Consider the following 115,343-nt stretch of genomic DNA (forward strand, 5'->3'; position numbering starts at 1 on the left):
TAAAAACAGGACAGTATGTGCAATTTCATCATTATGCCCAGGCCTTTTTACAAGAGAAAGAGACTTATAATCTTCATAAGCAGCTAGTCTTTTTTCGTTTTGTTCATTCTCTCTTTGTATCGTTCCAGGAGAAACAACATTAACTCTAATCGAAGCTAATTCAACAGCTAAAGCTTTTCCTAAACTTTCAATAGCACCATTACAAGCTCCATAAGCAGGAGCACCTTTAAGTGGCCTTTGGCTAAATGCACCAGACATTAACACGATAGATCCTGATTTTGAAAGAAAAGGAATGGCATATTTCACGGCATAATATTGAGGCCAAAACTTTCCGATAAAGCTACTTTCAGCAATTTCCTCTGTAGTGGTTATTGGTCCAAGTGTGTAAGAAGCCCCCGGTGTAAATAAATGATCAAATTTCCCGACATCTTTGAAAAAATTTTGTAATTGCTCTTTATTTTGATTATCCAATACATAAGTTTGAAGGTGATTGTTATTTATTAATTCTTGAGCAGCCTTTAGCTTTTCTTCCGAGCGTCCGGCAATAATAACATGTGCGCCTTGTTCAACTGCTTGTGTTGCTGTCGCTAATCCAATACCAGAACTTCCACCAATAATAACGATTTGTTTATCTTTTAATGTAGTAAAAGACATGATTAAGCCTCTCCCTTAATATAAAATTAAAAATAAATATGTGTTGCTTTTATTATTCGTTAAAAAATGGTTATTGAAAAGTAGGCACTTTACTTGTACCTAGTCGCAACTTTCGTACTAATGAAGTAGTGAACGGAGAAATAACATGAAAAATGATTTATTATGATCTATGATGGGATGGGAGAGGTGAGGAGATGGATTTACAAGAACCTAAATTAAAAGAGGTAATAGCGACATTACAAATAATCGGTGGGAAATGGAAGCCATTGCTTTTATTTATTTTGCTAACAGATGGAACGAAACGGTTTGGTGAATTAAAGAGATTAATACCCGACATATCTCAAGGAACATTAGCGAAGCAGCTTCGTGAATTAGAGCAAGATCAACTAATAAAACGTGAAATGTATCAAGAAATACCACCTAAAGTGGAATATAGTTTATCTGAGCATGGAAAAACGGTAAGCGCGGTGTTGGATAGTATGTGTGGTTGGGGTAGAGGACATTTAGAATTTATTGATAAAAATAGACTATAAAATTATTATGTAAACTAAATAGTTTTGCAGAAAGGTACTTTTTTGATAATTTATATTTTATTATATATAATTAAATTATATTATTATACATAGAATCTTCCAATTTAGATGGGGTAGATGCAATCCTATATTATACGAAGTAACTAGTTGTTCGGGGCTGAAAAAATGCATACTAGATATAAAAGAAGCTTTACGAAAATATACACTATGAGTTTACTTTGAGAATCATCCGTATTAAACATTTCAGGCATTTTACAAAGGGGAAATAATAAAATGAACGAATTAGAGTACAAAAACTTTTATGATAAAGTAGGAAGATTAAATGGGTGGGATTTCAGTAAGCTGAAATGTGAAACGGTAGGAGGCACTTGGGATTTTTATGGCGAAGTGAAAGAAAGATGCAAACCATCAGACATGCTACTTGATGTAGGTACAGGTGGAGGAGAGAATGTACTTAACATAGCATCTTCAGCTAAATTGTTAATTGGAATAGATAATTCTAATGGCATGATTGAAACAGCACATTCCAACTTGAAAAAAGCAGGTGTACAAAATGTTAAGTTTCTCCAAATGGGTTCTGAAGCTTTAACGTTTCCGCATGCTTATTTTGATATTGCTTCTAGTTGTCATGCACCTTTTCTAGCATCTGAGTTAGCAAAAGTAATAAAAAAAGGTGCTTTTTTCTTAACGCAACAAGTTTGTGAACATGATAAATTAAACCTTAAAGAAGCATTTGGCAGAGGACAATGTTTAGGTGAAAGAGATGGCACTTTAAAAGAAAAGTATATGAGTGAACTTATTAGTGCAGGATTTGAACTCGTGCAAGTACGTGAATATGATGTTACCGATTATTACAGTACACCTGAAGATCTCATTTTTTTATTAAAACATACGCCTATTATTCCTAATTTTGGAGAAGAGGAAGAGGATTTTACTATTTTACAAAAGTTCATCGACGCGAATAGTTCTGAAAAGGGGATTCGTACGAATTCAAAGAGGTTTATGATTATTGCTGTTAAATAATATACATTAGCGTAAAGGCAGATTTTCTTTTAAAGAAAATTTGCTTTTTTGTATGGAAAAAAGCAGGGTGAAATTGAAAAAAATAGAAATAATCATAATGTAAATTTGAAAATTAAAATATGGAGGATAACTGTTTTGAAACGTTACTATATTAACAATGAAAAATTAAACGTACATATTACTGAGTGGGCAGAAAATGATAAGCCCGTTATTTTTTGTTTACATGGATTAGGTAGTACCAGTTTAAGTTTTATAGAAATCGCAGAAAAACTAAAGGAAGAGTATAGACTTATATCCATTGATGCACCTGGGTATGGTAAAACACCGCCCTTTGAGAGAACAGAAGATTATGAGATGCAAAACTTAGCAAATTGGTTAAATGAAATAATAAATGAACTAAAAATTGAACATTTTTATTTTCTATCACATTCGTGGGGAAGTTTTGTAGCGCTATTTTATTTGTTACATAATCCAGAAAAGGTATTAGGGAGTATTCTCATTGATGGAGGGTACCAAACGAAAAGGCTTCAAGAAGAAACGTTGGAAGAAGAAATTGCTTATTATGAAAAGGACTTTGAAGAGTATGTATTTAATAGTTGGGATGATTTCTTTAAAAGTGAAAAAGAAGTGTATACAAGATGGTCTCCATTATTAGAACTTGCAGTTAAGGATCTTGGTATAGAAATAGATAATAAAGTATGTTGGCATGCGAGGGGTACAACAGCTGGTAATATCGTAAAGGGTATGCATAAGGATGAAACAATGGATATATATGAGGAGTTACCATCTAATATAATATTACTTCGTGCTACAGTACCAGAAATTTGGGATGAGTATAGAGGGAAGACAGCGAGTATTTTTAGTGAGAGAACAAAAGCGACATTAAAACTAATCCCGAATTCTACCCATCTGTTACATTGGGATTATCCGGAGGTTATAGTAGAAGAAATTAGAAAACATTGGTAAAGTCCAATATAATTTAAAAAGGTTGATTCTTGTAATGTATTAGAAACAACCTTTTTGAAGTGGATGTAATAAAACGTATTGAGTAAGTTGTTTGCTTAAAGTGTTATTTTTTTGCCGGTGTATTTCCCATCGCGATAGAAATTCTATTCCAACTATTAATTTGATTAATAATCAAGACAAGGTCAATATATTGTTTTTCATCATAATGTTCACATACTCGTTTGTATAGGGAATCAGGAACTCTTTTAGTAGGAATAAGTGTAATATGCTCAGCTAATTCAATTGCGACTTTTTCCTCCGCTGTATAAAAATTACATTCACCCCAAGTACTTAAGCAATAAATTCTTTGTTCAGTCTCTCCCATTTTTCGTGCATCAGATGTATGTAAATCTATGCAGTAAGCACAGCCATTGATTTGAGAAACTCTAATTTTAATAAGTTCTCTAGTCGTTCGATTAATCGTGGATTGTTTTGTGTACTTTTCCATGTCCATCATAATTTTCATAGCATCAGGTGCAGCATCATAGTAAGAAATTCTTTGCGTCACAACACAACACTCCTTTTAGCTTAAAATATTATTCATTATATCTTGAAGTGGTCGTTCATACTAATTATTTGTACTAAAACGCAAACTGCTTAAAGCTTAGATTGTATTAGCTGAAATGTTAACGCAACAGTTCTAATACAAAAGTAGTAGTTTGTTAATTAAAGTTTCAATCTCCAGATGGATTTTTCCTGTTAGTTTTTGAAATACAATACTAATAGAAATAATGAATTTGGAGGTTTATTATAATGATTACACACTTTTCAGATATTAAACTACAAACTGTTTCTATAGAAGGAGTAAAACAAGTATACAGAGATATATTATCTTTTCCGATAAAAAAAGAAACAGCATCATTTATTCAATTTGAAGTAACGCCATACACAACAATTAGTTTTCAGGAAGTGTATGAACCAATTGCACCTGCGCATTTCGCTTTTGAGATTCCATATTCAAAATTTCAAGAAACAGCAAACTGGCTTGAAGGATCTGGTTTACTCATTGTGAAATGGAAAGATGGTCATACAATTGACGAGGAGAGCGGTCGATTCAATTTATACTTTAAAGACGGTGATGGAAATCTTCTTGAAATTATCGCACATAGTTATATTAATGAAGAGGTATTAGTTTCACATTCACCGTTAAACGTTTTATACGTAAGGGAAATTGGTCTTCCTGTTAAAAGTGTACCTGTATTTACGGAGTGGTTGAAATCAAATCTAAATATGAAAACGATGGAAGATGGGGACATTTTTAACTTTGTTATAGGTGGCACTGCATACATTGTTGCAACTTGGTGGCAGCGAGCTTGGATTCCAATTGCTATGAAAGCTTTACCACCAAAAGTACACGTTTCTTTCGGAACACCAGATCAAGCATTTTTACAACGAATACAAAATAATTTGAAGAAAAATAGTGTTCCATATGAATGTAAACATAATGAAGTATTATTTATTGAGCAGGGATATACGTTTACTGTCTTGTATACACCAGAGTTCCGTTCTGATATTGCTAGTAAATTAAACTTACCACTTTCTATTTAGTTATAGAGAGCGGTAAGTTTATATTGTTTTAAAGAATATAAAATCTAGTTATTATGTTGATGTAACATTTGAGCTATTCCTTGACCAAATGACCAGTTCTCAATTGATGTCTCATGTAAAGTAATGAAAACATCAGCACTAGAGATGTGTAATATAGTAGCTGTGGTAGTTGCTATAGCATTATACAAATCCTTTTTTTGATTCATTGTTCTTCCTGGTCCACACGTAATTGAAACATAAATCATATTATTAGATCGTTTTGTTGAATCCTCTAATAGATAAGAAGAATCATAAAACAGCTGATGAGATGGATAAGGTAAAAACATTTGGAAATAATCGTTTTCGGGGATATTAAAATGTTCCATTAATGAATGATGGATTTTGATACTTACATTTTTTAATAACTTATTATCGGATAATTCTTCAGGATGATAAACAGTAACAAATGGCATATTAGAGCACTTCCTTTCTTTTGAATTCATTTTACTTCCAATCATTTCATTTGTATAATTGAAAATATATTAACTTATTATCAATAAAATCGATAAAGATGGTGTATCAAATGGAAATAAAAGAATTAATTACATTTAAAAAAATTATTGAAGAAGGAACGTTTTCACAAGCTGCTAAACAATTAAACTATGCCCAATCAACTGTAACAGCACATATAAAAAAGCTAGAGAATGAAATAGGTTTTCTATTATTTGAAAGAGGATGGGATGCGAGATTAACAGAAGAGGGAAAACTCTTTGCAGAGGAAGTAGAAAACTTATTAACACATTGGGAGTATTCCAAATCTCAAGCACAACGTATTAGTAATGAAGAGAGAGGGAGTTTAAGAATTGGTCTATTAGAATCTTTTGCTAAAAGGTTAATTCCAATAATATTAAAGTTTTTAAACGATGAAAAACCATATATACATTGTGATTTTGTAGTGGGAAATACTGCACTTTTAGCAGAGATGATTAAACAAAATAAGGTCGATTTTGCGGTGTGTGGACATAATAATAGTTCGAATATAAAATTCACTCCAATAAGTGATGAACAAATTGAATTTATAGTAAACCATCCGAATCATCCTTTACTACAAAAAGATTTTGTTGAAATATTTGATATTATAGATTACCCCATAATTGTAGGTGAAAATAGTTGTTTTTCATATCAATCTGTAAGTTCTTTATTAGCGGAAAATAATTTGTCTTTTAAGAGAGTATACAATTGTAGTGCTTTGAACCTTATTCCACAAATGCTCTTTGAGAATGCTATAGGAATTATACCCAAAGGTACAATTTTGAATGAAGAAGTACTATCTTTTAAGATTAAGGGTTTTAATTCTAACATTCCGATTGGTATTTTAATATCTACTAAAAATAACAATTATTTAAGTCAAACGAAACAAAAAATTATGAACATCATTAAAGTAGCCCTATAATTATGCAGAAAATAATTATAAGGCTATTTTTAATACGTATTTTTCATTTATTATTTCAAAGGTTTTATAATGACAGGATTTATATGAGTAGAAGGATTCCCTAACATTACAGTGAATTTAAAATAAAGGTGTAGTAATAATACTATATAGTTTAAGGAGGAGAAGACTTGAATTTAGGTGAGCTGATAGCCAAAGGAAATACAGCGAAGATATATCTTCATGAAAATAAAGTTATTAAATTATTTGAGGAATACCTTCCAAACACAGAGTCTACAAATGAAGCAAAAAAACAAAAATATGCTTATTCATGTGGACTACCAGTTCCGAACGTATTTGAAGTGACAAAGATACAAAATAGACAGGCAATTATTATGGAATATGTAAAAGGAGAAAATATTGGCGAACTCTTGCTTAATAATCTAAATAAGGCAGAACATTACATCAATATTTGTGTTAATGAACAAAAAAAGATTCATTCTATACGTGTGAATATAGATGAAATGGAACCAATGAGAGAAAGGTTAGAGTGTCAAATTAAATCTGTTCATAAATTGGATGAAAACAAAAAGAAAAATATTTTACAAAAATTAGATTCAATTGTATTTGATTCTAGGCTATGTCATGGAGATTTTCATCCGTTTAATCTGATTTTGAGTAACGATAACGTAAAAATTATAGACTGGATAGATGCAAGTTCAGGTGATATCCGTGCAGATGTATTTCGTACATACTTATTGTACGCTCAGGCCTCAGTAGAATTAGCTGAAATGTATTTACATATGTATTGTAGAAATACTGGCTTATCAAGAGATGAGATTTTTCAATGGGCTCCGATTATTATTACAGCTAGATTTGCTGAGAAGATATCTCCGCATAACGCAGTTTATTTAAATGGAGTGTTAGATCAGTATGTATAATTAAAAAATAAATAAAATCCAGTAAGTAATTATCCTTATATAGGATGTGGTTTAACTATTGTAGCTAAACCACATTTGCTTTACATTTTGATTAATGAATCTTTATTTTCAAGTTTCATTCTATAAAGATTCATTATCCGTACTTGATTCTCAGTTAATTCTTCTTTATTCCAATACATGTGCATTAAACTATATTCAAATATCTCTTTTAATTTGATAAACAACGGAAGCTTGTCTATCATTTCTTTAGGTAGTTCTCTTTTTTCTTGATACCCGTCAAGTATCGCTTTTGTAATAGAATTCTCATAGTCAACAATATTTCCATTTCCAGCAAATGAATATTCTATTGCACTATAAATTGGAACTGCTAAATCGAATATGTAAAAGTGTTTTTCACAGTCTTGAAAATCAATCATGGATAAGTTTGAATCGCTATCAACTAAAATGTTTTCTAACCATAAATCTCCATGGATCAGGCCGTAGTTCGTAGATGTTTTTGGAAGGTTTTTAATGGAAGATAAAACATCGCATGCAATTTCTCTAATAATAGTCTCTTCTTTAGGGATATATTTAAGGAAATTATATTCTTCATTTTCATACCAAGCGTTAATATGTTTAACTCGTTCAATACTTTCAAAGTCTTTAGATATCAGATGTAATTTGCCAATTTCTTGACCCAATTGTTTAAATACATCGGGATTCCATTCACTTCTTGGTAAGTGAATGCCAGGAGCAGCTTTATAAACTACAGCAAATACCTCCTTGTCTAATGTTAAATTTTCTACTAAATTCCCCTGTAAAGAAGGTATGATTGGTGGAACACCTAATCCAGTTTGATATAAAAAGTTTGTATATTTAACTTCTTCTAACTGTTCTTCATATGTTTTATAGTTTGTGATTCTAATGAAGTAATTCCCTTGTACTGTATTACATTGATACATTTCGTTTGTTATAGGTTTAATGTTAATAAAATGTAATGGATAACGTTCGTTTACTAATGTGAGTATTTCTTTTTCTAATTCCTTCATTTTGAATTCCTCTCTATATTTAAATTTTTTCAACCTAAAAACTAAAAGTTCCTTAATTTACAAAATTCGTGTTTTATTTTATGAAATCCTTTAAAAAGATATATCCTGCAATTTGCGTGTTAATAATTAGTAGGGTAGGAACACTCCACAATGATTAAAGTTAAATTGAAAAGTGAATAGAATATATGACAAAATAAGATAGCTGAAAAAATATAAAACAAAGTATTTAAGGATTTTAGAGAATGGTTCGTGTTATAAACCACAAGAAACATCAAAAGAAAGAAACGTATCCCTCTTATAATTTTTAGTGAGGAGTGAAGTAAATGAATGAGTATATACAGCAAATGATTGATTGGATTGAGAAGAATTTGAGGAAGGCATTCTCATTGGAAAAATTATCGCATTACATGGGATATTCCTCTTATTATTGTTCTTTCAAATTTCATCAAGCAACAGGTGTCAGCATTAGGCGTTATGTTCTTCTTAGAAGATTGTATTTATCTACGGAGGACTTGACGAAAGGTAGAAAGATAATAGATATCGCAATGGATTACGATTACTCTTCGCAAGAGGCTTATGGTAGAGCTTTTAAAACTGTTTTTGGTATAACCCCAAAAGATTTCCAACTTAGCAAGATGCCAGTTCAATCATTTGTTAAACTCAATATAAATAAAGAAGAGGAGTTTAAAATGAATATTTCTAGAAAAATAGAGGTTGAGCAGTTACGAAATAGGAAATGTGAACTGTTCGATAAAGACGTACTAAATATATTAAATGGCCAATTTATGTATGAAGAATTTAAAAACGAAAAATTAATGGGAGAGTCTGATTATGCCCCATTTAATGAAGCAATGTGTGTAAATGCTACTAGTACACAAGTTTTCGATGAAGAATTCATTGAAGTAAGAGCAAGGGGGCATAATAGTTCAGTAGAGAATTATATAAAAAAGGTTATAGATCCATTAGAAAAGTTTTTTAAGAATAATTATGAATGTATTGTTTTATGGTTTGGTGAAGATATGTTTTGCCAAATGAACCTAGTAACAATACTTTCTTATCTTGAGCAGTCAGGCTATGAGGGTAGAGTGATTTTAAATAGCTTTAGGGAAGATGAATTCAAAGTCAGTCAAACTGAACTTAAGTTAGGTAACTATTGTTCTGTATACAAAGAGGTATTGGTAAACCATAGAAAACCATCTGTGGATTTACTCCCAGTGATGTATCAGGCTATAAAGTTATATTTAGAAATGTTAAAAGAAGATAATGCTGTAACAAAATTTATCTACAAAAATAAAGAATTATCAAACCAAGAATTATTAATACAGTTGTTCCATCTTTTTCACGCAATCGGATATGGAGATTCTCAGTACATAAAACTTATTAATAAAATAAAGAAGAAAGCTGCACCTAAAATATAGGTGCAGCTTTCTTCTTATATACGTTCAAGTGAATCTAACTCTGCTTCTACAAATGTCATTAATTCTTTAATAGTTTCACCAGAGAAATCAAAACGAATACCAGCTGCTTCATACACTTCTTTTATAGATTTTGAGCTTCCTAGTGATAATGCCTTTCTATAATTATTTAGTGCTTGTTTAGGATCTTCTTTATATTGTTTATACATTTGCAGTGCGCCAAGTTGTGCGATTGCATATTCGATATAATAGAATGGTACTTCAAAAATATGAAGTACTGGCAACCAACTCGTTGCTATCCAGTTTTCGTAACCATCGATATGTATGACGCTAGACTGATAAACTTTTTGAAGTTGTAAGTATTTTTCATTTCTTTCCTCAGCAGTATGATTAGGGTTTTCATACAACCAGTGTTGGAACTGATCTACGATAAGCATACTTGGTAAATATGAAATAACATCTTTAAAGTAGTTTATTTTTGCTTGTTTTAAATCTTCTTTGTCTGTATAGAAAGTATCCCAATGGTCTATTGTGAATACTTCCATTGTCATACTAGCTAGTTCAGCCGTTTCAGCAGGAATTTCTATATACTGTCGTAATTCTAATGGTTTTACGCACTCGTTATGAATGCTATGACCCATTTCATGTATGAAAGTAATAATATCATCTTGTGTATAGTTTAGATTCATAAAAATAAAAGATAATTGAGAAGCAGGTAAATACTCACAAAAACCACCAGCTGCTTTTCCTTTACGACTTCCTAAATCTAAGCAATCATGATTATACATTCGGTTTAATAACGCTGAAAATTCAACATCTAGTTGATTGAAGATGTAAGTGCATTTTTCAATTAAATCTTTTTCATTTACAATTGGTTTAAGCACTTTTTGATCAGGGGCTACAGCTGTTACATCCCATGGGCGAAGCGTATCTACTTTTAGTTTCTCTTTTTTCTCTTGTAATATTTTATCTTTAAGTGGTACAACATACTCTCGTATTGATTTGGCTAGTTCATAGCAATCTGCTGCTGTATAATCAAAACGCTCATATTTTTTAAACATATAATCACGATAATTCTCGACTTGAATGTTTTTTGCCTTTTGGTGGCGAATGTTAATTAATGTATTTAAGATGCTTTGGAGTTCTTTTTCAACAGATAAAAATTGTTCAGAAATAATCATTTTTGCTTTTTTACGGATCTCACGATTCGGATTTTGTAAATAGGATTGTAATTCCGTTATCGTTTTTTCTTCGCCGTCCCAATTTCCACTTAGTCCTCCTGTAATTTCAAAGTACGCTGTTACTAATTGGTCTTCTTTAATTTCTAATTCGATATTTTCCTCGCAAAATAAAGTTTGAGCATTTTTTATTTTTACATCTAATAAACCATATACTTTAGAATCTAATTCCATTCGAAATGGTGACTGTAAGTATTTATTATTAAATAAATTTTGATAACGTTTTAAAAGTGGCTTTACAAATTGTTGATCATGTTCAAAAGTATCTTTTATTTCTTTATTATCTGTATTACTTTGAAAGGCGATATAGTGTAATCGTAATTGTTCTTCGATTTCCCAAATTAAAGTAGATTGTTCTTTTAACCAGTGTTCAAGGTCTAGTTTTGAAGAAATATTTTTATTTATTAAAGTCGAAAGAGCTTGTTCCAATTCAAGTATATTACTAATATCGATCGTATTTACACGCTGCATTATATATCCCTCGCTTTTTATTTACTTATGGAAGTATTCTTTTTCTTTATTGCAATCCCTTTTTTTCCTAAAAAGTTTGTGCCCACTACTCCAAGAACGATTAGAATTGTGCCGATGATATGGTAGTATGCGATTTGTTCATGTAAGAATGCAACGCCTGCGATAATGGTAATAAGTGTAGATAAATTGCTGAAGACACTTATTTTTGCTGCTTCAATATAAGATAATGAATAGTTTAATAACAATGCGGTCAGTAAAGAAGATAGTAATCCTAAATATAAAATGGAAATAAGAAATGTTCCATTCATAAATGGCTTAAAGAATATAGTTAATGTACCTTTGTTTATATGGCTAGTGATAGCAATTACATTAAAACTAATAAAACCAATCGCTGTCATTGTGTAAGTTAGATCCATTAGCCTGAAATTCTTTGTCATTTTTCGAGCTAACACATTATAGCAAGCAGATGATAATGCCGATAACAGAATAAGAATAACACCGATGAGACTAGTTTCATGTGCCCCTAAACCATTCATGATAAATATATAAATAACACCGATGACAGAAACGAGAACAGAGGTTTTTTGCCATATATTCGTATATTCTTTTAAAAAATAGGAAGCTAATATCATCGTAAATATAGGAATTGCCGCTTGGATAATTCCAGCTTCAGATGAACTTGTATACACTAAGCCAAACGCTTGGAAAGCAAAAAATAGTGCTGGATAAAATATTGCAATTGGTAAAAGGTCAAGTATGTTTTTAAATGATATATTTAACTTTACAAAACCGAAAATAACGGGAATGCTTGCAGCTACGAAAGCAATTGTAAAACGATGAGCAAGAGTATCGAGGGGGCTCGTAACTGTTAATGCTAATTTCACAAACATAAAGGAGAATCCAATAATAAATGAATAGAGTAATGCTGATAAATATGCCTTTGTTGTATGTTTCATAATTTCACCTCATAGTAGTTGATTTCTTACTGGCCAGTATACGTACATAGTAATCTTTCTGATCTAGTGCTACAATGTGAACAAATACAAACTGTACCGGTACAAATTAAATGTTGAGGTGGTAATAATGTATAAGTATTTACATGTTTTAAACGACTTAGAAAATATGATTCAAAATGGAGAGGTAAAAGAAGGAAAGAAATTACCGTCTATAAGGTCACTCGTTACACAATATGAATGTAATAAGGCGACAGTTATACGTGCGCTTCATGAATTAGAAAAGCGTCATATTATTTATTCCGTTCCTCAAAGTGGATACTACGTTGTTAAGAAATCCGGAAGTATCATAGAAACTAACGAGATAATTGATTTTGCTTCCTCAGCACCAGATCCAGATGTGTTTCCATATTTAGATTTTCAACATTGTATTAATAAGGCCATTGATACATATAAAAACGACTTGTTCGTATATGGAACGCCGAAAGGTTTACCATCTCTAATTCCAGTTATTCAAAAACAGCTGACAAACTATCAAGTTTTCACAAAAGAAGAAAATATTTTTATAACGTCAGGTGTGCAGCAAGCGCTTGCTATATTAACATCTATACCATTTCCGAATGAAAATGAAACGATATTAATTGAACAGCCAACCTATCATCTATATATTGAATATCTAGAAATAAATAAAATTCCTGTAATCGGTATTAAACGTACGAATGAAGGTATCGACTTAAATGAATTGGAACGTATATTTCGAACAGAAAAAATAAAATTCTTTTATACGATACCGAGATATCATCATCCGCTTGGAACTTCTTATTCTAAAGATGAGAAAGAAAAAATAGTGCTATTGGCTAAGAAGTATAATGTATTTATAGTAGAAGATGATTATTTAGCAGATTTAGAAACTGATTCAAAAGCAGATCCGTTATATAGCTTGGATAATTGTAATCATGTCATATATTTGAAAAGTTACTCGAAGATTATATTTCCTGGTTTACGAGTCGGTGTGGCGGTTATTCCACCAGCTATTGCAAATGCTTTTCATAAATATAAAAAGATTTTAGATATCGATAGTCCAATGATATCTCAAGCTGCTTTAGAGATTTATATAAAGAGTGGCATGTTCGAACGCCATAAAAATAAAATTAAATCTTCCTATTACGATAGATCAAAAAAACTAGTTGAAACATTAGAAAAAGTACATAATGAAAACCCACTTTTATTTACATATAAAAAGCATAATACAATAGGAATACATACTTGTTTAGAAATGCATAAAACAAGTATTTCGGAAATGTTTGTTGAGAAATTGAGTGACATTCAATTAAATATTGATTCTATTGATAAAAATTACGTCAAAGGTTTTCCTAAAGAGAGATTGTTAAAGTTAAACGTATCGAATGTCAAAGAAGATAAGATTGAAGAAGGAATTCGCAAAGTAATCGAGGAAGTAAAACAATCGGCACGTCTAGATTTTCAATTTAAAAAAGAATAATACGAATAAGGAGGTTTATTGTGAGAGGGAAAATAATAACATTGTATGTATTGTTGTGAAGTTACTATCAAATTGTTGAATTTCGAATGACATCAGAAACTTCTACAATGAAGGTGCTTAAACATCTCAGCTGTAATATGTCACTAAAGGGTCATTTTCTGGAATAAGAGATAGTAATAAGAAAATCGAAATTAATTCAGAAGATGTTATTTCGTTAAGCATTGAGAAGTGATACTCAACAGTATGGAGGGAATCGATTATGAACGACACAAAGACATTACGAGGATTAACCACCGTTAGTTTTTGGGCAGATAATCTAGAAGCAGCAAAGGAATGGTATGCTGAATTATTAGGTAGCAAACCATATTTCGAACGCCCGGGATATGCCGAATTTCGCCTTGGCGACTACCAACACGAGCTAGGTTTAATCGATAGTCGTTATGCGCCATCTGATGCAGTGACCGGACCATCTGGTGCTATAGTATACTGGCATGTTGATGATGTAACAGAAACTTTCAATAAGCTGCTATCTATGGGTGCGAAAGAGTATGAGGCACCTACAGAGCGCGGTGAGGGATTCATCACCGCTTCCATAGTCGATCCCTTCGGAAACATATTAGGTATTATGTATAATCAACACTATTTAGATGTGCTCATTTCGAACAGGAAAGTGTGAATCACGCTTCTGCGCAACAAGGTATAAGGTTTTAAAACTAAATAACTGTACTATCATTTTACAGCGGATAATTAATATGATTAAAATTATTACGAAAAAATATGATGGTGAGAGTACGTGGGAAATAATTTAAATTAATTATAAAAAGTAAGAAGAAGTACATGAAACCATTACAAGGAAAAGTAGCAGTTATAACCAGAATGACAAGAGTTGCTGGAAGAGGCATTGCGATGATGCTCGGCGAATCTAGAGCAACTGTATATGTAAAAGGAAGACGTAGAGAAGGAAATCTATCGTATATGGGAAGAGCTGGAACGATTGAAGAAACTGCAGAGCTTGTTACGAAACAAGGTGGTAAAGGAATTTTTTAATTAGACAGCTGTATAATCTTTTTAAGAGCGCTCTTAGCAAAGAGTGCTCTTTTTCATTAAGATAAATATTTATTTAGCATCTTTTTAAAGTGGTTTTTATCGTAATTTATATATTGGATAGCTGTATTCCGTATGGGGTCTCCTGCATAAAACCTTTCATACAATTCGTGTCTGGATGCTAGCGGGCTTCCGACGATATCCCATGCTAATTTAAATAGTTTTGTACGTTGTTTGGCATCGATGTTTGTTCCTTTAAAATGTTTTTTCAACAAATCGGATATCGGACTTTGGAAATCTTGCATGCTGGAAGGTAGTTGAATAAAGCCACCTGCTCCAATCAACTGCAAAATCTTTATTGCGCGGGGATAATATTTCGAACCAAGATTTCTTGCCGTTTCAATATATTTAAAGTTTGGCAAATATGTTTGATTTTCGTAAATAGTACCTTCAACTTCTGCGGCAATTAAGAGAGCGCGGATTGTTTCAATTTGCATAATTAATTCTCCAAGTTTCTCTTGGACATGCAAATAAGTAGTAGTACCGATTGCTTCAGCAATTTCACAAGCAATTGCCGTTATAAATTCCAGCTTTACTACTAATCGTACAATTTCTTGGTGATAAGCTAAACTGCTAGAAGCTATATCTGATTTTAAGGTCCATAATGCTTCAGGGTTGTTACACAGTAAGACACGTTCCCATGGCACAAATACATTATCAAAGATTAATAGTGCATCCATTTCATCGTACTGTGAGCTAATAGGGGAATCAACTGTATTTGAATGTGTATTCGCAAATGGTTCTCTACAAATCATATGTAATCCAGGGGAATTGGCTGCCACAATGAGGAAATGAGCTAAATCTTTTTGAGCGTCAGTCAGCTTTGTTAATGGATAGATTAATAAATCATTTGAATAAGGCGAAGCGGTTCCTATCATTTTTGCACCATTTAAATAAATTCCGTCAGAAGTTTTCTTCGTAACTCTTAGTAATCCTAAATCATCTGCATTTAACATCGATTCTGTAGAGCGATTTATCTGTGGATCACGTTGGACTACACTTAAAAACAAGTGCTTATCTCTCGCTTCTTCATAATAAGATGTGATTTTATCTGGAAACTGCGCATCAAATTTTTTATAAAAATCTCTTGATACGTACCAGCCAGTAAGTCTCGACCTTGCGTAATCAGATAATCTACTCATTACGCCGTCTGTAGCATAACTCCACGTTTCAAAAGCGCTTCTCCTCATTAATAATTCGTTATAGGAATTTGGAACTAAAAATGCTGTATGGACAAAGTCTTTCGTTTTTGGACTTACGTATCCAACAGAATCTCTTCGTATTGGATCATCAAACAATGAAAATAAATTGGAAATGGTACTTAGTGTTCCTGCAAAATGTTTGTCTGTAGTTACATCTACTTTTTTTCCATAGAGCCAAACGTTACGACCGTCTTGTAAGCTCTTTATATAAGAATCCTTCAAATTATGCATATTTCCTCCTCCTAAAGACTATTCATATATTTGGACATCTTTTAATGGTGGGGAATATACGTGGAAAGTTATTGCTGTTGAATCTGTAGCATTATACATTTTATGCACAGTATCTTTTTTTACGGTGAAAATATTTCCCTCTGAAAATTCTTCAATCCGCTCGCTATTGTTTTCGTACGTTATATTTTGTAAGGTACCATCGACTATTAGTATACAACCTAAAGATATTCCGTGATCATGAACAAAAGTCTTTGCTTTGCTGGGAAAATTTAATACTAAAATCTCCACAAATTCAGACTGATAGATAACGTTTCTTCCGTATTCGTGGTTAACTGGTGAGGTAATAAAAGGAGATATTTTATGAAGTGAAATATTTAATGATTGAATAGCGTGTATTAAATTCTCCGTATCGTAGCTACATAGGTTATAAAACGCTTTACTTATGTTATGAATCAAATGCATGTACAACTTCCTCCTAAGCATTTGCAGTGAAAGAAAGTAATCTCCTATTATATCGTGTGTAGTTGATTACATAACATTGTATTGAAGAAATTCAAAAAGGTGACTGGTTTTAATTAGGGAATATCTGTTTTATGTAATATGGTAATTAGTTCCATTTTTATGATATGCTTGAACTATAGCCTATTTTCTATTGGAAAGGTGATGAAATAAATGGCAGTTCTTTTAGTGGAAAATTTATATCAATTATCCATTTTTTTATTACTTTTATGTTCATTTTGTTTTTATAGATATTTAAAGAAAATGAAAAGAGAAAGAAAGCTTACTGGTTTTGAAATTACGATGTATATCATGACGCAACTTGCTTATTTCATTTGGGCGACAACAACTCTTCTTAAAATGTTATCAGAATAGTAATCTTAATATTAGATGTTGAAAAGAAATGTATAGAAACATAAACGGCACAAACATGGGCAAGGATAATTTATCTATTAGGTAAATAAATATAGGCGGTATCTAGACTTATAACGTCTTTATAAAAAGAATGGGGAATACGTTCATAATTATGTCGAACACAAAATAAATCGATGAAACCATCATTAGAAATTTCTTCATGTTTTACATTCAAATACATCCTTTGTAATTTCGTAATTGAGATGTATTGTCCAATTACATACTCATTAATTCCATATCCATCAAATTCAATTATCATATTATCACTGTTGATTACTAACCGACTTTATAGTCTAAATTTTGAATGAAACATTCACATTAATGATTATAAATAGTTCAAAAGCTATTTTGAATATATTTTTATAAAAAGAGAGGATATAAATGGAACAATATAAGTTAATTTTAAAAGGACCTAAACAACTTGAGTGGGAAACGAATGAAATTAGGTCCATACAAGATGATGAAATTATCGTTAAAACAATCGCGGGAGCAATAAGTATTGGGGCAGAGTTACCGCAGTATAACGGATCCGATGTTACAGATACGAATCCTTTTTATCCAAGAAAAACCGGATATGAAAGTTATGGTGAAGTGATTCGAGTTGGGAATAAAGTAACAAATTTAAAAGTAGGTGATAAAGTAGTTTCTTTTTATGGACATGAAACGATAGGAATAGTTAAGGTGCATAAAGTAATTCGAGTGCTTAGTTCTATACAACCTAAAGTTGCTTTATTATCTATTCTTTCGTGTGATGCCGCTAAAGGAGTATTAAAATTAAATCCAAGTAAAAATAAAAAAGTACTTATAACTGGATTGGGAGTTATCGGTTTACTCGCTTGTTATTACTTGAAAAACAATGTAGGTGTTGAATATGTGGATGTTGTTGAACCTGATGGGACTAGAAGAGAATTTGCAAAGAAATTTGGTGTAAAAAACACATTTGATTCAGAAGAACAGATAATAGAAACATATGATTATGGTTTCGAATGTTCTGCTACAAATAGCGGATTCCATGTATTGCAAAAAGCTCTTAAAACTAATGGACAAATATGTATACTTTCTGATGGTAATATTGAAGAACTAACATTAACCGCCAACTTTTATCAGAAAGAATTGCAAATCATTGGATCAAGTGATGGATACGATTATCAAAAACATGCAGCTTGGTTTTTTAAAGAAATAAGAAAAACACCATTTATAGAAGAAATCTTTCAACATGAAATACAGTATACTTCACTCATACAATGCTTTGAAGAATTGAGTTTAGGGATAATTAAACCATTAAAAGTATATGTTTCATATGAATAACGAAAAAATAGAGAAAATATTTGTCACAAACCTCACATCTGTTTCGTCACATTTATGATTTCTAAATGAGGAGGAACATATATGAAAATATTTGTAGCAGGTGCAACGGGTGTTATAGGACGTTCTTTATTACCTATGTTAATAAAAGAGGGGCATACGGTATTTGCAATGATTCGTAATGAATTACAAGTAGAAGCAATGAAGAAAATTGGTGCTATACCAGTAATAGCCGATGTGTTTAATCGACAGGCTGTATTTTCTGTATTGGAAGAAACAACTCCCGATGTAGTTATACATCAATTAACGTCATTGTCTACATGGAATTTTGAGGATAATGCAAAAATTAGAACAAAAGGCACTCGTAACCTTGTCGATGCCGCAAAAAATGTAGGGGTAAAGAAAATAATCGCTCAAAGTATTTCATGGGCGTATGAAGCAGGGGATACATTTGCGACAGAAAAAGATTCACTACATATTACTGCTCCTATGCCTCGGCAAATCACTGTTAATGGCATATTAAAATTAGAATCAGCTGTTTCTGAGTTACCAGAATCGATTATTCTTCGTTACGGTACACTATACGGACCGGGAACATGGTATGCGGAAAACGGCTTAATTGCAAATCAAGTTCGTAATAATGAAATGATTGCAACAGATGGGATAAGCTCTTTTATACATGTCGAAGATGCCGCTAGAGCAACTATGTTAGCTCTTAATTGGCCTCCAGGAATCGTAAATATTGTTGATGATTCCCCAGCAACGAGTAAAGAATGGTTACCAATATACGCAGCTGCAATTGGGGCACCGGCTCCTAAAGCTCAAGCTGGGAAAAATAGTTGGGAAAGAGGAGCCTCAAATTATAAGGCACGTAAAGAGTATGGATGGACACCTTTATTTCCATTATGGTCTGAAGGATTTAAAAATTTGATAAGTATGTAAAATAATCCTTTAATGGGAATGCTAATAACATTCACCGTTAAAGGATTGGGCTATTATGAATATAATTTGGGAAAGTATTATTTTAACCCTTACTGGAATTATTGTTTTAAAAATGACAGGTAGTACATCTGTTAGCCAAATGACGAGAGCTGAAATAATTATAGTTGTATCAATTGGACGTATTATTGTAGAACCTGTATTAAGTAGGAAATTAGTTCCATCTATCTTTGCCGCTATCATATTTTCGGGCATACTACTTATCATTCATTTCTTTGAATTGAAATCACGGAAGGTGGAGCAATTCCTAAATGGAAGTAGCATTGTAATTGTTGAAAACGGAAAGATTGTAAAAGCAAATTTGATACGGGCAAAAATGTCAGAACAACAACTTTATATGCAATTAAGAGAAAAAGGGATTCATGATGTAAAGCGTTTACAGCAAGTTACAGCGGAACCGAATGGGCGTATTGGCTATCAATTAATAAAACAAGCACAACCAATAACTTTAGAAATGTTAGAAAAAGTATTAGATCAGTACAATATAAAAAGATAATTTTTCATGAGAAACAGCCAATACTACAATAAAAATATTGGCTGTTTTTTTATTTTCTATAAACGTAAGGATTAATAAAATAGGGGAGATTTTTAACCAATCTTTATAATAGATATAGGCTTATTATTATGCTATATTCAATGGGGCTACGATGACTAAGGTAAGTCGTATGAATAGAAGAAAAAACTATATACCAACAACACAAAAAATTTGCCTTTACTTTGATACTAAAAATGGATTGAAAATAAGGAGATAGATACATAATGGAATTTTGGGAATCAAGTTTTATTGAAAAACAAACGATGTGGGGATTTGAACCTACAGAATCCGCAATTATGACGAAAGATTTTTTTCTTGAAAAGAACGTTAAGGATATATTAGTTCCGGGTATTGGATATGGAAGAAATGCAAAGGTTTTTATTGATAATAGGATAAATGTAACAGGTATTGAAATTTCAAAAACAGCCATCGATTTAGCAAAGCAAAACGGACTAGAAAATATTAGTATGTATCACGGTTCAGTAAATGATATGCCTTTTGATAACAATCTTTATGATGGGATATTTAGTCATGCACTTCTTCATTTGTTGAATAAGCATGAGCGTGAGAAATTTATTAAAGATTGTTATAATCAGTTAAAACCAAGCGGATATATGGTTTTTACAACGGTTTCTAAAAAAGCGCCAATGTACGGAAAAGGGAAACAGTTGGACCAAGATTATTTTGAGATAATGGAAGGTGTAAAAATGTTCTTCTATGATTCTGAATCTATAAAACATGATTTTAATGAATATGGACTAGTACAAGTTTCGGAAATTGACGAACCAAATAAGAACATGGAAAATAAGCCTTCAATCAATTTTCTAATGATAAAATGTAAGAAAGAACAATAAATAAAGAATTGTAAGCATTACTAACAATCTCTATATGTTGAATATGAACCAATAAAGAGGACGAGCATATATTATAAATACCTCTTAACTTTAAGTAACCTTAACTTTCGTTAATAGGATATCTCAAAATCCCCGAAAAGAGCACTTGCGGAAACGAGTGCTCTTTTATTTATGTGATAATAGATTTTTATGGGTATTCTATTTGGAATTTTAAACCATAAATATAGAATATAATGTTAAACTTAATGTAGCACTTGTTGAAATTAATAGTTGTGCTGTAATAGAGAATAAAGTACTTGAACGGAGTGTTATTGAATGCAAACAAGAAAAGCTTATTTATATGTATTTCATACGATGTCAGATTGGGAATACGGACATTTAATTGCTGAACTGAATACAGGAAGATATTTCAAAAAAGGTTTAGCGCCTTTAAAAGTAATTACAGTAGGAGTAAATAAAGAAACGGTTATTTCAATGGGAGGCTTGAATATAAAGCCAGATATTTCCCTAGATGAATGTGTGTTTGAGAGTAACGATCTATTAATTTTACCTGGAGGAAATACTTGGAGTGAAAATATACATAAACCTATTTTGCAAAAAGTTGATGAAGCTTTAAAGATGGGCGTAATTGTTGCTGCAATTTGTGGTGCAACTGTAGGGCTTGCAAATTACGAATTCTTAGATGATAGAAAGCATACAAGTAATAGTTTAGAGTATATGAAAATGGTTTGCCCGAATTATAATGGAGAAAATTTGTATGAAATGGGACCTGTAGCATCTGACCAAAATCTCATTACTGCATCTGGAGTAGCCCCTCTGGAGTTCGCAATGGAAGTACTGAAAAAATTAGATGTACTTGCGCCGGATACACTTCATTCATGGTATAACTTACATAAGACTCATGAACCTGATTATTTCTTCCAGTTAATGAATTCTCTTAATAATTGAGTAGTTTTATAGTATCTCGAATAGGAACCATGCTTTAGATAGACAACGTCAAAGCATGGTTTTTTTGTTTTATTTCATAAATATAAAAATTTAGTATAATAAAAATGAGTCCGAGAGAAATATTTTTCTCTTTTTATACGATTATTGCTGAACGACAAAAGTAATAGCATTTGTTTTTAATTGAATGCGTCTTTCATTTCGAACTATATCAAAAGCTAATTCTTTTATTTCAACTTTTACTTCTTTCCATCCTTTATAAATACTTTTTAATAGACGTATCATTTCTTCGGTTGGGAGATTAATTTCAATTAAAGCTTCTAATTCTTCATTCGTTTTTAAATCAATTTCTTGTATGTTAGAGTTAATAATTAAACAATTAATACCGCCGTTTTTTGTCCCTTTTTTCATAGAATGGAGCACGTTTGTTAAATCTTCTTCTGATTTAACATGCTCTAAACTTGATACTGCAACGATATAGTCATAAGTGTTAGGAGGAATATCGTAGTTTTCAATTGCTATTTGTTCCGTTTTTATTACTCCAAATACTCCATGTACTTTGCTATAAACTTGTAACTTTGTTAAAGCAGAATGAAGTAAATCGACACAAGTAACAGTGCCGCTACAATTTTTTATCTTTTGTGCAATTGGAATACTATTTCTTCCAACGCCAGATCCGAGGTCAAGTACTTGCAAGTTGTTTTGTCTTTCGAAATAGTCCATCATGTCCATAACTGTTTTAACTGGTTTGTAAAGCCAAGATCCAGTCTCAAATAGTTTATATTGTTCATAACAAAGGTCATGATATTTCTTTTCTTCTTGTCTTATGTAATCGATACGATTCATATTGTTTTAGCTCCAATATGTTCACTGCAAAATGAATAGGTAGGACAGCCTTTTATATTCGTTTGAATTCGAAAGATACCACCAGCATGTGGGTACTTTTTTAATTCTTCATCCGTCATTCTTGTTCTGGCTGTCGTAACATATAAGTCAGTTGAATTAGGGCCTCCAAATGTACACGACGTTACATATAAGGCAGGAATTGGAACACTTAATATTTGTTCTCCAGTCAAAGGATTCCATCTAGTAATCTTCGAACCACCCCAATGTGCAATCCATAAGCAACCTTCTTCATCGATTGTCATCCCATCAGGTAAACCATCATTTTCAGGAAAAAGGATAACATCAGTTGGATTACTAATTTCTCCAGTACGTATATCATAATGAAAACGAACTACTTTTTTAGTAGGTGTATCAATAAAATAAAGGTATGTATGATCAGGTGACCAAGCGATTCCATTTGATGTATTTACATATGAAACTTTTTTCTCAACGCTCAAATTATTATATAAACAATATAAGGAACCTGCAGCATTTATTCCATTTAAATCAGTAGTACCCGCCCAGAAGCGACCAGCTGGATCACATTTCCCATCATTAAAACGATTTTCTACTAAATGTGGTTCAGGATCATAAATATGTGTCAGTTTTTCTGTTTTCAGGTTAAGAGAGTAAAATCCGTTTTCCATTGCTAAAAGTACTACATCCTCTACATATGGAACAACACAGCCGATTTGCTGATTAAGGGCAATTACCCGGTTTGTATTGTTAGTAGGATTATAGATGCATAATGTTTTCTCCATAATATCAACCCAATATAAAAGTTGCTTTTTTTCATTCCAACATGGTCCTTCAGCTAAAGTTGCTTTAGCATCTAAAACTAATTCTATATTACTAAACAAGATGTTCACCTCGCATTATAAGATATTTATATAATTCGATAAAAATAGAGGTAAACCTTTTAGCGAGAGAATCTTAAGATTTGCAATGTAGAAAACAGACCTTCTCATATTAAAAAAGTGTATAAACACAGAGAGGAAAATGCATATGATGTTTTATGAGGTTGTTTGCTTTTCTTGTAAAAATATATTCCGAGTATATGAAGGTAGTGAACAATATAAGCGGTTTAAAGAGAAATCGAAAGGGATATATTGTTGTGATGAATGTAGCCACAAGATTCAATTAGAAGCGATAAAACATTTTTTTAGATAATTATATGTAATGTATTAACGTTCAGAAAAATTTGACAATAAACGTGTAATAAATTATCATATGTAAAAATCAATATTTAAAATGGCATGGAAGAGAAGAGTAGTTAAGAAAGAATACGTACAGAGAGCTCTGGTAGCTGAGAAAGAGCGGTATACATCTTAATGAAAAAAGACTTGGAGCTGCGCAAGGAACTAATTTATTTAGGGATGATGCGACGGGTTCTCCCGTTATAGAGATAGGGTATAAGCATATTTTGCCGTACCTGAAAAGGTTAATATGGTGACGTATTAACAAACTGAGGTGGTACCGCGAAGCTAATAACTCTCGTCCTCAAGATGAATAATCTTGGGGGTGGGAGTTTTTTTGTTGTATAAAACTGAAAATGTGAAAACAAAAAATAATTGAGGTGAGTGACATATGCATTGGGCGTATGAAGTAGCACATGAATTAATTAGAAAACATCCAAATAAAGAAACTTTTGTTTGTGCATCTGGAATTAGTTCATCTGGTTCTGTTCACATTGGAAACTTCCGTGAAATAGTAACGACTTATTTTGTTGTAAGAGCTCTGCAAAATTTAGGGAAAAAGACTCGTTTTATCTTTTCATGGGATGATTATGACAGGTTTAGAAAAGTTCCTAAAAATATTGATCCATTTTTTGCAAGATACATTGGTATGCCGTACTGTGATATCCCTGATCCGCATGGGTGTCATAACTCATATGCAGAGCATTTTGAAAAAGAGTTTGAGAAATCGCTTCAAGCATTTGGGATTGAAGTGGAATTCATATATCAACATGCTGAATATAGAAGCGGAAGGTATAATGGCAATATATTAGAGGCTTTGCATAAAAGAAAAGAAATATATGATATTTTAATGCGTTTTAAAACAGGAGTTCACTTTGAAGAAGATAGAGAAAACTTTTATCCAGTTACGTTATATTGCGAGGGGTGCGGGAAAGATGCAACAACGATTACACAATTTGATGAAGTATTAGAAACAGTACGGTATGCATGTGAATGCGGAAATGAAAATGAATTATCGGTAGTAAATACAAATAAAATGAAACTGAATTGGAAAATTGATTGGCCGATGAGATGGATGATAGAGGATGTTATTTTTGAACCAGGCGGAAGAGATCATTCATCGGAAACAGGTAGTTACAATGTATCAAAAGAAATTGTAAGGGAAATATTCAATCGTGAAGCGCCTCATTACGTTGCTTATGATTTCATTGGTCTTAAAGGTAATCATGAAAAAATGTCTAGTTCTTCAGGAAATAGCATTACACCTAGCGACTTATTAAAAGTGTATGTACCAGAAGTAATTCTTTTTATGTTTGCAAAATATAGGCCAGGCGCAGCTTTTCATATTGGCCTTGATGAAGATGTGATCCGAAATTATACAGAGTATGAACGATTGAAAGATAGTTATGAAAATGAAGCACTAAAAAATGAAGATTTATTTGATGCAATTAAACTTTCTAGAGTTGATAACCGATTTAAAGAATATCCAAAGTTTAATCAAGTTGCAAGTACTTTACCACTATTAAATTTTGATTCCTCTATTTTACAAAATATATTAGAGAAAATAGATAGGAGTTATGCATTACCTGAAATGATTGCGATAAGTAATCGTGCAGAGTATTGGATAAGAAATTTTCAATCTGAAAAATTGATTACGGTAAATAAAGAGAAGAATACGGAGTTTTATAACACATTAGAAGATAGACAGAAAAACTGGGTGGAAGAAGTTTGTAAAACACTTCGTTCTAATAAAGAATATTCTAATTTAATGGAGCAACTGTATACGATTTGTCATCATGAAAATAAAAAAATAATGAAAGGAAATCAAAAGCAATTATTCACCATTATATATAGGCTCGTTATGAATCAATCAAGTGGCCCACGTATACCGTTATTAATACATGTGGTAGGCATCAAAAAAATCATCACATTATTAGATTTCTAATATATAGCTAAAAGCAACGCAAGTACTCAAAGATCTAAGTGCTTGCGTTGTAAATTTTACTACCGTGTATACAGTTTTGGACATTCATCACCACTTGGCTCATAAAAACAATGGCTTTTAAATTGCCCTACAAACGGCTGATTATACCATTCAGGTGGGCAAGCTCCAACTGGACGGAAATACCAAAGAGCCCATCGTGCTGGCCAGCGCCATTCACCTTGTAAAACCTTTCTTGCAATTTCTTTTTCTGACTCACGAGCTCGTTGGTAAAAATATCCATATCGTACCGCTTCAAATCCACCGGGGCTTTGATATACAGCATCACGAACGGTACGGAGTTGTTTGAAATCTAAGCAATCGCAAAATACACGATTCACAACAACGCAGCCAACAAGCTGTTCACCTTGTCGACCTTCTCCTTCAGCTTCAGCACGAATTAAACGAGCTAGTAATTCAACATCGCTTTCGTTATATGGAATAAGGGGCATAGTGATACCACCTTTCTGTTATAGTAAAGAGTGTATGTTATAAAATAAGCTACGTGCTTTTTTACATAAAAATAACATTTGATTTTAATAGGAGTTTGTATAAAAAAAGTTAATTAGTAATAGTAGATAAATAGAAAAGGGGAGAGGTATTATGTATCGAATTCATAAAGATGACATTATTTACGCAATGTCACCAGAAAATAAGCCGTGTATGGAAGTAGAAATTGGGAGCCGTCTTGTATTTGAAACATATGATTGCTTTGAAAACCAAATTGATTCTGAAGATGTTGTGTTCCAAGAATTAGATTGGAACCGAATTAATCCAGCGACTGGGCCTGTATATATTACAGGTGCAGAACCGGATGATATATTGGCCGTAACGATTGAAAAGATTAAAATTGCAGAGCAGGGTGTTTTAACTACAGGTGCGAACCTCGGTGTAATGGGTGAAGTGCTAAATGAAAATACAGTGAAAATCCTCCCAATACATAATAAACATGTTTTGTTTTCAAATGAACTGCAAATTCCGATTAATCCAATGATCGGTGTGATTGGTACTGCGCCGAAAGAGGAGAGTATTTCCTGTGGAACACCGCATGACCATGGCGGAAATATGGACTGTAAAGAGATAAAAGAAGGGACAACATTGTTATTACCTGTAAATGTTCCTGGTGCTCTATTAGCATTAGGCGATTTACATGCAGCGATGGGTGATGGTGAAATTGGTGTTAGTGGAGTAGAGGTTGCTGGTGAGGTGACGGTAACAGTTCAGATTATAAAAGGAAAGAAATGGCCACTACCAATGGCTATCCAAAAAGAAAAAGTAATGACAATTGCTTCAGAGAAATTGTTAGACGATGCAGCGAATCGTGCTGTACATAATATGGTGACATTTTTACATGAGGAATTAGAAATGTCTAAAGCAGATGCAACTCTATTATTATCAGCAGTGGGTAATTTAAAAGTTTGCCAAGTTGTGGATCCACTAAAAACGACGCGGATGGAACTAGGAATGGAATATGCGGAAAAGCTAGGTTTTAATTGGAGTAAATTTAATATTAAATAAGAATACTAGAAGAAGGATGCTGTTTTTTAAAAGTATCCTTTTTTAATTTACGGATGAAATAAAAAGAGGTAGTATTTATTTTATATAAGTATATTTGAGATTGTGAATTAAAAGGAGTTTAAGAATGGTCAAAATTATGATTGTTGAAGATGATATGAAAATTGCGGAGCTATTATCAACTTATGTTGCGAAATACGGTTACCAAGGAATTGTAATATCGGATTTTCAAAATGTGTTAGACATATTTTTAGAAGAACAACCAGAGTTAGTTTTATTAGATATTAATTTACCAAGCTTTGACGGTTACTATTGGTGTCGTCAAATTCGTGGAGTTTCCACATGTCCAATTTTATTTATCTCGGCCCGTGAAGGTACGATGGATCAGGTTATGGCGTTAGAAAATGGTGGCGATGATTTTATTCCGAAGCCTTTTCATTATGAAGTTGTAATGGCAAAAATTCGTAGCCATTTAAGACGTGCTTACGGTGATTATGCACCGAAACTAGAAGAACGAATGGTTGAGCAACAAGGACTTAGTTTATATCCCGAAAGGCTTGTTTTGAAGTTGCGGAATCAAGAGATTGATATAACGAGAAACGAAGCCATTTTATTAGAAATGTTAATGAAAAATTATCCACGTGTTGTGAGTAGAGAAGTGTTGCTTAATAAGTTATGGGATAGTGAATCTTATGTTGATGATAATACATTAAGTGTAAATACAACACGTGTGCGTAAAAAGTTAAAAACATTACATATTGAGGATGCGATTGAAACAATTCGTAGTGTTGGATATAGGTTGCATATTACTTGGGAAAATGGTGTGGAAAAATGATAAGGCTGTTTATACGTGACCATATACCACTTATTTGTTTTACAGTGCTCCAACTACTAGCCATATTCCTTGTATATTGGTTTGATGGACATAATCATATTACAACAGCATTATATGCAATGTTTTTAGGTGCTTTTTTTATGGTAAGCTACTTAATATTTCGTTATTTTACACATCGTTCTTTTTATGAGCGTTTAGCCAATCCATTGCAATCTTTGGATGAATCCGTTCAAAAATCTGATTTTGCAGTTGTATCTACTGCTCTCCAAGATTTGCTTGATGCACAATATCGTCATTATCAAAATCAACTGCAATTACAAGAAAGAAAAAATAATGATCATTTAACCTTTATGAATCAGTGGATTCATCAAATGAAAACACCTCTATCTGTAATAGAATTAATTACACAGGATGAAGTGGATTCGCGTTTTGAAAGTATTAATGAGGAAACAGATCGCTTGAAAAAGGGATTAGAGATGGCATTATATGTCGCGCGTTTAGAAGCATTTACACAAGATTTTTATGTAGAAAGAGTCCAACTACATAAAGTAGTAAATGATTCCGTGCATGAACATAAACGCTTCTTTATCCGGAATTTTGTATATCCAGAGCTTGAAATTGATAAAGGTATTACTGTAGAAAGTGATGCGAAATGGTTGCAATTTTTAATAGGACAAATTATATCGAATGCGATTAAATACTCATCAGGTAGTAGAGAAAAGATTAAAGTGAAAGCATGTAAGGAAGGTAATACTGTTGTACTTGAAATAGCCGATAGTGGCGTCGGGATACCGAAGCAAGATTTACCAAGAGTATTTAAACCGTTCTTTACAGGAGAAAATGGTAGAGATTTTAAAGAATCAACTGGAATGGGGTTATATCTTGTATATGAAATTACGAAACAATTAGGGCATCGTGTAGAAATTCATTCAGAAGTTGGTAAAGGTACCGTTGTACGAATTATATTTTTTAATGTGTAAATAAGTGATTTAGGCTAAAGAATTTTGAAGATAAGTTTTTTAGCCTTATTTTATAGCGATTAAATGAAACGATAATAAATACGACTATTAAATTAGAAGGATTTAATAATAAATTAATTGATAGATAATTTTTTGTAAGAAAAAAGCTACTCCTTTGAAAGAGCTAGCTTTATGAATTGTAATTAAGTAAACAAACTTAATAATTTATATCCAATTAATCCTAAAATAGTGATAGGAATCATCATTAAGAAAGAAGAAATTCGATTAGCATTAGAGCGTTCTAATACAAGAATCAAGATAATCCCAACTATGACTTCGGTATATCCAACAGGTAACATGTGACTATAGTCTTCAAAATTTAAAAGAATGTGAAGTCCATCCGTTACAAAAACTCCACTTATAAGTGCGCTTCCGAATTTATGAAGTGGATTTGTAGTATCCTTCCATAGAAAACCTGCAATTCCGAAGATGGTTCCTCCTATACATGCACATACAATCCATACAGATATAAAATAAATAGAGTGAGCTACATTTTTAATAATTATTGCATAACCATAATAGCCTAAAACCATACCTAGCAGCGCAAGTATACCGGAAAGCATAGCTGTACGCTTAGAATAACTAAGACTAGCCACAAAAAAGGATGGAACTAACCAAACACTTCCTAGGTTAGCTAATGAATTCCAATTTCCTGGAAGTATACCTTGGCCCAATTTAGTTAGTATACCAACAATAATCCCTACTATAATCGGGATGAGAAAACTTCTTAAAACCATATTTGATTTTATGATTTTTAATGTCTTTTCCATAAATTCAATCCTTACTTTAATATTTTCTGTAAACTTATAATAGCTTATTAAGGAAAAATAATCAATTAAATTTTATCGAAAAACAATAAAAAAATATTGAATAACGAACCGTCCTTTGTTTTTATAATTAGGTGAATAAAATATCAAAACTAGTTACTCAACCAAAATGGTAAATGAAATAATATATGCAAGTAATAAAATTGCTGAAAACACATAATTCAACTTATCATAAGCATGCTCTTGAGGATAAAATTCACTGTTATACTTGTAATTTAGAATTTTTAATGATTTTCATCTCGTATTTACAATGAAATGATTTATGATAAAAAAGAAAAGGGATTGATATAGTTTCCTCCTGTTTTTATTTACAATTTATTTGAAGAAGGGATTTTTTACTAGTTGTGAATGTTAGGGGGATTGCAATGGATATTCGGAAAATGAGATATTTTATAACGGTGGCAGAAGAATTAAACTTTAGTCGTGCAGCAGAACGTCTTATGATGGCACAACCGCCTTTAAGTCAAGAAATTCGTAAATTAGAAGAAGAATTAGGAGTTCAACTTTTTCATCGAACGAAAAGAATGGTTGAACTTACCGATGCTGGAAAAATATTTTTAGAAGGTGCACGGCAAACGTTGCTTCAAGTAGATAGAACGATTAAAGAAACACAGCTTGCGGATGAAGGGAAGATAGGCCATTTAATAATTGGGTTTGTCGATTCTACAGAAACCGTTATAAATGTATTAAAAAAATTTCGAGAACGGTTTCCTAAAATTCAACTCATATTACGCGAAATGACAACTGATCAACAAATCAAAGCGCTCTATGAAAAATAAATTCATATTGGATTTATTCGTTCCAAGCAGAATAATAAAATTTTAACTTCCGAAGTTTGTTCTGTAGAATATTTAAAATTGGTTTTGTATGAAGATCACCCTTTCGTTATGTTACGTAACATTCCAATTAAATCATTAGTGGATGAACCATTTATTTTATTTCCACGTCATTTTGGTACAAACTTTTATGATGTAATTATTAGTTACTTTTGGGAACATGGAGTAAGTTTAAATATTGTTCAAGAAGCGATTCAAATGCAAACGATTGTGAATTTAGTTGCAGCAGGAATGGGGATTTCTGTCGTTCCGTCATCAGTGGAAAGTTATAAAAAAACGGGAGTTATATATAAAGAAATTCAAGAAAATACCCCAAAAATAAATTTATATGCTGGATGGAGACTAGATGAACAGTCTGTTGTGTTAGAGAACTTTTTAACTGTTGTTAGAGAGGTTTATACAACTTCACAATGTGAATGTAAAAGATAATAACCCATCTGTATAGGATGGGCAGTGTAGATTTGAAAAGGAAAGCTTCTTTATAGGTAGAACAAAAAGGTGTTTTAACCTGTTTTGCTCGGATCATACTCAATGAAATCTTTTAGTACACCATCAATTTGATCCATAATCTCAGGTTGTAATTTAACGCTAGAAGCAATTACGTTTTCTCTTATTTGCTCTGGATTTGATGCACCAATAATTGCAGAGGAAACAGCTGGATTTTGTAATACCCAAGCAACTGCAAGTTGAGGTAAGGTAAGATTAGTTTCTTGCGCGATGGGATTAAGTTTCTGAATTGCATTGAGTACATCATCGCTCATCCAGCGTTGCACGAGTTTTTGGGAAAATGGTTTACTAGCATCAGAGTTAGCACATGATTGATTCGGCAATGGTTTACCAGGTTGATATTTTCCTGTGAGAATACCTTGTACAAGGGGAGACCAAACAACTTGACCAAGTCCCTCACGTTGACATGTTGGTATTACATCAGTTTCAATAACTCGCCACAACATCGAATATTGAGGTTGGCTAGCGATAAGTGGAATGCTTAATTCTCGTGCAAGTGCTGCACCGCGGGTGATTTGTTCTGATGTCCACTCACTTATGCCTAAGTAAAGGACTTTACCTTGTCTTACAAGATCAGCAAAAGCTAATATCGTTTCTTCAAGGGGAGTTGTTGTATCAAATCTATGTGCATAATAGACATCAATGTAGTCTGTCTGCAACCGTTTTAATGATGCATTACAATTTTCAATAATATGTTTTCGCGACAATCCACGATCATTTTTTCCAGGTCCGGTCGGATGACATACTTTTGTACATAGTTCTATACTTTCTCTCCGTATGCCTTTTAAAGACCGGCCTAGTACTTCTTCGGCTATCGTGTCCGAATAAACATCAGCAGTATCAAACGTTGTAATTCCGACATCTAGTGCGGTTTTCACACAATTATTTGCAGTATCTTCATTTACCTTTCCGCCATGGTTTATCCAGTTCCCGTATGCAATCTTACTTACTGTAAACCCACTGTTTCCGAGTTTGCTAAATTCCATTGTAGAATCCCCCCTTAAAAATGATACCCTTATTATAAGAACTGAAATTTAGTATGTATAATATATGATTTATGATGAATTTATATAAAAATTATATAAGAGGGGGATGTTTAGAATTTTATTACTAGGGGAATCTAATGCAAGTAGTACAACAAATGTGGTGTATGCTTGTTCAATATAAAGTTTAGAATTGATAAATAGACCTTAAGGAAAGCAATCTTTTTAAAAGCACATATAATTACATTTACTCATACAGTACTATTATGGTACAATATGGTTACTAACGACGGAAAGGAATGATGGGTGGACGATGATTAACTAATCTTATTTTTAAATGTTGAAATTAAATAAATTTCAATTTGTAAAAAATAGGATTAGTCTGCCCAATTCCATTCAACGGTATTGCTATTTGATTTGCGTAATAGCTTATTTGGGTATAAATAATGTAATGACTAATCCTGCCAAAATTACTTTGGGAGGATTTTTTTGTTCTCCCTTTATGAAAGGGATCGGTAATATGAAAGAGCTTTTAAAATTAAATGATGTGTATGTTGATATAAAGGAAAATACTTTGTTAGAAAAAATGAATGTAGTAGTAAAACAAGGGGATGTAATCGGATTAATTGGTAAAAATGGTGCTGGTAAATCAACGTTACTTCAATTAATAAATGGGAAGATTGAGCCATCAAAAGGAATTGTTGAGTGGCAGCAAATGAATATGACAACAGCATATGTTGAACAAGAAATAGAATCTTTTATTAGTAAGGATGTGATTGCAAAAGAAGCAGAGCTTCTTGCAAAATGGGGCGTGCCAACGAACGATTTTCATACTTTAAGTGGTGGTGAAAAGCTGAAAGTTCGCTTAGCAAAAGGATTTGCGGAAAATCCTAATGTCTTAATATTAGACGAACCGACAAATCATTTAGATGAGATGAGTACGGAATTTCTCATTAAACAAATAAAAAATATGAAAGTTACAGTTATCGTTGTATCGCATGATCGATATTTTTTAGATGTTGTCGCAACAAAAATATGGTCAATTGAGGATAAAAAATTAATTGAGCATAGCGGTAATTATACGAGTTATATGAAAGCACGTGAGCAAAAAAGACTGACGCAACAACGTGAATATGAAAAGCAGCAAAAAAAGATTGAACAAGTAGAAACACATATAAAAGAATTAAGTTCATGGTCACAAAAGGCACACGCACAGTCTACAAAACAAGAAGGTGTTAAAGAATTTTATCGTGTAAAAGCGAAGCGAATGGATGCGCAAGTTAAGTCAAAACGAAAACGTCTCGAAAAAGAGCTAGAGAAAACGAAAGTAGAACGTGTGAAAGAGGAGTACGCAGTTGAGTTCTCTATTCAAGCGAGTAAAAAAGTAGGAAAACGCTTTTTAGAAGTAAAACAATTAAAAAAAGACTTTCATGGAAAAATATTATTTGAAAACGTTAATTTTACAATTCAGCACGGTGAGAAGGTTGCGATTGTTGGACCAAACGGTAGTGGGAAAACAACATTACTAAAGATGATTATGGGAACGGAAACTGTGGAAGGAGAAGTATGGGTTTCACCATCTGCAAACATCGGTTATTTAACACAAGAAGTATTTGATTTACCACTTGATAAAACGCCAGAAGATTTATTTTTTAAAGATTCATTTGAAGAAAGAGGGAAAGTCCAAAATTTAATGAAACATTTAGGGTTCCAAGCTTCTCAATGGAAAGAGCCGATTGAACATATGAGCATGGGAGAACGAGTGAAATGTAAGCTAATGGCTTATATTTTAGATGAAAAAGACGTACTCATTTTAGATGAACCGACAAATCACCTTGATCTGCCTTCACGTGAACAGCTTGAAAATACATTAGCGGAGTATAATGGAACACTAGTTATCGTTTCTCACGATCGATATTTTCTAGAGAAAACAACTAACACAAAACTCGTGTTTTCAAATCATACGATACAAAAACAGCTAGAAGAACCTCCTAAAACAAGAGATGAAATTGAAGAGTTACGTTTAACGTTAGAAACAGAGAGACAAGAAGTATTAGGAAAATTAAGCTTTTTAACTTCTAATGATAAAGAATATAAAGAACTTGATGAACGATTTATAGAACTTACGAAACAGATTAAGGCGCTATAATTATTTAGGGGGATTAACATGGGAGCAGAGAGTTCAACTAAGTTATTTAGAATAGACTGTGGAGATATATATCTACAAGAGTTTACTATGAAAGATGCTGAGAGTATTTATAAAATATCGAATCAACCGGAAATAGAAAAATTTTTGCCAGACTGGAAATCAACGAAAGAACAGAGGGTTAATTGGATTATCAATGATGAAATACCAGCAAATAAAGCATTTCTTGAGGCAGTGAAAACTACGAATAACATAGATAATCATATGTTAAAGCTAGGAATATTTAAGCAAGCTACAAATGAATTCATTGGATGGTGCTGCACAGGTATTAAAGAAGAACTCCCTTCACCAAACAGAGAGATAATGTATGCTATCTCAAGTGAATATCAAAATAATGGCTATGCTACAAAAGCGACTAAAGGCTTAATTGACTATTTGTTTAAAAAAACAAATGTAAATGTCCTCAACGCAATTGCTTTAATTAAAAATGTACCATCAAATAAAGTTATTGAAAAATGCGGATTTATTTATATGAGCCAACAGACGATAGAAAATCGACTATTTAATCATTATGTATTGAGTAAATCAGAGTGGATAAAAAATATAGCTCTTTGAAGGGAGCTATATTGCATATGAAATCAGTAAAAAAGCTTAGAGCTAAAACTCTGAGCTTTTTTTCGTACTATATGATAAGTTGTTATTCATTGTTTTGAAGTTGTATAGTTATTCTTTATAATATATTGCATGTTGCTAATAAAGAATACAAGGTGTTTCAGCGACTAGAAGTAAGAAGCATTGTATTCCATACCACTATATAAATATTATAAGATAGATATACGTTGATTATATATTGGAAATAGATTTGTTATCAGTTTTTTTAGAAATCTTACAAGCGTGTAAGATAAATGAAAGATGAATCAATATGTGCTATAAGACAATTCATTTACACTTTATAGTGAGCAGTGGAAATGAAGGGAGAATATAAATGGAAATTTTACATGCAAAAAGTATTAGTAAAGTATATAAAGGGAAAATACCTTTTAAAGCATTGGTAGATATTGATTTATCAATTCAAGAAGGTGAATTTGTAGGAATTATGGGACCATCAGGTAGCGGGAAAACAACATTATTAAATATGGTATCTACTATTGATTCTCCTACATCGGGAGAAATATTAATAAATGGTACAAATCCTTTTCAGTTATCATCAGACAGTTTAGCTTTATTTCGTAGGAAACAATTAGGATTTGTTTTTCAATCATTTAATTTACTTAGCACACTTACAGTGAAAGAAAACATTGTATTGCCGATGACACTAGATGGTGTATCTGTACAAGAAATGAACAAACGAGTGGAAGATATTGCAGAGAAATTAAATATTGCAGATATATTGAGTAAAAGAACGTTTGAAATATCAGGGGGGCAAGCTCAAAGAACTGCAATCGCTCGTGCTATCGTTCATAAACCACAATTATTACTTGCAGATGAACCAACAGGGAATTTAGACTCTAAATCTTCAAATGATGTAATGGAGATGCTAGATACTCTTAATAAAGAAGAAAAAGCAACGATGATGTTAGTTACACATGATCCGTATGCAGCGAGCTTTTGCAGCAGAGTTATATTTATTAAAGATGGTCAATTATATAATGAAATTTATTGTGGTGAAAGCAGGCAAGCCTTTTATCAAAAGATTATGGATGTCCTTTCTTTGTTAGGAGGGAAAAGGCATGACTTTTCGTCAGTTCGCGTTTAATAATATTTTTCGTAATAAGCGTACATATGCTGCTCATTTTTTAAGTTGTACATTTTCTATTATGATTTTCTTTACGTATGCCCTTTTGTTATTTCATCCTGATTTACAAGGGGAGTTGAAATCGACAAGTGCAACAATAAGTGCATTTGGTACATTAGGATTTACAGTTTCGCAAGGCTTGATATTTGTTTTTTCATTTTTCTTTATTCTATATTCAGTAAGTTCATTTTTAAAAACGCGTAAGAAAGAATTTGGCATTTTAATGATGCAAGGTATGTCAATGAGGCAGCTAAAGAAATTATTATTAATTGAAAATATGTTAATTGGACTTGGGTCAATTTGTATAGGTATTTTCATCGGTCTCATATTTTCTAAACTAGTATTATTGATTAGTGCAAGTGTATTAATGATTAGTAATGGCTTACCTTTTTATATACCAGTGAAGGCCGTACTATTAACAGTCATCACATTTCTTTTCTTATTTTTAATCGTTTCGCTTGTTACTTTTAAAATGATAAAAGTAACGGAACTTGTGGAACTTATTCAAGCGGAGGAAAAGCCAAAGCCTGAACCGAAATTTTCCATTTTATTATCGCTACTTTCTTTAATTAGTATAGGCTATGGATATATTTCAGTATTTCGCTTTATCCCAAGTATTAATTTTATTACGCTCGGAATAGGTGTACTTCTAGTCATTATTGGAACGTACTTTTTATATACACAGTGTAGCGTGTATATATTGTATCTTGCTAAAAGGAGAGAATCTTTCTTTTTAAAGAGAACAAATATATTAACATTTTCAGAATTGATTTACCGTATGAAAGATAATGCAACGATGTTTTTTATAGTATCTATTATTTCAGCAGTTGCATTTACAGCAATAGGTACAACAGCCGCTCTTGGTAATAGGAATTTAGTGTGGATGACAAACCCATATACATTTCTGTATGAAAGCTCTGAAAACAACAAATTAGTAGATAAACATCTCTCTATTATAAAAAAACATCTCTCTGATGCAAATATTCCGTACCGAATGGCTTCATCTTCAAGTAAATTTACAGAAAGTAACGTAAATGTATTGAAATTAAGTGAATATAACGAACTTACGAGAGCACTAGGGTACCAACAAGAAACAATTGAAAAAGAAGATGAAATTTTACTAATTCCTGGGAGGGTGTCACAAAAACAAGAATTTAAAAATGGTGACTATAAAAAAAATATTGAAGTTATTCAAGGTGATTGGACAAAGACATTTCGTGTGAAAAAAACTGTGGGGGATTTAGTTTTACCACATGATTCTAGTAGTATTTATATTGCTGTTCAAGATCATGTGTATGATGAAATTCCTCTGACGAGTAATCCAAAAGATGAAAATATTCAACATCGTACTTATGGATTTGTTGTAGATGATTGGATAAAAACGAAAGAGATTTCAAATCAATTAAAGAGTATACTCGATAAAGATCTTAGGGACAGAGATTTCTACTTTGAAGCTTTAACATTAAACTTGTTGGAGGCAAAGCAAAAGAATGGTTTATTACTTATGGCAAGTGTTTTAGTCGGAATCGTTTTCTTTACATTTGCTGCTAGTTTTATTTATTTCCGATTATATACTGATTTGGACCGTGATCAACAACAATATAAAATGATTTCGAAAATGGGATTAAGTAAACGAGAGTTAAAAAAAGTTGTAACGAGACAGTTAGTATTAATGTTCTTCTTACCGATTGTTGTTGCGGTGATTCATACTGTAGTTGCGTATACGGCACTGCAACAATTAGTCAGTTTTTCTATTTTAAATAGCTCAATCGTTATTTTAATTTCATTTATATGTATACAAGTTTTATATTTCTTTATCACTCGTTGGCGTTACCTACAAAAGCTTTATAAGACTATGGAGCAATAGAGGATATTAACTAATAAAATTACAGAAAAGCATGTAAAAAATGATATGAATTATGAAAGGAACTGTGATGAAAAGAATTTTAACTATTTTTATGTTAAATATAATAATTTTAATAAGCTTTAGTGCATGCTCTAAAAAGGACAACGCATTTCCTGCAAACGGTGTATTAATTATTGGAGATGATAATAATATTTTACCAATTATTAATCGTTATCAGGAAATTACGAAAGAAAATGAAGTGTTTTCTGTGAAAAAAAGTGAAGTTGGAAATGGACATGTATTAATTATAAATGAATCTACAGCACAAGCATTGATTAAAGAAAAAGTTTTTCGTAAACGAGATAATGACTCCGATTATATTATAGATACGTTACCGAAATTCCCAAAAGAGGGATCGTTACTGTTTACAAGTGAAGACGAAAAGACTATGAAAAGTATTAAAATAGAAGGAAAAGAGATTCCTGTAACATACGATAGTGACGCTTGGATAGGTAACAATCGTAAATATCCAACGCAATCGTATGTGATCGTAGCAAAAAATAGCGTATATAAGGAAATAAAAGCAAATGAAACGAAAATACATCTTCTTCAATTAAAGAAATCTCTAGGTGACGAAAGACCTAAAATGTCGACAGATAATACAATGGTTAATGAAAATGTCAAAGTAAAAAAGCTAATTAAAGGTTTGGAAGGAGAAGTATCTTTTCAGTTTGTAACGATTGGAGAAAAAACTTAAAAAAGAGTTCGAGGTTGATAGAAACTATATCAACCTCGAACTCTTTTTAGTTATATGTCATTTAGATTACATTACTTCATTTAATCGAGTCTCGTTTGTTTCCTCGATCACATTTGTGTTTTGAACCGGATTACTTTGAGCTTCTTTTTCTTTACGAGACTTTTGTAGCATTTCAAGGATGATCCATATTGGAACACCTTTATCCTTTAGCATCTTCCATAAATCTAATTCGTTAAATTTATGCTCAGGCTGTTTCATTTCTTTTTCAGATGAACGAATATCGAACTTGATAGGATCATTTGCTTTCTTACCTTCAAGTTTAGTAGAAGAGATAGTATTATGCTCAAGGTTAGATGGAGTTATTTTAGTAGGTTGAGCTAATGTATGAATGTTTGATCCGATTTGCATGCTTTTTCCTCCTTTTCAAGCAATAAAATTAGTTTTCTTATGATTTTTAAATCCACGTAACATGAGGAAACTACATTCAATTATAAATTCAAATAATCAGATTTACAAGTTATATTGTGAAAAGCAAATGTTTACTTGAATTAATATTTATCAACATTTGTGTATGTTTTCTATATATACAACGTATATAAAATACTTTACATTATGTGTAAGTTAAAAACTGAATGTGTCAATATTTTTTATGGAAAAATGAAAGCGTTTAATTAGGGGGAGAAAGTATGGGGAAGTTATTTTTAAAAGTATGTTTTTTCACATTAGTGACTGTTTGTTCATTCATAGCGAAAACAACTTACGCTGAAGAGAGGCAACAAAATAATTATCCTATCATTTTAGTGAATGGATTTGCTGGATGGGGTAGGGAAGAAATGTTAGGGGTAAAATATTGGGGTGGTGTTCATGATATACAGGAAGATTTAAAAAGAAATGGTTATACAGTACATACGGCTGCTGTTGGTCCTGTTTCTAGTAACTGGGACCGTGCATGTGAATTATATGCACAAATTAACGGTGGAATTGTAGACTATGGTGCGGCACACGCTGAGAAACATGGACATAATCGTTTTGGTAGAACTTATAGTGGATTTGCACCGAATTGGAGTGAAACAAATAAAGTTCATTTAGTTGGGCATAGCATGGGTGGACAAACGACAAGAACATTAGTGCAGTTATTAAAAGAAGGCAGTTATGAAGAAAAAGACTATGTGAAAAATCATCCGAACGCAAAGATATCACCACTATTTGAAGGCGGTAAATCGTATGTTCATAGTGTTACAACTTTAGCAACTCCTCATAATGGCACAACACTCGCGGACGGAAGTCTTCTATTGCCGTTCGTTAAAGATTTACTCATTACAGCTGCGAGTTTAGGAGGAAACAATAATTTATCATTATATGATTTTAAATTGGACCAATGGGGTATGAAAAAAAACGCTGGAGAGTCCTTCTTCCAATATACTGATCGGATTTTAAATAGTTCAATTTGGGAAAATACAAAAGATATTAGTCAATGGGATTTAAGTACTGATGGAGCAAGGGAGTTAAATAGTTGGGTAAAGACGCAATCGGATGTGTATTACTTATCGTATAGTGGACATGCATCACAAGCAGCACCTATAACCGGTTTACAACTACCTCATATTACAATGAACAAAGTGTTAATGGGGAATGCATTTTTCTTAGGTTCCTATGCAAGATTTGAAGAAAATCGCCCATTAATTGATACATCTTGGTGGCAAAATGACGGTGTAGTAAATACAAATTCTATGATTGCGCCTTCAACTAGTATTGCTGTAAATCATAATGAGTTTTTACAGGTTGGAAAATGGAATCATATTGAAACGAAAGAAAATTGGGATCATTTAGATATGGTAGGACTAAGCGTTTCAGACACGTTAGGTTTTTCTAATATTCAAGAGTTTTATAGAACAGTTGCAGAAAAGTTATCACGGTTACCGCAATAGTTAATAATAAAGCGCTCTCGATGGAATTCGGGAGCGCTTTATATTATATTGAAAGAGGGATATGGAAGAAAAATATGGGGGGATATTATGAAAATACAAGTTGTTTTATCAGGATACGGGACAGTAGGAAGAGAGTTTATAAAATTGGTAAACGAAAAATATTTATATATATACGAAACATATGGAATCCATTTAGTTGTAAGTGGCGTATTAGGTAGAAATATTGCAATACATAATGAGGAAGGTTTGTCTATTCATCATTTATTAATGTATGGTAGCGGTACTGCATCAATTGAAAAGTATATAGAACATCACCCGAAAGACCGTGCAACAAGTGGGATAAGTGGTACTGTATTGGTAGAATCAACAGTTACAAATCTTAAAGATGGAAATCCGGGAAAAAAATATATAAAACAAGCGATTGAGAAACATATGGATATTGTTGCAATTTCAAAAGGTGCACTCGTTACTAACTGGAGAGAAATAAAGGCAGCAGCAAAAGAAGCGAATGTACGAATTCGCTATAGTGGCGCAACTGCTGCAGCACTACCGACATTTGATATTGGACAATTTAGTTTGGCTGGCTGCAATATTGAAAAAATAGAAGGAATATTAAACGGGACAACTAATTATATTCTTACAAAAATGTATGAAGAAGATGTTACGTTTGAAGAAGCACTGAAAGAAGCGCAAAATAAAGGAATTGCTGAGACGAACCCAATATTAGATGTAAGTGGTTCGGATAGTGCGTGTAAATTATTACTTTTGGCAAACAGCTTGATGGGTGTTGAGAATATGCTTACTGATATGCATATAAAAGGAATCGAAAATGTTACAAAACAACAAATTCGACATGCTAAGGAACAAAACAATTATATTAAATTAATAGCTTCAGCATATAAGGATATGGATGGTAAAGTGAATCTTAATGTAGAACCGCTTGAAATAGAAAAAGACCATCCACTAGCAAAAGTAAATGGAACTGAAAAAGGAATAACATTCTTTACAGATACAATGGGACAAGTTACTACAATTGGTGGAGCTTCTAATCCACGCGGAGCCGCAGCAGCTGCTTTAAAAGATGTAATTAACTTATATCGTAGAGATTTATAGAAGTAAAACTCACACCTTCAAAATTCGGATGGAGAAAAAAAGTTAGGTGGGAGCCTTTTTGCCCATATATGTCCGATTCGGGCTAAAAATCGGTGGGGGATGAATAAAATTCCCACGGATTAAAGTTTCACTTTATAAGACCGTACCGCTGTTAATAAAAAATACATATGTAGTGGACCTTTTGAGAATGAAATAAATATGCAAAAATAATTGCAGGGGGTAAGAAATTGTTTAAAGATTTTAAAGTTGTAAAAGATCGTCCCGTTTATATTCAATTAAAGGATTATTTTAAAAAGATGATTATGAAAGGGCATTTGCTCGGTGATCAAAAGATCCCATCAACAAGGGAACTGAGTGAATTATTATCAGTGAGCAGAAATACAGTACTCTCTGCTTATGCGGATTTAGAACAAGAAGGACTCATTTATGCAGTAAAAGGAAAAGGGAATTTCGTTGCGAAGGTGGATATATCTAACACCTCGTCTGTTGAAATAGATTGGAAAAATAAACTGAATACAGTTACCACATTAGCGGATGAATTAGACTTAATGAAGCATGGAGTTCGCTGGGAAAAAGGAATGGTTGTTTTTAATAGTATAGCCCCGGACGAAAAGCTATTTGATGTTGAAAATTTCAAAAGAGCTTTTCTTACTCGTATGTCCATTGAAGGGGATATCGTATTGAACTACGGATATGCAAAAGGTTACCGACCGTTAATGAAATATCTACTTCATTACATGGAAATGAAAGGTGTAGATATTTCGAACAAAGATATTTTAATTACAAATGGATTTACAGAAGGATTAGATATTGTACTATCTTCCTTAGCGAAAAAATCAGGGCGTGTGATTTGTGAGAATCCAACTCACCATGCTGCATTGAAACTTTTTCGCTTACATGGACTTGAAGTTCATGGGATAGATATGAATGATGATGGTATTGATACGACTCAAGTAGAAAAAAGTTTACGTGAAAAGGATTTTGATTTTGCGTATTTAATTCCTTCTTATCATAATCCAACTGGTATTGTTACAAGTTCGGAGAAAAGAACGGAATTGATGAGGTTATTTTCGAAATATAAGGTTCCTATTATAGAGGACGGATTTAATGAAGAATTACGTTATTCAGGTTCACATTTATCGCCACTATTAACTTTTGCTGGGGCTGGTAATAATGTGATTTATATTAGTAGCTTTTCGAAGGTACTTTTCCCTGGTTTACGTGTAGGTTGGATTATTGCCGATAAAGAACTGATTCATTATTTAGAAAGTGTTAAAAGAGCAAGAACCATTCACACATCTACGTTAGATCAAGCTGTTTTGTTTCAATATTTACATGAAGGATATTTTGAAAAATATTTAAAAAAGGCAAGATCTGTTTACAAGAAAAAATATGAGTTAGCCGTTGGGGCTTGCAATCAGTACATTCCGTTTAAAAGGATGACTGGAGATGGCGGACTTCATTTGTTTATAGAGTTGGAAGAGAAAATTCACGCTCGCACACTTTTACAAAAGTGTTATGAGAAAGGTGTAACGTTTTCTCCTGGAGATGTTTTTTATTCTGATGGAGGGGGAGCGAATACATTCCGCTTAGGTTTTTCACGTTTGAAGGAGAAAGAAATAGTTAGTGGGATTCAAATAATTGGTGAAACTTTAAAAAATGAAACTTGGAGTTGAGAAAATGAGAATTGGCGTTATTATGGGAGGAGTATCCTCTGAAAAACAAGTATCAATTATGACTGGAAATGAAATGATTGCACATTTAGATAAAAATAAGTATGAAATCGTTCCAATTACGTTAAATGAAAAAATGGATTTAATTGAAAAGGCGAAAGACATTGATTTTGCATTGCTAGCATTACACGGAAAATACGGAGAAGATGGTACGGTTCAAGGGACGCTTGAGAGTTTAGGTATTCCATATAGTGGCAGCAATATGTTATCTAGCGGTATATGTATGGATAAAAATATTTCGAAAAAGATTTTGCGTTATGAAGGAGTAGAAACACCAGATTGGATTGAACTTACAAAAATGGCAGATCTAAAGCTTGAGGATTTAGATAAGTTAGGATTTCCGTTAGTGGTAAAACCAAACTCTGGCGGCTCGAGTGTTGGCGTAAAGATCGTCAATGATAAAAATGAATTGATCTCAATGCTGGAAACTGTATTCGAATGGGATTCTGAAGTAGTAATTGAGAAGTATATAAAGGGTGACGAGATTACATGTTCAATTTTTGATGGTAAACAGTTACCTATCGTTTCAATTCGACATGCAGCTGAGTTTTTCGACTACAATGCAAAATACGATGATGTTAGTACAATTGAAGAAGTTATTGAACTTCCAACTGAAATTAAGGAGCGTGTAAATAAAGCGTCATTGGCTTGTTATAAAGCATTAAAATGTAGTGTTTATGCAAGGGTTGATATGATGGTGAAGGACGGAATTCCATATGTAATGGAGGTTAATACATTACCAGGGATGACCCAATCAAGTTTACTGCCAAAAAGTGCAGATGCCGCGGGGATTAATTATAGTAAACTATTAGATATGATAATTGAAACTTCATTAAGAGTGAGGAAAGAAGAAGGTTTTTAAGATAATTATAGAATTAAAACTTTTGATAGTTCCACGAAGTATGCTATGATAATTACAATACGACAACTAAATATTTATCCACTAGGGGGGCCTTTTGTAGGCTGAGATCAAACATAATTTTGAGACTCTTAGTACCTGATCTGGTTAATACCAGCGTAGGGAAGTGGGAAGACGATTATATTTAAAGAATACATTAATATTGTCTATTTCACTTTCTTTACGCCTGTAAAGAAAGTTTTTTTTGTTTTACAGATTTAATAACTGTGGATAAATGCATATATTTTATACATTATTGGAGGAATTTAAATGACTTTTTCACAAACATTACGTAAAGAAGTAGATTCTATTTGGGAGGCAAGTTTTCATCATCCTTTTGTAAAAAAACTTGGTGAAGGTACGTTAGATTTGGCAAGTTTTCGTTATTACGTACTTCAAGATTCATATTATTTAAGTCATTTTGCTAGAGTACAAACTTTAGGAGCTGCAAAGGCTCTTGAATTAGAAACGACAGCTCGCATGGCACACCATGCTCAAAATACATACGAGGCAGAATTATCATTACATGAGAATTTCGCAAAGAAATTGGGAATTACGGAAGAAGAAAAAGGTCATTTTATCCCTGCCCCAACTGCATATGCGTATACTTCACATATGTACCGTGCGGCGTATGAAGGGCATTTAGGGGATATTATCGCAGCAATTTTACCTTGCTACTGGCTATATTATGAAATTGGTGAACGTTTAAAAGAATGTCAGCCAGAAGAGCCGATTTATAAAGAGTGGATTTCTGCTTATGGATCTGATTGGTTCCGTACTTTAGTTGAAGAGCAAATTACACGATTAGATACTATCGCTGAACAAGTGACAGAGTCTGATCGGAAGCGTATGAAACAGCATTTCATTATTAGTAGTCAATATGAATATTCATTTTGGGAAATGGCTTACACTTTAGAGAAGTGGCCAGTGAATACAGAAGTAAAAGATGTAATTGGATAAAGAGTAGAGGTATTGTTATACATATGTATGGATAATACCTCTTTATATGATTTCAAAAAAGGGGTATCGCAAAAAAGACGTATCAATCTAAGTGCGTCTTTTTTTCAATTTTCTTCAATTAGCAATTTCATGGAGAGCTTGCTGGAAAAGTAGAATGAAAAGCCCTAATCAGGGCTTTTTTTGTAGGAATTTCTTAACCGTCATTGAGTCCTGTCACTAGTAGGTGTTTTGACGCTACGACGGACTAAGAAAGTATATGAAAGTGTTATTACGAGAGGCATTTACAGTACAGAAAAATTTAAGCGGCATACGGGAATACATAGGATACGGCATGATGGTTATTGAGAAATGAATTGAACTTAGTAAGCATGAAGATATGACGCAAGAATTCACATTTTATAATTTCTATTTATAAAAATGAGCCCATAGTAAAAATAGGTATATGAACAAGGTGCATTGTCTAGTGATAGGTCATATTTTAAAGGTGTACGCATTGAACTTAGTTTATACCGCTATTTCTACTTAGATTTAACGAACAGAAATATAGGAAAGCATCGATGAAGTTAAAGCTTATAAACGGAGGTCATGAAAATGAATAAGTTTCAACAAGAACTACAAGCGTTAAGCCTTAATGATTACCAGTCTGGAAATATTGTGTATTGGGACCAGCAAAACCAATATCCATACTACTATTTTGAAGATGCTGCTCGTCGCTGTGGCGGTTGCGGTCGTTGTGGCGGTTGTGGCGGTCGTTGTGGTGGTGGATTCCGTTGTGGTGGATTCCGTTGTATTGGTTGCTTTGGTTGTTTTGGTTGTGGTGGCTGTGGCGGTTGTGGTGGTTGTTCTAATTGTTTTAATGGTTTTAATGGTACCACTGATACTACTGGTACTATTGTAACATATGAATATTGATAAGAGAAAAAAGGAATCTACTTTGTAAAGCGTTATACAATTTTATAAAAGAGATAAATCAAAACAGACGTAGCATCTTTTAATTTAGAGAAATAATTTATCCAACCTTTTATAAACATTGTGACTTTATTTCAAATCAAAAATTGAATGTTTTTTATGTTCAATACCCTTGACGCAATCTTTGACTTTCGTAAGTAGATTTATTGCACCAGAACCAAAAAGAAGAGCTGCTATCAGCCCTTCTTTCTCTTTTCTTTTTAAGATTGTAATTCTTATAGTCTGTATAATATCTGTCCATAAATGCAACCATGTCACCAAAGAATCCCCATTTACCTACATTTATCCAACCTTTAACAACTGCCGATTTTAATGCTTTTCTCCCCGCATCTTTACGATCTTTTGCTGTTATATCTGATTTTCTGCTGATTCTCATACTTGATATGAAATATGTGAAAGTCAGTATGAATGGTGGAAGTGAGCGCAACTTTAAATGCTATTTATTGGGATGAACAAATTTAATAATCTATTTTTTTACTATTGATTAATTTTGAAACGTAACAAAACTACGTAACTGTTTGTATAAAATGCACTGCTCTAGTATTCAAAATTGAGAACATGGAATAAGGTGCTTTGTTTCTACAAGCTGCTTTTGTTTTACTTTATATTACGATTTATAGACCGGAAATTACACTTTAAATGTTTATTACTGTAGCAGTTATGTTTCTTTCACTAATAGTGTTAGTGGATGTACCAATTCCCGTGGCATTCAGAGATAGACTGTATACATAAGTACCAGGGGGAGGGGTATCTATCCAGACTATTGAAACGTAGTGTGTTAAATTTGTTGAAACATTTACTGGTTTTTGAATATCTTCTTGAAGCTCCATCTGAACCGCAATAGTAAAGACGCCTCTTTTTAGAGCGAGAATTGAAGATACAGTAAATTCTGTAAGGGGACTTAGGGAAACATAATCAGATCTGAAAACTCCTTCTAACTTTACTATTTGATTAACGCCTACACTAATAGCTGGTAATACGAGGTTAGTTGGGCTAGTTGCAGGAATATGACTTTGGTTAAATGTAACTGAAACAATGCCAGGTGGTCCAGTATTACCAGTAGGTCCAGTATCGCCGGTCGGCCCAGTGGCACCAGTAGCACCTGTTGAACCAGTGGGACCTGTAGGGAATTGAAAAGGTTGCATAGGTGGGAGTGTTGGTCCAATCGAACCCTGGTTTAATGCAGCAGAAGATAAAAACTCGTCCAATATAATTCACCTCTAAAAAAATTGTATTACTAATAGTAAATGTAGGAGTTGAGCAAAGTGACATGGACAAGCGGTTGTATGTTAAAAATTAAACAAAATAGTTATTTTATTAAAGAAAAAACATGCACAAAAATTGCGCATGTATAATAAAAAGCTATGTCTTGTCTATGTAAATATATGATTGGCTTATACAAACCGTGAGTGTGTTTGAGAAAAATGGTTATTTATTAACAAATATAAAGAGCGCTTTTTAAGGCGCTCTTTAACCAAAACTAATATTAAAAAAGAATACCACATGATATTTTATGTATGTTCTTAATAAATGTGCGGTTTTTAAACAAAATCCTTATTTTATCTTAAATAAAAAGAGCACACATATAAGCGTGCTCTCAAATAAGAAAGGTAGAATGCTATGAATGGAAAGCCTCGATAGAATAACATATGCTTGTCCGGTTTAAATGTGAGAAGTTTTTAATAAAAACGCTATTTTAGTAAAGGACAAGTTTAAAAGGCCCTGATTGACACAGGACTTTTTAAAAGGGAACAACACTTGACATGTTATAAATTATGACTGAAAGTACCTTTTATATTAGCATTATTGGGATTTTAATTCCAATAATGCTTGTTGAGAAATAAAAACTTTATTTTGCACAACAGAGCAGCTAGCTGAAGTAGCTAACTGCTCTATTGTACAATTTTAGAAGTTCACTGGATACAGATATATGTTTTAACAAAAAGTTACATCTATATTATAAACGAATATCAAAATATTATGCAGGAAAGAAAACTAAATTAAAACTTCATTTTGTACAACAAAGCAGTCAGCCTAATTGGCTAACTACTTGTTGTATAAAGGAAAATTAGGCCCTACAAGTAAATGATATGTAACTTTAAGTTACAGCTATAGTATAAGCAGAATTTAAAATATTATGTGGAAGTGAAAATGATCTTAAATTTTAGAGCGAAGGGGAGTTGGATAATAGAGTTAACGGAGTACGCCATTTATAAGGGTGAATCGCTAATATGTATTGCAACTGTACAGGAGTGTGCTCAACATTTGGGTGTACTTCCCAAGACAATCCTCTTTTATAAAACACCAGTTTATAGGAAAAGAGTGGCCGGTAGACAGAAAGCTTGTATTTATTTAACTGTTACCGCGCTAGATGAAGATTAATATAAAAATTTCATTTTGTATTAGTTTAAAACCAAAAAAGAGCACTTAATAAAGTGCTCTCTTGCCGAAATCCATTTTGTAAAGACTACTTCATTTTATAAAGAGAGGAACACAAAATATTATATGTGTATCCAGTCAATTGAGTGCGTTTTTACAAACAAAGAGCAGCTAGCAAAAACTAACTGCTCGGTTCTCCAAGGGGGAACAAGGAGAAAGTAACTTAATGGGTTGTCTACAGTATTGACGGAATCTGGAGACTTATTCGATCAAATAAAAAAGGTACTGTATATAAGTGCACTTCGGACCAAGTTTTTTTATGGTAACAGTTATTGGTATTATGTGTAAGAACTAACGTGTATCTTGAAAATAATCATTATTTATTTAAATGTAAATTTACAACTAGAGTAGAATCGCATCAATACGCTCGCAGTTAACTACAGTGATATCTCCGTTTTCACCTATAAATGTAGCAAGACATGATTTATTATGGAATCCTACAAATATAGAAGCTTTTAATACTGTGCCATTAACTAAAAGTTGTTTTATTTTTTTCCCTAAGTAAAATGTTTCTAAAAGATAGCAAATATCTTTAAAACTCTCTTTTCGGGTTGGGATAAAAGAAGGTCGGTTATTTGGAAGAGATGTTAGAATGGGATTAAATACTTTGGGATTAATAGCATAGTTGATGAAAACTGACATTTTTCCGGCTCCTCTATTTTATAATTTATATTGAAATATGCTGTGTGAAATAGGGCTTTTTTCAAAGCCCCATCTTTACTCTACTCAGCTTCAATTCTAAGCGCTTGAATATCACGACAGTCCAAAACAATTATAGAGCCAGGTTCTGTTGTGTTATCCACAAATGTTACACAAAAATTATCTGGATTAAAGTTAGTAAAAATAAGATCCTCTAGTGTTGTTCCTGTAAGGAAGACATCTACTTCTGTACCTAACTGTAATCTTTCTAATTGTTCGCAAACACATTTTGTATGCTCAGCCATATAAAAACACCTCCTTTTCTCAAATTACTATTAATATATGTATAAATTAAATAGAACGATTGGAGTAATAGCTTAGTAATATTAATTATTTTGCTAGTTAATATTTTTATAAAATAATCCTTTGAAATGAATATCGTCCGGCTAGAAAACTAGAGGACACCAATTCATTAAAGCAGCAATTAAAGCTGTTTTAGGAATAGGTGTCCTTTTTATTTTGAAAAGGGAGATGGGGAAATGAATGTGTTAAGAGATCAATTAAGTGAATGGAAAAAGTAATCGAAACAAACAAGGAAGAAAAAAGATATAGAGTTCAAGTGGTTGTGAGATAAATTGAAAATAGAAATTAATAATTAAAAAGATAATTAATTAAAAATTTGGATGTAGTTAATGCAAATGAAATTAAAATTAAAAAGGTATAATTTTAATTTTTAAGTTAAGTATAGAAAAGAAATGAATCATCTAGATATAAAGAAAGGATGGATTTTTGCAATGAGCTCAAATGAATCAAATTTCAGTTTTACCAGTAACAAAGATATTGTAAAGTACCTTAATGTAAGAAAAGACCCTGTTGATTTAAGAGACAAAATATTTCGGAGTTACTTGTTTAGTAATGAGGCGGATTTGCCAACGCAAGTCGATCTTCGTCCTAAAATGTCAGGTATAGTAAACCAATGGAATATAGGTTCTTGTACGGCAAATGCAATTGTTTCAGGCTTAAGAGAATACCTATTATTACAATCAGGTCGTCCATTTACTTGCTTATCTCGTTTGTTTTTATATTATCATGAGCGAGAAATAGAAGGACATATTCAGGAAGATAGCGGAGCGAATGTTCGTGATGGTATGGATGTTCTTAAAAAAATTGGGGTATGTCCTGAAGAGGATTTTCCTTATACTGAGAATTTTAGAAATAAGCCATCACCAAAGGCTGAATCAGATGCAGCGCTTTATAAAATTGGAACCTACCATCGTATTCAAGATTTATCGGGATTAAAGGCTGCACTTGTCCATGGATTAGTTGTTGTACTTGGATTTGCTGTGCCAAAATCTTTTATGTCAGAAGAAGTTAAAAAGACTGGTATAGTTCCGGTATCAGGAACAGATGATGTAATTGTTGAAGATGGTCAACAGGCAGGACATGCTGTTTGTGCTGCTGGATATGATGATAATAAGAAAACTGTTATTATTCGAAACAGCTGGGGAGAAGACTGGGGAGATAAAGGATATTGTTATTTCCCATATGAATTATTTGAAAATGGAATTGTACAAGATATGTGGACAGGTCGTTAATTAGATAAAGAAGTGGAAGTATGGAAACAATAAAACACGTTATACATGTTACAGGTAGTATAAAAGAGCTTGAAAAAGATGTGGAAATAAAGGGAGTCAGGTTTGTTACCTACAACGGAAAAAGATATGAGTAATATTTTTATACAAGCTGGTATTTTAAGTGAACGAAAAACAAATACAGTCCGGCTAGAAAACTAGAGGACACCAATTCATTAAAGCAGCCATTAAAGCTGTTTTAGGAATAAGGTGTCCTCTTTATTTTGAAAAGGGTGATGGGAAAATGAAGGTGCTAAGAAATCAGCTACGTGAATGGAAAAAGCAATCAAAACAAGCAAAGAAGAAAAACAAGAAAAAAAGAAAAGCGAAATTTAGTACTCGTGAAATTGAGGATTTAATGGGGATGCATAGACCTTGTTATGAGCGCAGACGTGGTGCGTTAAGACAAAAATAATTAAAAAATAAAAAGGAGTGGTCTTATATGACTAAACAATTATCTTTCTTACCAAAAATCGATAGATCAGCAACGCAAGAGAAGTTAGAAGGTGTGTTGGAAAGTGTACGTATACATAGACAATTTGGGATGATGCGTAAAGAAATGAAAGTCACTCCTTCTTATGAAATACGTGAGCACAGTCCTACACATACAGTTGGTAAGCCATTAGAAGATGTTGCTATAGCAAATATTCAACAAAGCAAACGAGAAGAGTGGCTTGAAAGAATGTCAGTACGTATTGATCAGTTTCTAAATCGATTAGGGAACGGACGTGCAGGAAGCATTCAAAGAGATATTATTTATAAACGTTATTTAGAAGAAGAGGACGTATGTGATTACAGGGTTTATAACGAAATAGGGATGTCTGAGCGTACTTATCGACGTTGGAAGTCTAAAGCATTTTATAAACTTGCTTTTGCACTTGGATTAGAAGTTTACGAGACAGAAGAAACGGGAGGTATTGAATAATTAATTGCGTTCAACCAATACGTGATCCGGAGCAAATACAACAGATTAAAGAATATCTGAAGGAAAACAATGAACGTAATAATATTTTGTAAGAAATCATTTTGGAGTTATCTATTTAGTAAATAAATTAAATTTTCATAATAAAAAAGCTCACTACTTATATAAAAATAGATAAGTAGTGACTTTTTTTATTATGAATAATGATAGATTATGATAATTAGAATTATATGAAATATGATTTTTATTATATTTTTATCTGTTGGTGTATATAAGTTGTTCTTATTCTTCTTGGATTTCAAATGAAATTTCTTTAGCTGCTTCTAAAGCTATTTTTTTAGCTTTTGCTTTAAAATCGGCTGCTGCTAAAACGTATCCACATCGATGTCCCATTGATGTAGGTGGTTTTAAGGTAGTTCCTTTTTTAGGTTTTATAAAAACTTTCTCTACACCAGGATATTTAGAACTACGATTTTTTCCTGTAACTCGAATTAGTTTTCCTGTAGATTTAACTGTTAGGTAATGAGCGTACACATATTTATAATGTTTTTTTACTAGTGAAGGTTTATTTCCTAACATTAACCGAATAGTCTCTTGCACTAAGTTAATTCCATGCCCAATTTCAATTATGTCATTCATTGCTCCACCTGATATTCTGGGATTTATCTCAATTAATTTCCAAACATTATCTATTCTCCGGAGTTCTAGATGACACGCTCCATTTTTCATATTAAAAGCCTGAATAACAGAATTAATTGCATTGAAGAGACTATTATATAGTCTTTTTTCTACCCTTCCTAGTAAAGAATAACCAGTAACAATAAAGCGTTCAAAAAATGTAATTTCTTGTTCAATTACTGCTATAATATGGACTTTTCCATCTTGAACTAAAATTTCAACTAAGTACTGAGGTCCATCTATATATTCTTCAAGTAAAATCTCTTCATTAGGTAGTTTGTTTAAAAGACTTTGTATAGATAAAATTAATTGATCTTTATTTTTTACTAATAATACATCTTTTGATCCTGTTGATTTAGGGGATTTCACAATAAGAGGGAAATTTATCTTATTATTTTTTTTAAAAAAAGATGATAATGATTCTGTTGGTTTGTAAATTGAATAGTTGAGTGAGATTGGTAAATCTTTAAGTACATTACGAGTTAATATTTTGTTTTCCATATGATGGATAGCTTTAGTAGATACAATATTTGAGCAAAATTTTTCTGATAAACGTGCAGCCATATAAACATAAGGGTCAATAAAACTAAAAATCCCTTTTATGTTTTTTCCTGATTTATTCAATTTTTCAATTGTTGTAATTATATTATCATAGTCATTTATATCAGTGAAAATCATCTGATGTACATCAGGGAATATAGTGCGTTCATTAATAAATTTTGTTTTTTTAGTTAATAAAACAGTAAAGAAATTAAGTTTTTCAGCTGCTTTGATTGCTTCCCTACTTGATCCTGATTTATTTGTTTCAATGAAAACGATAGTATCCATTTTATGTCACCTTAACCTTTATCATTTATCATTTATTATTTTATAAAACCTCAGGTTTATTATTTCTATAGGTAGAATATTAAAATGAGGTTAAGCTTGTTCCGGATATTTCGAAAAATGGTTGAATGAGGGAGAACATGAATATATATATAATGAATTTGATATTTGTTTTGAAAAAGATTTTTAGAAAGAAGGGAAGAAGAACTAACATGACTATAATTGGTATGCTTCATCATCGGAAAGATCCGAATGACGTAAAGAAAGCATATACTTACGCTGCTGTAGCTAAAGCTGAAGGTGTGGACTTTTTTTATTTCACTTTAGGGAAAGTAAATTTAGAAACGAAGAAGATTTTAGGTAAAACTTATGAAAATGGTAAATGGATTGAAAAAGAATTTTCTTTTCCAGATGTTATTTATAATGCAAGTGTTCATATTAGTGATAAAACTCAGCAAATCTATGATTATCTGCATGACAAAGTTCCTTTTACAAGTCATTCAATTGGAAATAAATTAAGTGTATATAACAGAATAAATAGAGCAAAAAAATTTAAGCAATATCTTATTCCTTTTTATGAATTAAATGATGTTAATAAGTTTTTTGACTTGATTAATTGTTATGAAAAAATTATTATTAAACCTATTTCTGGACATCAAGGTAGTGGTATTGTTTTCATTGAAAAAAATGGAATAGATTACAGTATGAATGAGTCAGAACAAATTTCAACTATTAATAAAAAACAATTACGGAGCTTTATATTGGATAAGATTCAAGAGCAAGGATACATAGTTCAGCAGTTTATCTCATGTCAAATGAAATCTGGTCATGTTTATGATTTTCGATTGCATGTTCAAAGAAATGGGGAAGGTAGGTGGGTTGTTACTTCTATATTCCCGAGAATAGGTCCATTAGGAAGTATTGTATCAAATATGGCTAAGGGTGGTTATAGTACTTATTTAGATGTTTTTTTAAAATCGGAGTTTGATAACGATTGGTATAATATTAAAAGGTATTTAGAACGATTCGCAGTAACTTTTTCTAACCATTTTAATTCTTTATTTAGGGATGTATTATTTGATGAGTTAGGAATTGACGTAGGGATTGATAAAGACCAAAAATTGTGGTTATTTGAGGTGAATTGGAGACCAGGGGTACCTAATATATTTAATCTTGAATTAGATGTAGCTAGAAATTTAATTCACTACGCTAGATATTTGGCTGATAGATCTAAATAAGAAAAGGAAAGTAGAAAAATAAAATGAAACCTTTATATACCAATGTTTCTACTAGTCTCTTTCTATATCTCTTATAATATTATTCTCTATGCATCCCGAAATTTGGCGGATGTTGGACTGTCGTCAAGTCGACGTACCTCATACGAGCAAAATACCGGAATCTGATAATACATCCTTCATTGTGAGCGGGGGCACATATTTATAAAAAAATACGCTTGTCCAATCCATTATCATTCTCCAGTCATTTAATATTACAAAGGGGGGAGAACATGGAAAACAATGAAGAAATCACGTTTCGATTTGTAAAAAAAGATGGAGAAGAAATTAATTTGGGAAATCTTGCTGGTAAACGAAAAATTGTCATTGTCATTAATAATCAGATTACATTTGCACCGAATACAACACAAATTGCCAGTGGAGCCGGACAAAATAGTGCAGCAGGAAGTAATGCAGCAATCGATTCATCGAATACCCGACAGCAACAAACGGTGGGCGCTGGAGGCGAAGCCATAAATAAGGGAATTAGTGGGGACCAGATTGAGCCGCATAAAATGAAAAAAGAAACTTTGAATGAAGAGGAAGAATTTGTAATTGTCATCAATAATCAAATTAATAAAACCCGTAAGGAACAGGCTAGTGCTACTCAAGTGGCAAGTGGTGGTGGAGATGACAGTGCAGCTGGAACCAACGCTGCTATCGAAAGTTCTAATACTAAACAGCAACATGCAGTGGGAGGAGGAACGGATAGTTCGGCAGTAAATGCAGGCGAAGAAGGCGACCAAATAGAAAAATGCGATTAAAAAAAGAAGCTGTAGTTATTTTACAGCTTCTTTTTTTATTAAGGAAATCCAAGTTTTAGATAGGAGATGAACAAGATTATTGCTTCATAGTTACCCATGTTTATCGTACTGTGTAATTCAAAAAGGTAAGTATTATGAAACAATTAATATCACGGGCTGTAGCGATTGGCTTAGTTACACACAATATAAGATATGGGTAAGTGAAGAAACGGCATAAAAAGAAGCGTAGTTCGTCAAATGGAAGTAATGCTCCATTACCATTAAGTTAAGAAATTCATTGTATCCGATTAATAGTATCCGTTTTTATGTGATTGTTATTGATTTTAAAAAATAAAAAATCGCCTTATTAAAGGCGATTCATAATGTATTCATTTTGCATTCTTTTGATAAATAAATATCTTTTAAAATTAAATACAATGTTCTACATTAACGTGTTTCTGGATCTTTGTCTTTTTTTCTAAGACCAAATAATCCTAGTAGTCCCAATAAACCAAGCCAAGTCCAATTATTATTTTTATTACGATTATCATTTAAATCATTTGTCGTATTTACATTTCGAGTTCTCACATCATTATTAACTCTATTCATGTTATAGTCATTAACTCTATTCGTGTTATAGTCATTAACTCGAGTTGTAATATTATTATCGTTAACTCTATTCGTATTATATCCATCGTATTCAGCATGGACGCTTGTACCAAAAACCGTAATAGTTAGTAAAAGGGCACCTAAAATAGATGAAAGTTTTTTCTTCATGATTTTCCCTCCTTTCGTATTTAATAATGTCTCCAGTTCCTTTAGACAATATTCGGTTGAAAATATATAAAACCATGTACATGTTCTACAATCAGATCAAGCATAATACCTAAATAAATTTCAATCGATTCTTTATGGCTGTTGTATTAAAGTAGTCTAGGGAAATAAAGGTTATTAGCGAATTAAAATAAGTGGCAGATTCATGACTGCTTTTTGGCAGTAAATGTGCCGGTTGTTTTGAAATCAAAGTGATATATTTGTATTGTGAGAAATGATGGAAAACATTGCTCGCAAAATTCCTTATAACTGAAAATGGATCGTCATAACCGGTGGCGATGGGTGTAGATTGGATGAACAGTTGTTTCTTGTTTTCACATTCAATTGCAATTCACGTTGTGTAAACGGAGAAGGTCTTTTGCTCTTCTTCCAGGGACTTAATAATGTTTGTGTAGATAAATGTAAACAACATTAGGTGGTTGGAAGAAGAATAAAATTTCATTTACCGGATTTATAGTTATCAAATTACTATGAAAGGGAAGTTGGTGCACAGTTGCCCTTTCATAATGAAAAAATAGTATATTACCTTTCTTAATGTACATATTAAGTAAAGTGTTTAATATCACACATAAAAGGCGGGGTAATATGAGTGAAAATAAGAAGAATGAAGAATTGAATAAGATAAAGAAGTATTATTTTAATGAGGATAATCAACCAGTAGCTGGTATAGAGTTAACTTTGCCGCCTGATATAGGAAGCATGTTAGACCCGAAATCAGTTAATGATGAAAGTAAAGATATTGATAATGAATAAGTTTAATTTAAGCATCCATTCGGGTGCTTTTTATTATGTAAAAAGATAAGGGCTGAGGGTAGATGGATAACGATTTACAAAATAAGATTGATGTACTCGGTCTTCAAGCTGTGGATGAAACAGCTTATAACAAAGATCTAAAACCCCATGAGGAAACATACAAGCGAGCGAAGATAGATATTAATCGTTTTAAAAATTACATACTGGATGGTGGGGAACACATGCTTTATTCTATTGAATATATCGAACGAACGCCAATAGAAGAGTTATTAAAGCTCATAAGGCTAATGCAATATTGATAGGTAAAGGATAATGAAAGAATATAAAACCAAACAACAGAAGCGTAAGTTTTATGACAGTGGTGAATAGAAAAGTACACGTGAACAAGTGAAGAAGCGTGACAACTATGCATGCCAAGAGTGCAAGCGCAACGATTAGTAGCAACGGTATTATCTCAACCATCACCTTTAGATGGACAAAAAACCGCTCAAGTGGGAACTTTAGTACGGAGAGCCTTCCTTTTTTATATTTGTTTTTTGTAAAATTATTGTAAATCATAAATACATCATATAACTATATATTATATAATGTGTACGTAATATATTTGAGATGTTAGGGGTGATGTATTCGATAATTACGTGTAACTTTTAAAAGTATTATTTTAATAACGTATTATTGTAATAAATTGTTTTAAATTCTTCTTTTAGACTTTTAATTTTAAATTGTTTAGATTCAGTAATTGGTGTTTCTCGTTTTTTGATAATCAAGATAAATGAAGAGAGGAAGTACTCAATACATGGAAAAATTACGGTTATTAACATTTAAAAATATAGTAGAGCCACTTTTAAAGGAACATGTATCATTTATATATTTTCCGATTGAATGGCTAGACATTGTAGAGATACATTATAAGACATTTTTATTAACTAATAAGTTAAAGCGTTTAAATGAAAGATTGTATGATATGTTTTCTGATATATTGTTTATTCAGCATAATCCGTATGTATTAAATGAAAATACGCCATGGATTGTGTCAAAAGAACCAATTAGGCAAGAACAACTTGATTATATATTTCAAAGTTGGTATGAGGTCATTCATGATTGGAAACCGAATCAATTAATGGAACCGCCAAAATATGAATGGCATGACGATTTGATTTCGAATGTAACAGTATTACATGATAGTGAAACGTTTTCTAAATGGGTACCCGCATTAATTTCACATGTTTTTTGTGTACAACCTATACGAATTGAGAATAAAAATGAAGAAATCTATTTTTCTCCACTTCGATCACAAAATATTTGTGAGGCAATGTCAGAGCCGATTAAAGATGAAAAAACACAAGACTTTTTCGCCTATGTATACCGATTTGAATGTATAACTCGTGGTGGTGAGAATATTCCATTATTAAAGGTTACAGTAGGTATTCGGAGATTCTACCAAGAATATAACCATCCGGATATCCCTTTACTTTTGCGACGAAAACGAGGCATGATATTGATTTCTACTTCAGAATTTGCATCAGATAATAAAAAAATGCGGTTTGTAAAGTTAAAAGTACAACAAGCTACAAACGGTATGAAATGGATTAAGTTATTTAGAACATTAAAAGATGATTTTCAAATAGGTGGAGAAATTGAATTAGACCATATTATCCAATATCCGAAAGATTATATTGTCGGAACAAACAGAAGAGTATTACTTCCGTATAATGAGAGAATATATAAAGTGCAAGGTACTAAAAAAAAGCTAGGTATAAAAGTAAAGGAGAAAGGATATCTATTTAAAGAATTTCAGCGGAAATTTTCACATTTCACATTACTGCCAGAATGCAAAAGGGTAGCAACAAATAATGAAAATGAATTATTTCCTTTAGTTGCACCAAAAGGATTAGAGACCATAATATTAGAAATTTGGTCCGAAAATATAGTATTGGAAATAGAACAAGCATTATTTGATAGTGAAATAGTTTTAGCTAAAATAGGAGCAACATCTTATGTAGTAAATGCAGATTCACCAGTATTATTAAAGATTGTAAGATTTAATATGGAAAAAGTGTTACAAAATCCATATAAAATGCAGTATTGCCAAAAATATAAAACAAATCTTGTAGATGATGTTGTAAAAGCAGTTCATGCTACGGCAGGTAAGCGAAGTGATACGACATTAGCATTAATCGCAATGAAGAAGTGTGATGGAAGAGAGAAGATTGATCCGAAACAAATTATTCGTGAAGGATTTGCACGAACAAAACGTATTTCAACATTTATTAATTTATTTATAGGTCAAAGTGTATCTCGTGAAACAATTGTAACTAGTATTTTTAATTTATTAGAACAAAAAGGATTTTTGAAAGGCAATTGGAATAAGAGGAATTTGCCTTGTACATATGTCAATTTATCAGTTGAACGAATCTCGAAGTTTGATTTCTTGCCTATTATTTCAAAAATAAAAGGTAAAGAAATATCATATAAATTATATGGGAATACGGAGTGGCAACCAATCGACTATATGTTATTACATATAAATAAACATAATGTATTTTTACCACAACCATCAAAAAGAAATGATGTGGGTGCCCGTTTTAAGGAATTTGTATCTGAAACATTAATGGGAATGTTACAACATACGCAAAAGGAAAATGAACAAGTTTATTTCATTGTAGATGCGAATTTGAGAAAATATTGGATTAAAGAGTTGCAAAATGAAAAAATTAATATAGATATTGTACCTGAGATTATTCCAGATATGTTAAAGGTTCCGAATTTAAATGTTATAAGAATAAATACTGCTTTTGATGTACCAAGCTTTGTTGTAATAGAGCGTGAAAATGATATGGATAGAACTGGATTATATGCGGATCAAACAGGGATGTATTATAGCACTGGTGAATATCCATTAAATTGTAGTGACACAATTCAACAATATATACTTGAAATTCTACCATTAGGTGTAAAACATTTAGAAAGGGAATATATCGCTAAAATGATACATTTCATGTGTTGTAATTCAAGTATACTTTCGGAAAAAAATGTGCATATGCCATATTCTATGCATATGGCTAAAGTAATAAAGAGTTATGCCACTGATATAGATGCAAGAGAGTTTAAAGAATTCGATGATGAATTAGATGTTGATGTAATAAAGAGAGAAAAGAAAGATTCAATAGTGCTAATTTAAATAATAGTAAACAAATCCTGTTCATTATACCGATCAGGATTTGTCATTTGTTCATGTAAATATAGCTATCCTTTGTCATGTATCTTTTCTATTTTGTATTTACTTTATAAACATTCAGGATTAAGATGTTTTTTAGAAATACAAAAACTGAATCACATGGAAAATTAATTTTAAAACTTAATAGAAATTTGAAAGGAATGGGGAATTGTGAAGAAATTAGATGTATTATTAATGCTACTGAGCGGCCTCTTTCCAATTGCAGGAATGTTAAAGCAAATCCCTCTTGAACAATCTTTATATATTGGAGGACTTTTATTTTTTACTAGTTTCGGTAGTTACTTTGCAAAAAAGATATATTCACGTATATGTAGCTGGATAGCATATGCACCATTTATAACACTACTGTTAGTTATTTGGAATCAGGATATTTCAACAAGTGCTATAATAGCAAATGCCAAAATTGCCGCCTGTATCGCTTTAATACCTTGTATATTTCGCTTTCGTACATACGGGCTTACTTTAGGTTTATTCTCATTATGGGCCGCTTTATTATGGGATATAAAAGAAGTACAGTCGTTAGTCATACTTGAGCGTATGACGAGTTTAATGACAAGCAATTACGTATATCTTCTACTCTTAGCTGGAGGACTTATATTAGGTGGATTACTTGCGACGTTAATACACCGTAAAGAGAAGGATGATAATAAAGAAAATATAAATCTATTTCAACAAAAAAAGAAACGCAAAAAACTATCATTTAAGATGCCACTTCCAAGATTACCGAAATTTAAGATGAAATTATTTAAGTTTGGTGGAAAAGGTTCTAAACGTAAAACGCCAGAAAAAATACGTAAGCATAATTACGAAGAATCAGCTCCAGCTGCAACATATGAAATGTCGGAGCAAATAGATCAATATAAAGAAGATACTGTTCAAGGACAAACGAGGATGGAACGTCGTAAAAATAGGTATAATGCATAATAAATTTCAGTAAACCTTTAATGATTTATCGTTAAATTGATAAATTATTAAAGGTTTTTTATGTAATTAAATATAGATTGCCAATGAGAAATTCATAGCATATTCTAAAGTTGAGGACTTAAATAAAATAATGGGAGGACAAAATGCTTATTATTGCATATATTTCTGTCTGTATATTATTTTCAGTTAGTTTTTTACATATTTATTGGGCTTTCGGGGGTAAGTGGGCGACAAATAGTGTCATTCCAACTAAAGCTGGAGAAAAGGCGTTTACACCAGGTGTAGGAATGACATTGTTCATTGCGTTATTATTAAGTATGGCAGCAATGATTTTATTACAACAAACAAATATTGTTCATTTCAAAGTTCCCAATATTTTTATTCAAATGGGATCCTGGGTTTGTATGGTTGTTTTTTTCATAAGAGTAATTGGTGAGTTTCATTATTTTGGTATCTTTAAACGAAAAAAAGGTACGCAGTTTGCTAGAATGGATACTGTTTTATATATACCAATTTGTGCATTTTTATCATTATCCTTTTTATTATCAATTATAAAGTGAACTTAGGAAAGATAATCATGTAATGTATTTAGTAAATAAAGATGCGGATATTAAATAAGAGGTTTCTGTGCAATCAGAAACCTCTTATTTTTTGTGATTGTAAACATCGGTTATTAGGGAGCTTATTTATTTAATTAAGATAATAGAATGTTTATATTTGAAAGAAATGAATTGGGATTTAGTTATTACTTCTATGAATGATGCATTTTCTTCATTTTTTTGGTCCCTAAAATACAACTAATAATTGCGAGTAATGCATTTGAAGAAATAAAGTTTACGGTCCAATAAATTCCTGTTCCAGCGATTATATCGATAATTATAAATCTTTTAATTGCCGAACTTTTGACTACATGAAAAACAAATTGATTGTTATCCAATGTTATCACATCCCTTATCTAATATATGACAAGGCATGCTTGTTCTAGTCTCCATGATAGATAATACACAAAAGAGTAATTAGCAGAAGCATATAAAGTAGTTATATATAAAGGATAACTTATTGGAAGTTAAATTCTTAAATTCAGTGAAAAAAATAAAAATCATAATTTATCCTGTGTTATTGATGGAATATTATGTTTTACTTAAGAGGTTATGCGGAAAGTTTGAAGAAGAATTCTTTCATTAAAAGTACGATTCCCAGCAGAAACAAGACTTCAATTGAGAACCAAAACATACTTTTTTGAGGTTTTTTAAACTCCATAATAATTGATGAAAATAAAAAAATTGCAATCAGTATGATGATTAAGAGTCGGATTATATCAACCATTCATAACACTCCTATTATTTAATCAATACTATTATATAATCTTTTCCAAAGATATAGAATGCTAGAAACATTTTATTATAATTTCAATAAATAGAACAGACGGTGTATAGTATCTGTTTTTCTGCAAATTATTTCAAACGTGTAGTGGAAAGTAATAAAAGTGATAAATCCACGTTTTAATAAAAGGATGTAAGCGTATTCTTAGCGAAGTATAGATAATTAAGAGAGGCGGTGACACTATGAAATATGTAAAAGTTAGCATGAATGGTGGAAGTGAGCACAAGTTCTCAATGACTTTAGAACGATTTGAAGAGCTTATTACTACAGAGAATGGATTATTAGAAAATAAATTAGTTTGTATTGAAAATGTATTGATTAACCCTACTAATATATCTTCCGTAGTTGAAAAAATTGGTGTACCTGCTAAATTTATGGAAGTTTAAAGGTAATTAGATAAAAAACATCCATGGGGATGTTTTTTGTTTATAAATAAAGTAATTGTACAATGAATATATGAGCAGATTTTAATAGTAATCATGTAGGCTATCAAGAATGAATGGATATAGAAAGGTCTTTTCTAGCGCTCCAATGTGTATGTATCTCTTTGGCATCTAGATATTGTGCTTTTTCATGCACAATGTAATACGTACAAGCATATAGTATGTAATAGAACAAGATCTTCGTGTCCTACTAAATACTCAGAAAAAACCTCTAATCACAATAGAGCATCCAATAGCAGGGTGCTCTTATTTTTTATGAAAAATGTAGCTACATAAAGGTTTCGTTACAATTATAGTTTTCATTAACTTTTGATTTTAAACTTATCTTTAACGTTAATAAATATTATGGTTAATATAATAGCAATAATTAAATTAGACAAATAGAAATTTTGGTGAATCAGTAGTTCGAAGATGACATCGAATGTATACAATAAAGCGAAAGCAGGTAATATACAAATAAATATAAATCTCCAATTTTTTAAATAATGTTTATAATTAGTAAGTACTTTCTCCATTCATATTGCTCCTGTATTTTTTATTTTCTATATAATTATACATTTAAATAAAAAGATTTACAAAGTATTTAAAAAATATTTAGCAACTAATGTGATTTGGGGAGATAGATAAGGAGAAAGCAAAAAACATTATAGATCTATAGATTGAGAGAAATATAGAGAAAGCTTTTGTTAAAAACTTAGATGGTTGCAGCAATATGTGTAATAAACGATTTGGCTTTAAAAAGACTTTTAAACATCTAGACTAAAATGATACACTATAATCTACGTTATTTTAGAAATGAATAGAGGGATTTATATGATAGATAAAATTAAAAATGTTGTTGAGGATATGTATGAAGATGAAGCAAAACATTTACTTCAAAGTATTCTCATACAGTTAGATGTATTAGACGGGAATTATAGCGAAGATATGCTAAAAAATTTAACGAATATCCCTAAGCAATTGACGAGTCATACAACTCAGGAAAAGAATTTAGAAGAAAGTACACACATTCATATTGCCTTTGATGATTCAACAGCTGGATGTTTAAAATATATGTTGAAACAAGAAGGATTACACGAGGAGAATGTGGTTTCATACTCTGAATTCTTTTCAATTGGTCCCATACATCAATTACATACGAATGAAGGTCAATTAGCAAGGTCACAGTGGTTATTAAATAACTTAACTTCTTATGATTGTTATTTTGAAGAAGAGTATTTACCAAGATTTAAGGAGACTTTAGAAGAGCTACATTCAATTCCGAATGAAACACCGATTACCATTTGGAAGGCGGATAATGCCCATGAGCATGTAGGACTTTGTTTTGCAATTGCTCAATTAAAAGATAAGAAAAATATTCGTGTTATAAATACTTCTGAAGCGAGTAGAGAAATATTAAAACAAGATTATGATATTCGTGGAACTGGAGAATTATCTCCTGAAATTTTAGCTCTTTTCCAAAAAAGTTTTGTGGAATTTCCGTATTTAACTGAAGAGAAGCGGATGAAGTTTGCACATAAGTGGGATAGATTATCGCAAAGCATGGAGTTTTTAAGAGTTTGGAAAGACGATGAAGTGCATTCTGTACAAGAAGGTTATTTTGATCAATTCATTATTGAGTGTGCAAAAAATGTAGGAGCAGATAAAGAATTTCATAAAGCTCCGAGAGTAATAGGTGAAGCACTTGGTCTTGCGGATCAATTGGTTGGGGATACGTTTTTGGAATATCGCTTGAAAGAATTAATTAAGCAAGAAGTATTTGAATATGAAGGTTCATTAGATCAAATGCGTTTTTATAGTGTGAAGTTAAAAAAAATAATAAATATATCCAGTGTATGAAAAAGTTCGTATTTTTAAAATGGGAACTTTTTTCAATTGAATTTAGGCTATACATAAGCTTCCTATAGTTAACGAATTACATATGAATGTTAAAGGAAATGAAAAGAAGGTGATTTGTTAATATGTATAACCAACAAAACTATCCATATGATCAAGGGATGTATTATAATCCACAAAACTACGGTTATGAATCTGCAAATGAAGTGAGAGATATTGAACAAGAAGATTACAGGCCAGATGATGCGGAAGATGCTCCAACGTCACCACCACCGTCACAAGCTCCGTCGTTACCATCCACATTTGCTTCTCCAGCACAAGCAGGTAATATGAAATCATGGATGTGTAACTGTCTAGGAAGATGGGGCTATTTACGTTTACATCGACCTGGTCCTTTCGGAAGAGATTTATGGTTCTTTCCAACTGAGGTAAGAAGAAATGGGGTTTCAGGTTATACTTGGCAAGGTGGTCGCCGTCGTAAAGTAAGTTACCGATATCAACAAATTAGTAACTTTATGTGCTTCGCATAAAGAAAAGTGAGCGAGTAGAATACTTTTACTCGCTCACTTTTTTATTTTTCAATATACGAAGTAAGATTTTAATTAAAAATTTACAATTTTCAAGTTTTTATTAGAGTATAATGCATATGTTGGTTGATTTTCAAAAACAAGTGAGAGTGAGGGAATGCAATGTCAATGAAAAATAAAGTGGGCCTAAGAATAGAGGATGGCATTAATTTAGCTTCAGCTCAGTTTAAAAAAGATGCGTATGAAATTTATAAAGAATCGAGAAAAGTCCAGCCTATATTATTTGTAAATCAAATTGAAATCGGTAAAGAATGGCTCATTACAAGATATGAAGATGCTCTGCCGCTTTTAAAAGATAATCGCTTAAAAAAAGATCAGGCAAATGTGTTTCCTCAAGATACAAAGAACATGTATCTTTCCGTTGACAATAGTGATCATTTAACAACGCACATGTTAAATTCAGACCCACCTAACCACAGTCGTTTACGATCTTTAGTTCAAAAAGCTTTTACACCGAAGATGATTTCACAATTAGACGGAAGAATTCAGAGAATAGCGGATGATTTAATAAGTGAAATAGAGCGGAAAGGTACATTAAATCTTGTGGATGATTATTCATTCCCATTACCGATTATTGTAATAAGTGAGATGCTTGGCATTCCAAAAGAGGATCAAGCGAAATTTAGAATTTGGTCTCATGCGGTCATTGCATCGCCAGAAACACCTGAAGAAATAAAAGAAACCGAAAAACAACTATCTGAGTTTATTACATATCTTCAATATATAGTTGATGTAAAACGAAAAAATCCAAAAGAAGATTTGGTTAGTGCGTTAATACTTGCAGAAAATGAAGGGCAGAAACTTAGTGCTCGAGAGCTATATTCAATGATCATGTTATTAATTGTAGCCGGACACGAGACAACAGTGAATTTAATAACAAATACGGTATTAGCACTTCTTGAAAATCCGAAGCAATTACAGTTATTAAAAGATAATCCGAAATTAATTGATTCAGCTATTGAGGAAGGATTGCGTTATTATTCTCCAGTTGAGGTGACAACTGCAAGATGGGCGGCTGAGCCGTTTCAAATTCATGACCAAACAATCCAAAAAGGAGATATGGTTATTATCGCATTAGCTTCCGCAAACCGTGATGAAACAGTATTTGAAAACCCAGAAGTATTTGATATTATGCGTGAGAATAACCGTCACATTGCTTTCGGACATGGTAGTCATTTCTGTTTAGGAGCTCCACTTGCTAGGCTAGAAGCAAAGATTGCTATTACTACTCTGTTTAAAAGAATGCCTGAACTACAAATAAAGGGCGATCGTGAAGATATTAAATGGCAAGGAAATTATTTAATGCGTTCTTTAGAGGAATTGCCTTTGACTTTCTAGAATAGTTAAAATGAGACATGCATACATTGAAAATGTTTTACATAGAGTATGTATGTGTAATTTAAATTCGAAACGGAAGGGTGAAACTATCCCAATGATCAACTAATTCTATTTTTAAGAGATCTTCGTTAAAAAACGAAATATTCTTCTGAATAGGATTAGTATGTACATATATAGAAAAGGGATGTGTTTCGCACTGCGAAAAATATAGTCTTTTCATATGATTTGTGCTGCCTCCTGTTCAGAACATGAAATAGGAGGCTTTTTTATGTCGACGACTATAGAACCGAAACAAAATCATGGGGTATCACAAGTATTGAAAAATCGATTTGTACAGGGAATTCTTGCATCAGCATTATTTTTACAAATAGGAATATGGGTTCGAAACTTTGCGGTATTATTGTATGTTATGGAAATGACGAAAGGTGATGCTTTCGCTATATCAATGATTTCAGTTGCTGAATTCGCCCCGATTTTTATATTCTCATTCATTGGTGGAACTTTTGCTGATAGGTGGAAGCCGAAGAGGACAATGATATGGTGTGAAACGTTAAGTTCTATTTCAGTATTCGCTGTATTAATTACACTTATGTTTGGAACGTGGAAAATTGTGTTTTTTGTGACGCTAATCTCTGCAATCCTTTCGCAGTTTTCTCAACCATCTGGAATGAAGTTGTTTAAACAACACTTATCGACGGAACAAATTCAATTAGCAATGTCGATATATCAAACGATTTTTGCGATATTTATGGTGTTAGGACCAATTCTCGGAACATTTATTTTTCATAGTTTTGGAATTTATATTGCAATCATTATAACAGGTATCGCGTTTTTACTTGCTGCAGGTGTATTGTTATTTCTTCCGAAAGATCTTGAAAACGAAGCAGAAAAGAAAGACATCACGCTGTTGCAGGAAATGAAGGATGGTATTAAATACGTCAAAAAGAAAAAAGCATTAACTTTACTTGGATTATGTTTTATGGCAGCAGGACTAGGAATAGGCTTAATTCAGCCACTAGGCATATTTATTGTAACTGAGCAGTTAGGGTTATCAAAAGAGAGTTTACAATGGTTACTAACAGTAAATGGCGCAGGGATGATTGTTGGCGGAGCTTTAGCGATGGTATTCGCAAAAAACGTTGCGCCGCAAAAAATGTTAATCGTAGGTATGCTTGGTCAGGCTATTGGAATTGGTATAATTGGTTACTCCACAAATTTATGGGTGACACTTACGGCACAACTTTTTAGTGGGTTAGCTCTACCGTGTATTCAAATAGGTATTAATACACTTATTATACAAAATAGCGATACGGATTTTATTGGTAGAGTAAATGGCATTTTAAGTCCACTGTTCACCGGTTCAATGGTAGTAACGATGAGTATTGCTGGTTCATTAAAGGAGATGTTTTCGTTAAGTATGATGTACGAGGGGACGGCTCTACTATTTGTTATTGGATTATTGTTTATTTTACCTATATACAATTTAAAGCCAGTAATAGCAGTAGAAAGTGAAATGAATGGTAAAGGAAGTGCTGTGCAACATGAATCCTAATCCAAACGTTAAATACCCAATTGAAGGAAATCAAAACGTTCATTTTATAAAAAATACAATAACGAAATCTAATATACTTGTTGGTGACTATTCTTATTATGATGCGAAACATGGGGAAACATTAGAAGATCGAGTATTATATCATTATGAATTTATCGGAGATCGTCTCTTCATTGGCAAGTTTTGCTGTATTGCATCTGGAGTTACCTTTATTATGAACGGAGCGAATCATCGAATGGATGGATTTTCAGCTTATCCGTTTAATATTTTTGGGAATGGATGGGAGAAGTTTACACCAGATTTGTCTGATTTACCGTATAAAGGAGATACAGTTATAGGAAATGACGTTTGGATTGGTATGGATACAACGATTATGCCCGGAATTAAAATAGGAGATGGTGCAATCATTGCAGCGAAATCTGTTGTGACTAAAGATGTCGCACCATATACAATTGTTGGTGGAAACCCTGCAAATAAAATAAAAGAGAGATTTTCAAATGAAATAATAGAAGAATTATTGCAAATTCAATGGTGGCATTTTGACATTGAAAAGATAACTGAAAATATCGATGCTATTGTACGAGGGCATATAGAAACATTAAGAAAGCTAAAAAGGTAATAAAAAATAGATGACAAAGAGTATCATACCTCCGAATTTTGTTAATGATAATAGAACAAGGAGGTGTGATACTATGGCACAAGACGTTTTATGTGAAGTAAACAATTGTAAATTTTGGGCTAACGGTAATAAATGTAGTGCAGATGCAATTTATGTAGTTAGTCATAAAGGGAAACAAGCATCTACAACGGAAGAAACAGATTGCAAAACTTTCGATCCAGAATTGTAAATTTTTGAAGGGTAGCCAAATCGTGGTTGCCCTTTTATTAATACTAGTATTGATAATAAATCTCATTTTCATTCATTATTTTTAACTTTTTCTGTTATTTTTTTATATTTTCTTCATAAGTGATGTAATCCAACGTAGTTCATGCTCAATACGTGATTTAGTAAATTCAACAACTTCTGTAATAAAAGGTGAGACAACGTCAAGGGATTGGATGGCTGTAAGTTGTTTTTGAAGAACGTTTTGGCGCGTAGTTAAAATTTCTATTCTAGCCTCGTAATCAAGTTTGTCGAAAAGCGCGATACGTACAAGGACCTCAGTGTTGTTTGTCGCAATCTTTTCGGGGAATTCTCTTAACATTTCATAAAAAATTTCTTCTCCTGTTTCTGTTATATTGTACATATTTCGGTTTGGTTTTCCGACTTGTTTCTGTACATTTTTCATTATGGCTCCCATGTTTTCAAAACGCCGAAGAGTAGGGTAAAGCATGTTATGATTTAAGTCAAAATTATTGCCTAACCGATTTTGAATATTTTTCTTTATTTCATAGCCATGTTTTGGCCCTGTTGTTAATTCTGCAAGTAATAAAATATCAACATACATAAAAAAGCCTCCTCATATATTTCTCAAGTTTTCATTTGAAAAGTTTTGCTATGTATATGTTAAAATAACATATGTTAGTTTATACAACTTTGAATTACCTACCTATCACTTTTATTGTAAAAGAAAAGGGAGGAAAGAACTATGGATTCACCTGAAAATGTTATTTTAGTTCATGAAATTTCAAAGCTAAAAACAAAAGAAGAGCTGTGGAACCCGTATGGATGGTATCAATTTATGAGGGATAATCACCAAGTACATTATGATGAAGAGCAAGATGTTTGGAATGTTTTTTTATATGAGGACGTGAATCGTGTTTTATCAGACTATCGCTTATTTTCAAGTAGAAGGGAGCGGAGACAATTCGCAATCCCTCCTTTAGAAACTAGAATAAATATAAACTCTACAGATCCGCCAGAACACCGTAACGTACGTTCAATTGTTTCTAAAGCATTTACTCCAAGAAGTTTAGAACAGTGGAAACCTCGTATACAAGCTATTGCAGACGAACTTGTAAAAAATATAAAAAAGTATGATGAAGTTAATATTGTTAATCAATTTGCTGCACCTTTACCTGTTACCGTTATATCAGACCTATTGGGAGTACCTACTACAGACCGTAAACAAATTAAAGAATGGTCTGATATTTTATTTATGCCGTATAGTAAAGAAAGGTTTAATGATCTGGATGCCGAGAAAGGGATCGCATTAAATGAATTTAAAGCATATCTTTTACCGATCGTTCAAGAAAAAAGATATCATTTAACCGATGATATTATTTCAGATTTAATACGAGCTGAATATGAAGGTGAAAGATTAACCGATGAAGAAATTGTAACTTTTTCATTAGGTTTATTAGCAGCTGGTAATGAAACGACTACAAATTTAATTATTAATAGTTTTTATTGCTTTTTAGTGGATTCACCTGGAATTTATCAAGAATTAAGAGAAGAACCTAAATTAGTTGCAAAAGCGATTGAGGAAGTATTACGCTATCGCTTTCCTGTTACATTAGCTCGGAGGATTACAGAGGATACAAACATATTTGGTCCTTTAATGAAAAAGGATCAAATGATTGTTGCATGGGTTAGTGCAGCAAATTTAGATGAGAACAAATTCTCACATGCTTCTAAGTATAATTTACACCGCATAGGAAATGAAAAACATTTAACCTTTGGTAAAGGTCCGCACTTTTGCTTAGGGGCACCGCTTGCACGTTTAGAAGCGGAGATTGCATTAAGTACCTTTATAAATGCTTTCGAAAAAATAGAGTTATCTCCATCTTTTAATTTAGAAAGATGTATATTGAAAAATGAGCAAACTTTAAAATATTTACCTATTCGCTTAAAAACTCAATAAAACGTTCAACAAGGTACATTGTATTGTACCTTGTTTTTTTTATTTCTCAATTGTAAAATTTTAGTGTGTTTTATAGTATGGAGGTGTGTGAAAAAAGCGTAGAGGAGGATGCTTATGTTAACGTGCAATGGGAGTAAAACGTTTCAAACATTTATTAAAGCTGTAACTGATTTAATAAATGGTGATTTATTAAAAGAAGAAATCGTGTGTAAAATTGAAACATTACTAGAAGAACTTTTAGAAAAGAAAACATGGCTTCCGTTAGATAAACAGAAGTCAAATTCGGCTCAATATGCACGACACTTATTGTATGAAGATCCATTAAAACGTTTTGAAGTATTAGCTCTCGTATGGAAAGATGGACAATCTACACCATTACATGATCATGATGGCACATGGGGAGTAGAAGGCGTTTTTTCAGGAAGGATAATGGTGCAGAACTTTGTTCAAACGAAGCAGCTTGGAAATTCACTTTCTTATTTAACACATACAGGAAATCTTTATTTGGGAGAAGGCGAAACAGATAAAGTAATTCCACCATCTGATTGTCATATTCTAGAAATATCCGAAAATGAAAGCGTAATCACTATTCATATATACGGAAAGCGTTTAGAAAAGTTTAAAGTATATATCCCAACAGAAGAAAAAAATGTATATATGTGTGAGACAAAATATATTAGTTATAATTCATAGCATAAAATCCAAAGCTTTTCTTTAAAAAGAACAGCTTTGGATTTTATTTTTAATTATTTCTTGACATGAAACGCTTTTCATAAATTATAAATAAGGAGTACTTCACGAGATTCGTATGAAAACGATACCTTTTATTTAATAATAACTCGTGTATTTATAGAAAGTGGTGAAGAAATAATGAAATTAATCGCAATTGATCTAGATGGAACTCTTCTTTCAGGGAATAAAATGATTAGTAAAGAGAATGCAGAAGCAATTCGAAAATGTCAAGAAGCTGGCCATGTTGTAGCAATTTGTACAGGACGTTCTATTATGGATATTGAACGACTATTGTTAGAAGTTGGTTTGGAGTGTCCGATTATCGCAGAAAATGGTGCGCTTATATATAAAGATAAAAAAATGATGAAGAGATATCCAATTCAAAATATGCAGGCACTTGAGATTGTAGAATATCTTGAAGAGAATGGCTTGTATTATCAGCTCTATACTAATAAAGGTGTGTATGTACCCGAATATGGAGTAGAGAGTGTACGTAATGAAATCGAGTATGTGAAGAATGCAAAAGGAAATTTCGATTTGAAAGAGTTAGAAACGATTGCTGCATTATACCTTGAGCATACAGCATTTCATAGCACAGAAAGTTGTAAACCAATTGTAGAAATGGGTATACATGTGCATAAACTTTTACCGTTTTCTTATGACATAGAGAAATTAAAAAAATTAAAAGAAACGTTTCTGCATAATACGGATTTAGCTATTACATCTTCCTATTGGCATAATTTAGAGATTAATCATCGAGATGCTCAAAAAGGAAATGGATTATATACTTTAGCAGAACATCTTAATATTCCAGTTGAAAACACTGTAGCAATAGGCGATGGCTTAAACGATGTTTCTATGATGGAGAAAGCAAATATATCAATTGCAATGGGAAATGCAGTTGAAGAAATAAAAGCGATGTGTAAATACGAAACGTTAACAAATGAAGAACATGGTGTCGCACATGCTTTATATAAATATGTAATGTAATAAAAAGAAAAAAAGAATCCAAAAAGATTCTTTTTTTCTTTTTATTAGGGGTAAGGTATTCTATGAGATTCATAGAAGCCTTATTACACCTCATTATATAGTGTATATTGGAATAAATGTTTATATTTTTCATGAAAGTTGTGAATTTTATGATTATTATATTTTTATCCCGCATTAACGGGCAGTAAGACCCCTCACCTCAAAATTCAGCGGAAGCAAAGAAGTTAGGTGGGGGATGAACAAAACCCCCACTGATTAAAGTTTCACTTTATACTTCTACTAGCAGCGCATAACATTCCCATATTATTTTCTGTTTTTAATTGAAAAATAGAATTTGTTTGAATAATTATTCTACAGCTATATACCTAGGAGCACTTTCTTCGTATAATGAAGAAGTATGAATTTTGAATTTGTATAAATTTTACATATTGAGGTGAAAAAGGAATGAATGCGCGGCTAATGGAACTTATTGATGTGAGTACAATAGAAACCATGGCAGAACAATTTTATAAATTAACCAACATATCACATCAACTTCTTGATGCTGAAAACGAATGTATATTTTCATTTGGAATTAATGAAATGAAAGTATGTAAACTTCCAAAAATTGAAATCCCCCTTTTCTTATACAATCAATATTTAGGATCTTTTGTTGTATGGTCCAAACGAAGCGAAATTTTCAATTGCCAAAAATATTTTGAAATGCTTTCTAACCTTATTATAACTGGGGTGAAAAAAGAAGTTCAAAGTAAAAATATATCGTTACTTTCTCGAAAAGAGGAAGAACTACATACGATCTTACAAAACATGCCTGTTATGGTTGATGCGCTTGACTATAATGGAGATTTTGTTTTGTGGAATCGAGAATGCGAGATTGTAACAGGTTATACTGCTGAAGAGATAATTGGGAATCCAAACGCTCTTCAATTACTGTATCCTGACCATAATTATCGCCAGCAAATACAAAATAAATTTTTGACTCGTGGAAAAAATTTTAGAGATTGGGAAATGAGTTTAACATGTAAAAATGGAGAAATTAAAACGATAATGTGGTCCAATATATCAGAGCAATTTCCTGTAACAGGATTTAGTTACTGGGCTGTTGGGGTAGATATTACACATTTAAAAGCAATAGAAGAGCAATTAAAACAACAAACCTCTGAATTAGAATTAATTTTCAAAGCTTTACCAGATTTATGTTTTTTAACAGAAGATGATGGGACAATTATAGATTATAAAGCAGGATCCCCTACAAAATTTTACGTGCCCGCAGAAGCTTTTATGGGAAAAAAGTTTTACGAAATATTACCGTCTCCAGTAGCACGGCAATTTCAAGAAGCAATTCGCCAATTGAAAGATGAAGGAAAGAATGTAATTGTAGAATATCTTCTAACAATTAATGGAAGTATTGATTTCTTTGAAGCTAGATGTTTACCATTATTACAAGATAAAATTATGATCATTGTCCGCGATATTACAGAGCGGAAAAAGGCAGAAGAATTGCTAAATAAATCAGATACACTTGCGGCAATTGGTCAATTAGCAGCCGGTGTAGCTCATGAAGTGAGAAACCCATTAACTGTAATTAAAGGATTTATACAGTTATTCCAAATTAATAAAGAGGATCAAGAGAAATATTTTGACCTTATGCTTTCCGAAATAGAAAGAATAGAAGCAATTCTCCAAGAGTTTTTGTCGATTGCTAAAACTGATGAAATAAATACAGAAAAGAAAAATATTTATCAAATTTTTAAAAATGTCGTATCACTAATTAATACAAAAGCAATCATGACAAATATTCAAGTTGAACTATTTACAGATTCCGAAGAGATAATCATTGAATGCTCAGAAAATCAATTGAAACAAGTTTTTATTAATATTTTGCAAAATTCAATTGAAGCAATGCTAAATGGTGGGAAAATTTCAATTCATATAAAAGAAATACATAAAAATGGTGTCATTATTAGTGTAATAGATGAAGGAATAGGAATACCTGAAGAAAGAATTAAAAGATTAGGTGAACCTTTTTATAGTACGAAAGAAAAAGGTACCGGTATTGGATTGATGTTAAGTTATAAAATTATTGAAAGTCATCAAGGAACAATAAGTATAATGAGTGAGGTTGGTGTCGGGACAACTGTAACGATTTACTTGCCAAAAATGCAGAGTAAACAATCTCTATCAAATTGTGATGATAGATGTATTTCAATACGTTCTAATATTAAATCTTAAAATACTTAATACCCAATAACAAAGCTAAGCTTTTGTTATTGGGTATTTTTATATTTAATTTAGTAAACTTTACCTTTTCTTTATGTTTGTTTTAATTTCTATTAAGTTTTGAACATTATATTTATATGCGTACAAAGTAATGTGTGGAAATTGTACATTACTTTTAATATAGAAAGCGTAAAAGTATTAAAAATGTTGTAAGGAGGAGATTATGACGAGGTGAAAAAGAAAGAGAAAAAGAGTGGTAGAGCAATACCGATGCGCTTAAATATTTTATTCTTTTGTGTATTTTTATTATTTTCTGCCATGATTATACAGTTAGGTAAAGTACAAATTGTCGATGGAGAGACATATAAAAATGAAGTAGAGAAGAGAGAAAATGCAACTGTGAGTCTTTCTGTCCCGCGTGGGAAAATATTTGATCGAGAAGGGAATCCAGTTGTTGATAATAAGTCTTTACGCACGATTACGTATACAAAGATGAAAGGTGTAAAATCAGAAGATATACTAAAAACTGCAAGACAACTTGAGGAAATAATTGAAATGCCGCAAGAAGATATAGACAAGTTAACTGAGACGGATAAGAAAGATTTTTGGATGCAATTAAATCCAAAACTCGCACAAAATTTAATATCAAAAAAAGAAATAGACAAGTTTAGGGAAAAAGATATTACGGGTAAAGACCTAGATAAGAAAATAGAAGATTTAAGAAGAAAGCGTGTTACAGATAAAAATCTTCAAGAGTTAACAACTCAAGATATAAAAGTGTTAGCTATTAAAAGTAAAATGACTGCAGGTTACCAAATGGCTCCTCAAATTATTAAAAAAGATGTGAGTGAAAAGGAATATGCAAAAGTTAGTGAAAATTTAGGGAATCTTTCAGGGGTAGACGCATCGGTTGATTGGGAGAGACACTATGTAAATGATGGCTTATTTCGTTCAGTCCTTGGAAACGTTTCGAATGCTGATGAAGGATTGCCACGTGAACGATTAGATTATTATTTAGTGCGTGATTATAGCCGAAATGACAGGATAGGGAAAAGTTACATTGAGCAGCAATACGAGGATGTGCTTCACGGCTCGAAAAAAGAAGTGAGAAGTATAGCTGATAAGCAAGGAAATACAATGAGAATGGAAACAGTTTCTGAGGGGAAAAGTGGGAAAAATTTAACGTTAACAATTGATATGGAATTACAGAAAAAAGTTGAAGAGAGCATAGAAAAAATATTAAAGGCATATAAAGGTTCAGAATCAATGTTAGACCGTGCTTTCGTTGTAATGATGAATCCGAAAAACGGCCAAGTATTATCAATGGCTGGGAAAAAGCTTATAGAAAAAGACGGAAAAACGGAAGTAGAAGATTATGCTTTAGGTACGATGACAAGTTCATATGAGCTTGGATCAACTGTTAAAGGTGCAACAGTATTAACAGGATTTGAAACGAAAGCTATAACACCAGGTACATATTTTTATGATGCACCAATGAAGTTTAAAGGAACTAAGGAAAAAAAGTCTTGGAAAGAGTTCGGAAATATTGATGATCTAAGGGCGTTACAAGTTTCTTCAAACGTTTATATGTTTAATACAGCATTGAAAATTGCAGGAGTAGATTATGTGAAAAATAGTTCGTTAAATATTAAACAGGAATATTTTGATAAAATGAGGTATTATTTCAGGCAATTTGGATTAGGTGTTCCAACTGGTATTGATTTACCGAACGAAACAGCTGGACAAATTGGTAAAAAAGATAATCAACCTGGTTTCTTACTAGACTACTCGATTGGACAGTATGATACGTATACACCACTTCAGCTTGTACAGTATATTTCGACTATCGCAAACGGCGGTTATCGAATGAAACCACAAATTGTTCAAGAGATTAGAGAACAAACCGCTCAAAAGGATGAAATCGGTAAAGTGATGCATGCAATAGAACCTGTTGTTTTAAATAGAATTGATATGAAAGAAGAATATATCAATCAAGTAAAAGAAGGGTTTAGAAGAGTATTCCAAGAAGGGGATGGAACGGGAGTAAGGGCGTTCCAAAAAGCACCGTATAAACCAGCTGGCAAAACAGGAACTGCACAGACTGTATACGGTGGAGAAAGTGATATTGGGAGAAATGAGAAAGGCGATCGTATAGAATGTTATAATTTAACATTAGCAGGATACGCACCATATGATGATCCAGAAGTAGCATTTTCCGTTGTAGTACCATGGGTTAAAAATGATAAGTCTGGTATTAACTCTGATATTGGAAAAGAAGTTTTAGATGCTTATTTTGATTTGAAAAATATGCGATTAACTGGCGAAGCACTAAAAATAGATGACTCTAAAGAGAATTAAAATATACGAAACGTCTCTAGCGTTTATATGAACTAGAGACGTTTTTACATACGAATAGATTAGAAATGAGGTATATATGAAGCAATTGATTCTAAAAGATTGGAGAAAAATATGTAGCTATATTTTAATTATAATAGGAATTATTAGTATTAATAAGTCATTTTTATTTTGTATGGTAGAAGGAATTTCGATGCAACCTACTTTGAATGAAAATAATCGCATACTAGTTAATAAGGCTAGTATCTATTTTTCTTCTTTTCATCATGGTGATATTGTAATAATAAAAAAAGAAGACGAGCCTACATACTACGTGAAACGAATTATTGGATTACCAGGGGATAACGTACAAATAAGAAACGATGTGGTATATATTAACGGTAAAAAGCGAGATGAGTTGTATATACAGTTAGATATGTCACAAGTATCAAATCGTTTTTCAAACTTTAGAGAGATGAAAGTTCCCTCGCATAAATTATTTGTACTAGGGGATAATCGTAATCATAGTATGGATAGTAGGAATACACTTGGACTGATCGATGAGTCACATGTAATAGGTAAAGTAAAAATGGTATATTATCCATTTGATCAAATAAAATGGTTAAAATAATTCTATTAATTATTCACGTTTTATAAAATAATTCATATATTAATAGCATAGGACAAGCAGAAAGGCTTATCCTAACCTCACAGAACACTCCTTATCACAGTTAGGCATCTACTTATGTAGATGCCTTTTCCGATGAATAATAATTATTTATCAACCTAAAGTAGCAAGCGTATTGGGACTATTAGGGGAAGATTTCTTGTAATAATAACAGTACGATTAATAAGAACATTGAATTGTAAGGAGTGAGAAATACGTGTTGAATATTTTAATAGTTAATTTTCCTGCAGAGGGACATGTAAATCCTACATTAAGTTTAGTAAAGGCCTTTACTGAAAGAGGAGATAACGTACACTATATTACAACGGAAAACTTTAAGGAAAGGCTTGAAGTTTTGGGAGCTATTGTACATACTCATCCGGATTTATTAAAGGAAATTTCTATTGATAATGAAACTTCATATGGATTAAAATCTTTCTTTCGTGTAAATGTTCAAACTTCTTTATATATATTAGAAATTACGAAAGAATTATGTAAAAGCATAAATTTTGATTTCGTAGTTTATGATATATTTGGTGCCGGAGAGTTAGTAAGGGGATATTTACAAGTTCCAGGCATAGTTTCCTCTCCTATATTTTTAATTCCACCAGAAGTATTGGAAACCTTGCCTTTTCATCCAAATGCAGAAAAACAATTCCAACCCGATGAACTCTCTGAAAAGTTACTGTATCAAATGGAACATGAATTTGGAGTGCAGCCCAAAAATCATCTTCAATTTATGCAAAATAAGGGAGACATTAGTCTCGTGTATACAAGTCGTTATTTTCAACCTAATAGCGATTCGTTCGGAGAAAAGAATGTTTTTATTGGGCCGAGTATGATAAAGCGCAAAACAAATATAAAGTTTCCACTTGAATTGCTTTCAAAAAAGAAAGTTATTTATATTTCAATGGGAACACTTCTTGAAGGGCTCGAACCATTCTTTAATACTTGTATTGATGCTTTTTCAGATTTCGAAGGAATTGTAGTAATGGCAATCGGTGATAGAAATGATATGTCAAAAATTAAGCAAGCTCCAGACAATTTTATTATATCCCCTTACGTACCTCAATCAGAAATATTAAGTGAATCAAATGTTTTTATTACACATGGTGGAATGAATAGTGTACACGATGCAATTCATTACAATGTCCCATTTGTGATAATACCGCATGATAAAGATCAACCTATGATAGCGCAAAGATTAACTGAACTTGAGGCAGCACATAGATTATTGAAAGAGCATGTTAATGTGCAAACTTTAAAAGAGGCGGTAACAGACGTTCTTTCAAATGAAAAGTATAAACATGGCATTCGAAAACTGAATGAAAGTTTTTTAGAGTGTGGTGGTTCCAAAAGAGCCATTGCAGTTATTGATGCTCTTTTAAATAAATAGTTCGGACAATATACAAGCATAGAGGCTCTACCTTTATGCTTGTATATTATTATCCAGCAAATTGTACAGCAGTATTTGCATGTAAAAAAGCAGTATCAAAAACAGGAACAGTAAGGTCATTTTGGGAAATAAGTAATGGTATTTCAGTACAGCCTAGTAATATACCTTCCGCACCGTTTTGAATTAATGAATTGGTAATTTGTATTAGTTTCTCTCTTGAAGTTTCTGAAATAATGCCTCTACTTAATTCGTTTAATATGACGTGATGGATAAAAGTTCTTTCTTCGTCATTTGGGATAATTGTCTCAATGTTATATTTTGCTAGTCGTGATGTATAAAAATCTTGTTCCATCGTTTGTTTCGTTCCTAATAGTCCGATACGTTTTATATTTTGTTCTACCATTTCTTTAGCACTTATATCACCGATATGAAGAAGTGGAATTGATATTGCTTGTTCTACTTCCTCAGCAAATAAATGGACTGTATTTGAACACATTAATAAACATTCCGCCCCGGACTTTTCAACCTTTTTAGCAACTGTGACTAATTCGTTTTTTACTTCTTCATATTGATGGTTTTGTAATAAAGTAGTTACTTCTCCAAAATCCATACTATATAAAACGAGCTTCGCATTTTGATCGTATTGAGAGAGTGTTAGCGTATTAATATGTTTATAGTATAGTGATGTAGATTCCCAGCTTAACCCACCAATTAAACCAATTACTTTCATCATACATTCCCCCCTGTAACAATTTTGAATCCATTATTTCATAATTCCGATAAGAATACAATGATTTAAATACACTATTTAATAAAAAATAAAAATAATTAGAAAAGTGTTGAAATTTATCTTTCTTAGTGCCATAATACGAATTACAAATTAATACTTATCCAGAGAGGTGGAGGGAACGGCCCTAAGAAACCTCAGCAACCCCTATGTGCATTCATAGGAAGGTGCTAATTCCGCAGAGGACACGATGTGTTTTTTGAAAGATAAGAGGATTCTTGCACGTGAAAGAAAATGACCTCTTATGTAAGAGGTCATTTTTTGTTGTATAGAAAGGGAGTGTCGATGCATAATTCATTATTAAAATAAATATAGAGTAATGAAAGCTGACTAATTTGAGAGGAGAATTGAAATGAACAAATTATCAACAAAGTTAGTAGTAGCAATCGGAATCGGAGCAGCTTTATATGGGATATTAGGACTTTGGGGATTTACTATTGCACCAAATACATTTATTAAACCTGGATTAGCTATATTAACCATTTTTGGAGCGTTATTTGGTCCAGTAGCAGGACTGTTAATAGGACTTATCGGTCATACCGTAACAGATACGATCTCTGGCGGGGGGATTTGGTGGGGCTGGGTTCTGAGCTCAGGAATTATTGGTTTTGCGATGGGGCTCATTCAAAAAAGAGGTGGGTTTAATGTGAAAAATGGGTCGTTTAGTAAGGGAGATATTTCTTATTTAGCAATTACTGGTTTAGTAGGTATTGTCATTGCTATTATATTTGCTGGGGTATTCGATATTATCGTGATGGGAGAACCGTTTGACAAAATTGTTATACAAGTATTAGGGGCAACCATTGCTGATGTTATTGTTTTCTTAGTTCTTGGATTACCGATTACAATTGGCCTAGCAAAATCGAATAAAAAACATACACATTTAAAAATTGAAAAGTAGGGATGTTAACATGCAACCAATTATTTCGTTTGAAGAATTCAGCTTTCAATATGAGCATGCAGCACAGCCTACTTTGAAAGATATTACATTTCATATCAACCCTGGTGAAAAAGTACTAATTGCTGGACGAAGCGGTTCTGGGAAGTCGACATTAGCTCATTGTATTAATGGGCTAATCCCATTTTCGTATGAAGGGATTAGTACTGGTAACGTATTAATTGCTGGTAAAGACCCGAGGAAAGGCAGTATTTTTGAACAGAGTAAGCATGTAGGAACAATATTACAAGATCAAGATGCTCAGTTTATTGGACTTACAGTAGAAGAAGATGTCGCTTTTTATTTAGAAAATGAATGTGTAAATCAAGATGATATGAAAAAGAGTGTTGCAGACTCATTAACAAAGGTAAAGATGCATACTTTTCGTAAACAAAGTCCGCATGAATTATCAGGAGGACAAAAACAAACGGTTTCTCTTGCAGGTCTCTTAACAACAAATGCGGATATATTATTGTTCGATGAACCTTTAGCAAACTTAGATCCGCTAAGCGCCATACATACGATAGAACTTATGAAAGATATACATGCACAAACTAATAAAACAATTGTAATTATTGAACATCGAATAGAAGAAATATTAAAATTGGATTTAGATAAAATGATTTTAATTGATGAAGGTAAAGTCATTACGGTAGGGACTCCGGAAGAAATATTAGCATCAAATATATTGCCTCGTATTGGCTTAAGGGAGCCGATTTATATTGAAGCATTAAAGAGATTACATTTTGATAGTAATAATGCCGTAATATATCCACTGGAAAAAATTCAAAAGGAAAAAATTAGTGGCGTTTTAAAAGAATGGATGCAGAAGCAAGTTTTTTTAAAAGATGCTACTAAAAATAAAGAATTATTAAGAGTAGAGAATTTATCATTTTCCTATCCTAATAGACAAAGAGTATTGGAAAATATAAATTTTTCGATAAGTAAAGGAGAACTTATCGCTCTTTTAGGACACAATGGAGCTGGAAAATCAACATTAGCTCACAGTCTTATTGGTATAAATAAAACAAGTAATGCAGGGATTTTATTAGATGGAGAAAATATTAGTTCTTGGTCTATTCGTAAGCGTGGGGAGATGATCTCTTATGTGATGCAAAATCCAAATCATATGATTACACAACCTACTGTTTTAGAAGAGGTTTCATTCACATTAAAATTAAAAAAGTTTTCTAAGGAAGAAGTTAACTATAGAGCTGAAGAATCATTAAAAATCTGTGGTTTATATCCATTTCGTAATTGGCCAATTCAGGCATTAAGCTATGGGCAGAAAAAGAGATTAACTATCGCATCTGTATTAACAACAAATCCTAAACTTATCATATTAGATGAACCGACGGCTGGACAAGATTATTATCATTATAAACAGTTTATGTCATTTATTAGAAACCTGGCTAAAAAGGGAATATCCTTTATTTTCATAACACACGATATGAATCTAGCATTAGAATATGCAGACCGAGCGGTAGTCCTACATGAGGGAGAAATCATTGCGGATAATACTGCAACTACTGTATTAGGACATAAAGAAACGTTACAAAGAGCCAATCTAAGAGAGAGTTCTTTATTCGAACTTGTTACATTTAGTGAAATTTCATGTCCAGAAAAGTTTATGGAACTTTATTGCGATGTTAGTAGGAGGGAGGAAAATGCATAATACATATTTTCGTCGTATGGACGGGGCTGTGAAATTAGTTTTGTTTATATTTTGTATGACGCTTACTTTTATGTTTTTTGATTTTCGCATATTACTAATTTTATTTATGTTTGGATGTATCGGACTCTTACTTGCTAAAATTCCACTTCGTAAAATTTTACTTATTTTTACTGTTATATTTACATTTAGTTTATTAAACACTGTTATGATTTTATTTATTACACCGACTCATGGATCTGAATTAACTGGATCGTATACTTCGTTTTTACATATTGGTTATGCAACAATTACATATGAAACATTATTTTATGCAGTTACACTTTCATTAAAATATTTTACGTTGTTACCATTTACACTTATCTTTATTTACACGACAGATCCAAGTGAATTTGTAAGTGGCTTAAGTAAACTTGGTATTCATTATAAGATTACATATGCAATAAATATTGCACTACGTTATATACCTGATATTCAGTCCGAATATAAAATTATTAAACATGCGCAAGAAGCGAGAGGAGTAGCTTTTGAAAAAGGGGAAGCGAGCTTATGGATTCGTATGAAAAACCGTATTTTAATTTTCTGGCCGCTAATCATTCATTCTCTAGAAAGAATCGATACCGTTTCAAATGCAATGGATTTAAGAGGGTTTGGAAAGAAGGATAAACGTACGTGGTTCTATACAAGTAAAGCGGAAAGTGGTGATTTCATTGCTTTATTTACAGGTGTTTTTATTTTAATGGCTGCAGTATATTTAAAATTAAATGTATTTCAAAACTTTTGGTATCCATTTTAAAGCACTCGTAATCGAGTGCTTTTACTTATTTTTAAGTAGACATGCTCAAAAAAGGGATATATACATAATGTATAATACGAACCAGTTAAAATGATCAACTACCTATTAGTTTTCAAACCAAAAGGAGGAAAAAATATGAGTTACGGTGGTTCTTGTGGTTTTGGTGGAGGTTTCGCTTTATTAGTTGTGTTATTCATTTTATTAATAATTGTAGGATGCAGCTGTTGGGGCGGAGGATACTAATTTTTAATTAGTCTTCACAAATGTAAACTTAAAAAACATAGAAGATACTTATGTATCGAGACAAAGAAAAAAGGAGCTATTATGCTCCTTTTTTCTTTGTTATATATTTTTATCTTTTGGGAATGTAATCGTTAAAGCCGTTCCTTTACTAACGGTACTTTGGATTTTTAAATTACCATGCATCGTTTCAATAATTTTAACAGCAACCATCGTACCTAAACCAGTACCTTTTGATTTTGTACTAAAATAAGGTTCGCCAAACCTGTTAATTTGCTCTTGTGACATTCCAATTCCGCTATCTTCAATTCGTATTATAACTTTATTATTGCTTATAGTGGAGGATATATTTAAGGTACCACCATTAGGCATTGCTTCAATACTATTTTTTATTAAGTTTAAAAAACATTGTTGAAAGTGCTGTTTATTACCAACAATGGTTGCCTTTGAGAAATCTTTTGTAATATGTATCGTATTCATATTACATAATGGCAATATCATATTAATAGCTCGATTTAACTCTTGGTCTATTGAAATATGATCTAGTTTTTCTGGTGCTGGTTTAGCAAACGTTAAATAGTCATCAATAATCTCTTGCGCACGATTTAATTCTTCAAGTATATGTTCAATGTATTCGTCCCTTGATTCAGGAGATAAATTTGGTGTTTTTAAAAGTTGTGTAAATCCCTTTACGACAGTTAAGGGATTTCTTACTTCGTGCGATATACTAGCAGCAAGTTGACTAACGATCTCCATCTTTTCCATTTTAATTAATTTTGAGCGCATAAATACTGCATCTTTTAAAACTTCATTAAAATAAACAATAAATAACATTAAAGTAGTCGGTAATAATATGAAATAAATAATATATAAATTATTTACTTCAAATTCTGATAATGTTAGTACAATCACAGTTGTAAATATTGCTAGGAAAAAAGTTAAAAACATAGCAAAAGCTACTTTAACCTTTCTATTGTATGTATTAAATTTTGTAGATGCGAATGCTGTTATGATGAACATTGTGCCATAAACAATAACTGTTAACATGTTAAATCCATAAAATAAAACTCTTGTAATTAATAAAATAGTAAACAATATAATGCCGACAGGGAATCCACCATAAAGTGTACCTATTATTACTGGGATTTGTCTTAAATCATGAATACAACTTTCATCCATATAGATAGGGTATCTCATACATAAAATAAGTGGGATACTCGTACAAAGAATAATAAGCAGTCTTTTATATTTCTTCAAATAGCGCCTGTTATCATATATAAAATAAAAAATAAATATACTACTTAAAATGTAAAGAAGATTATTTAATACATTTTGATTAATATAAACAAAGTCCATAATATTAGCCTCGTCATTCTGAATTTCCATTTCATATGTATTATACATGATAAAAGTATAAACTCTATATTTGTTTTAAAAATATAAGCTTATATCATTTTAGCACTAGATACTTTTAACCATGCTTCATAAAATTCTTTTACTGATGTATACCGTTCTGCACGGTTTTCATTCACAGCACGAGAGGCAACCTCATATAATTCTTTACTTGCATCCCATTTTATAAAGGAACGATCTTTTTCACCACCTAAAAGTGCGAAAGCTACCGCGCCCATATTAAATACATTTGTTTTTTCATCAATTATAGCGTTTAGCTCAAATTCTTCAGGAGACATAAAACGAGAGGAACCCCATAGTCTTCCCATTTTATTTATGTATGGTTTTTTAGAGTATAAATCAATATCACAAATCTTCGTCTCATTTGTACTAAAATTATGTAAAATACTACCGTCATAAAAATCTATAGCTACATAGTTTTTCTGTTCTACATGAGCATGGAAAGAAAAAATCGCATTCAATGAATAAATTCGTTCCACAACAGTTAAATGTCTAAATTTATAAAATGGAGAGTTTGGATTTTTATATTTCTCAGAAGGTGGGAAACTCCAATGTGGGTGAAGCGATTCCCCATCAAACCAATCAAATATTAAAACATATCCATTATGTATTGGAAAGTGTTCAATTAAAGTTATTAGTGATTCATGTTTTAATTCATCGTAAAGGGAAACCGATTTTATTAATGTTTCAATAGCGGCCTCTGGAGTTCCATTATATGCAATTGTTTGTGCTCCTGCATATTTAACAAATTTCTTATGACCATCCTTTTCTACACCAAAACATATATTACCCGAATCTTGTTGGTCAAAAACGGCAAATACAGTTCCTAATTTCAAAAGCCAATCAAAATTATGATGTTCTTTTAATTGTAATGTTACTTGATTCAACTGAATTTTAACTGGAATATCTTTCATAATGTACCTCGCATTTATTATAATAAAGTTGTATGTTTTAATATTCGACATATTTTGTGAAAATCCTATATTAATAACATGAAATTTTATAAATATAATGATAAAAGCTTTTTAGGAGGCAAATAAAATGGATCAAAAAATTATTATAATATCCTATCAAAAAGACTGGCATGAAGAATACTTAAAGGAAAGATACAAATTTAATTCTTTATTAGGGGAAGAAATCGTTGCTATTGAACATATAGGAAGCACTGCCGTAGAAGGGTTAGGCGCTAAACCTCTTATTGATATGATGATTGGCGTAACGGATTTACAAATTACCGAAAAGTGGACTCATATCCTTTCGGAAATTGGATATGAGTATGTCCCAAAAGAAACACCAAGTTGGCGGTTTTTCAGAAAGGGGAAATGGAGAGCGGGTACTCATCATTTGCATGTTTATATTTATAATAGCGAGGAATGGAGAAATAATCTTTTGTTTCGAGACTTTCTAAAAAAACATGAATGGGCACGTAAAGAATATAGAGAACTAAAAGAGGGGCTTGCAGCTACATATCCTTTTGATCGTGTGTCGTATACAAATGCAAAAGCGTCATTTATTCGAAATATAATAGAATTGGCTAGAATTAATTAAAGTTAAATTTACAGTTTTTTATCTAAATAGTTTTGAAAATAGTACTGATAAATCCTTCTTTTGCTTTTTAAAAGGAAGGATGTTCTGTTTTGTCATAAAAATATACTTTCTTTCTATTTATTGGAGACAGATTGTTTTATTTATTTCAATGTTTCTAGTACATTAAAAATATTAAGGGGGAATGAAACAATGAAAGCAATTATACATCAATATAAAAAAGGATTAGAGGGGTTAGAATATAAAATTTTATCTGAATTAACTCCTAATGCTGGTGAAGTAAAAGTAAAGTTAAAAGCTGCAGGGTTAAATCATAGAGACTTATTTATAATAAATAATAGAAAAGAAATGGATATACCATTAGTAATAGGATCAGATGGATCGGGCATTGTTACAGAAATCGGAGAAGGGGTTTCAAATACTTCACTACATACCGAGGTTATTATTAATCCTAGTATTGGATGGGATAGTATTGCTAATGTGCCAGAGTTACCTGAAGTGTTAGGTGGACCGAAAGATGGAACGTTTGCTGAATATGTAATTGTACCAGCTGAAAATGTAGTGGAAAAGCCGTCATATCTTACTTGGGAAGAATCCGGTGTTCTATCATTATCGGCATTAACTGCATATAGAGCACTTTTTACAAAGGGGAGATTGAAGTGCGGTGAACATGTTTTAATTCCAGGAATAAGCGGTGGTGTGGCAACCTTTTCCATGTTATTTGCGAAAGCAATTGGCGCAAAAGTAAGTGTTACTTCAAGGTCAGAGAACAAAAGAGTGATTGCTGAAAAATATGGTGCAGACTGTTCTTTTAATAGTTCTGGAAATTGGGAAGAGAGCTTGCAAGGAGAAAAAGTAGATTTAATTATAGATAGTATTGGTCCTGCGACGTTCTTAAAATATTTTGATGTATTAAAACCAAATGGAAGAATTGTTAATTTTGGTGCAAGCTCAGGAGATAAAATTGAATTGCCATTACGTGCATTATTTTATAATCAAATCGATATTATGGGAACATCTATGGGAAGCCGTGAGGAATTTAATGAAATGATTCAGTTTATAAAAAAACATAAAATTAAACCAATTATGGATAAAAGTTTTTCGTTAGAAGAAGCAGTTCAGGCATTAAATCGTATGGAACAAGGCGAACAATTTGGTAATATCGCTCTACGTATGGAATAAAAATATGATTTAACAACTAATATTTTTATATCAATATGGTATGTATTTTATGTATGTACAGATTTTTAATTTTGTTATTTAGAAAGGTTTTTTAACATTATATATTTTTAACGCATGTAAATAGTTACATAATTGTAAAATGAAAAATAGTAAAAACAAATAAAGTGAAAATCCAAATGTGACTAAATGTTGTATACTGTGTAAATCAAGTAAACTCGTATCTTTATTTTAAGTACGATGAGAAAAATTAAGGAGAGAGTAACGTGAATTACACAGTATTTCAATGGATAAACAATTTAGCTGGTACATCTACACTATTAGATAAGGTAATGATTGTTATTACAAATAGCGCTGCATATGTGGCGATTCTATTTATGTTTATCTTATGGTTTCATAATGGAAAAAAAGAGAAAGCGATAAGAAAACAATACACAGTGTTATATACGACACTTTCTGTAATGATTGCATTATTAGTAAATGTTTTCATTCATGCGGTATATTACCATCCGCGTCCGTTTATATCACATGATGTGCATCAATTAGTACCACATGCAGAAAACTCATCATTCGTTAGCGATCATTCTGTACTTGTATTTTCGATTGCGTTCGTCTTTATGCTTAGAGGAGAAAAACTTAAATATATAGCGCTTATTTGGGCGGTATTAGTTGGCATATCACGTTTGTATGTAGGTGTTCATTTCCCGTTAGATGTAATTGGTGCCGCTGTTATAACAATTATAACAAGCAGCTTGTTGTTGCAGAATAAACGAATATTTGAACCAATCGCAAAACTTGTTTTCAAAATATATGCGTTGGTAGCAAGACGAATTCCTTTTTTAGCAAAATATAACCATATAGCTTAGGATTAAAATCTACTATTTACAAGTTTAGTTTAAAAAAGTTCCCACCTTGGGTATCCATAGGGGGAATTTTTTTTATTGAATAATAGAATAGTATTGGAAATGAAATGTAGAAAGAACTGATGATTGTTAGCAAGTAGTTAGAGTAAACAATGTAGGAAATATGAGTACAGTAAGTGGTGTAATAATAACATTATTATCGATAATCTCAATTTTTTTTATTTAGGAGAGCTTTACATTATATATAATAACAGCCAGGTTACGAAAAATAGTTAAAAAGATACGGTATCGATAATATAAGGATTACACCTACAACAGTCACGGCTATAATTTTAATTACTTCGCTCGTTACTTCCTTCTCCAAAACAACACCTCCCGACGCGTTTAAAAATCTATTGTAATAATACTATCATTAGACAACCTTATTTTTCTAATTAGAATATTCATGTTAAACACTTGAAGAAATTACTTATCTATATAGCAAATAAATGTTTTAAGTCTCTCTTTACACGATAAAGGAAAGCGAACTTTAAAAAGATGTTTTTTTATTTGAATATTCTTTAATTTCACATACCGTATTATAGATAAATAAACTTAAAACAAAAATAACAATAATTGGTTTTGTTTTAAAGGGATTAAACAGAAAACTTCGAAACATATAGTATCGAAAATAAAAACAAAAACTACATATTTTAAAGCGCATCTTCGCAGGAATCAATTACAAATGAAAGGAGATAAATATGCATAAACTTCAAACGAATAAAGGTGCTCGTTATATGATGATTGCTTTTATTGTTTTGTTTCTTACTATGCTTTTGCGTATTTTCTATATACAAGCAGTAGGAGTCGTGCATAATGTGGATGTAAAAGATCTCGCGAATGAACAACATAATAAAAATGGAGTATTAGAAGCAAACCGTGGCACAATTTATGACCAAACTGGAAAGGTACTAGTACAAGATTCCGCAACGTATCGAGTTGTTGTGAATTTAAAAGGAAAAGATAAAGTGAAAAATAGTGATGAAACGGCACAACAATTAGCTGATGTACTTGAAATTGATAAAGAGGAAGTAATAAAAAATTTTCATGAAGGACGCACACAAGTTGAAATTGGAAAAATTGGTCGGAACTTATCTAGAGAAACGAAGGAGAAAATTAGGAAACTAAAAATACCGGGTGTATCTTTTATGCCTGAAAAAGCAAGAGTGTATCCAAATGAAGATTTTGCATCCTATATACTTGGTTTTGCTAGACCAGATGATAAAGGAAATACGGAAGGGAAATTTGGACTTGAAAAAAGTTTGGATAAATATTTGCGCTCTACGAACGGGAATATAGAATATGTAGGAACACGAAGAGGTATCCCACTTACAAATGACATAGGTAAAGTAGAACCTGCTAAACATGGAAATAACGTATATCTTACGCTTGATAAGCAAATTAATAGTTTTTTAGAAGAAGCGATGAACAAAGCACAACAACACTATGATCCTTCTATGTTAATAGGAATTATTGCAGATCCAAAAACTGGTAAGGTTTTAGCGATGTCTAGTAAGCTTAGTTATAATCCTAATAAAGGCGATATTGAATACTTTTTAAATGATCCAATTGCAAACGCATATGAACCAGGTTCAACAATGAAAGTGTTTACGTTAGCTGCTGCTATTAATGAAGGTGTATATAACGGGAAAGAATATTTTCAATCAGGAAAATATTCGGTTGGTTCAACAGATATAAAGGACCATAATGGTGGATTTGGATGGGGCTCAATTACATTTGATGAAGGCTTTGAAAGATCGTCAAACGTAGCTTTTTCTATTTTAGAAGATCAGTTATTAAAACCCAATAAATTTAAGCAATATATGAATAAATTTGGTTTCAATCAAAAAACAGGAATAGATTTACCCGGAGAAAGTAAAAATACATTATTATTAAACACACAAATCCAACAAGTTACAACTTCTTTTGGGCAAGGTTCCACTGTCACTCCTATTCAATTAATACAAGCCGCTACGGCAATAGCAAATGACGGGAAAATGATGCAACCATATATCGTTGATAAAGTTGTAAATCCAACAAACAAACAAGTTATTATGGAAAATCAACCGAAAGAAATTGGGAATCCAATAAAAAACGAGACAGCGGACAAGGTAAGAAGCTTAATGGAGCGTGTTATTACGTCTTCAAAAGGAACTGGTACAATGTATAAAGTGGATGGTTATCCAATTGGAGGTAAGACAGGAACAGCACAAATTCCGAACCCTGAAAATGGACGATATATGGAAGGGAAAGAAAATTATATTTTTTCATTTTTAGGAATGGCTCCAATTGATGACCCAGAGTTAATCGTATATTTAGCTATTAAGCAGCCGAAATTAAAAGGAGACGAGTATGGAGCCCAGCCTCTTGCTGAAATATTTAAACCAGTTATAAAAAATAGTCTTGAATATTTAAAGGTGAAACCATATACAGAAAAACAAATTGCAGATGTAACGAAGCAATCTCAATTAAGAGTACAAAATTATGTGAATCAATCGATGAATACAGTAGAGGAAATTGTAGAAAAAGAGAAGTTACAGCCGGTTATTTTAGGAGAAGGAAAAATAATAAAACAATATCCACAGTCTGGTGAGGTAATGAGTGAAGGAGATCGCGTATTTCTATTAGGAAATAACGCAAAAATGCCAAATGTAAAAGGTTGGTCCATGCGTGATGTTATGTATTTCTCTAAGCTTTTAAAATTAGATTTAAAAACTTCAGGGACGGGTTATGTAACGAATCAAAGTATTGAAAAAGGGCAAGATTTACAAGAAGGTGATACGTTAAAACTAGAATTAGAACCACCACTACAACCGTTAGTAGAGGCAATTACGAATTAATTTGGACATTTTGAAGGGTCTATATATAATGGGCTCTTTTTTGAGATTCTAGTAATTTCACGCACCGTAATTTTTAGAAAAAATAATAAATAAGACTATTAACATTGGCGTAACTTGAAATATGTGATTATTTATTATTTACAGTTAAATACATATGTGATAATATGGAAAAAATCAAATGCAGTGAAGAGAAGAGTAAATAAAATGAATTTTTCACAGAGAGCTCCATAAAGCTGAAAAGGAGCAAAAATTCTTTATTGAACCAAGCCTCTGAGCAGCACATCGGAATCTTATATAAGAGGATGGTGTGACGGGAGCTCCCGTTATAGAGCTACGGTATAAGCATGAAAACAATGCAGTACCTGATAAGTTTAATATGGCGACATATTAATAAACTAGGGTGGCACCGCGATGATAAATCTCGTCCCTAAGACTATAAGTCTTGGGGGTGGGATTTTTTATTGTTTTAAAACAATATGGAAAGCGGGGGCCTAAAGTGAAAAAAATACTTAAAGATTGGAAATATCCTTTATTACTACTGTCCGGAGTTGGTATCGCGAATTTAGGTGCATGGATTTACTTAATAGCACTGAATGTACTTGTCTATAATATGGGTGGCTCAGCCTTAGCTGTTGCTACTTTATATGTAATTAAGCCACTAGCCGCTTTATTTACAAACGCTTGGTCAGGAAGTATGATTGATCGTTTAAATAAACGAAAATTAATGATACACCTTGATATATATCGTGCAATATGTATCGCTATGTTACCTTTACTTCCATCACTTTGGATTGTTTATGTATTCGTATTCTTTATAAGTATGGCCAGCGCAATTTATGAGCCGACTACTATGACGTATATGACGAAATTAATTCCAGTAGAGCTAAGACAACGTTTCAATTCACTACGTAGCTTAATATCATCCGGTGCATTTTTAATTGGTCCGGCGGTAGCGGGAGCTTTATTAATAGTGAGTACACCAGAGTTTACTATATATATGAATACTATAGCATTTCTTTTATCAGGATTAATTACACTACTTTTACCCAATCTTGATAAAAAAGAAGATTCTCATTCACCTAGTAATACAATATCTATTTCACTATTAAAAAAAGATTGGAACACTGTTATAAATTTTAGTAGAAAACATGTGTATGTCGTATGTGTGTACTTCTTATTCCAAGGAATGATGGTACTAGCTACCGCAACTGATTCACTTGAATTATCATTTGCGAAAGAAATTTTATTGTTAACAGATAGTGAGTATGGCTTTTTAGTAAGTATTGGTGGAGCGGGCTGTATTTTAGGCGCCATAACAAATACAATTTTATCAAAAAGATTAGCACCTTCATTTCTAATTGGGATAGGATCATTATTCATCGCACTCGGATATTTAATCTACGCTTTTTCAAGTGGATTTTTAATAGCTGCTACCGGATTTCTTATTTTATCTTTCTCTATGGCATATGCAAATACAGGGTATTATACATTTTACCAAAATAACGTTCCTGTTCATATGATGGGACGGATTGGGAGTATATATGGGCTCTTTATTGCAGTAGTAACAATTTTTATTACAATATTGTCTGCTGTTGCAACGCAATTCATCTCTATACAACTTGTAGTCATTGTAGGAGCATTAGGAATGCTGTTTATAACTATCGTATTGTGTGTATTTACTTTATTACCATCACAATTTAAGTGGGGTTCCGATGAATCAATAAATTCGAAATGAATTTTGTGTTCTTATTAATAATTTATCGTATTCAATTAAAGGGTTCTTTCCCCTTTATATGGAAAAATAATAAGGGGAAAGAACAATAAGAAAAGACAAGGGTGGTTGTCGTGATAAAAACAAAAGGGGAAATAGACAAAATTGTAAAAGAGATGTATCGGAATATAGATTTCTCTGGGGTAGTTTTAGTAAAAAAAGAAAAAAACTTAATCTATGAAGAGGCGTTTGGTTACGCAAATAGAAGTGAATGTATAAACAATACACTACAAACAAAATTCGGAATTGCTTCAGGATGTAAATTATTCACTGCAATCGGCATCTGTCAACTTGTTGAAAAAGGTGTAATTACTTTTCATACAAAGTTAAAAGATTGTCTACATATTAAATTTCCAAACTTCAATGATGATATTACAATACACCAACTTTTAACACATAGTTCTGGTATTCCAGATTATTTTGACGAAAGTATAATGGATAACTTTGAGGGTCTTTGGAAGCAAACACCTATGTACCTTTTAAAAAGTTTAAAAGACTTTTTACCATTATTTCAAAACAATAATATGATGTTTGCACCAGGAAGTAAGTTTCACTATAACAATGCAGGCTTTATCGTACTGGGATTAATAATAGAAGAACAAACAGGACTTGAGTTTGCGGAATATATAGAGCAAAAAATATTCAATCCAATTGGCATGAATGATTCCGGTTATTTCTCTTTAGATACATTACCAAAGCACACCGCTCTTGGATATATAAAAGATGTAAATAGCCAAAAATGGAGAACAAATGCATATTCTATACCGATAAAAGGTGGTTCTGATGGCGGTGCTTATATTACCGCACCAGACATGCTTAAGTTCTGGGAAGCATTATTTAACTATGAAATATTAAGCCAAGAATATACTAATTTACTTTTAACTCCTCACATTCAAGTAAATAATAATCAGTTTTACGGCTATGGAATATGGATTGAAACAAGACAAAATAATATTTTTAAATATCATATAATGGGCTATGATCCAGGTGTTAGTTTTCGCTCGGCTGTTTATCCAGACTTAGGAATTACATTAGTTATTCCTTCGAATAAAGGAGCAGGACCTGAAAAATTAATGAAAGAACTAGAAAAATCTTTTTGAAAAAGTTTAAAGAGCTCATGCTAGCATTTGCCTTGAAATGTACTCTTTATATTTCGATAAACGTTTGATTAAAAGTCTTCATTTTAATTATTAAATGAAGACTTTCTGTAATTGATTAACACTGTTTTATGATTGTATATCGATATTTATATGTAGTATTAAAGAGGTGGGAAAAATGTGTATATATTAAACGGTAGTATGTTTATTGTTTTTGGAGTCATCTCCTATTTAATTGTACGAAGTATTTTAATTGGGATGAAAAATAAAAAACATGTAAATTGGTGGAAAGAATTAATTCGTTTTCTATTCGTAGTATACATTTGTATGGTTGTTGCCGTAACTTTATTTCCTTTACCAATTGGTTTTCCTTCTAGTGCTGAAAATCTTAGTCGTTCAGTTAATATTATTCCCTTTGCATCAATTTTTAAGGATATTGGTCAAATCGGAAGTGCTTATGATGGTGATGTCCTATTTATGATCGGTCTAATCGTAAGAAATGTTGGTGGGAACGTTTTATTATTAATGCCTTTAGGTTTTTTAGCACCAATTATATGGGATACATATAAAAAGATTAAAAATACTATTTTATTAGGATTTACCATATCAGTTAGTATTGAATTATTACAACTAATTGAGTCTTTATTTAGTGGATCGGCACGTATTACTGATATTGATGATGTGATCTGTAACGTTCTAGGTTCTATTGTTGGTTATTTTATTTATAAAATCACTTTAAAGCTAGCTGCTACATTTAACATGCAAGTAGTAAATAAAACTAATTCTAAAGATATAAAATGTATTGATAAAAGTTAAACGAGTTTATGAATGTAATAATAATGGTAATAAAGACGTACGAGTAAAAAGTATGTCTTTTTATTTTTATAACTAATGAGTAAGATTGATGGGAAATTACATTTCACATTATACACTTTAAAGTAGCTATCGTGTTTCAAGTATGGAATGAAAAGAGGCGAATATAATTTTCAAAGGCAAACAAGTATATAGGAGGACTCTAAATGGATATTCTATTTGTTATTCTACTTGTTATTCTTATAATTATATTAATGCAAGGTAAGGAATATAAAGTGAATATTAATCGTATTTGGATCATTCCGGCTTTGCTGTGCCTCGTAACAATCCAGTCCATTTTTCATATGGGGCAATTAACTATATTACAAGTACTACTATTTGTTGCAACGCTCGGAATTGGATTTGGTCTTGGGGTTATTAGGGGGAAAGCATTAACATTTCGATTAGATAGTGAAACAGGTCATGTATTACGAAAGGGAAATTGTTTAAGTACAATTATTCTACTTGTTATTTTAGGTGCAAAAGTTGTGATTAAGCAGAGTATGTTTTCTGGCAGTACGCATCAAACATTAACGATTGTAACGAATGCCTTTTTATGTATCACATTAGGTACTGTAATTAGTAGAAGATATTATATTTGGAAAAAATATAATGAATTAACACAAAAAGCGTAATTTCATTCTTCCCTTGTTTAACAACGCTATGAACGGTAATACTAAATAACATTGAACATTTACAACAAGGGATGATAATATGATATTTATTTACACAGACTTCGGTGGTACACATACAACTTCACTAGCTGCAGCGTATCATTTAAATAAATTACCAACTGATCGGAAGTTAACGAAAGAAGAAATATTAAATGTAGAGTACTTCAATAAATTAAAAACAGAAGATATGGGGAAAATTATTTTTCATGGAATAGACGAAAATGGCAATCCTGTATATACGATTGGATGTGGCACATCAAAAGTCGTTGTACCTGCGATGAAGCATTTAGGAGAGATTCTACAAAAACATTATGAAAGCCATGAAAAGATTATTTTTTCTAATACATCACCAACAGTGCCTTTACCAATGACTTTTGGTGGTCTGTTTTCTAGGAGGTTTCATATCGATTTTATCGGCGTACCGTTACTCGTATGGGGAGCAAAAATTTGTTGTGATAACATACAAAGGCTTGTCAGTTATACGAAAGAAGCTGGGCGATTGACGAATGATTATGTTGTAATTTTAGATAATGAAAATTTTAAATAATGTATGGAAGAAGAAAATCGGACATATGCTCCGATTTTCTTTTTTTATTGGTGAAACAGACAAGAAATAGTCACATTTAATTTTCATCTACTATAGCCAAAACAATAAAGTCCTGTTACTATTACAGGGATATTCTCTTTTCATAGCATAAATATATAGAAAAATTAGAAAAGAGGAATTGAATTAAGGGAGGAACAACATGAAGCGTGTTGCTTGGATTACTGATAGTACAACTGCGAGTTTTACAACAGAAGGAGATAACTTTGTTATCCCAATCGAAGTTATTATTGATGGTGTGTCGTACAAAGATTGTGAAGAAGGTGTACGTGAACGTGTTTATAATGCGTTAAACGAAGGTAAGACAGTCACTACATCACAACCTAACATTGGGGAAATGGTAGAGTTATTTACGAAATGCAAAGAAGAATATGAAGAAGGATTTGCAGTTGCTATTAGCGGAAAAGTAAGTGGAACCTATCAAAACATGAAATTAGCTGCAGAAATGGCAGGGTTCCCATTAACGGTATTAGACAGTGAAACGACAAGTTATCCAATGGATGAACTAATTAGAAAAGCGAAATTGTTATACAATGATGGTATGACTTTACAAGATATACACAAAACATTAGTAGATGAAAAAAGAAGACCTTTTCATGTATTTCCAAAGAGCTTAAAAGGTTTGTATGCAAGTGGACGTGTAAAGGGAGTTCAATTTTTACTTGGAAGTTTATTAAGTGTCAACTTAATATTAGAAGTAAAAGGCGGCGAACTTTTACTTGAAAAGAAAGTTCGTAAAATCCAAAAATGTCGAGAATATATTAAAAATGAGCTTGAAAAAGAATTACCTAAAGTACTTCATATGTTCCATGCTAATGACAAAGATGGAGCTGAAGAATGGATTTCAGATATAAGACAAGCATTCCCTGAAATGGACTTCAAACTATATCCATTACCGATTTCATTTGCTGTTCATGCAGGTGAGGGAACAATAGCAATTAGTTATTAAAGTAAAACCCGTGAATCATTCACGGGTTTTTTATTTAATTAAAATGAAATGGAACCCTGCCAAATCTCCATCGAGCTTAGAAATCGATGATTCCTCAATACCTCATAGAAAATTGTGGAATGCTCTATTTATGGCTTATCCGATTATTTCTTACAATATTTAGGGAGGATCGAGTTGAAAACGGAATTATTTTAGTGTAAAATTACACTAAATAAAACATTAGTTACTTTTGGAGGAGAGAAAGTGAATAAAGATCATACAATTGAACTCATTTCAACGAAAATAAAGTTAATACGTACTGAAAAAAGATATACACAAGATAAAATGGCTGAAATTCTCGGGATATCCAAAAAAACGCTTGTTCAAATTGAGAAAGGGAGAACGAATGCAGGCTGGACCAACACCATTGCTATTTGTGCATTGTTTAGAGATAGTGAAGTTTTACAGAATGCTCTTGGGGATGATCCATTAGTAGTAATCGAAACAATGGCCCACAGTAGCACTAGCAATTTCAAAGAAAAAACATTGGGAGGAAAAATCTGGTGGAAACAGATTCAAGAAAAAGGGAACTTTCGTTTACAACAAAATCTGATTAGTCAGCATTATCGTATTTTAGACAAACAGGATTACCGTTGGTTTAATTCATTTGATTTAGAAGAAGCGCTAAATCAAATGAATCAATTAGCAACGGATTCAGACAGTCAAATAACCCCTTAAAATTATAGAGAATGCAGAAAAATTGGAGGGAGTTACATATGATCATTTTGAGTTTACTTTGGATCTACTATATGCCTTATCTCGTGTTATGCGGATTTTTTGGTGGATTGTATTTAATTATTATTGGGATTAAACATCGTAACTTACTCGTAAGTATACTAGGATTACTTAGTCTTTCCTTTGTCGTACTGCCTTTTATTTTTTGGGGAATGGGGATTGCTGAGAATAAACTTCTTGATATTCCTACAGAATTATACTGGATTCTATTTTCTTTAACTGGGCTATTAGCTGGAATCATTGGATTACGGTCAAAAATTAAAGGAATACGTAATATGGGATTTATTATTTTTACTAGTGGAATAGTAGGAGACCTTTTTTATGTTTTAATGTCTGTACCTGATTCCATGTATATCAACTAGTTTTTTAAACTAAGCTCATTTTTATTTACTACTACATGGTGACTTAATCCAAAAAAGATAGCACAACAAAGGTAGAGGAAGAATCGCTGTCTTTCTTTATGAATCAGTACATAAAAAGGAGATGCTATAGTACCTATAGCATCTCCTTTTTCACATGAATCATTTCCCTATTAGCTGGATTTCACATAAATGTTTGATTTCATCCAGTACGTAGTAGGTAGCATATCGATAGCTATCTGTAATTTCTACATCCTCTGACTTTAAATAATAAAGGTAATGTTATCACAGTTGTTCCTGCAAGGGAAAAAGAAAAAATAAATAGTGTAGTAAAAACATTCTAGAATAAAGAAGCTTAGGAATATGGGATATAAAATATGGTAAATACGAGTTGTTAGAAAATTTTGATAATTAACGGAAGAATACAAAGCATAAGAAAGTTTACAATTTTCATGCCAACACTACAAACTTGACATGCTTATTGAGAAAGAGTGAGAATGAGTAATATAACACTTATCTAATACATTCAGGTGATATTAGTATTGGATTTATTTTTAAGGGGGATGTTTAATGAAACCAGAACTAATTGTTAGAAATTTCTTCAAAGAAGTGCGTTCAGGGAATAATCCAGACTTTTCAAATCGATATATGGCAGATAAAGTATTGGCACATCAAGTTATATCTGAAGAGGAACAAACAGTATACAGATCGCCAAAAGATTATGCTGAGCATGTAAGAGAGATGATTGAAGTATATGGAAATTTCTCTTTAGAAATTCAAGAATTATTAGTACAAGATAGTAAAGTATATGTACGCTGGAAGCAAGTAGGTACACACATAGGAGAAATAGATGGATACGAACCTACAGGCCTCCCTATAACTCAAATAGCAAGTGCGGTATATAGAATAGAAAACGGGAAAATTTCAGAGTATTGGATTCAAATTGATAGATCAGGAATTCAAAATCAATTAGAGTACAATAAGAACATTCAATAAATTATCTTTAAGAATAATAGTAAAAAGCACAAAAACAAGATTTTTAAAACGATTATTTCTATTACATAAAGGATACAAATCAATGCACTTTTTTACTGAAAGATTCATTCAAATTAATAAAAAAAGAGCATGTTTTAATAAATCTTTTAAAATATGCTCTTTTTTATTGTTTCTACGTGTACTGACATCAGCTTAGTGTAACTTTATTATATGGTAACAACAAACATAGACACCTGTTTATGAACCCAAAAAATAGCAATAATTGTTCATGCGGTTTAAATTCGGGATAGACTAGCTAACAATGAAAATAATAGAATCAAGTTGTAATGTGTATTTCGTTTTACACTGTAAGTCATTCATATTAAGTAATAGAATTGTAGAAACATATAATAGAATATTCGCACTAATATTTATACAGTTACAATCTATTTACATATAATATTATTAGGATTATATTGGCAATGAAAGAGAAAACAATAGATGGAAGGGGATGTTTTTTATGTTTAAAAAAGCAGCACTAGGGATTTCATCGTTAGCAATCACAGCGTTCGTCGGTTTAGGAATGGCAACAGAAGCTTCAGCTGGACCTGCAGCACCACTTACTTCACTAAACGTCGTACAAGTAGAGTCTGAGCTGGGCGGAGTAGAAACAATTAACCCAAACAGCTTTAGCACATCACGTAACCACGGGGGAAAATACTTATATATTACAACGAAAGAGATGGGATACGGTCAAAATCCATTTACTAAAATGAATGGTTCTAATGTAAAAAGCATTGGATCCACAATAATCGGCGGAAAACCAATCGTTGGCTGGTATTACAAATGGGATGCGTCTGGACATCAACAAGGAACATTTGAATACCAAAAAACATCTATAAACGCACCATTTAATACAATACGTACGTCAATTTATATTCAATAATTTTTGAAAACGTTCGCACATATAGAATAGTCAAAAAAGGTACTCCTAGGAGTACCTTTTTTGACTTGAACCACGTTCATCTATATTTACAATGCCGATCCCACAGCAAGAACACTTCCCATAAAATAACATCCTACACGTCTATGAAATTGATAGGAACGGGTAGTACAAGTCCTCTATAGTTAAAGTACGTAACCTTACATATTCCAATTCAATGAAAACAGAAAAAGACTGTATTACTTACGCAAAAATTCAAGATTAAAAAAGAATAGCTAAACTTATATAAGCTTAGCTGGATGAGTATGTGACGGAACCCTAAAATGAATTACATCTTTTTCATACCATAAATAATTTTGTATAGGGAGATGAAAGGATTTTTTAAAATAATAAAGAAGTATGTATAAACAAATATATAAATGGTAGTGATAGTATGAAAATCAGTAAGTTTGCAGAAGTAAATACTGTAAGTGTAGATACGATTAGACATTATATAGACCTCGGTCTCATTATTCCTGAAAAGAAAGGTGGGCACTATTTTTTTGATGAGTATTGTCAAAAAGATATGGAACTTATTTTAGAGTACAAAAGGCTAGGATTTAGCTTAAATGAAATTAAAGATCTTTTTCTTTATAAAAATTTAGGGAAATCTATAGATTACGAAAAAAATACTTTTTATCAATCTTTATTTAAATTGAAATATGAAAAGATTGAACAGGAAATAAAAAATTTAGAGGAACAAAAAGATAAATTAAAGGAAGCGTTAAATAATTTATCTATCCCTAAAATTTCGAATTCAATTTTAGGGATAGATTTAAACGTACTTAATGTATTTAAGTGTTTTAAGTGTAACGGAAATTTGATTCTTGAAGATGGCATTATCAATAAGAATCAAATTGTTGAGGGAAAGTTAATTTGTAATTGTGGTGAAGAATACGCGATTATTTCAGGGGTTTTAACATCTGGAAAATCATGTAAATTGTATGAAAAAACATCACTTGAAGATTCTATTTCGGATTATATCCATGAAACTGATACTGCTTTTTTGGAAAATGTTCAAAGAGGAGGAGAATGGGCGAAAAAGAAACTAATGCAACTAGATTTAAATGAAAAAATACTACTGGATTTAGGGTCTGGCATTGGGTTCTTTTTACGAAATATCTATGAGGAACTACCAGAAAATTGCCTATATATTGCTGTTGATCGAGATTTGAATAAACTTTTATTTTTAAAAGATGTAATTGAAAGAAGAAACCCGAAAAGAAACATTCTATTTATCTGTGCCGACTTTTTAAACATACCTATTCAGAATTATTCTGCTGATATTGTCATTGATCAGTCAGGTACAAGTAATTATAGTTTTGAGCATGAAAACTTTTTGTTGCATGAATTAAATCGACTTTTTAAACCAGAGTGTTATATGCTAAGCTCATATATTTTATTTAAAAATTTCAGCATACATAGTCATATACCAATTAGATTACGAGAGAATTTTACCTCTTCAAAAGTTAAGGGAAAAATTCAAAAACTACAGTTTCATTCCATTGATGAAAGAACTTCTAATTATTTGGAAAGAGGCGGGAAATACGAAAATTTCTTCGTTCAAGGAGAAGAAATTTATACATATTCATTTTTCGGAAGAAGATGGGGTTAACCCCATCTTCTATTATTTTTCTTTTAAAACTTTTTAATAATAGCATATTGATATTGGGTTGACCCGAGAACTTACACTGTATGTAATACAAAGTTAAACGGGAGGAAAGAGTTATGGGATGTTTACGAATACATTCACAAAATGAGCAAAGTACTCAAGAACTAAGAAATATTTATCTCTATTCATTTGGGAAAACAGTATCAATATTTGGTAGCTCTATTTATAGTTTCGCATTAGGATTATATGTGTTACAAATAACCGGATCAGCATGGAATTTCGCAATTACGCTTATTTTAGGAACGATTCCAATGATTGTTATGAATCCATTTGCAGGTGTAATCGCAGATAAAGTTGATAAAAAGAAACTGGTCGTTTGTATGGATTTACTAAGTGGAGGCTTATTAATTACTGTTTATATATTGAGCAGTAATTATGGATTAAACTTATTCATCATTTATACTACTACTTTTCTTTTAACAGTATTTACAACGTTTTTTGGAATAGGATTAGAATCCGCAAAACCGAATATCGTCTCTAAAGAGAGGTTAATGAGTATTAATTCTATAAGTAAAATTATCGATTCTGTATCTTTAATTCTCGGTCCTATGTTAGGTGGTATCGTTTTTGCTGTTGTAGACATAAAACTTTTTATAATGATAAACGGTATTTCATTTATCCTTTCTGGCATATCCATACTGTTTATTCACTTTAAATTGTTCGGGCACGATATAAAGGAAGAATGTTCAATAAGAGAAATTAATTTTATTAAAGATATAAAAGAGGGATACTTTTACTTAATGGAGAGGGAGAGCTTAAAGAATACGTTTCATATTTTAATTTCGCTTAATTTCTTCTTAGGATTTTCTGTAACTGTTCCATTACCATACATTATTAACACAGTTCTCAATCTTAGTTCGAAGCAATTTGGTATCATTCAAGGAACTTTTCCAGTAGGGATGATAATTGGTGCAATTTTAGTGAAAAAGATAACTAATCGTTTTTCTTACTCTTATCTTTTGAAAAAGCTAAGTTCAATGTTGGCAGTTTTTATGATTATTTCAGGAATTCCAGTTTTATTCAAAAGTTTTGAAGCAAATGATTTTGTATGCGTTATTACGTATTGTGTTGTTATGTTCTCTTTCGGGCTAATAATAGCGTTAATTGATATTCCTTTAATTTATTTCATGCAAAAAGAAGTTCCTGATGAATATAGGGGAAGAGTGCTCAGTATTGGATTAAGTATAGGTAAAATGATGCAGCCGATAGCACTGACATTATCAGGTCTATTATTAAATTATATTCCGGCCTACACGCTTCCAATTGCAGGAGGGATAGTATTTCTTATTTTAAATAAAGTATATTCATATAAATTGAATTTAGAAATTCATTCCAAAGATTATAGTGTTTAACGTAACTATTTGATATTGTTACAGATAAAAAAGCGCAGGATGATGTCCCTACGCTTTTTTATCGTAATTCAGCTGTCTTTCTAATAACAATCTTATCAATATCATCTTCTTCATCACCAATAAATAATCCACGCTCTTTTAAATACATTTCAAAGTATAAATCTGCTTCTGCACGTTCATCATATGGTTTTACAGAAAGTACGAAACCTAATTTGTTTTGCTCATCTAAATGAGAAGTGGAGATATAAGCTGGTACATTATGGCGTAAAAAGAGTTCTTTAACGGGAATAATCATATCTTTCATTAACTTTGTTAACATACCCATTTCAAACTCAAAATTAAAGCGATCTATGCTAGATAAATCAGCGAATACTACACCGATAAAACCTGTATTAAATACTTCTTGGTATTCTACATCTTCGTTACCATAAAAATTCTTTTCGATCAAATAATTTATAAAATAAGACACACCATCACTTTGTTCAAAAGGTTTTGTTGAAAGAACAAAGCCGATTTTCTTTTGGTTATGTAAATACACACATGACATATATGCAGTGATATTATGTTCTTTAAATAATGCGCTCATTGCTCCAGATAGACCATCAAGTACATGATGAACAATTTGAAGTTTTTTACGAGCGAAATAATAGGATTTCTTTTGTAACTCCAATGTATCAATAAAGACAGAGCCGATAAAGCCTGTATTTGAAATAATAGGTGTTTGCTTTTTTCTTCCTCTGCGCTTTGCTTGAGCCATTGTAAAAATCATCCCTTCATGTACAATTAAATCAAAAGAACATTTGTTCGTATATGTATATTTTACTATTAAAACACTCTAAAGTAAAGGGTTTTTGATGAAAAAAACAACAAAAAAGACACCTGTAAAAGGTGTCTTAAACGCTGCAGGGAATAGGGTTTATCCCGTTTATTTATATTATGATACAGAAACAATCTCTTCTGTATCTTCTACATCTAAATGACAGTCCATAGTACGTACATCTTGATCTTCATGACTTCCGAAATAAATAGTAATTTTCATATGTATCGCTCCTTTATTCTAGGAATACCTAAAATAATTACTAGTAATGTTAATGTTTATTATATACCACTTTTTTCATTCCGACAACGTTATATCATTTTTAATTCTTTTAAGCTATCCCGCATAAATTAAAGAGATATTTTTATAGAAAAAGGTAAATAACTTATGTGTTATATTTAAAATCAAAGAGTTCGGATACTAATTTTTATGAAAGGAGCACAATTTATGAATTATAAACAGTTACTATTAGATAATTTTACATTTAAAATCTCATATATTGCTAGACTTGTGCAAGGAATGAATGTAAAAGAAACGAAGGATTACATTGCTGTCGACTGTGGTTTACCTGCAGATACATTTAATATCATTACTTTACTTAACAGTAATGTAACAGATAGAGCTAAGCAATTAAATAAGGAGGTAGAATACTATAATCAAAAGAAGTTTCCAATGTGTGTTTGGCTTTGGGATGAAGAACAAGGGCAGACTATTAAGAGCGAGTTATTAAAACTTGGTTTAAAAGAAGCAGAACATAGTATTGCGATGGTTGCAGACTTAAAAACAATTTCTCCAACAATAGACACGCCAGTAGGCTTTACAATTCAACAAGCATATTCGCTCGGACATATACAAAGATTTGGAGAAACGCTAGCTGATCTATTCGGTACATCAGAGGAAGGTATACATGTACAATCATTCTATAATCAAATTTCTTCTTTCGATTTATGGAATAGTGAAAATATGAAGCTATACTTAGGTATGTATAAAGATGAAGTTGTAACTGTTGGTTCGTTGGTCTGTACAAAAGATAGTATTGGTATTTATGACATAGCAACTCAAGAAGAGATGAGAGGACGAGGATTTGGTTCTACTATGTTTAACTTCTTGCTGCAAGAAGCAAAGAAATTAAAAAATACTTATTGCGTTTTACAAGCTTCACCTGATGGAATCAATATTTATAAAAAGTCGGGCTTTCAAGCTGTTGGACGAATGACTGTTTTTGGAAATCGACATTTATTTGAGTAAATCATACAAGTCAAATTGTTTTAAATATAGGAGTTAACATACCGTTATGAAAAAAATATCTCTAATTACAATCATTTGTTTTTTCATAGTAATAAGTATCTTTATTTTTCGGCAAATAAACGAACATAAATACACTAAAGCTATTAATCAATCAAATCATATAAAAAATATCGCACATAGAGGCGCTTCTGCGTATGCACCAGAACATACAATAGCAGCATATAAATTAGGCCAACAATTGAAGGGGGATTATATAGAAATTGATCTCAAAATGACAAAAGACGGACATTTACTAGCTATGCATGATGAAACCGTAAACCGTACAACAAACGGTAAAGGGTTAGTAAAAGAACATACATTAGAAGAAATGAAGCAACTAAATGTAGGCTCTTTTTTCAATGAAAAATATCCGAATTTTGCAAAGAAAGAATTTGAAAATGCTAAAGTTCCAACGTTAAAAGAAATTATAGAAATGTTTGGGCATAATGCTAATTATTATATAGAAACAAAGTCACCAGATGAATATCCGGGTATGGAAGAAAAGCTATTAGAAATTGTAAAGTACTACCAAATAAGTGATAAAGTTATTATTCAATCCTTTAGTGAAGAAAGTCTGCAAAAGATTCATAGTTTACATGCTAATATCCCACTAGTACAATTATTATCATATAAAAAGGCAGTTCAATTAAATGAATTAGAGATAGAAAAGTATAAAACATACTGCATTGGTCTTGGTATGAATTACAAAGATATTGATTCAGCTTACGTAAAGAAAATAAAGAAACACGGATTAGAAGTTCATCCATTTACAGTAGATAATGAAAAAGATATGAAAAAGTTACTTTCATGGGGAGTCGACGGGATGTTTACTAATTATCCGGATCGTTTACATTCAATATTGGATTTAAAAAATCATAAATAAAAAGAATTACCCGATAGGAAATGATATACGGCTGTTTTCATGATGGTAATATCATTGAATACATTGGGCCGAAGTTTAAATAACTATGCAAAAGAGAAAATAAAAAGAATCCAATAACTTTATTGGATTCTTTTTATTTAGTTCTATGCACCCATCGTGAAACAATAGGATAATGAAACTCTTTATTTTGTAATTCATATAAAATCCCTTTAATTGGTCCTAAAATTACAGCAGCTAAAAGTATTATATATAGTGGAATTGTTCCAAAAATAACAAACAAGGAATTTGTACTCAAGTCAATGTGTAATAAGGAAAACATGAGCGTACGGACTACTACGAAGTTCCAAAGAAATACAGCGAGCCATACTCCAAATTGAAAAAGGGCTGATTCTAGATTCATTTCTTTTATACTTTGTGATTTGAAAACGAAATAAAGTATGAGCGGTATAAAGAAAAGTGTATTACCAAAGAGGAAAAAGGCCAAGAAAGATAATAAAGTAATTCCATGTATCGCTAGTTTAATGTTTTTATCTTGTGATAGTATCATCAAAATCCTCCTATATTTAATGTAGATGGTAAAAAACAATACAACCCATTATATCATAGGAAACATGGAATAAAAATGAACTAGAAAGTAATCAAAATGTAACTAATTTTAACTACGCTTTTTATATTTTTTTGATACACTGACTACGAGAGGAATGCCGATTAAAGTAGGTAAAAACCAAAACCAAATTGGCGGAAGTAAATTTATAATAGGAATATGGATGCCTATATTTACTAAAAGTGCGGTGACGGCACCAATATAAGAGCCTAACATACCTCTAATATGGTGGTGAAGCCAATTTTTCCAACGCTTTTTTCTTGCAAGGTAACCATAAATCGCAAATGAATAAGAGAAAATTGCTACATAAAATAAATATGCGATTTTATCCCAATTTATTATGGACAATATGATTGCAGTAAGGGTGATAACAACATAAGATGCATGATATATTTCGCCCCATTCTGTATGTTTGCCTTTCTTCTTTTGAGCAACCATCGCTACAATACCGGTAATTAAGCATATTGTTCCAAATAAAATGTGTATGGATAAAAGAATGTTGAAAATGCTCATAATAATTCCTCCTTTTTTATTTTTATAGTATTGCAGTATAGGAGAAAAGTTGAAACATATTGTTTATTCGTCTTAATATATTGAAATAAAGGTACTCTTAGAACAAATTTAAACGGACAAATTTTCTTGAATTTAGTGAGTCACGTATTACGTGAAATGAAGGAGAGACTCCCATGTTTACATCTATTACATATTTACAATCAGGGAATGACAAGCAACAAAAGGTATATGATGTTTTGAATAAACTAAACATCATGCAGGATTTAGCTTTGTATAGTCCCGTTCTTTGCGGGACAATACCTATAAGGGTTGATACGCTTCAATCTGACTTAGATATTGTAATGGAAGTACATAACTTTGATGTTTTTGAACAAGAAATGAGATCTTTATATGGCTCTTATGAAGGATTCAAAATAAAAAAGAAAAAAATTAAAAATACTGAATCGATAAAAGTAAATTTTGAATTTGAAGGTTTTGAATTTAAATTATTTGCTCAGCCTAATCCAGTGCGTAACCAAAATGCATATAGACATATGATAGTAGAGCACATGTTATTAATGCAGCATCCACATATAAGGGAAGAAATTATTCGCTTAAAAGAGAACGGTTTAAAAACAGAACCCGCTTTTGCTCAAGTATTAAATATTGACGGAGATCCTTATGAGGAACTTATTTTATTGGGGCAGGAAATGCGTTTGTGGTAAATAAGGTACACAAAAATCCTCTTATAAATAAAAGAGGATTTTTGTTATATCATTAACTTACGGATTAATCCACTTAACAATTTTATCCCGGTAATTATTTGTTCTGGAGAAGCATATCCATACGATAAACGTATACATTGATCTGATTCTTCTTCATAAATACGTCCAGGGTTTAAAAGAATCCCTTTTGATAGTGCCTCTGAAAATAGTCTCTTCATCGGAATGTTAGGTACAACCTTTAGCCATATAAAAAATCCACCACTAGGAATATCCCAAGTTGCTATGTCTGCACAATACATATGTAAAGCTTGTACCATCATTTTTCTTCGTTCTTTTAAATGCGTTCTTACGTTCGCTACATGGTCTTCATAAAAACCTTTATTTATCCATTCAGCAGCAACTCTTTGAGATAAAGAACTAGACCCATAGTCTGTTTGCATTTTTATATCTGATAATCTATCAATAACAGGTTCTGGTCCGATAATCCATCCAATTCTAAGTCCTGGAGTTAGTGTTTTAGAGAGGCTACCAACATATAATACATGTCCATGTTTATCTATCGATTTTAAAGGAGCTGGAGGAGGTTCATCAATCCATAACTCACGGTAAATATCGTCTTCGATGATAGGTAACTGTTCCTTTTCACATACTTTTAATATTTCTTTCCGGCGCTTTTCAGACATTAATATCCCTGTTGGATTTTGAAAACAAGGAATAGAATATAAAATATTTTTCTTTTGACTATATTTAATACGTGTTAATAAATCGCTAGGTAAAATCCCGTAATAATCCATCGCTATACCAGATAGGTGTATATTTGCTGATTGAAAAACATGAAGTGAATATAAGTAAGAAGGTTGTTCGAGTAAAACGGTTGATTTTCTATGTAAAAGACCAATTGATATTAATTGTAATGCTTGTAATGCACCGGAGACGATTAATATAGAATTAGGCGATACGTGTATTCCAAACGATTTTACGTAATTACTTATTGCTTCACGTAACGGAAAAAAACCTTTTTGTTCCTCATATCCGAAATAATCTAATTCCTCACTAACGTTTTTCATAATGGATTGCATCGTTTCTAGTGGGAAAAGATGCGGGGCAAGTTCGCCTTTACTAAGATGGATAAGTGTTTTATTTGATTCTGCTTCATTTATTTCACGTACCATTACCTTACTTGGTTTATGAATACCAGCCTTTACATATTCACTCCAATTAGGCGGGGGATTCGTTGCTAATAAGGACCACGTATTATTCATAACAATTGTTCCTGCCCCGATTTGCCCTTGAATTAAGCCGTCAGCCATAAGCTCTTCTAGCGCAGTTATTACAGTACTCCGATTTACATGAAATAACTTTGCTAACTGCCGCTGGCTAGGAATCTTACTTCCGATTGGCCATTCTCCGTTTTCGATTTTTTCTTTCATATAGTCTATTATCTGCCGATATTTGGGCACCTTTTTATCGATTGTCATATAAAAAACTCCCTCGTTTATTTAAAAATGAAAAGTGGTTGGTTTTTTCGATAAATAACTGGTTGAAGACATTGTATCAACTATTAAATATGATGAAAAGAAATAATTGGCAATTTGAAAATGGTTGGTTTATTGGAGAGGAAGAGAAAACATGCTTAATAAAAAATGGAATTTCCAAATCATATGTGCTCACGCTTTTACGATTCTAATATGGGGAACTGCATTTCCGGTAATTCGTATGGGGCTTGAATCATACACACCTGAACATCTTACTTTACTACGCTTGTTAATCGCTTCATTCATACTTCTTGTGTTTTCCTTTATATACAAACTACGATTACCTGATTTGAAAGACATTCCAGCGATTTTTATATTCGGTGCTTTAGGGTTTACTATTTATCACATTGCATTAAACTACGGTGAAAAAACTGTAAATGCTGGATCGGCAAGTTTAATTGTTTCAGTTACTCCTATTGTAACGGCAATTCTTGCTTTTGTTTTTTTGAATGAAAAAATGAAATTAAATGGTTGGATCGGTGGTGTAATTAGTTTTATTGGAATTGCTCTCATATCATTTAGTCAAGGAGGTTCTATTCAATTTAATAGCGGAGGATTATTTATATTATTAGCAGCCGTTTCAGAAAGCCTATTTTTCGTTTTCCAAACTTCTTACTTGAAAAAGTACGGCTTTTTGCCATTTACCATATATACAATTTTATCTAGCACTGTATGTATGCTTATTTTCTTACCGGGAATTTATACAGAAATACTAGCAGCTCCTCTTGAAGTGAATGTGAGTGTTATATATTTAGGTTTATTTCCAACAGTACTCCCGTATCTTGCCTTATCGTATATTATATCTCGTGCTGGTGCTTCCGAGGCAACAAGTTCTCTATATTTAACGCCAGTCACTGCGTGCTTTATAGCTTGGGTATGGTTAGGTGAAGTACCGACTTTTATTTCTGTAATTGGAGGTGGGATTACTATACTTGGGATATTGATTGCTCATATACGGGTAGTAAGAAAAGAAAAACATAGGAATCTAGTAAACAATAAATCGATATAACTTAATTAGATAATGATTTTATGATACTTTTTGATATAGTTTCTTTCTTATGTTGATAAATATAATATTTTGTATTTCAGTTAAATATTGTATGTTACATTTTATGTAGTAAACATTTTAAAAGGAGATGACAACATAATGAATAGAAAAAGAAATATTTTTACATGCCTTTCTATTATAGGTATCGGATTAGCTAGTGTTTCTAATTCTAGTTTTGCAGCAAATGTAACGGATAGTTCAGTACAACATTCTATCCCTGTCATGAATCAACAAGTAGCTGTTGCAAAAGAAATGAAACCATTTCCTCAGCAAGTTAATTATGCAGGTGTTATAAAACCGAATCATGTTACACAGGAAAGTTTAAATGCTTCAGTAATAAGTTACTACGATAATTGGAAAAAGAAATATTTGAAAAATGATTTATCTTCTTTACCTGGTGGTTATTATGTAAAAGGAGAGATTACGGGTGATGCCGATGGGTTTAAGCCACTTGGAACTTCAGAGGGACAAGGGTATGGGATGGTAATTACAGTATTAATGGCTGGTTATGATTCGAATGCCCAAAAAATCTATGACGGTTTATTTAAAACAGCAAGAACTTTTAAAAGCTCTCAAAATCCTAATTTAATGGGGTGGGTTGTAGCAGATAATAAAAAAGCACAAGGACATTTTGATTCTGCTACTGATGGGGATTTAGATATTGCGTATTCTCTTCTTCTTGCTCATAAGCAGTGGGGATCAAATGGATCAGTTAATTATTTGAAAGAAGCACAAAACATGATTACAAAAGGTATTAAAGCTAGTAATGTTACGAATAATAACCGACTAAATTTAGGAGATTGGGATTCTAAAAGTTCACTTGATACAAGGCCATCTGATTGGATGATGTCACACCTTAGAGCATTTTATGAATTTACAGGTGATAAAACTTGGCTTACTGTTATTAATAATTTGTACGATGTATATATGCAATTTAGTAATAAGTACTCTCCAAATACAGGGCTTATTTCAGATTTTGTTGTAAAAAACCCACCACAACCCGCACCTAAAGATTTCTTAGATGAGTCAGAATATACAAATGCATATTATTACAATGCTAGTCGGGTACCGTTGAGAATTGTAATGGACTATGCGATGTACGGCGAGAAAAGAAGTAAAGTCATTTCTGATAAAGTCTCTTCATGGATTCAAAATAAAACGAATGGAAATCCTTCAAAAATTGTGGATGGTTATCAATTAAACGGATCAAATATTGGTAGTTATCCAACTGCTGTATTTGTTTCACCGTTTATTGCTGCAAGTATAACGAGTAGCAATAATCAAAAGTGGGTAAATAGTGGTTGGGATTGGATGAAGAATAAGAGAGAAAGTTATTTTAGTGATAGTTATAATTTATTAACTATGTTATTTATTACAGGAAATTGGTGGAAACCTGTACCTGATGATAAAAAAATACAAAATCAAATAAATGATGCAATTTATGAAGGATACGATAATTAATTAAATTTGAGAATGGTTACTTAAGAAAGGAATTAGCATACGCTAGTTCCTTTCTTAATATTTTGTAAAACATTATCCATTCTAAAATTCGCATAGATATACTTGCTTTTTTCATATACATAGTTATTGATGACTCTATGTTTTTATGAGGGGAGAGTATTTCTTGGAAAAAGTATTATTTTTCGGAGACCCAGGTATTGATGACTCATTTGCCATTATGTATGGTTTACTGCATCCCGAAATTGAAATTGTAGGTATTGTAACTGGATACGGAAATGTTGAGCATATACATGCTGCACATAATGCAGCGTATATTTTACAGTTAGCAAATAGACAAGACATTCCTGTCATTAGTGGTGCAACAAAACCACTTACAGAAGAAATTACTACGTACTACCCTGAAATTCACGGAGCAGAAGGATTAGGGCCCATCCATGTTCCAGAAAGCGTATTATCTATTCCAATATACAATTTTGGTAGTATCGCTGCGATTCTTGTAAAGTACGAAAAAGATTTAACGATTGTCGATGTAGGAAGATCTACCTCGTTAGCAATTGCTTTTAATTTATGGAGTGACTTAATGCTGAATGTAAAAGGAATCTATTTCATGGGTGGCGTCTTTTTAGAAGTAGGAAATGTAACACCATTAGCGGAGGCAAACGTGTATGGAGATCCTATAGCAAGTAAAATTGTTTTCCATCAAGCAAAGAATTTATTAATATTCCCTTTAAATGTAACAAACAAAGCTGTGTTAACACCAAATGTATTTAGCTATATTCAAGCTAATACAAAGAATCCATTTCATATGATAATGAAACCCATGTATGATTACTATCTATCCGCATACCAAAAGCTTAATCCATCTATGGAAGGACCTTTGCTACATGATGTGGTTGCAATAAGTGGATTAGTAAATCCAAGTTTTTTTGAATTTGTGCATCGTACAGTAAATGTAGATACATACGGAGATACGAAAGGACAAACATTTGCTGATTTTCGCCCTAGCTCTATATCTGAAGGAGCCCGTATAGCACTAGAAATAGATGAACAAAAATTCATTCAAGATTTTATAAAAATCATGTTATAAGTTGTTGTCGAAAAAGGGAATTATTTCACTACGTTGAATATAAAAATATATCCTCTTTATAAAGGAGCTTACAATATTGAATGTCCAGTTAAAGGTTGTTACGAGAGAGAATTGGGAAGATGCATTAAAGTTACAAGTTAAAGAAAATCAGTTGAAATTTGTTCCATCCGTAGCAGTTTCGCTTGCTAAAGTATATATAAAACCAGATGGTGACAATGTAGAATACATACCATTCGCTATATACGATGGTGACCTTATGGTTGGTTTTGTTATGCATGCTGTTGTAATAGAGACATCGGATATGTATTGGATTAACGGATTTATTATTGATCAATCGCAGCAAGGTAATGGTTATGGAAAAGCGGCATTACAAGAAAGTATTTATTTAATAAAAAATACGTTTAAGGCGTGTAAAGAAATAAGATTAACAGTACATAAAGATAATATATGTGCAAAGAAATTATATGAAAATTACGGTTTTCAACCATTGGGACATGATTATGATGGTGAGGAAGTATATCGTGTATTCGTTTAACTATATGTAGTAAAGTTGTGAAATGAATTATGCAATTTACTGAAGTGAAAATTGAAGTATTTATCCCTGAAGAATACGTTGAAATGTTGAGGGATGCGTTAAATAAAATTGGTGCTTGTAAAACAGGAAAATATGACCATTGTCTGTCCTACAGTTCTGTGAAAGGATACTGGAGACCATTAGACAGTGCATCACCTTTTAACGGGGAAATTGGTCAAATATGCAAAGGACAAGAATGTAAAGTAGAAATAAAGTGTAAACGAGTACTTGTAAAAAGTGCTCTTGAAATTATTAATGAAATTCACCCGTATGAAACACCTATCATTTATATTATACCGATATTAAATGACTATTTTAATCAAATATAAAGTAAATGACTAGGAGGAATATCAATTGAAAAGTAAATTCCATCAAATTGTACGAGCAGTCGTGATAAAAGATGAGAAATTATTGGTTGCTGAATATATTGGGCATCATTATTTTTTACCAGGTGGCCATGTTGAAATCGGGGAATCAGCAGAGCATGCATTAATAAGAGAGCTACGAGAAGAACTTGGAGTAAACTGCAGTATAAAACAATTTTTAGGAGTTATAGAAAACCGATGGCAAGATAAAGAAATGCTTCATCATGAAATCAACCACATTTTTGAAGTATCTTCAAAAGAGTTGTATATTGATTTACCACCAAAGTCTAGAGAATCCCATTTAGCATTTCATTGGATAGATTATAGTAAAGAATCTTTAAAAACTTATAAAATCATGCCAATGCCCTCCGTTAAAG

The 115,343-nt window shown here is 32.0% G+C and carries 117 protein-coding genes, 4 pseudogenes, 2 riboswitches and 2 other annotated features (2 of these 125 cut by a window edge); of the genes and pseudogenes, 90 read left to right on the plus strand and 31 right to left on the minus strand.

The annotated features are described in order from the left end of the window. A protein-coding gene (locus tag JDS98_RS00565) for an SDR family oxidoreductase (RefSeq protein WP_000011251.1) crosses the window boundary here: on the minus strand, positions 1–654 show its 5' portion. 63 nt of this gene lie to the left of the window's left edge; 654 of the gene's 717 nt are visible here — the first part of the coding sequence; its start codon is at positions 652–654; its stop codon lies off the left edge, out of view. 194 nt (positions 655–848) lie between these two features. Here JDS98_RS00565 and JDS98_RS00570 point away from each other — a divergent pair, with 194 nt between their 5' ends. From JDS98_RS00570 to JDS98_RS00580, 3 genes are all read left to right on the plus strand, one after another. Next, positions 849–1,187, plus strand: a complete 339-nt coding sequence (locus JDS98_RS00570) for a winged helix-turn-helix transcriptional regulator (RefSeq protein WP_199633426.1) — start codon at positions 849–851, stop codon at positions 1,185–1,187. A 273-nt stretch (positions 1,188–1,460) separates the two neighbouring features. Further along, positions 1,461–2,210 (plus strand): class I SAM-dependent methyltransferase, encoded by a 750-nt coding sequence (locus JDS98_RS00575; RefSeq protein ID WP_098711581.1) that lies wholly within the window; start codon positions 1,461–1,463, stop codon positions 2,208–2,210. A gap of 135 nt (positions 2,211–2,345) precedes the next feature. Then, positions 2,346–3,176: an alpha/beta fold hydrolase gene (locus JDS98_RS00580; protein ID WP_098711582.1), complete on the plus strand. Its 831-nt coding sequence runs from the start codon at positions 2,346–2,348 to the stop codon at positions 3,174–3,176. Between the two features lie 103 nt (positions 3,177–3,279). Here JDS98_RS00580 and JDS98_RS00585 read toward each other — a convergent pair whose 3' ends face one another. After that, a complete protein-coding gene (locus JDS98_RS00585) occupies positions 3,280–3,723 on the minus strand; it encodes a carboxymuconolactone decarboxylase family protein (protein WP_000194100.1) in 444 nt (147 codons plus the stop codon). A gap of 245 nt (positions 3,724–3,968) precedes the next feature. Here JDS98_RS00585 and JDS98_RS00590 point away from each other — a divergent pair, with 245 nt between their 5' ends. Continuing rightward, a complete protein-coding gene (locus JDS98_RS00590) occupies positions 3,969–4,763 on the plus strand; it encodes a VOC family protein (RefSeq protein ID WP_098711583.1) in 795 nt (264 codons plus the stop codon). A 44-nt stretch (positions 4,764–4,807) separates the two neighbouring features. On the opposite strand, the gene JDS98_RS00595 is transcribed toward JDS98_RS00590, so the two are convergent. Further along, positions 4,808–5,215: a tautomerase family protein gene (locus tag JDS98_RS00595; protein ID WP_001117404.1), complete on the minus strand. Its 408-nt coding sequence runs from the start codon at positions 5,213–5,215 to the stop codon at positions 4,808–4,810. Between the two features lie 110 nt (positions 5,216–5,325). Here JDS98_RS00595 and JDS98_RS00600 point away from each other — a divergent pair, with 110 nt between their 5' ends. After that, positions 5,326–6,195, plus strand: a complete 870-nt coding sequence (locus JDS98_RS00600; protein WP_097958540.1) for a LysR family transcriptional regulator — start codon at positions 5,326–5,328, stop codon at positions 6,193–6,195. A 167-nt stretch (positions 6,196–6,362) separates the two neighbouring features. Next, entirely contained in the window at positions 6,363–7,112 is a 750-nt protein-coding gene (locus tag JDS98_RS00605) for an aminoglycoside phosphotransferase family protein (RefSeq protein WP_001048443.1), read from the plus strand. A gap of 80 nt (positions 7,113–7,192) precedes the next feature. Here JDS98_RS00605 and JDS98_RS00610 read toward each other — a convergent pair whose 3' ends face one another. Beyond that, the gene (locus tag JDS98_RS00610; protein WP_098139012.1) at positions 7,193–8,140 is read right to left on the minus strand and encodes a phosphotransferase enzyme family protein; all 948 of its coding nucleotides are present in this window, start codon (positions 8,138–8,140) and stop codon (positions 7,193–7,195) included. A gap of 323 nt (positions 8,141–8,463) precedes the next feature. Between JDS98_RS00610 and JDS98_RS00615 the strand changes: the two genes are divergently transcribed. Continuing rightward, on the plus strand, positions 8,464–9,558 hold the full coding sequence (locus JDS98_RS00615; protein WP_199631795.1) for a helix-turn-helix domain-containing protein: 1,095 nt from the start codon (positions 8,464–8,466) through the stop codon (positions 9,556–9,558). A gap of 14 nt (positions 9,559–9,572) precedes the next feature. Here the strand turns inward: JDS98_RS00615 and JDS98_RS00620 are convergent, their stop codons facing one another. Together JDS98_RS00620 and JDS98_RS00625 are read right to left on the minus strand one after the other, a co-directional pair. After that, the gene (locus JDS98_RS00620; RefSeq protein WP_199631794.1) at positions 9,573–11,264 is read right to left on the minus strand and encodes a M3 family oligoendopeptidase; all 1,692 of its coding nucleotides are present in this window, start codon (positions 11,262–11,264) and stop codon (positions 9,573–9,575) included. Positions 11,265–11,281: 17 nt separating this feature from the next. Continuing rightward, positions 11,282–12,220, minus strand: a complete 939-nt coding sequence (locus tag JDS98_RS00625) for a DMT family transporter (RefSeq protein ID WP_097958543.1) — start codon at positions 12,218–12,220, stop codon at positions 11,282–11,284. 127 nt (positions 12,221–12,347) lie between these two features. On the opposite strand from JDS98_RS00625, the gene JDS98_RS00630 reads away from it, so the two are divergent. The 3 genes and pseudogenes from JDS98_RS00630 to JDS98_RS00640 form a co-directional block, all read left to right on the plus strand. After that, positions 12,348–13,718 (plus strand): aminotransferase-like domain-containing protein, encoded by a 1,371-nt coding sequence (locus tag JDS98_RS00630; protein ID WP_000280138.1) that lies wholly within the window; start codon positions 12,348–12,350, stop codon positions 13,716–13,718. A gap of 259 nt (positions 13,719–13,977) precedes the next feature. Then, positions 13,978–14,394 (plus strand): VOC family protein, encoded by a 417-nt coding sequence (locus JDS98_RS00635; protein ID WP_098711587.1) that lies wholly within the window; start codon positions 13,978–13,980, stop codon positions 14,392–14,394. A 161-nt stretch (positions 14,395–14,555) separates the two neighbouring features. Then, positions 14,556–14,759, plus strand: a pseudogene (locus JDS98_RS00640) (hypothetical protein); the annotation flags it as partial. 62 nt (positions 14,760–14,821) lie between these two features. On the opposite strand, the gene JDS98_RS00645 reads toward JDS98_RS00640, so the two are convergent. Beyond that, on the minus strand, positions 14,822–16,255 hold the full coding sequence (locus tag JDS98_RS00645; protein ID WP_098911685.1) for a 4-hydroxyphenylacetate 3-hydroxylase family protein: 1,434 nt from the start codon (positions 16,253–16,255) through the stop codon (positions 14,822–14,824). Positions 16,256–16,273: 18 nt separating this feature from the next. Further along, positions 16,274–16,717 (minus strand): cysteine dioxygenase, encoded by a 444-nt coding sequence (locus JDS98_RS00650; protein WP_097958550.1) that lies wholly within the window; start codon positions 16,715–16,717, stop codon positions 16,274–16,276. A 210-nt stretch (positions 16,718–16,927) separates the two neighbouring features. Here JDS98_RS00650 and JDS98_RS00655 point away from each other — a divergent pair, with 210 nt between their 5' ends. Beyond that, positions 16,928–17,128 (plus strand): hypothetical protein, encoded by a 201-nt coding sequence (locus JDS98_RS00655; RefSeq protein WP_098711589.1) that lies wholly within the window; start codon positions 16,928–16,930, stop codon positions 17,126–17,128. Between the two features lie 70 nt (positions 17,129–17,198). Here JDS98_RS00655 and JDS98_RS30040 read toward each other — a convergent pair whose 3' ends face one another. Next, entirely contained in the window at positions 17,199–17,426 is a 228-nt protein-coding gene (locus tag JDS98_RS30040; protein ID WP_002156414.1) for a hypothetical protein, read from the minus strand. A gap of 122 nt (positions 17,427–17,548) precedes the next feature. On the opposite strand from JDS98_RS30040, the gene JDS98_RS00660 reads away from it, so the two are divergent. From JDS98_RS00660 to JDS98_RS00680, 5 genes are all read left to right on the plus strand, one after another. Then, complete coding sequence (locus JDS98_RS00660; protein ID WP_098911684.1) at positions 17,549–18,475, plus strand: zinc-binding dehydrogenase; 927 nt, start codon at positions 17,549–17,551, stop codon at positions 18,473–18,475. A gap of 81 nt (positions 18,476–18,556) precedes the next feature. Next, positions 18,557–19,414, plus strand: coding sequence for an NAD-dependent epimerase/dehydratase family protein (locus JDS98_RS00665; protein WP_097854550.1), 858 nt, complete (start codon positions 18,557–18,559; stop codon positions 19,412–19,414). A 55-nt stretch (positions 19,415–19,469) separates the two neighbouring features. After that, on the plus strand, positions 19,470–19,967 hold the full coding sequence (locus tag JDS98_RS00670; protein WP_098911682.1) for a DUF421 domain-containing protein: 498 nt from the start codon (positions 19,470–19,472) through the stop codon (positions 19,965–19,967). Between the two features lie 263 nt (positions 19,968–20,230). Next, positions 20,231–20,860: a class I SAM-dependent methyltransferase gene (locus JDS98_RS00675; RefSeq protein ID WP_000397624.1), complete on the plus strand. Its 630-nt coding sequence runs from the start codon at positions 20,231–20,233 to the stop codon at positions 20,858–20,860. A 315-nt stretch (positions 20,861–21,175) separates the two neighbouring features. Continuing rightward, a complete protein-coding gene (locus JDS98_RS00680) occupies positions 21,176–21,808 on the plus strand; it encodes a type 1 glutamine amidotransferase family protein (RefSeq protein WP_098711592.1) in 633 nt (210 codons plus the stop codon). 141 nt (positions 21,809–21,949) lie between these two features. Here the strand turns inward: JDS98_RS00680 and JDS98_RS00685 are convergent, their stop codons facing one another. Next, complete coding sequence (locus JDS98_RS00685; RefSeq protein WP_097958556.1) at positions 21,950–22,651, minus strand: class I SAM-dependent methyltransferase; 702 nt, start codon at positions 22,649–22,651, stop codon at positions 21,950–21,952. After that, positions 22,648–23,550, minus strand: coding sequence for an SMP-30/gluconolactonase/LRE family protein (locus tag JDS98_RS00690; protein ID WP_199633427.1), 903 nt, complete (start codon positions 23,548–23,550; stop codon positions 22,648–22,650). Before JDS98_RS00690 ends, JDS98_RS00685 begins: the two co-directional genes overlap by 4 nt. Positions 23,551–23,689: 139 nt before the next feature. On the opposite strand from JDS98_RS00690, the gene JDS98_RS00695 reads away from it, so the two are divergent. Then, positions 23,690–23,860 (plus strand): DUF2197 domain-containing protein, encoded by a 171-nt coding sequence (locus tag JDS98_RS00695; protein WP_044810524.1) that lies wholly within the window; start codon positions 23,690–23,692, stop codon positions 23,858–23,860. Between the two features lie 78 nt (positions 23,861–23,938). Next, positions 23,939–24,195: a binding site (T-box leader), on the plus strand. A gap of 82 nt (positions 24,196–24,277) precedes the next feature. Then, positions 24,278–25,831 carry a lysine--tRNA ligase gene (lysS, locus tag JDS98_RS00700; protein WP_199633428.1) on the plus strand — a complete coding sequence of 518 codons (1,554 nt, stop codon included), beginning with the start codon at positions 24,278–24,280 and terminating at the stop codon, positions 25,829–25,831. A gap of 59 nt (positions 25,832–25,890) precedes the next feature. Here lysS and JDS98_RS00705 read toward each other — a convergent pair whose 3' ends face one another. Further along, entirely contained in the window at positions 25,891–26,319 is a 429-nt protein-coding gene (locus JDS98_RS00705) for a cell wall hydrolase (RefSeq protein ID WP_098711596.1), read from the minus strand. A gap of 151 nt (positions 26,320–26,470) precedes the next feature. Between JDS98_RS00705 and JDS98_RS00710 the strand changes: the two genes are divergently transcribed. The 3 genes from JDS98_RS00710 (at position 26,471) to JDS98_RS00720 (ending at position 29,197) form a co-directional block, all read left to right on the plus strand. After that, positions 26,471–27,385, plus strand: coding sequence for an acetamidase/formamidase family protein (locus tag JDS98_RS00710; RefSeq protein WP_098911679.1), 915 nt, complete (start codon positions 26,471–26,473; stop codon positions 27,383–27,385). A 124-nt stretch (positions 27,386–27,509) separates the two neighbouring features. Then, positions 27,510–28,217: a response regulator transcription factor gene (locus tag JDS98_RS00715; protein WP_000239006.1), complete on the plus strand. Its 708-nt coding sequence runs from the start codon at positions 27,510–27,512 to the stop codon at positions 28,215–28,217. Beyond that, complete coding sequence (locus tag JDS98_RS00720) at positions 28,214–29,197, plus strand: sensor histidine kinase (RefSeq protein ID WP_000620174.1); 984 nt, start codon at positions 28,214–28,216, stop codon at positions 29,195–29,197. The genes JDS98_RS00715 and JDS98_RS00720 overlap by 4 nt, the downstream gene beginning before the upstream one ends. A gap of 182 nt (positions 29,198–29,379) precedes the next feature. Here JDS98_RS00720 and JDS98_RS00725 read toward each other — a convergent pair whose 3' ends face one another. After that, on the minus strand, positions 29,380–30,006 hold the full coding sequence (locus JDS98_RS00725) for a DUF6518 family protein (RefSeq protein WP_199633429.1): 627 nt from the start codon (positions 30,004–30,006) through the stop codon (positions 29,380–29,382). A gap of 422 nt (positions 30,007–30,428) precedes the next feature. Here JDS98_RS00725 and JDS98_RS00730 point away from each other — a divergent pair. Next, a pseudogene (locus JDS98_RS00730) lies at positions 30,429–31,328 on the plus strand (LysR substrate-binding domain-containing protein). A 74-nt stretch (positions 31,329–31,402) separates the two neighbouring features. Here the strand turns inward: JDS98_RS00730 and JDS98_RS00735 are convergent. Further along, positions 31,403–32,392 (minus strand): aldo/keto reductase family protein, encoded by a 990-nt coding sequence (locus tag JDS98_RS00735; RefSeq protein WP_098711598.1) that lies wholly within the window; start codon positions 32,390–32,392, stop codon positions 31,403–31,405. 517 nt (positions 32,393–32,909) lie between these two features. On the opposite strand from JDS98_RS00735, the gene abc-f reads away from it, so the two are divergent. From abc-f to JDS98_RS00760, 5 genes are all read left to right on the plus strand, one after another. Further along, positions 32,910–34,538 (plus strand): ribosomal protection-like ABC-F family protein, encoded by a 1,629-nt coding sequence (gene abc-f, locus JDS98_RS00740; RefSeq protein WP_199633430.1) that lies wholly within the window; start codon positions 32,910–32,912, stop codon positions 34,536–34,538. An 18-nt stretch (positions 34,539–34,556) separates the two neighbouring features. Further along, positions 34,557–35,150 (plus strand): GNAT family N-acetyltransferase, encoded by a 594-nt coding sequence (locus tag JDS98_RS00745; protein ID WP_000500622.1) that lies wholly within the window; start codon positions 34,557–34,559, stop codon positions 35,148–35,150. A 370-nt stretch (positions 35,151–35,520) separates the two neighbouring features. After that, the gene (locus tag JDS98_RS00750) at positions 35,521–36,291 is read left to right on the plus strand and encodes an ABC transporter ATP-binding protein (protein ID WP_000404264.1); all 771 of its coding nucleotides are present in this window, start codon (positions 35,521–35,523) and stop codon (positions 36,289–36,291) included. Next, positions 36,266–38,197 (plus strand): ABC transporter permease, encoded by a 1,932-nt coding sequence (locus tag JDS98_RS00755; RefSeq protein ID WP_097958565.1) that lies wholly within the window; start codon positions 36,266–36,268, stop codon positions 38,195–38,197. The genes JDS98_RS00750 and JDS98_RS00755 overlap by 26 nt, the downstream gene beginning before the upstream one ends. A 67-nt stretch (positions 38,198–38,264) precedes the next feature. Then, complete coding sequence (locus JDS98_RS00760; RefSeq protein WP_199633431.1) at positions 38,265–38,933, plus strand: lipoprotein BA_5634 family protein; 669 nt, start codon at positions 38,265–38,267, stop codon at positions 38,931–38,933. A 66-nt stretch (positions 38,934–38,999) separates the two neighbouring features. Here JDS98_RS00760 and JDS98_RS00765 read toward each other — a convergent pair whose 3' ends face one another. Continuing rightward, positions 39,000–39,341, minus strand: a complete 342-nt coding sequence (locus JDS98_RS00765) for a DUF3914 domain-containing protein (protein ID WP_087969204.1) — start codon at positions 39,339–39,341, stop codon at positions 39,000–39,002. A 278-nt stretch (positions 39,342–39,619) separates the two neighbouring features. On the opposite strand from JDS98_RS00765, the gene JDS98_RS00770 reads away from it, so the two are divergent. The 6 genes from JDS98_RS00770 (at position 39,620) to JDS98_RS00795 (ending at position 46,477) form a co-directional block, all read left to right on the plus strand. Then, a complete protein-coding gene (locus tag JDS98_RS00770) occupies positions 39,620–40,861 on the plus strand; it encodes an esterase/lipase family protein (RefSeq protein ID WP_097958568.1) in 1,242 nt (413 codons plus the stop codon). Between the two features lie 87 nt (positions 40,862–40,948). Continuing rightward, positions 40,949–41,974 carry a homoserine dehydrogenase gene (locus JDS98_RS00775; RefSeq protein WP_199633432.1) on the plus strand — a complete coding sequence of 342 codons (1,026 nt, stop codon included), beginning with the start codon at positions 40,949–40,951 and terminating at the stop codon, positions 41,972–41,974. 227 nt (positions 41,975–42,201) lie between these two features. Continuing rightward, entirely contained in the window at positions 42,202–43,650 is a 1,449-nt protein-coding gene (gene pdxR, locus JDS98_RS00780) for a MocR-like pyridoxine biosynthesis transcription factor PdxR (protein WP_000471600.1), read from the plus strand. A 4-nt stretch (positions 43,651–43,654) separates the two neighbouring features. Further along, positions 43,655–44,569 carry a D-alanine--D-alanine ligase gene (gene ddlB, locus JDS98_RS00785; protein WP_097958653.1) on the plus strand — a complete coding sequence of 305 codons (915 nt, stop codon included), beginning with the start codon at positions 43,655–43,657 and terminating at the stop codon, positions 44,567–44,569. A 73-nt stretch (positions 44,570–44,642) separates the two neighbouring features. Then, positions 44,643–44,748: riboswitch (TPP riboswitch) on the plus strand. Positions 44,749–44,875: 127 nt separating this feature from the next. Further along, positions 44,876–45,565, plus strand: a complete 690-nt coding sequence (gene tenA, locus JDS98_RS00790) for a thiaminase II (RefSeq protein WP_097958571.1) — start codon at positions 44,876–44,878, stop codon at positions 45,563–45,565. A 585-nt stretch (positions 45,566–46,150) separates the two neighbouring features. Further along, on the plus strand, positions 46,151–46,477 hold the full coding sequence (locus JDS98_RS00795; protein ID WP_073990638.1) for a heterocycloanthracin/sonorensin family bacteriocin: 327 nt from the start codon (positions 46,151–46,153) through the stop codon (positions 46,475–46,477). Positions 46,478–46,603: 126 nt separating this feature from the next. On the opposite strand, the gene JDS98_RS00800 is transcribed toward JDS98_RS00795, so the two are convergent. After that, on the minus strand, positions 46,604–46,792 hold the full coding sequence (locus JDS98_RS00800) for a hypothetical protein (protein ID WP_000220051.1): 189 nt from the start codon (positions 46,790–46,792) through the stop codon (positions 46,604–46,606). Between the two features lie 377 nt (positions 46,793–47,169). Beyond that, positions 47,170–47,742, minus strand: a complete 573-nt coding sequence (locus JDS98_RS00805; RefSeq protein WP_199633433.1) for a collagen-like triple helix repeat-containing protein — start codon at positions 47,740–47,742, stop codon at positions 47,170–47,172. A gap of 979 nt (positions 47,743–48,721) precedes the next feature. Between JDS98_RS00805 and JDS98_RS30045 the strand changes: the two genes are divergently transcribed. Beyond that, positions 48,722–48,916: a hypothetical protein gene (locus tag JDS98_RS30045; RefSeq protein ID WP_033663288.1), complete on the plus strand. Its 195-nt coding sequence runs from the start codon at positions 48,722–48,724 to the stop codon at positions 48,914–48,916. A 399-nt stretch (positions 48,917–49,315) separates the two neighbouring features. Here JDS98_RS30045 and JDS98_RS00810 read toward each other — a convergent pair whose 3' ends face one another. Both JDS98_RS00810 and JDS98_RS00815 read right to left on the minus strand, forming a co-directional pair. Continuing rightward, positions 49,316–49,615: a hypothetical protein gene (locus JDS98_RS00810; protein WP_000110265.1), complete on the minus strand. Its 300-nt coding sequence runs from the start codon at positions 49,613–49,615 to the stop codon at positions 49,316–49,318. 80 nt (positions 49,616–49,695) lie between these two features. Further along, the gene (locus JDS98_RS00815) at positions 49,696–49,917 is read right to left on the minus strand and encodes a hypothetical protein (protein WP_000807684.1); all 222 of its coding nucleotides are present in this window, start codon (positions 49,915–49,917) and stop codon (positions 49,696–49,698) included. 489 nt (positions 49,918–50,406) lie between these two features. Here JDS98_RS00815 and JDS98_RS00820 point away from each other — a divergent pair, with 489 nt between their 5' ends. The 5 genes and pseudogenes from JDS98_RS00820 to JDS98_RS00840 form a co-directional block, all read left to right on the plus strand. Further along, positions 50,407–51,207, plus strand: a complete 801-nt coding sequence (locus JDS98_RS00820; RefSeq protein WP_000097508.1) for a C1 family peptidase — start codon at positions 50,407–50,409, stop codon at positions 51,205–51,207. A gap of 20 nt (positions 51,208–51,227) precedes the next feature. Further along, positions 51,228–51,341 carry a hypothetical protein gene (locus JDS98_RS00825; RefSeq protein ID WP_000447744.1) on the plus strand — a complete coding sequence of 38 codons (114 nt, stop codon included), beginning with the start codon at positions 51,228–51,230 and terminating at the stop codon, positions 51,339–51,341. A 146-nt stretch (positions 51,342–51,487) separates the two neighbouring features. Then, entirely contained in the window at positions 51,488–51,658 is a 171-nt protein-coding gene (locus tag JDS98_RS00830) for a hypothetical protein (RefSeq protein WP_000866517.1), read from the plus strand. A gap of 27 nt (positions 51,659–51,685) precedes the next feature. Next, on the plus strand, positions 51,686–52,168 hold the full coding sequence (locus JDS98_RS00835; RefSeq protein ID WP_098711601.1) for an ArpU family phage packaging/lysis transcriptional regulator: 483 nt from the start codon (positions 51,686–51,688) through the stop codon (positions 52,166–52,168). Further along, positions 52,168–52,257 (plus strand): annotated as a pseudogene (locus tag JDS98_RS00840) (site-specific integrase); the annotation flags it as partial. The gene JDS98_RS00835 and the pseudogene JDS98_RS00840, both read left to right, overlap by 1 nt. A 190-nt stretch (positions 52,258–52,447) precedes the next feature. Here the strand turns inward: JDS98_RS00840 and JDS98_RS00845 are convergent. Continuing rightward, positions 52,448–53,671: an ATP-grasp domain-containing protein gene (locus JDS98_RS00845; protein ID WP_000379777.1), complete on the minus strand. Its 1,224-nt coding sequence runs from the start codon at positions 53,669–53,671 to the stop codon at positions 52,448–52,450. Between the two features lie 137 nt (positions 53,672–53,808). Between JDS98_RS00845 and JDS98_RS00850 the strand changes: the two genes are divergently transcribed. Beyond that, positions 53,809–54,906, plus strand: coding sequence for a YheC/YheD family endospore coat-associated protein (locus tag JDS98_RS00850; RefSeq protein ID WP_001028915.1), 1,098 nt, complete (start codon positions 53,809–53,811; stop codon positions 54,904–54,906). A gap of 269 nt (positions 54,907–55,175) precedes the next feature. Beyond that, complete coding sequence (locus tag JDS98_RS00855; RefSeq protein ID WP_000429650.1) at positions 55,176–55,706, plus strand: hypothetical protein; 531 nt, start codon at positions 55,176–55,178, stop codon at positions 55,704–55,706. A gap of 426 nt (positions 55,707–56,132) precedes the next feature. Here JDS98_RS00855 and JDS98_RS00860 read toward each other — a convergent pair whose 3' ends face one another. Next, positions 56,133–56,462 carry a WGxxGxxG family protein gene (locus JDS98_RS00860; RefSeq protein ID WP_098711603.1) on the minus strand — a complete coding sequence of 110 codons (330 nt, stop codon included), beginning with the start codon at positions 56,460–56,462 and terminating at the stop codon, positions 56,133–56,135. A 642-nt stretch (positions 56,463–57,104) separates the two neighbouring features. On the opposite strand from JDS98_RS00860, the gene JDS98_RS00865 reads away from it, so the two are divergent. The 6 genes and pseudogenes from JDS98_RS00865 (at position 57,105) to JDS98_RS00890 (ending at position 61,994) form a co-directional block, all read left to right on the plus strand. Next, positions 57,105–57,272, plus strand: a complete 168-nt coding sequence (locus tag JDS98_RS00865) for a hypothetical protein (protein WP_001293571.1) — start codon at positions 57,105–57,107, stop codon at positions 57,270–57,272. Positions 57,273–57,334: 62 nt separating this feature from the next. Then, a complete protein-coding gene (locus tag JDS98_RS00870) occupies positions 57,335–57,571 on the plus strand; it encodes a hydrolase (protein WP_097958579.1) in 237 nt (78 codons plus the stop codon). A 13-nt stretch (positions 57,572–57,584) separates the two neighbouring features. Further along, a pseudogene (locus JDS98_RS00875) lies at positions 57,585–57,704 on the plus strand (HNH endonuclease); the annotation flags it as partial. Between the two features lie 364 nt (positions 57,705–58,068). Beyond that, complete coding sequence (locus tag JDS98_RS00880) at positions 58,069–60,453, plus strand: RNaseH domain-containing protein (protein WP_199633434.1); 2,385 nt, start codon at positions 58,069–58,071, stop codon at positions 60,451–60,453. Between the two features lie 207 nt (positions 60,454–60,660). Next, complete coding sequence (locus tag JDS98_RS00885; RefSeq protein ID WP_098711285.1) at positions 60,661–61,434, plus strand: DUF3959 family protein; 774 nt, start codon at positions 60,661–60,663, stop codon at positions 61,432–61,434. 143 nt (positions 61,435–61,577) lie between these two features. Then, positions 61,578–61,994: a DUF3995 domain-containing protein gene (locus JDS98_RS00890; RefSeq protein ID WP_199633435.1), complete on the plus strand. Its 417-nt coding sequence runs from the start codon at positions 61,578–61,580 to the stop codon at positions 61,992–61,994. A gap of 191 nt (positions 61,995–62,185) precedes the next feature. On the opposite strand, the gene JDS98_RS00895 is transcribed toward JDS98_RS00890, so the two are convergent. Then, positions 62,186–62,377, minus strand: coding sequence for a hypothetical protein (locus tag JDS98_RS00895; protein ID WP_087944425.1), 192 nt, complete (start codon positions 62,375–62,377; stop codon positions 62,186–62,188). Positions 62,378–62,999: 622 nt separating this feature from the next. Between JDS98_RS00895 and JDS98_RS00900 the strand changes: the two genes are divergently transcribed. Beyond that, positions 63,000–63,203: a hypothetical protein gene (locus tag JDS98_RS00900; protein ID WP_098711286.1), complete on the plus strand. Its 204-nt coding sequence runs from the start codon at positions 63,000–63,002 to the stop codon at positions 63,201–63,203. Positions 63,204–63,562: 359 nt separating this feature from the next. On the opposite strand, the gene JDS98_RS00905 is transcribed toward JDS98_RS00900, so the two are convergent. Next, on the minus strand, positions 63,563–63,775 hold the full coding sequence (locus tag JDS98_RS00905) for a hypothetical protein (protein ID WP_097958584.1): 213 nt from the start codon (positions 63,773–63,775) through the stop codon (positions 63,563–63,565). A 298-nt stretch (positions 63,776–64,073) separates the two neighbouring features. Here JDS98_RS00905 and JDS98_RS00910 point away from each other — a divergent pair, with 298 nt between their 5' ends. The 6 genes from JDS98_RS00910 to JDS98_RS00935 all read left to right on the plus strand — a co-directional run bounded on the left by JDS98_RS00910 (position 64,074) and on the right by JDS98_RS00935 (position 69,421). Next, a complete protein-coding gene (locus tag JDS98_RS00910; protein WP_199633436.1) occupies positions 64,074–65,099 on the plus strand; it encodes a DUF1835 domain-containing protein in 1,026 nt (341 codons plus the stop codon). 122 nt (positions 65,100–65,221) lie between these two features. Beyond that, positions 65,222–65,626 carry a hypothetical protein gene (locus JDS98_RS00915; protein WP_000282698.1) on the plus strand — a complete coding sequence of 135 codons (405 nt, stop codon included), beginning with the start codon at positions 65,222–65,224 and terminating at the stop codon, positions 65,624–65,626. A 159-nt stretch (positions 65,627–65,785) separates the two neighbouring features. Beyond that, entirely contained in the window at positions 65,786–67,021 is a 1,236-nt protein-coding gene (locus JDS98_RS00920; protein ID WP_000062113.1) for a cytochrome P450 family protein, read from the plus strand. A gap of 268 nt (positions 67,022–67,289) precedes the next feature. Beyond that, positions 67,290–68,573 carry an MFS transporter gene (locus tag JDS98_RS00925; protein WP_087969334.1) on the plus strand — a complete coding sequence of 428 codons (1,284 nt, stop codon included), beginning with the start codon at positions 67,290–67,292 and terminating at the stop codon, positions 68,571–68,573. Continuing rightward, a complete protein-coding gene (locus tag JDS98_RS00930) occupies positions 68,563–69,192 on the plus strand; it encodes a Vat family streptogramin A O-acetyltransferase (protein ID WP_001069238.1) in 630 nt (209 codons plus the stop codon). Before JDS98_RS00925 ends, JDS98_RS00930 begins: the two co-directional genes overlap by 11 nt. A gap of 73 nt (positions 69,193–69,265) precedes the next feature. Continuing rightward, positions 69,266–69,421 carry a DUF1540 domain-containing protein gene (locus JDS98_RS00935; RefSeq protein ID WP_000046090.1) on the plus strand — a complete coding sequence of 52 codons (156 nt, stop codon included), beginning with the start codon at positions 69,266–69,268 and terminating at the stop codon, positions 69,419–69,421. A gap of 102 nt (positions 69,422–69,523) precedes the next feature. Here the strand turns inward: JDS98_RS00935 and JDS98_RS00940 are convergent, their stop codons facing one another. Next, positions 69,524–70,021: a PadR family transcriptional regulator gene (locus JDS98_RS00940; protein WP_199633437.1), complete on the minus strand. Its 498-nt coding sequence runs from the start codon at positions 70,019–70,021 to the stop codon at positions 69,524–69,526. 141 nt (positions 70,022–70,162) lie between these two features. Here JDS98_RS00940 and JDS98_RS00945 point away from each other — a divergent pair, with 141 nt between their 5' ends. The 7 genes from JDS98_RS00945 to JDS98_RS00975 all read left to right on the plus strand — a co-directional run bounded on the left by JDS98_RS00945 (position 70,163) and on the right by JDS98_RS00975 (position 79,716). Continuing rightward, the gene (locus tag JDS98_RS00945) at positions 70,163–71,377 is read left to right on the plus strand and encodes a cytochrome P450 (RefSeq protein WP_087969332.1); all 1,215 of its coding nucleotides are present in this window, start codon (positions 70,163–70,165) and stop codon (positions 71,375–71,377) included. A gap of 114 nt (positions 71,378–71,491) precedes the next feature. Beyond that, on the plus strand, positions 71,492–72,070 hold the full coding sequence (locus JDS98_RS00950; RefSeq protein ID WP_199633438.1) for a cysteine dioxygenase family protein: 579 nt from the start codon (positions 71,492–71,494) through the stop codon (positions 72,068–72,070). Between the two features lie 177 nt (positions 72,071–72,247). Then, positions 72,248–73,099 (plus strand): Cof-type HAD-IIB family hydrolase, encoded by an 852-nt coding sequence (locus JDS98_RS00955; RefSeq protein WP_199633439.1) that lies wholly within the window; start codon positions 72,248–72,250, stop codon positions 73,097–73,099. Between the two features lie 444 nt (positions 73,100–73,543). Next, positions 73,544–75,331, plus strand: coding sequence for a PAS domain-containing sensor histidine kinase (locus JDS98_RS00960; RefSeq protein ID WP_199633440.1), 1,788 nt, complete (start codon positions 73,544–73,546; stop codon positions 75,329–75,331). A gap of 219 nt (positions 75,332–75,550) precedes the next feature. Beyond that, a complete protein-coding gene (locus JDS98_RS00965) occupies positions 75,551–77,677 on the plus strand; it encodes a peptidoglycan D,D-transpeptidase FtsI family protein (RefSeq protein ID WP_097958593.1) in 2,127 nt (708 codons plus the stop codon). 76 nt (positions 77,678–77,753) lie between these two features. Further along, a complete protein-coding gene (gene lepB / locus JDS98_RS00970) occupies positions 77,754–78,284 on the plus strand; it encodes a signal peptidase I (RefSeq protein ID WP_199633441.1) in 531 nt (176 codons plus the stop codon). 253 nt (positions 78,285–78,537) lie between these two features. Beyond that, positions 78,538–79,716, plus strand: coding sequence for a macrolide family glycosyltransferase (locus tag JDS98_RS00975; protein WP_199633442.1), 1,179 nt, complete (start codon positions 78,538–78,540; stop codon positions 79,714–79,716). 49 nt (positions 79,717–79,765) lie between these two features. On the opposite strand, the gene JDS98_RS00980 is transcribed toward JDS98_RS00975, so the two are convergent. Beyond that, positions 79,766–80,449, minus strand: a complete 684-nt coding sequence (locus JDS98_RS00980; protein WP_141555912.1) for an aspartate/glutamate racemase family protein — start codon at positions 80,447–80,449, stop codon at positions 79,766–79,768. A gap of 151 nt (positions 80,450–80,600) precedes the next feature. Continuing rightward, a riboswitch (SAM riboswitch) is annotated at positions 80,601–80,716 on the plus strand. Positions 80,717–80,855: 139 nt separating this feature from the next. On the opposite strand from JDS98_RS00980, the gene JDS98_RS00985 reads away from it, so the two are divergent. The 4 genes from JDS98_RS00985 to JDS98_RS01000 all read left to right on the plus strand — a co-directional run bounded on the left by JDS98_RS00985 (position 80,856) and on the right by JDS98_RS01000 (position 84,151). After that, a complete protein-coding gene (locus JDS98_RS00985; protein ID WP_001038218.1) occupies positions 80,856–81,404 on the plus strand; it encodes an ECF-type riboflavin transporter substrate-binding protein in 549 nt (182 codons plus the stop codon). A gap of 10 nt (positions 81,405–81,414) precedes the next feature. Then, positions 81,415–83,115: an ABC transporter ATP-binding protein gene (locus JDS98_RS00990; RefSeq protein ID WP_098711292.1), complete on the plus strand. Its 1,701-nt coding sequence runs from the start codon at positions 81,415–81,417 to the stop codon at positions 83,113–83,115. Beyond that, entirely contained in the window at positions 83,108–83,908 is an 801-nt protein-coding gene (locus JDS98_RS00995; protein ID WP_199633443.1) for an energy-coupling factor transporter transmembrane component T family protein, read from the plus strand. Before JDS98_RS00990 ends, JDS98_RS00995 begins: the two co-directional genes overlap by 8 nt. 135 nt (positions 83,909–84,043) lie before the next feature. Continuing rightward, positions 84,044–84,151 carry a YjcZ family sporulation protein gene (locus JDS98_RS01000; RefSeq protein ID WP_000120182.1) on the plus strand — a complete coding sequence of 36 codons (108 nt, stop codon included), beginning with the start codon at positions 84,044–84,046 and terminating at the stop codon, positions 84,149–84,151. Positions 84,152–84,250: 99 nt separating this feature from the next. Here JDS98_RS01000 and JDS98_RS01005 read toward each other — a convergent pair whose 3' ends face one another. Together JDS98_RS01005 and JDS98_RS01010 are read right to left on the minus strand one after the other, a co-directional pair. Beyond that, positions 84,251–85,552 carry a sensor histidine kinase gene (locus tag JDS98_RS01005; protein WP_016108521.1) on the minus strand — a complete coding sequence of 434 codons (1,302 nt, stop codon included), beginning with the start codon at positions 85,550–85,552 and terminating at the stop codon, positions 84,251–84,253. A 41-nt stretch (positions 85,553–85,593) separates the two neighbouring features. After that, positions 85,594–86,475 carry a serine/threonine protein kinase gene (locus JDS98_RS01010; protein ID WP_199633444.1) on the minus strand — a complete coding sequence of 294 codons (882 nt, stop codon included), beginning with the start codon at positions 86,473–86,475 and terminating at the stop codon, positions 85,594–85,596. A gap of 127 nt (positions 86,476–86,602) precedes the next feature. Between JDS98_RS01010 and JDS98_RS01015 the strand changes: the two genes are divergently transcribed. The 16 genes from JDS98_RS01015 (at position 86,603) to JDS98_RS01090 (ending at position 104,088) form a co-directional block, all read left to right on the plus strand. Next, complete coding sequence (locus tag JDS98_RS01015) at positions 86,603–87,109, plus strand: GrpB family protein (RefSeq protein ID WP_199633445.1); 507 nt, start codon at positions 86,603–86,605, stop codon at positions 87,107–87,109. A 189-nt stretch (positions 87,110–87,298) separates the two neighbouring features. Beyond that, positions 87,299–88,288 (plus strand): zinc-binding dehydrogenase, encoded by a 990-nt coding sequence (locus JDS98_RS01020; RefSeq protein WP_097880758.1) that lies wholly within the window; start codon positions 87,299–87,301, stop codon positions 88,286–88,288. Between the two features lie 263 nt (positions 88,289–88,551). Then, entirely contained in the window at positions 88,552–89,151 is a 600-nt protein-coding gene (locus JDS98_RS01025; RefSeq protein ID WP_001110148.1) for an undecaprenyl-diphosphatase, read from the plus strand. Positions 89,152–89,888: 737 nt separating this feature from the next. Continuing rightward, entirely contained in the window at positions 89,889–92,027 is a 2,139-nt protein-coding gene (locus tag JDS98_RS01030) for a penicillin-binding protein (protein WP_199633446.1), read from the plus strand. Between the two features lie 174 nt (positions 92,028–92,201). Further along, positions 92,202–92,459, plus strand: a binding site (T-box leader). Between the two features lie 64 nt (positions 92,460–92,523). Beyond that, positions 92,524–93,762, plus strand: coding sequence for an MFS transporter (locus tag JDS98_RS01035; RefSeq protein ID WP_098911934.1), 1,239 nt, complete (start codon positions 92,524–92,526; stop codon positions 93,760–93,762). A 110-nt stretch (positions 93,763–93,872) separates the two neighbouring features. Beyond that, positions 93,873–94,898, plus strand: coding sequence for a serine hydrolase domain-containing protein (locus tag JDS98_RS01040; RefSeq protein ID WP_142345909.1), 1,026 nt, complete (start codon positions 93,873–93,875; stop codon positions 94,896–94,898). Positions 94,899–95,075: 177 nt separating this feature from the next. Next, positions 95,076–95,711 carry a VanZ family protein gene (locus tag JDS98_RS01045; RefSeq protein WP_000275661.1) on the plus strand — a complete coding sequence of 212 codons (636 nt, stop codon included), beginning with the start codon at positions 95,076–95,078 and terminating at the stop codon, positions 95,709–95,711. A gap of 203 nt (positions 95,712–95,914) precedes the next feature. Continuing rightward, positions 95,915–96,382 (plus strand): CcdC protein domain-containing protein, encoded by a 468-nt coding sequence (locus tag JDS98_RS01050; RefSeq protein WP_097958607.1) that lies wholly within the window; start codon positions 95,915–95,917, stop codon positions 96,380–96,382. Between the two features lie 79 nt (positions 96,383–96,461). Continuing rightward, the gene (locus tag JDS98_RS01055) at positions 96,462–96,968 is read left to right on the plus strand and encodes a DUF3189 family protein (protein WP_199633447.1); all 507 of its coding nucleotides are present in this window, start codon (positions 96,462–96,464) and stop codon (positions 96,966–96,968) included. A 199-nt stretch (positions 96,969–97,167) separates the two neighbouring features. Beyond that, positions 97,168–97,974 carry a DegV family protein gene (locus JDS98_RS01060; RefSeq protein ID WP_000831953.1) on the plus strand — a complete coding sequence of 269 codons (807 nt, stop codon included), beginning with the start codon at positions 97,168–97,170 and terminating at the stop codon, positions 97,972–97,974. Positions 97,975–98,217: 243 nt separating this feature from the next. Continuing rightward, entirely contained in the window at positions 98,218–98,691 is a 474-nt protein-coding gene (locus JDS98_RS01065) for a helix-turn-helix transcriptional regulator (RefSeq protein WP_001030624.1), read from the plus strand. Between the two features lie 38 nt (positions 98,692–98,729). Then, entirely contained in the window at positions 98,730–99,110 is a 381-nt protein-coding gene (locus JDS98_RS01070) for a hypothetical protein (protein WP_000584986.1), read from the plus strand. 567 nt (positions 99,111–99,677) lie between these two features. Further along, a complete protein-coding gene (locus JDS98_RS01075) occupies positions 99,678–100,103 on the plus strand; it encodes an ester cyclase (RefSeq protein WP_000801762.1) in 426 nt (141 codons plus the stop codon). A 499-nt stretch (positions 100,104–100,602) separates the two neighbouring features. After that, on the plus strand, positions 100,603–101,028 hold the full coding sequence (locus JDS98_RS01080; RefSeq protein WP_199633448.1) for a DUF4879 domain-containing protein: 426 nt from the start codon (positions 100,603–100,605) through the stop codon (positions 101,026–101,028). 430 nt (positions 101,029–101,458) lie between these two features. After that, positions 101,459–102,679, plus strand: a complete 1,221-nt coding sequence (locus JDS98_RS01085; protein ID WP_199633449.1) for a methyltransferase domain-containing protein — start codon at positions 101,459–101,461, stop codon at positions 102,677–102,679. Positions 102,680–102,792: 113 nt separating this feature from the next. After that, the gene (locus JDS98_RS01090; protein WP_199631663.1) at positions 102,793–104,088 is read left to right on the plus strand and encodes an MFS transporter; all 1,296 of its coding nucleotides are present in this window, start codon (positions 102,793–102,795) and stop codon (positions 104,086–104,088) included. 58 nt (positions 104,089–104,146) lie between these two features. Here the strand turns inward: JDS98_RS01090 and JDS98_RS01095 are convergent, their stop codons facing one another. After that, positions 104,147–104,857: a hypothetical protein gene (locus JDS98_RS01095; protein WP_002038924.1), complete on the minus strand. Its 711-nt coding sequence runs from the start codon at positions 104,855–104,857 to the stop codon at positions 104,147–104,149. A 495-nt stretch (positions 104,858–105,352) separates the two neighbouring features. Here JDS98_RS01095 and JDS98_RS01100 point away from each other — a divergent pair, with 495 nt between their 5' ends. Together JDS98_RS01100 and JDS98_RS01105 are read left to right on the plus strand one after the other, a co-directional pair. After that, on the plus strand, positions 105,353–106,153 hold the full coding sequence (locus JDS98_RS01100; RefSeq protein ID WP_199633450.1) for a GNAT family N-acetyltransferase: 801 nt from the start codon (positions 105,353–105,355) through the stop codon (positions 106,151–106,153). Positions 106,154–106,199: 46 nt separating this feature from the next. Beyond that, entirely contained in the window at positions 106,200–107,075 is an 876-nt protein-coding gene (locus JDS98_RS01105) for a glycerophosphodiester phosphodiesterase (RefSeq protein WP_199633451.1), read from the plus strand. A 133-nt stretch (positions 107,076–107,208) separates the two neighbouring features. Here JDS98_RS01105 and JDS98_RS01110 read toward each other — a convergent pair whose 3' ends face one another. After that, entirely contained in the window at positions 107,209–107,622 is a 414-nt protein-coding gene (locus JDS98_RS01110) for a magnetosome magnetite crystal formation protein family (RefSeq protein ID WP_000603895.1), read from the minus strand. A gap of 108 nt (positions 107,623–107,730) precedes the next feature. Beyond that, a complete protein-coding gene (locus JDS98_RS01115; RefSeq protein WP_000021723.1) occupies positions 107,731–108,192 on the minus strand; it encodes a DUF2306 domain-containing protein in 462 nt (153 codons plus the stop codon). 173 nt (positions 108,193–108,365) lie between these two features. Between JDS98_RS01115 and JDS98_RS01120 the strand changes: the two genes are divergently transcribed. Continuing rightward, positions 108,366–108,896 (plus strand): DUF4269 domain-containing protein, encoded by a 531-nt coding sequence (locus JDS98_RS01120; protein ID WP_199633452.1) that lies wholly within the window; start codon positions 108,366–108,368, stop codon positions 108,894–108,896. 44 nt (positions 108,897–108,940) lie between these two features. Here the strand turns inward: JDS98_RS01120 and pdxR (JDS98_RS01125) are convergent, their stop codons facing one another. After that, a complete protein-coding gene (gene pdxR, locus JDS98_RS01125; RefSeq protein WP_199633453.1) occupies positions 108,941–110,374 on the minus strand; it encodes a MocR-like pyridoxine biosynthesis transcription factor PdxR in 1,434 nt (477 codons plus the stop codon). A 151-nt stretch (positions 110,375–110,525) separates the two neighbouring features. On the opposite strand from pdxR (JDS98_RS01125), the gene JDS98_RS01130 reads away from it, so the two are divergent. The 6 genes from JDS98_RS01130 to JDS98_RS01155 form a co-directional block, all read left to right on the plus strand. Beyond that, positions 110,526–111,440: a DMT family transporter gene (locus JDS98_RS01130; RefSeq protein WP_097958619.1), complete on the plus strand. Its 915-nt coding sequence runs from the start codon at positions 110,526–110,528 to the stop codon at positions 111,438–111,440. Positions 111,441–111,578: 138 nt separating this feature from the next. Further along, positions 111,579–112,940: a family 8 glycosyl hydrolase gene (locus JDS98_RS01135; RefSeq protein ID WP_199633454.1), complete on the plus strand. Its 1,362-nt coding sequence runs from the start codon at positions 111,579–111,581 to the stop codon at positions 112,938–112,940. Positions 112,941–113,103: 163 nt separating this feature from the next. Then, positions 113,104–114,027, plus strand: a complete 924-nt coding sequence (locus JDS98_RS01140; protein WP_199633455.1) for a nucleoside hydrolase — start codon at positions 113,104–113,106, stop codon at positions 114,025–114,027. Between the two features lie 76 nt (positions 114,028–114,103). Further along, positions 114,104–114,562 carry a GNAT family N-acetyltransferase gene (locus JDS98_RS01145; protein WP_087969310.1) on the plus strand — a complete coding sequence of 153 codons (459 nt, stop codon included), beginning with the start codon at positions 114,104–114,106 and terminating at the stop codon, positions 114,560–114,562. 29 nt (positions 114,563–114,591) lie between these two features. Then, positions 114,592–114,930, plus strand: a complete 339-nt coding sequence (gene cutA / locus JDS98_RS01150; RefSeq protein WP_087969309.1) for a divalent cation tolerance protein CutA — start codon at positions 114,592–114,594, stop codon at positions 114,928–114,930. 25 nt (positions 114,931–114,955) lie between these two features. Then, a protein-coding gene (locus tag JDS98_RS01155) for an NUDIX domain-containing protein (RefSeq protein ID WP_097958624.1) crosses the window boundary here: on the plus strand, positions 114,956–115,343 show its 5' portion. 59 nt of this gene lie beyond the right edge of the window; 388 of the gene's 447 nt are visible here — the first part of the coding sequence; the start codon lies at positions 114,956–114,958; its stop codon lies beyond the right edge, outside the window.

It is taken from the genome of Bacillus cereus group sp. N11, from assembly GCF_016483605.1.
GTDB lineage: Bacteria > Bacillota > Bacilli > Bacillales > Bacillaceae_G > Bacillus_A > Bacillus_A toyonensis.

What these genes read in the sequence shown, in the direction of transcription:
- JDS98_RS00570 (WP_199633426.1), top strand. Translation starts at nt 849, where the DNA reads ATGGATTTACAAGAACCTAAATTAAAAGAGGTAATAGCGACATTACAA.
- JDS98_RS00575 (WP_098711581.1), top strand. Translation starts at nt 1,461, where the DNA reads ATGAACGAATTAGAGTACAAAAACTTTTATGATAAAGTAGGAAGATTA.
- JDS98_RS00590 (WP_098711583.1), top strand. Translation starts at nt 3,969, where the DNA reads ATGATTACACACTTTTCAGATATTAAACTACAAACTGTTTCTATAGAA.
- JDS98_RS00595 (WP_001117404.1), bottom strand. Translation starts at nt 5,215, where the DNA reads ATGCCATTTGTTACTGTTTATCATCCTGAAGAATTATCCGATAATAAG.
- JDS98_RS00600 (WP_097958540.1), top strand. Translation starts at nt 5,326, where the DNA reads ATGGAAATAAAAGAATTAATTACATTTAAAAAAATTATTGAAGAAGGA.
- JDS98_RS00610 (WP_098139012.1), bottom strand. Translation starts at nt 8,140, where the DNA reads ATGAAGGAATTAGAAAAAGAAATACTCACATTAGTAAACGAACGTTAT.
- JDS98_RS00615 (WP_199631795.1), top strand. Translation starts at nt 8,464, where the DNA reads ATGAATGAGTATATACAGCAAATGATTGATTGGATTGAGAAGAATTTG.
- JDS98_RS00620 (WP_199631794.1), bottom strand. Translation starts at nt 11,264, where the DNA reads ATGCAGCGTGTAAATACGATCGATATTAGTAATATACTTGAATTGGAA.
- JDS98_RS00625 (WP_097958543.1), bottom strand. Translation starts at nt 12,220, where the DNA reads ATGAAACATACAACAAAGGCATATTTATCAGCATTACTCTATTCATTT.
- JDS98_RS00630 (WP_000280138.1), top strand. Translation starts at nt 12,348, where the DNA reads ATGTATAAGTATTTACATGTTTTAAACGACTTAGAAAATATGATTCAA.
- JDS98_RS00635 (WP_098711587.1), top strand. Translation starts at nt 13,978, where the DNA reads ATGAACGACACAAAGACATTACGAGGATTAACCACCGTTAGTTTTTGG.
- JDS98_RS00645 (WP_098911685.1), bottom strand. Translation starts at nt 16,255, where the DNA reads ATGCATAATTTGAAGGATTCTTATATAAAGAGCTTACAAGACGGTCGT.
- JDS98_RS00650 (WP_097958550.1), bottom strand. Translation starts at nt 16,717, where the DNA reads ATGCATTTGATTCATAACATAAGTAAAGCGTTTTATAACCTATGTAGC.
- JDS98_RS00655 (WP_098711589.1), top strand. Translation starts at nt 16,928, where the DNA reads ATGGCAGTTCTTTTAGTGGAAAATTTATATCAATTATCCATTTTTTTA.
- JDS98_RS30040 (WP_002156414.1), bottom strand. Translation starts at nt 17,426, where the DNA reads ATGATAATTGAATTTGATGGATATGGAATTAATGAGTATGTAATTGGA.
- JDS98_RS00660 (WP_098911684.1), top strand. Translation starts at nt 17,549, where the DNA reads ATGGAACAATATAAGTTAATTTTAAAAGGACCTAAACAACTTGAGTGG.
- JDS98_RS00665 (WP_097854550.1), top strand. Translation starts at nt 18,557, where the DNA reads ATGAAAATATTTGTAGCAGGTGCAACGGGTGTTATAGGACGTTCTTTA.
- JDS98_RS00670 (WP_098911682.1), top strand. Translation starts at nt 19,470, where the DNA reads ATGAATATAATTTGGGAAAGTATTATTTTAACCCTTACTGGAATTATT.
- JDS98_RS00675 (WP_000397624.1), top strand. Translation starts at nt 20,231, where the DNA reads ATGGAATTTTGGGAATCAAGTTTTATTGAAAAACAAACGATGTGGGGA.
- JDS98_RS00680 (WP_098711592.1), top strand. Translation starts at nt 21,176, where the DNA reads ATGCAAACAAGAAAAGCTTATTTATATGTATTTCATACGATGTCAGAT.
- JDS98_RS00685 (WP_097958556.1), bottom strand. Translation starts at nt 22,651, where the DNA reads ATGAATCGTATCGATTACATAAGACAAGAAGAAAAGAAATATCATGAC.
- JDS98_RS00695 (WP_044810524.1), top strand. Translation starts at nt 23,690, where the DNA reads ATGCATATGATGTTTTATGAGGTTGTTTGCTTTTCTTGTAAAAATATA.
- lysS (WP_199633428.1), top strand. Translation starts at nt 24,278, where the DNA reads ATGCATTGGGCGTATGAAGTAGCACATGAATTAATTAGAAAACATCCA.
- JDS98_RS00705 (WP_098711596.1), bottom strand. Translation starts at nt 26,319, where the DNA reads ATGCCCCTTATTCCATATAACGAAAGCGATGTTGAATTACTAGCTCGT.
- JDS98_RS00710 (WP_098911679.1), top strand. Translation starts at nt 26,471, where the DNA reads ATGTATCGAATTCATAAAGATGACATTATTTACGCAATGTCACCAGAA.
- JDS98_RS00715 (WP_000239006.1), top strand. Translation starts at nt 27,510, where the DNA reads ATGGTCAAAATTATGATTGTTGAAGATGATATGAAAATTGCGGAGCTA.
- JDS98_RS00720 (WP_000620174.1), top strand. Translation starts at nt 28,214, where the DNA reads ATGATAAGGCTGTTTATACGTGACCATATACCACTTATTTGTTTTACA.
- JDS98_RS00725 (WP_199633429.1), bottom strand. Translation starts at nt 30,006, where the DNA reads ATGGAAAAGACATTAAAAATCATAAAATCAAATATGGTTTTAAGAAGT.
- JDS98_RS00735 (WP_098711598.1), bottom strand. Translation starts at nt 32,392, where the DNA reads ATGGAATTTAGCAAACTCGGAAACAGTGGGTTTACAGTAAGTAAGATT.
- abc-f (WP_199633430.1), top strand. Translation starts at nt 32,910, where the DNA reads ATGAAAGAGCTTTTAAAATTAAATGATGTGTATGTTGATATAAAGGAA.
- JDS98_RS00745 (WP_000500622.1), top strand. Translation starts at nt 34,557, where the DNA reads ATGGGAGCAGAGAGTTCAACTAAGTTATTTAGAATAGACTGTGGAGAT.
- JDS98_RS00750 (WP_000404264.1), top strand. Translation starts at nt 35,521, where the DNA reads ATGGAAATTTTACATGCAAAAAGTATTAGTAAAGTATATAAAGGGAAA.
- JDS98_RS00755 (WP_097958565.1), top strand. Translation starts at nt 36,266, where the DNA reads ATGACTTTTCGTCAGTTCGCGTTTAATAATATTTTTCGTAATAAGCGT.
- JDS98_RS00760 (WP_199633431.1), top strand. Translation starts at nt 38,265, where the DNA reads ATGAAAAGAATTTTAACTATTTTTATGTTAAATATAATAATTTTAATA.
- JDS98_RS00765 (WP_087969204.1), bottom strand. Translation starts at nt 39,341, where the DNA reads ATGCAAATCGGATCAAACATTCATACATTAGCTCAACCTACTAAAATA.
- JDS98_RS00770 (WP_097958568.1), top strand. Translation starts at nt 39,620, where the DNA reads ATGGGGAAGTTATTTTTAAAAGTATGTTTTTTCACATTAGTGACTGTT.
- JDS98_RS00775 (WP_199633432.1), top strand. Translation starts at nt 40,949, where the DNA reads ATGAAAATACAAGTTGTTTTATCAGGATACGGGACAGTAGGAAGAGAG.
- ddlB (WP_097958653.1), top strand. Translation starts at nt 43,655, where the DNA reads ATGAGAATTGGCGTTATTATGGGAGGAGTATCCTCTGAAAAACAAGTA.
- tenA (WP_097958571.1), top strand. Translation starts at nt 44,876, where the DNA reads ATGACTTTTTCACAAACATTACGTAAAGAAGTAGATTCTATTTGGGAG.
- JDS98_RS00795 (WP_073990638.1), top strand. Translation starts at nt 46,151, where the DNA reads ATGAAAATGAATAAGTTTCAACAAGAACTACAAGCGTTAAGCCTTAAT.
- JDS98_RS00810 (WP_000110265.1), bottom strand. Translation starts at nt 49,615, where the DNA reads ATGTCAGTTTTCATCAACTATGCTATTAATCCCAAAGTATTTAATCCC.
- JDS98_RS00815 (WP_000807684.1), bottom strand. Translation starts at nt 49,917, where the DNA reads ATGGCTGAGCATACAAAATGTGTTTGCGAACAATTAGAAAGATTACAG.
- JDS98_RS00820 (WP_000097508.1), top strand. Translation starts at nt 50,407, where the DNA reads ATGAGCTCAAATGAATCAAATTTCAGTTTTACCAGTAACAAAGATATT.
- JDS98_RS00825 (WP_000447744.1), top strand. Translation starts at nt 51,228, where the DNA reads ATGGAAACAATAAAACACGTTATACATGTTACAGGTAGTATAAAAGAG.
- JDS98_RS00830 (WP_000866517.1), top strand. Translation starts at nt 51,488, where the DNA reads ATGAAGGTGCTAAGAAATCAGCTACGTGAATGGAAAAAGCAATCAAAA.
- JDS98_RS00835 (WP_098711601.1), top strand. Translation starts at nt 51,686, where the DNA reads ATGACTAAACAATTATCTTTCTTACCAAAAATCGATAGATCAGCAACG.
- JDS98_RS00845 (WP_000379777.1), bottom strand. Translation starts at nt 53,671, where the DNA reads ATGGATACTATCGTTTTCATTGAAACAAATAAATCAGGATCAAGTAGG.
- JDS98_RS00850 (WP_001028915.1), top strand. Translation starts at nt 53,809, where the DNA reads ATGAATATATATATAATGAATTTGATATTTGTTTTGAAAAAGATTTTT.
- JDS98_RS00855 (WP_000429650.1), top strand. Translation starts at nt 55,176, where the DNA reads ATGGAAAACAATGAAGAAATCACGTTTCGATTTGTAAAAAAAGATGGA.
- JDS98_RS00860 (WP_098711603.1), bottom strand. Translation starts at nt 56,462, where the DNA reads ATGAAGAAAAAACTTTCATCTATTTTAGGTGCCCTTTTACTAACTATT.
- JDS98_RS00865 (WP_001293571.1), top strand. Translation starts at nt 57,105, where the DNA reads ATGAGTGAAAATAAGAAGAATGAAGAATTGAATAAGATAAAGAAGTAT.
- JDS98_RS00870 (WP_097958579.1), top strand. Translation starts at nt 57,335, where the DNA reads ATGGATAACGATTTACAAAATAAGATTGATGTACTCGGTCTTCAAGCT.
- JDS98_RS00880 (WP_199633434.1), top strand. Translation starts at nt 58,069, where the DNA reads ATGGAAAAATTACGGTTATTAACATTTAAAAATATAGTAGAGCCACTT.
- JDS98_RS00890 (WP_199633435.1), top strand. Translation starts at nt 61,578, where the DNA reads ATGCTTATTATTGCATATATTTCTGTCTGTATATTATTTTCAGTTAGT.
- JDS98_RS00900 (WP_098711286.1), top strand. Translation starts at nt 63,000, where the DNA reads ATGAAATATGTAAAAGTTAGCATGAATGGTGGAAGTGAGCACAAGTTC.
- JDS98_RS00905 (WP_097958584.1), bottom strand. Translation starts at nt 63,775, where the DNA reads ATGGAGAAAGTACTTACTAATTATAAACATTATTTAAAAAATTGGAGA.
- JDS98_RS00910 (WP_199633436.1), top strand. Translation starts at nt 64,074, where the DNA reads ATGATAGATAAAATTAAAAATGTTGTTGAGGATATGTATGAAGATGAA.
- JDS98_RS00915 (WP_000282698.1), top strand. Translation starts at nt 65,222, where the DNA reads ATGTATAACCAACAAAACTATCCATATGATCAAGGGATGTATTATAAT.
- JDS98_RS00920 (WP_000062113.1), top strand. Translation starts at nt 65,786, where the DNA reads ATGTCAATGAAAAATAAAGTGGGCCTAAGAATAGAGGATGGCATTAAT.
- JDS98_RS00925 (WP_087969334.1), top strand. Translation starts at nt 67,290, where the DNA reads ATGTCGACGACTATAGAACCGAAACAAAATCATGGGGTATCACAAGTA.
- JDS98_RS00930 (WP_001069238.1), top strand. Translation starts at nt 68,563, where the DNA reads ATGAATCCTAATCCAAACGTTAAATACCCAATTGAAGGAAATCAAAAC.
- JDS98_RS00935 (WP_000046090.1), top strand. Translation starts at nt 69,266, where the DNA reads ATGGCACAAGACGTTTTATGTGAAGTAAACAATTGTAAATTTTGGGCT.
- JDS98_RS00940 (WP_199633437.1), bottom strand. Translation starts at nt 70,021, where the DNA reads ATGTATGTTGATATTTTATTACTTGCAGAATTAACAACAGGGCCAAAA.
- JDS98_RS00945 (WP_087969332.1), top strand. Translation starts at nt 70,163, where the DNA reads ATGGATTCACCTGAAAATGTTATTTTAGTTCATGAAATTTCAAAGCTA.
- JDS98_RS00950 (WP_199633438.1), top strand. Translation starts at nt 71,492, where the DNA reads ATGTTAACGTGCAATGGGAGTAAAACGTTTCAAACATTTATTAAAGCT.
- JDS98_RS00955 (WP_199633439.1), top strand. Translation starts at nt 72,248, where the DNA reads ATGAAATTAATCGCAATTGATCTAGATGGAACTCTTCTTTCAGGGAAT.
- JDS98_RS00960 (WP_199633440.1), top strand. Translation starts at nt 73,544, where the DNA reads ATGAATGCGCGGCTAATGGAACTTATTGATGTGAGTACAATAGAAACC.
- lepB (WP_199633441.1), top strand. Translation starts at nt 77,754, where the DNA reads ATGAAGCAATTGATTCTAAAAGATTGGAGAAAAATATGTAGCTATATT.
- JDS98_RS00980 (WP_141555912.1), bottom strand. Translation starts at nt 80,449, where the DNA reads ATGATGAAAGTAATTGGTTTAATTGGTGGGTTAAGCTGGGAATCTACA.
- JDS98_RS00985 (WP_001038218.1), top strand. Translation starts at nt 80,856, where the DNA reads ATGAACAAATTATCAACAAAGTTAGTAGTAGCAATCGGAATCGGAGCA.
- JDS98_RS00990 (WP_098711292.1), top strand. Translation starts at nt 81,415, where the DNA reads ATGCAACCAATTATTTCGTTTGAAGAATTCAGCTTTCAATATGAGCAT.
- JDS98_RS00995 (WP_199633443.1), top strand. Translation starts at nt 83,108, where the DNA reads ATGCATAATACATATTTTCGTCGTATGGACGGGGCTGTGAAATTAGTT.
- JDS98_RS01000 (WP_000120182.1), top strand. Translation starts at nt 84,044, where the DNA reads ATGAGTTACGGTGGTTCTTGTGGTTTTGGTGGAGGTTTCGCTTTATTA.
- JDS98_RS01005 (WP_016108521.1), bottom strand. Translation starts at nt 85,552, where the DNA reads ATGTATAATACATATGAAATGGAAATTCAGAATGACGAGGCTAATATT.
- JDS98_RS01010 (WP_199633444.1), bottom strand. Translation starts at nt 86,475, where the DNA reads ATGAAAGATATTCCAGTTAAAATTCAGTTGAATCAAGTAACATTACAA.
- JDS98_RS01015 (WP_199633445.1), top strand. Translation starts at nt 86,603, where the DNA reads ATGGATCAAAAAATTATTATAATATCCTATCAAAAAGACTGGCATGAA.
- JDS98_RS01020 (WP_097880758.1), top strand. Translation starts at nt 87,299, where the DNA reads ATGAAAGCAATTATACATCAATATAAAAAAGGATTAGAGGGGTTAGAA.
- JDS98_RS01030 (WP_199633446.1), top strand. Translation starts at nt 89,889, where the DNA reads ATGCATAAACTTCAAACGAATAAAGGTGCTCGTTATATGATGATTGCT.
- JDS98_RS01050 (WP_097958607.1), top strand. Translation starts at nt 95,915, where the DNA reads ATGGATATTCTATTTGTTATTCTACTTGTTATTCTTATAATTATATTA.
- JDS98_RS01055 (WP_199633447.1), top strand. Translation starts at nt 96,462, where the DNA reads ATGATATTTATTTACACAGACTTCGGTGGTACACATACAACTTCACTA.
- JDS98_RS01060 (WP_000831953.1), top strand. Translation starts at nt 97,168, where the DNA reads ATGAAGCGTGTTGCTTGGATTACTGATAGTACAACTGCGAGTTTTACA.
- JDS98_RS01070 (WP_000584986.1), top strand. Translation starts at nt 98,730, where the DNA reads ATGATCATTTTGAGTTTACTTTGGATCTACTATATGCCTTATCTCGTG.
- JDS98_RS01075 (WP_000801762.1), top strand. Translation starts at nt 99,678, where the DNA reads ATGAAACCAGAACTAATTGTTAGAAATTTCTTCAAAGAAGTGCGTTCA.
- JDS98_RS01080 (WP_199633448.1), top strand. Translation starts at nt 100,603, where the DNA reads ATGTTTAAAAAAGCAGCACTAGGGATTTCATCGTTAGCAATCACAGCG.
- JDS98_RS01085 (WP_199633449.1), top strand. Translation starts at nt 101,459, where the DNA reads ATGAAAATCAGTAAGTTTGCAGAAGTAAATACTGTAAGTGTAGATACG.
- JDS98_RS01090 (WP_199631663.1), top strand. Translation starts at nt 102,793, where the DNA reads ATGGGATGTTTACGAATACATTCACAAAATGAGCAAAGTACTCAAGAA.
- JDS98_RS01095 (WP_002038924.1), bottom strand. Translation starts at nt 104,857, where the DNA reads ATGATTTTTACAATGGCTCAAGCAAAGCGCAGAGGAAGAAAAAAGCAA.
- JDS98_RS01100 (WP_199633450.1), top strand. Translation starts at nt 105,353, where the DNA reads ATGAATTATAAACAGTTACTATTAGATAATTTTACATTTAAAATCTCA.
- JDS98_RS01105 (WP_199633451.1), top strand. Translation starts at nt 106,200, where the DNA reads ATGAAAAAAATATCTCTAATTACAATCATTTGTTTTTTCATAGTAATA.
- JDS98_RS01110 (WP_000603895.1), bottom strand. Translation starts at nt 107,622, where the DNA reads ATGATACTATCACAAGATAAAAACATTAAACTAGCGATACATGGAATT.
- JDS98_RS01115 (WP_000021723.1), bottom strand. Translation starts at nt 108,192, where the DNA reads ATGAGCATTTTCAACATTCTTTTATCCATACACATTTTATTTGGAACA.
- JDS98_RS01120 (WP_199633452.1), top strand. Translation starts at nt 108,366, where the DNA reads ATGTTTACATCTATTACATATTTACAATCAGGGAATGACAAGCAACAA.
- pdxR (WP_199633453.1), bottom strand. Translation starts at nt 110,374, where the DNA reads ATGACAATCGATAAAAAGGTGCCCAAATATCGGCAGATAATAGACTAT.
- JDS98_RS01130 (WP_097958619.1), top strand. Translation starts at nt 110,526, where the DNA reads ATGCTTAATAAAAAATGGAATTTCCAAATCATATGTGCTCACGCTTTT.
- JDS98_RS01135 (WP_199633454.1), top strand. Translation starts at nt 111,579, where the DNA reads ATGAATAGAAAAAGAAATATTTTTACATGCCTTTCTATTATAGGTATC.
- cutA (WP_087969309.1), top strand. Translation starts at nt 114,592, where the DNA reads ATGCAATTTACTGAAGTGAAAATTGAAGTATTTATCCCTGAAGAATAC.